The 115,045-nt window shown below is 63.7% G+C and carries 100 protein-coding genes, 2 tRNA genes, 1 other RNA gene and 1 pseudogene (2 of these 104 cut by a window edge); 64 read left to right on the top strand and 40 right to left on the bottom strand.

Annotated elements, in window-relative coordinates; translation table 11 throughout:
• The 4 genes in view from ACW7G0_RS06290 to ACW7G0_RS06275 are tightly spaced (at most 42 nt apart) and all read left to right on the top strand, a layout consistent with a single transcriptional unit that may run on beyond the window.
• A protein-coding gene (locus tag ACW7G0_RS06290; protein ID WP_456961431.1) for a polysaccharide biosynthesis protein crosses the window boundary here: on the top strand, positions 1 to 839 show its end. The gene continues 1,075 nt to the left of window position 1, outside the view; 839 of the gene's 1,914 nt are visible here — the last part of the coding sequence; the start codon falls outside the window, past its left edge; the stop codon is at positions 837 to 839.
• A complete protein-coding gene (gene galU / locus ACW7G0_RS06285; RefSeq protein ID WP_456988377.1) occupies positions 839 to 1,738 on the top strand; it encodes a UTP--glucose-1-phosphate uridylyltransferase GalU in 900 nt (299 codons plus the stop codon). The genes ACW7G0_RS06290 and galU overlap by 1 nt, the downstream gene beginning before the upstream one ends.
• 42 nt (positions 1,739 to 1,780) lie before the next feature.
• Positions 1,781 to 3,067, top strand: coding sequence for an NAD(P)/FAD-dependent oxidoreductase (locus ACW7G0_RS06280; protein WP_456988375.1), 1,287 nt, complete (start codon positions 1,781 to 1,783; stop codon positions 3,065 to 3,067).
• On the top strand, positions 3,064 to 3,405 hold the full coding sequence (locus ACW7G0_RS06275) for a tRNA-binding protein (protein WP_456988374.1): 342 nt from the start codon (positions 3,064 to 3,066) through the stop codon (positions 3,403 to 3,405). Before ACW7G0_RS06280 ends, ACW7G0_RS06275 begins: the two co-directional genes overlap by 4 nt.
• 92 nt (positions 3,406 to 3,497) lie before the next feature.
• On the opposite strand, the gene ACW7G0_RS06270 is transcribed toward ACW7G0_RS06275, so the two are convergent.
• The 3 genes from ACW7G0_RS06270 to ACW7G0_RS06260 form a co-directional block, all read right to left on the bottom strand.
• Complete coding sequence (locus ACW7G0_RS06270) at positions 3,498 to 4,700, bottom strand: acetyl-CoA C-acyltransferase (RefSeq protein WP_456988372.1); 1,203 nt, start codon at positions 4,698 to 4,700, stop codon at positions 3,498 to 3,500.
• 89 nt (positions 4,701 to 4,789) lie between these two features.
• Positions 4,790 to 7,165, bottom strand: a complete 2,376-nt coding sequence (locus tag ACW7G0_RS06265; RefSeq protein WP_456988370.1) for a 3-hydroxyacyl-CoA dehydrogenase/enoyl-CoA hydratase family protein — start codon at positions 7,163 to 7,165, stop codon at positions 4,790 to 4,792.
• Between the two features lie 37 nt (positions 7,166 to 7,202).
• A complete protein-coding gene (locus ACW7G0_RS06260) occupies positions 7,203 to 7,823 on the bottom strand; it encodes a TetR family transcriptional regulator (protein WP_456961438.1) in 621 nt (206 codons plus the stop codon).
• Between the two features lie 257 nt (positions 7,824 to 8,080).
• On the opposite strand from ACW7G0_RS06260, the gene ndk reads away from it, so the two are divergent.
• The 12 genes from ndk to tadA all read left to right on the top strand — a co-directional run bounded on the left by ndk (position 8,081) and on the right by tadA (position 20,667).
• Positions 8,081 to 8,506 carry a nucleoside-diphosphate kinase gene (ndk, locus tag ACW7G0_RS06255; RefSeq protein WP_456988368.1) on the top strand — a complete coding sequence of 142 codons (426 nt, stop codon included), beginning with the start codon at positions 8,081 to 8,083 and terminating at the stop codon, positions 8,504 to 8,506.
• 65 nt (positions 8,507 to 8,571) lie between these two features.
• Positions 8,572 to 9,825, top strand: coding sequence for a 23S rRNA (adenine(2503)-C(2))-methyltransferase RlmN (gene rlmN / locus ACW7G0_RS06250; RefSeq protein ID WP_456988366.1), 1,254 nt, complete (start codon positions 8,572 to 8,574; stop codon positions 9,823 to 9,825).
• Complete coding sequence (gene pilW / locus ACW7G0_RS06245) at positions 9,812 to 10,663, top strand: type IV pilus biogenesis/stability protein PilW (protein ID WP_456988364.1); 852 nt, start codon at positions 9,812 to 9,814, stop codon at positions 10,661 to 10,663. The genes rlmN and pilW overlap by 14 nt, the downstream gene beginning before the upstream one ends.
• Positions 10,660 to 11,478, top strand: a complete 819-nt coding sequence (locus ACW7G0_RS06240) for a helix-turn-helix domain-containing protein (RefSeq protein WP_456988362.1) — start codon at positions 10,660 to 10,662, stop codon at positions 11,476 to 11,478. The genes pilW and ACW7G0_RS06240 overlap by 4 nt, the downstream gene beginning before the upstream one ends.
• Positions 11,479 to 11,581: 103 nt before the next feature.
• Complete coding sequence (locus ACW7G0_RS06235) at positions 11,582 to 12,256, top strand: YfgM family protein (RefSeq protein WP_456988360.1); 675 nt, start codon at positions 11,582 to 11,584, stop codon at positions 12,254 to 12,256.
• An 80-nt stretch (positions 12,257 to 12,336) separates the two neighbouring features.
• On the top strand, positions 12,337 to 13,512 hold the full coding sequence (gene bamB / locus ACW7G0_RS06230; RefSeq protein ID WP_456989466.1) for an outer membrane protein assembly factor BamB: 1,176 nt from the start codon (positions 12,337 to 12,339) through the stop codon (positions 13,510 to 13,512).
• Positions 13,513 to 13,544: 32 nt separating this feature from the next.
• Positions 13,545 to 14,942, top strand: a complete 1,398-nt coding sequence (der, locus tag ACW7G0_RS06225) for a ribosome biogenesis GTPase Der (RefSeq protein ID WP_456988358.1) — start codon at positions 13,545 to 13,547, stop codon at positions 14,940 to 14,942.
• A 31-nt stretch (positions 14,943 to 14,973) separates the two neighbouring features.
• Positions 14,974 to 16,101 (top strand): molybdopterin-synthase adenylyltransferase MoeB, encoded by a 1,128-nt coding sequence (moeB, locus tag ACW7G0_RS06220; RefSeq protein WP_456988356.1) that lies wholly within the window; start codon positions 14,974 to 14,976, stop codon positions 16,099 to 16,101.
• 51 nt (positions 16,102 to 16,152) lie between these two features.
• Positions 16,153 to 17,067 (top strand): bifunctional methylenetetrahydrofolate dehydrogenase/methenyltetrahydrofolate cyclohydrolase FolD, encoded by a 915-nt coding sequence (gene folD / locus ACW7G0_RS06215; protein ID WP_456988354.1) that lies wholly within the window; start codon positions 16,153 to 16,155, stop codon positions 17,065 to 17,067.
• 27 nt (positions 17,068 to 17,094) lie between these two features.
• Positions 17,095 to 18,552, top strand: a complete 1,458-nt coding sequence (guaB, locus tag ACW7G0_RS06210; RefSeq protein WP_456988353.1) for an IMP dehydrogenase — start codon at positions 17,095 to 17,097, stop codon at positions 18,550 to 18,552.
• An 82-nt stretch (positions 18,553 to 18,634) separates the two neighbouring features.
• Entirely contained in the window at positions 18,635 to 20,203 is a 1,569-nt protein-coding gene (gene guaA, locus ACW7G0_RS06205) for a glutamine-hydrolyzing GMP synthase (RefSeq protein WP_456988351.1), read from the top strand.
• Positions 20,200 to 20,667, top strand: coding sequence for a tRNA adenosine(34) deaminase TadA (tadA, locus tag ACW7G0_RS06200; protein ID WP_456988349.1), 468 nt, complete (start codon positions 20,200 to 20,202; stop codon positions 20,665 to 20,667). The genes guaA and tadA overlap by 4 nt, the downstream gene beginning before the upstream one ends.
• Before the next feature lie 19 nt (positions 20,668 to 20,686).
• Here the strand turns inward: tadA and ACW7G0_RS06195 are convergent, their stop codons facing one another.
• Entirely contained in the window at positions 20,687 to 21,178 is a 492-nt protein-coding gene (locus ACW7G0_RS06195; RefSeq protein ID WP_456988347.1) for a DUF2721 domain-containing protein, read from the bottom strand.
• 60 nt (positions 21,179 to 21,238) lie between these two features.
• Between ACW7G0_RS06195 and orn the strand changes: the two genes are divergently transcribed.
• Complete coding sequence (gene orn / locus ACW7G0_RS06190; RefSeq protein WP_456988345.1) at positions 21,239 to 21,820, top strand: oligoribonuclease; 582 nt, start codon at positions 21,239 to 21,241, stop codon at positions 21,818 to 21,820.
• Here the strand turns inward: orn and ACW7G0_RS06185 are convergent.
• Both ACW7G0_RS06185 and ppsA read right to left on the bottom strand, forming a co-directional pair.
• Positions 21,780 to 22,706: a mechanosensitive ion channel family protein gene (locus tag ACW7G0_RS06185; RefSeq protein WP_456988344.1), complete on the bottom strand. Its 927-nt coding sequence runs from the start codon at positions 22,704 to 22,706 to the stop codon at positions 21,780 to 21,782. The two genes, orn and ACW7G0_RS06185, sit on opposite strands and share 41 nt — an antisense overlap.
• 92 nt (positions 22,707 to 22,798) lie before the next feature.
• Positions 22,799 to 25,177, bottom strand: coding sequence for a phosphoenolpyruvate synthase (ppsA, locus tag ACW7G0_RS06180; RefSeq protein WP_456988342.1), 2,379 nt, complete (start codon positions 25,175 to 25,177; stop codon positions 22,799 to 22,801).
• 133 nt (positions 25,178 to 25,310) lie between these two features.
• Between ppsA and ppsR the strand changes: the two genes are divergently transcribed.
• From ppsR to ACW7G0_RS06160, 4 genes are all read left to right on the top strand, one after another.
• Complete coding sequence (gene ppsR, locus ACW7G0_RS06175; RefSeq protein WP_456988340.1) at positions 25,311 to 26,132, top strand: posphoenolpyruvate synthetase regulatory kinase/phosphorylase PpsR; 822 nt, start codon at positions 25,311 to 25,313, stop codon at positions 26,130 to 26,132.
• 23 nt (positions 26,133 to 26,155) lie between these two features.
• Complete coding sequence (locus ACW7G0_RS06170; RefSeq protein WP_456988338.1) at positions 26,156 to 26,662, top strand: DUF1249 domain-containing protein; 507 nt, start codon at positions 26,156 to 26,158, stop codon at positions 26,660 to 26,662.
• A gap of 44 nt (positions 26,663 to 26,706) precedes the next feature.
• Positions 26,707 to 26,782 (top strand) — tRNA-Ala (locus ACW7G0_RS06165).
• 64 nt (positions 26,783 to 26,846) lie between these two features.
• Positions 26,847 to 26,922, top strand: a tRNA-Glu gene (locus ACW7G0_RS06160).
• A gap of 181 nt (positions 26,923 to 27,103) precedes the next feature.
• Here ACW7G0_RS06160 and ssrA read toward each other — a convergent pair.
• Positions 27,104 to 27,457, bottom strand: a transfer-messenger RNA (tmRNA) gene (gene ssrA, locus ACW7G0_RS06155).
• A gap of 139 nt (positions 27,458 to 27,596) precedes the next feature.
• On the opposite strand from ssrA, the gene ACW7G0_RS06150 reads away from it, so the two are divergent.
• Positions 27,597 to 29,774 carry a CHASE domain-containing protein gene (locus tag ACW7G0_RS06150; protein WP_456988336.1) on the top strand — a complete coding sequence of 726 codons (2,178 nt, stop codon included), beginning with the start codon at positions 27,597 to 27,599 and terminating at the stop codon, positions 29,772 to 29,774.
• Positions 29,775 to 29,823: 49 nt separating this feature from the next.
• Here ACW7G0_RS06150 and smpB read toward each other — a convergent pair whose 3' ends face one another.
• On the bottom strand, positions 29,824 to 30,333 hold the full coding sequence (gene smpB, locus ACW7G0_RS06145) for an SsrA-binding protein SmpB (protein ID WP_456961457.1): 510 nt from the start codon (positions 30,331 to 30,333) through the stop codon (positions 29,824 to 29,826).
• Positions 30,334 to 30,394: 61 nt separating this feature from the next.
• Here smpB and ACW7G0_RS06140 point away from each other — a divergent pair, with 61 nt between their 5' ends.
• Positions 30,395 to 30,826 carry a type II toxin-antitoxin system RatA family toxin gene (locus ACW7G0_RS06140; protein WP_456988334.1) on the top strand — a complete coding sequence of 144 codons (432 nt, stop codon included), beginning with the start codon at positions 30,395 to 30,397 and terminating at the stop codon, positions 30,824 to 30,826.
• Complete coding sequence (locus tag ACW7G0_RS06135; RefSeq protein WP_456988332.1) at positions 30,823 to 31,098, top strand: RnfH family protein; 276 nt, start codon at positions 30,823 to 30,825, stop codon at positions 31,096 to 31,098. Before ACW7G0_RS06140 ends, ACW7G0_RS06135 begins: the two co-directional genes overlap by 4 nt.
• Before the next feature lie 12 nt (positions 31,099 to 31,110).
• On the opposite strand, the gene ACW7G0_RS06130 is transcribed toward ACW7G0_RS06135, so the two are convergent.
• Positions 31,111 to 31,494 carry an outer membrane protein assembly factor BamE gene (locus tag ACW7G0_RS06130; RefSeq protein ID WP_456989465.1) on the bottom strand — a complete coding sequence of 128 codons (384 nt, stop codon included), beginning with the start codon at positions 31,492 to 31,494 and terminating at the stop codon, positions 31,111 to 31,113.
• 146 nt (positions 31,495 to 31,640) lie between these two features.
• On the opposite strand from ACW7G0_RS06130, the gene fur reads away from it, so the two are divergent.
• Positions 31,641 to 32,042: a ferric iron uptake transcriptional regulator gene (fur, locus tag ACW7G0_RS06125; protein WP_456961460.1), complete on the top strand. Its 402-nt coding sequence runs from the start codon at positions 31,641 to 31,643 to the stop codon at positions 32,040 to 32,042.
• A 22-nt stretch (positions 32,043 to 32,064) separates the two neighbouring features.
• Here the strand turns inward: fur and recN are convergent, their stop codons facing one another.
• The gene (gene recN, locus ACW7G0_RS06120; protein WP_456988330.1) at positions 32,065 to 33,747 is read right to left on the bottom strand and encodes a DNA repair protein RecN; all 1,683 of its coding nucleotides are present in this window, start codon (positions 33,745 to 33,747) and stop codon (positions 32,065 to 32,067) included.
• Positions 33,748 to 33,926: 179 nt separating this feature from the next.
• On the opposite strand from recN, the gene grpE reads away from it, so the two are divergent.
• The 9 genes from grpE (at position 33,927) to recJ (ending at position 46,396) form a co-directional block, all read left to right on the top strand.
• Positions 33,927 to 34,454 (top strand): nucleotide exchange factor GrpE, encoded by a 528-nt coding sequence (gene grpE / locus ACW7G0_RS06115; RefSeq protein ID WP_456988328.1) that lies wholly within the window; start codon positions 33,927 to 33,929, stop codon positions 34,452 to 34,454.
• Between the two features lie 153 nt (positions 34,455 to 34,607).
• Positions 34,608 to 36,533: a molecular chaperone DnaK gene (gene dnaK, locus ACW7G0_RS06110; protein ID WP_456988327.1), complete on the top strand. Its 1,926-nt coding sequence runs from the start codon at positions 34,608 to 34,610 to the stop codon at positions 36,531 to 36,533.
• Positions 36,534 to 36,661: 128 nt separating this feature from the next.
• A complete protein-coding gene (dnaJ, locus tag ACW7G0_RS06105) occupies positions 36,662 to 37,789 on the top strand; it encodes a molecular chaperone DnaJ (RefSeq protein WP_456988325.1) in 1,128 nt (375 codons plus the stop codon).
• A 46-nt stretch (positions 37,790 to 37,835) separates the two neighbouring features.
• Positions 37,836 to 38,606 (top strand): 4-hydroxy-tetrahydrodipicolinate reductase, encoded by a 771-nt coding sequence (gene dapB, locus ACW7G0_RS06100; RefSeq protein WP_456988324.1) that lies wholly within the window; start codon positions 37,836 to 37,838, stop codon positions 38,604 to 38,606.
• Positions 38,607 to 38,735: 129 nt separating this feature from the next.
• A complete protein-coding gene (gene carA / locus ACW7G0_RS06095; RefSeq protein WP_456988322.1) occupies positions 38,736 to 39,890 on the top strand; it encodes a glutamine-hydrolyzing carbamoyl-phosphate synthase small subunit in 1,155 nt (384 codons plus the stop codon).
• 1 nt (position 39,891) lies between these two features.
• Entirely contained in the window at positions 39,892 to 43,143 is a 3,252-nt protein-coding gene (carB, locus tag ACW7G0_RS06090; protein WP_456988320.1) for a carbamoyl-phosphate synthase large subunit, read from the top strand.
• A 94-nt stretch (positions 43,144 to 43,237) separates the two neighbouring features.
• Complete coding sequence (gene greA / locus ACW7G0_RS06085; RefSeq protein ID WP_456988319.1) at positions 43,238 to 43,714, top strand: transcription elongation factor GreA; 477 nt, start codon at positions 43,238 to 43,240, stop codon at positions 43,712 to 43,714.
• A gap of 1 nt (position 43,715) precedes the next feature.
• The gene (locus ACW7G0_RS06080; protein WP_456988318.1) at positions 43,716 to 44,672 is read left to right on the top strand and encodes a phosphoglycerate mutase; all 957 of its coding nucleotides are present in this window, start codon (positions 43,716 to 43,718) and stop codon (positions 44,670 to 44,672) included.
• Positions 44,669 to 46,396: a single-stranded-DNA-specific exonuclease RecJ gene (gene recJ / locus ACW7G0_RS06075; RefSeq protein ID WP_456988317.1), complete on the top strand. Its 1,728-nt coding sequence runs from the start codon at positions 44,669 to 44,671 to the stop codon at positions 46,394 to 46,396. Before ACW7G0_RS06080 ends, recJ begins: the two co-directional genes overlap by 4 nt.
• Here the strand turns inward: recJ and ACW7G0_RS06070 are convergent.
• On the bottom strand, positions 46,359 to 47,570 hold the full coding sequence (locus tag ACW7G0_RS06070) for an acyltransferase family protein (protein WP_456988315.1): 1,212 nt from the start codon (positions 47,568 to 47,570) through the stop codon (positions 46,359 to 46,361). The genes recJ and ACW7G0_RS06070 overlap by 38 nt on opposite strands.
• 150 nt (positions 47,571 to 47,720) lie before the next feature.
• Between ACW7G0_RS06070 and ACW7G0_RS06065 the strand changes: the two genes are divergently transcribed.
• From ACW7G0_RS06065 to lysS, 3 genes are all read left to right on the top strand, one after another.
• Positions 47,721 to 48,614: a LytTR family DNA-binding domain-containing protein gene (locus ACW7G0_RS06065; RefSeq protein ID WP_456988314.1), complete on the top strand. Its 894-nt coding sequence runs from the start codon at positions 47,721 to 47,723 to the stop codon at positions 48,612 to 48,614.
• 89 nt (positions 48,615 to 48,703) lie between these two features.
• Positions 48,704 to 49,832, top strand: a protein-coding gene (prfB, locus tag ACW7G0_RS06060) for a peptide chain release factor 2 (protein WP_456988312.1) whose coding sequence is annotated in 2 segments (ribosomal slippage) — positions 48,704 to 48,778 and positions 48,780 to 49,832 — 1,128 coding nt in all. Because the reading frame shifts where the segments join, the coding sequence is not laid out codon by codon here.
• A 60-nt stretch (positions 49,833 to 49,892) separates the two neighbouring features.
• Positions 49,893 to 51,416 carry a lysine--tRNA ligase gene (gene lysS / locus ACW7G0_RS06055; RefSeq protein WP_456989464.1) on the top strand — a complete coding sequence of 508 codons (1,524 nt, stop codon included), beginning with the start codon at positions 49,893 to 49,895 and terminating at the stop codon, positions 51,414 to 51,416.
• A gap of 61 nt (positions 51,417 to 51,477) precedes the next feature.
• On the opposite strand, the gene ACW7G0_RS06050 is transcribed toward lysS, so the two are convergent.
• From ACW7G0_RS06050 to ACW7G0_RS06035, 4 genes are all read right to left on the bottom strand, one after another.
• Positions 51,478 to 53,151 carry a long-chain fatty acid--CoA ligase gene (locus ACW7G0_RS06050; RefSeq protein WP_456989463.1) on the bottom strand — a complete coding sequence of 558 codons (1,674 nt, stop codon included), beginning with the start codon at positions 53,149 to 53,151 and terminating at the stop codon, positions 51,478 to 51,480.
• A gap of 65 nt (positions 53,152 to 53,216) precedes the next feature.
• Positions 53,217 to 54,068: a MurR/RpiR family transcriptional regulator gene (locus ACW7G0_RS06045; RefSeq protein WP_456961474.1), complete on the bottom strand. Its 852-nt coding sequence runs from the start codon at positions 54,066 to 54,068 to the stop codon at positions 53,217 to 53,219.
• A 3-nt stretch (positions 54,069 to 54,071) separates the two neighbouring features.
• A complete protein-coding gene (locus tag ACW7G0_RS06040) occupies positions 54,072 to 55,184 on the bottom strand; it encodes a dipeptide epimerase (RefSeq protein WP_456988311.1) in 1,113 nt (370 codons plus the stop codon).
• Positions 55,185 to 55,206: 22 nt separating this feature from the next.
• Positions 55,207 to 56,670 carry a C40 family peptidase gene (locus ACW7G0_RS06035; RefSeq protein WP_456988310.1) on the bottom strand — a complete coding sequence of 488 codons (1,464 nt, stop codon included), beginning with the start codon at positions 56,668 to 56,670 and terminating at the stop codon, positions 55,207 to 55,209.
• A gap of 178 nt (positions 56,671 to 56,848) precedes the next feature.
• On the opposite strand from ACW7G0_RS06035, the gene ACW7G0_RS06030 reads away from it, so the two are divergent.
• From ACW7G0_RS06030 to ACW7G0_RS06010, 5 genes are all read left to right on the top strand, one after another.
• Positions 56,849 to 58,414: a transglutaminase-like domain-containing protein gene (locus tag ACW7G0_RS06030; RefSeq protein ID WP_456988308.1), complete on the top strand. Its 1,566-nt coding sequence runs from the start codon at positions 56,849 to 56,851 to the stop codon at positions 58,412 to 58,414.
• A 35-nt stretch (positions 58,415 to 58,449) separates the two neighbouring features.
• Positions 58,450 to 61,431, top strand: coding sequence for a TonB-dependent receptor (locus ACW7G0_RS06025; protein WP_456988306.1), 2,982 nt, complete (start codon positions 58,450 to 58,452; stop codon positions 61,429 to 61,431).
• A gap of 121 nt (positions 61,432 to 61,552) precedes the next feature.
• Positions 61,553 to 62,782 (top strand): dipeptidase, encoded by a 1,230-nt coding sequence (locus tag ACW7G0_RS06020; protein ID WP_456988305.1) that lies wholly within the window; start codon positions 61,553 to 61,555, stop codon positions 62,780 to 62,782.
• Positions 62,775 to 64,397, top strand: coding sequence for a serine hydrolase domain-containing protein (locus ACW7G0_RS06015; RefSeq protein WP_456988304.1), 1,623 nt, complete (start codon positions 62,775 to 62,777; stop codon positions 64,395 to 64,397). Before ACW7G0_RS06020 ends, ACW7G0_RS06015 begins: the two co-directional genes overlap by 8 nt.
• Positions 64,336 to 66,099 (top strand): serine hydrolase, encoded by a 1,764-nt coding sequence (locus ACW7G0_RS06010; protein ID WP_456988302.1) that lies wholly within the window; start codon positions 64,336 to 64,338, stop codon positions 66,097 to 66,099. The genes ACW7G0_RS06015 and ACW7G0_RS06010 overlap by 62 nt, the downstream gene beginning before the upstream one ends.
• 46 nt (positions 66,100 to 66,145) lie before the next feature.
• Here ACW7G0_RS06010 and acnA read toward each other — a convergent pair whose 3' ends face one another.
• The 4 genes from acnA to ACW7G0_RS05990 all read right to left on the bottom strand — a co-directional run bounded on the left by acnA (position 66,146) and on the right by ACW7G0_RS05990 (position 71,290).
• Positions 66,146 to 68,914, bottom strand: coding sequence for an aconitate hydratase AcnA (gene acnA, locus ACW7G0_RS06005; RefSeq protein ID WP_456988300.1), 2,769 nt, complete (start codon positions 68,912 to 68,914; stop codon positions 66,146 to 66,148).
• 158 nt (positions 68,915 to 69,072) lie between these two features.
• Positions 69,073 to 69,699, bottom strand: a complete 627-nt coding sequence (gene hflD / locus ACW7G0_RS06000; protein ID WP_456979408.1) for a high frequency lysogenization protein HflD — start codon at positions 69,697 to 69,699, stop codon at positions 69,073 to 69,075.
• On the bottom strand, positions 69,696 to 70,814 hold the full coding sequence (gene mnmA / locus ACW7G0_RS05995) for a tRNA 2-thiouridine(34) synthase MnmA (RefSeq protein WP_456988299.1): 1,119 nt from the start codon (positions 70,812 to 70,814) through the stop codon (positions 69,696 to 69,698). The genes hflD and mnmA overlap by 4 nt, the downstream gene beginning before the upstream one ends.
• Complete coding sequence (locus tag ACW7G0_RS05990) at positions 70,811 to 71,290, bottom strand: NUDIX hydrolase (protein ID WP_456988297.1); 480 nt, start codon at positions 71,288 to 71,290, stop codon at positions 70,811 to 70,813. Before ACW7G0_RS05990 ends, mnmA begins: the two co-directional genes overlap by 4 nt.
• Before the next feature lie 105 nt (positions 71,291 to 71,395).
• Between ACW7G0_RS05990 and clpS the strand changes: the two genes are divergently transcribed.
• On the top strand, positions 71,396 to 71,722 hold the full coding sequence (gene clpS, locus ACW7G0_RS05985) for an ATP-dependent Clp protease adapter ClpS (RefSeq protein WP_456988295.1): 327 nt from the start codon (positions 71,396 to 71,398) through the stop codon (positions 71,720 to 71,722).
• 73 nt (positions 71,723 to 71,795) lie between these two features.
• The gene (clpA, locus tag ACW7G0_RS05980) at positions 71,796 to 74,075 is read left to right on the top strand and encodes an ATP-dependent Clp protease ATP-binding subunit ClpA (protein WP_456988293.1); all 2,280 of its coding nucleotides are present in this window, start codon (positions 71,796 to 71,798) and stop codon (positions 74,073 to 74,075) included.
• Between the two features lie 73 nt (positions 74,076 to 74,148).
• Here the strand turns inward: clpA and infA are convergent, their stop codons facing one another.
• From infA to trxB, 4 genes are all read right to left on the bottom strand, one after another.
• Positions 74,149 to 74,367, bottom strand: a complete 219-nt coding sequence (gene infA / locus ACW7G0_RS05975) for a translation initiation factor IF-1 (protein WP_036193457.1) — start codon at positions 74,365 to 74,367, stop codon at positions 74,149 to 74,151.
• 114 nt (positions 74,368 to 74,481) lie between these two features.
• A complete protein-coding gene (aat, locus tag ACW7G0_RS05970) occupies positions 74,482 to 75,225 on the bottom strand; it encodes a leucyl/phenylalanyl-tRNA--protein transferase (RefSeq protein WP_456988291.1) in 744 nt (247 codons plus the stop codon).
• Entirely contained in the window at positions 75,194 to 76,423 is a 1,230-nt protein-coding gene (locus tag ACW7G0_RS05965) for a GNAT family N-acetyltransferase (protein ID WP_456988289.1), read from the bottom strand. Before ACW7G0_RS05965 ends, aat begins: the two co-directional genes overlap by 32 nt.
• Positions 76,392 to 77,348: a thioredoxin-disulfide reductase gene (gene trxB / locus ACW7G0_RS05960; RefSeq protein WP_456988288.1), complete on the bottom strand. Its 957-nt coding sequence runs from the start codon at positions 77,346 to 77,348 to the stop codon at positions 76,392 to 76,394. The genes ACW7G0_RS05965 and trxB overlap by 32 nt, the downstream gene beginning before the upstream one ends.
• A 219-nt stretch (positions 77,349 to 77,567) precedes the next feature.
• Here trxB and ACW7G0_RS05955 point away from each other — a divergent pair, with 219 nt between their 5' ends.
• The 4 genes from ACW7G0_RS05955 (at position 77,568) to ACW7G0_RS05940 (ending at position 83,012) form a co-directional block, all read left to right on the top strand.
• A complete protein-coding gene (locus tag ACW7G0_RS05955; RefSeq protein ID WP_456988286.1) occupies positions 77,568 to 79,931 on the top strand; it encodes a DNA translocase FtsK in 2,364 nt (787 codons plus the stop codon).
• A 113-nt stretch (positions 79,932 to 80,044) separates the two neighbouring features.
• On the top strand, positions 80,045 to 80,665 hold the full coding sequence (gene lolA, locus ACW7G0_RS05950) for an outer membrane lipoprotein chaperone LolA (protein ID WP_456989462.1): 621 nt from the start codon (positions 80,045 to 80,047) through the stop codon (positions 80,663 to 80,665).
• A gap of 139 nt (positions 80,666 to 80,804) precedes the next feature.
• Positions 80,805 to 81,542 (top strand): hypothetical protein, encoded by a 738-nt coding sequence (locus tag ACW7G0_RS05945; RefSeq protein WP_456988285.1) that lies wholly within the window; start codon positions 80,805 to 80,807, stop codon positions 81,540 to 81,542.
• Between the two features lie 81 nt (positions 81,543 to 81,623).
• On the top strand, positions 81,624 to 83,012 hold the full coding sequence (locus tag ACW7G0_RS05940; RefSeq protein WP_456988283.1) for a replication-associated recombination protein A: 1,389 nt from the start codon (positions 81,624 to 81,626) through the stop codon (positions 83,010 to 83,012).
• Between the two features lie 13 nt (positions 83,013 to 83,025).
• On the opposite strand, the gene ACW7G0_RS05935 is transcribed toward ACW7G0_RS05940, so the two are convergent.
• The 6 genes from ACW7G0_RS05935 to ACW7G0_RS05910 all read right to left on the bottom strand — a co-directional run bounded on the left by ACW7G0_RS05935 (position 83,026) and on the right by ACW7G0_RS05910 (position 88,900).
• The gene (locus ACW7G0_RS05935) at positions 83,026 to 83,898 is read right to left on the bottom strand and encodes an NAD(P)/FAD-dependent oxidoreductase (protein ID WP_456988281.1); all 873 of its coding nucleotides are present in this window, start codon (positions 83,896 to 83,898) and stop codon (positions 83,026 to 83,028) included.
• A 111-nt stretch (positions 83,899 to 84,009) separates the two neighbouring features.
• Entirely contained in the window at positions 84,010 to 84,603 is a 594-nt protein-coding gene (locus ACW7G0_RS05930) for a DNA-3-methyladenine glycosylase (protein ID WP_456988280.1), read from the bottom strand.
• Positions 84,600 to 84,827 (bottom strand): hypothetical protein, encoded by a 228-nt coding sequence (locus ACW7G0_RS05925; RefSeq protein ID WP_456988278.1) that lies wholly within the window; start codon positions 84,825 to 84,827, stop codon positions 84,600 to 84,602. Before ACW7G0_RS05925 ends, ACW7G0_RS05930 begins: the two co-directional genes overlap by 4 nt.
• A 100-nt stretch (positions 84,828 to 84,927) precedes the next feature.
• Positions 84,928 to 86,301, bottom strand: coding sequence for an RNB domain-containing ribonuclease (locus ACW7G0_RS05920; RefSeq protein ID WP_456988276.1), 1,374 nt, complete (start codon positions 86,299 to 86,301; stop codon positions 84,928 to 84,930).
• 87 nt (positions 86,302 to 86,388) lie between these two features.
• Complete coding sequence (locus ACW7G0_RS05915) at positions 86,389 to 87,687, bottom strand: M28 family metallopeptidase (protein ID WP_456988275.1); 1,299 nt, start codon at positions 87,685 to 87,687, stop codon at positions 86,389 to 86,391.
• 172 nt (positions 87,688 to 87,859) lie between these two features.
• Positions 87,860 to 88,900: an NADP-dependent oxidoreductase gene (locus ACW7G0_RS05910; RefSeq protein ID WP_456988274.1), complete on the bottom strand. Its 1,041-nt coding sequence runs from the start codon at positions 88,898 to 88,900 to the stop codon at positions 87,860 to 87,862.
• A 123-nt stretch (positions 88,901 to 89,023) separates the two neighbouring features.
• Between ACW7G0_RS05910 and ACW7G0_RS05905 the strand changes: the two genes are divergently transcribed.
• Both ACW7G0_RS05905 and yedA read left to right on the top strand, forming a co-directional pair.
• Entirely contained in the window at positions 89,024 to 90,109 is a 1,086-nt protein-coding gene (locus tag ACW7G0_RS05905) for a DUF5694 domain-containing protein (protein WP_456988272.1), read from the top strand.
• A gap of 83 nt (positions 90,110 to 90,192) precedes the next feature.
• A complete protein-coding gene (gene yedA, locus ACW7G0_RS05900; RefSeq protein ID WP_456988271.1) occupies positions 90,193 to 91,131 on the top strand; it encodes a drug/metabolite exporter YedA in 939 nt (312 codons plus the stop codon).
• A gap of 35 nt (positions 91,132 to 91,166) precedes the next feature.
• Here yedA and ACW7G0_RS05895 read toward each other — a convergent pair whose 3' ends face one another.
• Entirely contained in the window at positions 91,167 to 92,960 is a 1,794-nt protein-coding gene (locus ACW7G0_RS05895; RefSeq protein ID WP_456989461.1) for a monovalent cation:proton antiporter-2 (CPA2) family protein, read from the bottom strand.
• 18 nt (positions 92,961 to 92,978) lie between these two features.
• Positions 92,979 to 93,935, bottom strand: a complete 957-nt coding sequence (locus tag ACW7G0_RS05890; RefSeq protein WP_456988270.1) for a DUF5996 family protein — start codon at positions 93,933 to 93,935, stop codon at positions 92,979 to 92,981.
• A 182-nt stretch (positions 93,936 to 94,117) separates the two neighbouring features.
• On the opposite strand from ACW7G0_RS05890, the gene ACW7G0_RS05885 reads away from it, so the two are divergent.
• Both ACW7G0_RS05885 and ACW7G0_RS05880 read left to right on the top strand, forming a co-directional pair.
• Entirely contained in the window at positions 94,118 to 95,764 is a 1,647-nt protein-coding gene (locus tag ACW7G0_RS05885; RefSeq protein ID WP_456988269.1) for an acetolactate synthase large subunit, read from the top strand.
• A 57-nt stretch (positions 95,765 to 95,821) separates the two neighbouring features.
• The gene (locus ACW7G0_RS05880) at positions 95,822 to 97,255 is read left to right on the top strand and encodes an aldehyde dehydrogenase family protein (protein WP_456988267.1); all 1,434 of its coding nucleotides are present in this window, start codon (positions 95,822 to 95,824) and stop codon (positions 97,253 to 97,255) included.
• Between the two features lie 64 nt (positions 97,256 to 97,319).
• Here ACW7G0_RS05880 and ACW7G0_RS05875 read toward each other — a convergent pair whose 3' ends face one another.
• From ACW7G0_RS05875 to ACW7G0_RS05865, 3 genes are all read right to left on the bottom strand, one after another.
• Entirely contained in the window at positions 97,320 to 98,060 is a 741-nt protein-coding gene (locus ACW7G0_RS05875; RefSeq protein ID WP_456988266.1) for an SDR family NAD(P)-dependent oxidoreductase, read from the bottom strand.
• Between the two features lie 164 nt (positions 98,061 to 98,224).
• Positions 98,225 to 99,121: a pirin family protein gene (locus ACW7G0_RS05870; RefSeq protein WP_456988264.1), complete on the bottom strand. Its 897-nt coding sequence runs from the start codon at positions 99,119 to 99,121 to the stop codon at positions 98,225 to 98,227.
• Positions 99,122 to 99,474: 353 nt separating this feature from the next.
• A complete protein-coding gene (locus ACW7G0_RS05865; RefSeq protein ID WP_456988262.1) occupies positions 99,475 to 100,374 on the bottom strand; it encodes a LysR family transcriptional regulator in 900 nt (299 codons plus the stop codon).
• A 288-nt stretch (positions 100,375 to 100,662) separates the two neighbouring features.
• Here ACW7G0_RS05865 and ACW7G0_RS05860 point away from each other — a divergent pair, with 288 nt between their 5' ends.
• Positions 100,663 to 101,307, top strand: coding sequence for a hydrolase (locus ACW7G0_RS05860; protein ID WP_456988261.1), 645 nt, complete (start codon positions 100,663 to 100,665; stop codon positions 101,305 to 101,307).
• A 171-nt stretch (positions 101,308 to 101,478) separates the two neighbouring features.
• Positions 101,479 to 101,784, top strand: coding sequence for a GNAT family N-acetyltransferase (locus tag ACW7G0_RS05855; protein ID WP_456988259.1), 306 nt, complete (start codon positions 101,479 to 101,481; stop codon positions 101,782 to 101,784).
• A 378-nt stretch (positions 101,785 to 102,162) separates the two neighbouring features.
• Here the strand turns inward: ACW7G0_RS05855 and ACW7G0_RS05850 are convergent, their stop codons facing one another.
• From ACW7G0_RS05850 to ACW7G0_RS05840, 3 genes are read right to left on the bottom strand one after another with little or no spacing between them, the layout of a single operon-like run.
• On the bottom strand, positions 102,163 to 102,600 hold the full coding sequence (locus ACW7G0_RS05850; protein WP_456988258.1) for an OsmC family protein: 438 nt from the start codon (positions 102,598 to 102,600) through the stop codon (positions 102,163 to 102,165).
• Positions 102,601 to 102,611: 11 nt separating this feature from the next.
• Positions 102,612 to 103,502 carry a pirin family protein gene (locus ACW7G0_RS05845; protein ID WP_456988256.1) on the bottom strand — a complete coding sequence of 297 codons (891 nt, stop codon included), beginning with the start codon at positions 103,500 to 103,502 and terminating at the stop codon, positions 102,612 to 102,614.
• A gap of 46 nt (positions 103,503 to 103,548) precedes the next feature.
• Positions 103,549 to 104,202 (bottom strand): hydrolase, encoded by a 654-nt coding sequence (locus tag ACW7G0_RS05840; protein ID WP_456988254.1) that lies wholly within the window; start codon positions 104,200 to 104,202, stop codon positions 103,549 to 103,551.
• A 204-nt stretch (positions 104,203 to 104,406) separates the two neighbouring features.
• Here ACW7G0_RS05840 and ACW7G0_RS05835 point away from each other — a divergent pair, with 204 nt between their 5' ends.
• The gene (locus ACW7G0_RS05835; RefSeq protein WP_456988253.1) at positions 104,407 to 105,303 is read left to right on the top strand and encodes a LysR family transcriptional regulator; all 897 of its coding nucleotides are present in this window, start codon (positions 104,407 to 104,409) and stop codon (positions 105,301 to 105,303) included.
• A gap of 623 nt (positions 105,304 to 105,926) precedes the next feature.
• On the opposite strand, the gene ACW7G0_RS05830 is transcribed toward ACW7G0_RS05835, so the two are convergent.
• Positions 105,927 to 106,808, bottom strand: a complete 882-nt coding sequence (locus ACW7G0_RS05830; protein ID WP_456988251.1) for a LysR substrate-binding domain-containing protein — start codon at positions 106,806 to 106,808, stop codon at positions 105,927 to 105,929.
• A 108-nt stretch (positions 106,809 to 106,916) separates the two neighbouring features.
• Here ACW7G0_RS05830 and ACW7G0_RS05825 point away from each other — a divergent pair, with 108 nt between their 5' ends.
• The 9 genes and pseudogenes from ACW7G0_RS05825 to ACW7G0_RS05785 all read left to right on the top strand — a co-directional run bounded on the left by ACW7G0_RS05825 (position 106,917) and on the right by ACW7G0_RS05785 (position 113,391).
• Positions 106,917 to 107,945, top strand: coding sequence for a glutathione S-transferase family protein (locus ACW7G0_RS05825; protein ID WP_456988249.1), 1,029 nt, complete (start codon positions 106,917 to 106,919; stop codon positions 107,943 to 107,945).
• A 4-nt stretch (positions 107,946 to 107,949) separates the two neighbouring features.
• Positions 107,950 to 108,579: a LysE family translocator gene (locus ACW7G0_RS05820; protein WP_456988248.1), complete on the top strand. Its 630-nt coding sequence runs from the start codon at positions 107,950 to 107,952 to the stop codon at positions 108,577 to 108,579.
• An 11-nt stretch (positions 108,580 to 108,590) separates the two neighbouring features.
• Positions 108,591 to 109,253, top strand: coding sequence for an NADPH-dependent FMN reductase (locus ACW7G0_RS05815; protein WP_456988247.1), 663 nt, complete (start codon positions 108,591 to 108,593; stop codon positions 109,251 to 109,253).
• Between the two features lie 298 nt (positions 109,254 to 109,551).
• Positions 109,552 to 110,450, top strand: a pseudogene (gene sigJ / locus ACW7G0_RS05810) (RNA polymerase sigma factor SigJ).
• Between the two features lie 39 nt (positions 110,451 to 110,489).
• The gene (locus ACW7G0_RS05805) at positions 110,490 to 110,963 is read left to right on the top strand and encodes a carboxymuconolactone decarboxylase family protein (RefSeq protein WP_456988246.1); all 474 of its coding nucleotides are present in this window, start codon (positions 110,490 to 110,492) and stop codon (positions 110,961 to 110,963) included.
• 56 nt (positions 110,964 to 111,019) lie between these two features.
• On the top strand, positions 111,020 to 111,340 hold the full coding sequence (locus tag ACW7G0_RS05800; RefSeq protein WP_456988245.1) for a DUF1330 domain-containing protein: 321 nt from the start codon (positions 111,020 to 111,022) through the stop codon (positions 111,338 to 111,340).
• An 81-nt stretch (positions 111,341 to 111,421) separates the two neighbouring features.
• On the top strand, positions 111,422 to 112,222 hold the full coding sequence (locus tag ACW7G0_RS05795; RefSeq protein ID WP_456988244.1) for a hypothetical protein: 801 nt from the start codon (positions 111,422 to 111,424) through the stop codon (positions 112,220 to 112,222).
• An 85-nt stretch (positions 112,223 to 112,307) separates the two neighbouring features.
• Positions 112,308 to 112,574: a hypothetical protein gene (locus ACW7G0_RS05790; protein ID WP_456988243.1), complete on the top strand. Its 267-nt coding sequence runs from the start codon at positions 112,308 to 112,310 to the stop codon at positions 112,572 to 112,574.
• Positions 112,567 to 113,391 carry an arylamine N-acetyltransferase family protein gene (locus tag ACW7G0_RS05785; RefSeq protein ID WP_456988241.1) on the top strand — a complete coding sequence of 275 codons (825 nt, stop codon included), beginning with the start codon at positions 112,567 to 112,569 and terminating at the stop codon, positions 113,389 to 113,391. Before ACW7G0_RS05790 ends, ACW7G0_RS05785 begins: the two co-directional genes overlap by 8 nt.
• 14 nt (positions 113,392 to 113,405) lie before the next feature.
• On the opposite strand, the gene ACW7G0_RS05780 is transcribed toward ACW7G0_RS05785, so the two are convergent.
• Both ACW7G0_RS05780 and ACW7G0_RS05775 read right to left on the bottom strand, forming a co-directional pair.
• Complete coding sequence (locus ACW7G0_RS05780) at positions 113,406 to 114,527, bottom strand: alpha/beta fold hydrolase (RefSeq protein ID WP_456988240.1); 1,122 nt, start codon at positions 114,525 to 114,527, stop codon at positions 113,406 to 113,408.
• 200 nt (positions 114,528 to 114,727) lie between these two features.
• Positions 114,728 to 115,045: the end of a helix-turn-helix domain-containing protein gene (locus ACW7G0_RS05775; protein ID WP_456988238.1), read on the bottom strand. Its footprint extends 456 nt past the window's final position; 318 of the gene's 774 nt are visible here — the last part of the coding sequence; its start codon lies beyond the right edge, outside the window; it ends in the stop codon at positions 114,728 to 114,730.

Below are 115,045 nucleotides of genomic sequence, written 5' to 3'. Positions count from 1 at the left end.
CCGAACCGGAGGCCGTGTTCCATGCGGCCGCATACAAGCACGTGCCGCTGCTGGAGACCCAGTTGCGCGAAGCAGTCCGTAACAACGTGCTCGCCACCGAAACGGTGGCCCGAGCCTGCCGTCGGGAGGAAGTCGGGACTTTCGTGTTGATCTCCACCGACAAGGCGGTCGATCCCGGCAACATCCTCGGTGCGACCAAACGCCTCGGCGAGATGGTGTGCCAGTCGTTGGTTGACCATCGCAGCACCCGTTTCGTGACGGTGCGCTTCGGCAACGTGCTCGACTCCGCCGGCAGCGTGGTGCCGTTGTTCCGCGAGCAGATCCGCCGCGGTGGGCCGGTGACCGTTACCGATCCCGAGGTAACCCGTTACTTCATGACCATCCCCGAGGCCTGCCAGTTGATCCTGCAAGCCTCGGCGATCGGGACCCATGAGGCAATCTATACGCTTGACATGGGTGAGCCGATACCGATCCGCTTGTTGGCCGAGCAGATGATCCGGCTGGCCGGCAAGCAGCCTGGGCGGGACGTATCGATCGTGTATACCGGCTTGCGCCCGGGCGAGAAGCTGCACGAAGTGCTGTTCCACGCCGATGAATGCTACCGCGCCACCGCGCATCCGAAGATTCTGCAGGCGGAGCCGCGTGCTGTTGTTGCCACCGACATCCATGCCGCGCTGAGGCAGTTGCGCGACGCGTGCGGAAACTACGATCTGGACCGTCTGGATGCACTGGTGCACTCGACCGTCCCGGAATTCCAATCCATCGGCTTGCATCCACAAGCCACGGTCGCGCCCTCCACCGTAGTGGCGTTCCCCTCGCGCACGGCAAGGAAAGTCTGATGTCGCAACGTATCCGCAAGGCAGTGTTCCCGGTTGCGGGGCTCGGAACCCGGTTCCTGCCTGCGACCAAGACCGTTCCAAAAGAGATGTTGCCGATCATCGACCGGCCGTTGATCCAGTACGCAGTAGACGAGGCGATCGAGGCGGGCTGCGACACGCTGGTATTCGTCACCAACCGCTACAAGCATGCGGTCGCCGATTACTTCGACAAGGCTTACGAGCTTGAGGAAAAGCTTGAACGTGCCGGCAAGCTGGAGCAGCTGGAGCTGGTCCGCAACCCGTTGCCCAAGGGAGTGCGGGCGGTGTTCGTCACCCAGACCGAGGCGCGCGGGCTGGGCCATGCGGTGCTTTGCGCCAAGCCCGTGATTGGTGACGAGCCCTTTGCGGTGCTCCTGCCCGATGACTTGATCTGGAACCGCGGCCCGGGCGCACTCAAGCAGATGGCTGATGCCGCCGAGGCCACCGGCGCCAACATGATCGCGGTGCAGGACGTGGAGCGCGAAAAGACCGCCAGCTATGGCATCGTGGCGACGGAGGATTTTTCCGATCGTCAGGGACGCATCCGCGCGATCATCGAAAAGCCCAAGCCGGCTGATGCGCCCAGTACGCTGGCGGTGGTCGGTCGCTACGTCCTGAGCCCGCGCATCTTCGAGTTTCTGGAAACCACCACGCCGGGGTCGGGCGGTGAAATCCAGCTGACCGACGCGATCGCGCGGTTGCTGGTCGATGAGGCCGTCAACGCCTACCGCTTCCAGGGCACACGCTTTGATTGCGGCACCCATATCGGCCTGATCGGGGCGACGATCCGTTACGCGCTTGATCACGAGAAACTGAGCGTCGCCGCCCAGACACTGATGAGCGATGCGCTGAAGGAAATGGGTGTCACCGAGCTGGAGTAGTCATCGTTTGACTTTTCACGCGCCGGTCGGCTGACTGGCGCGATGGCCCTTTCCTACTACCAAGCCACGCTTCCGGCGCTGGCGCCCCGTTATCCGGCATTGCAGGGCGCACGCGACGCGCGCGTATGCGTGATCGGCGGTGGATTCGCGGGACTCAATACCGCGCTCGGTCTGGTCGAGCGTGGCGTTGGCGACGTCGTGCTGCTCGAAGCCGACCTGATCGGCTTCGGTGCTTCGGGCCGCAACGGCGGCTTTGTCTTCGGGGGGTTCTCGCTGGGTGAGGCATCCTTGTTGGCGCGGGTGGGGGCACGGCGAGCGCAGGCGATGTACGGCGGCACGATGCAGGCGGTGGAGTTGATTCGCCAGCGCATTCATCGCCACCGGATTGATTGCGATGTGGTCGAGGCCGGGGTGATCTGGGCCAACTGGTTCCGCGATCCCTCGGTGCTCCGGGCACGACAGCAACTGCTGGCCGAGCACTATGGCGTTGACTGGCAGTGGTTGCCGAAATTCGAACTGCGCAATCTGGTTCATAGCCGGCGCTATGGCGATGGCCTGTTCGAAGCCAATGCCTTCCACTTCCACCCGCTCAAATACGCCCTCGCCCTGGCCCGCGTCGCTGTCGAAGCAGGGCTGGTCGTGCATGAGCGCAGTCCGGCGGTGTCGCTGCAGCGCAAGGGGGCGGGGTGGCGGGTAACCACGCCGGAAGGGCAGGTCGACGCCGAGCAGGTCGTGCTTGCCTGCGGTGGCTACCTGGCCGGTCTGGATCGCAGGGTCGATGCCTCTGTCATGCCGATCGCCACTTACGTGATGACCACCGAGCCGCTGGGATCGCGCATGGACGAGATCATGCAGACCCGCGCGGCGGTCTACGACAGCCGTTTCGCGTTTGATTACTACCGGCCGTTGCCTGACACGCGGCTACTATGGGGCGGGCGGATATCGGTGCTGGACCGTTCGCCGGAGGCGGTGAAGCGGTTGCTGTATCGCGACATGTTGAAAGTCTTTCCGCAGCTGGGAGGCGTGGCGGTCGATCACGCCTGGTCCGGCCTGATGAGTTACGCGCGCCATCAGATGCCGCAGATCGGACTGGCCGAAGACGGTCTCTGGCTCGCCCAGGCGTTCGGAGGCCATGGGGTGGCCCCGACCACGTTTGCGGGCGAACTGGTGGCGTCGGCGATTGCGCAGCGAGATGTGCGCTGGCGTGAATTCAACGAGTTCGGTCTGGCTCCGGCATGGAAGCCGGCCGGTCAGGTAGCGGCGCAATTGAGTTACTGGTGGGCCGGCCTGAAGGATGGATGGAAAGCAACAAACGAGGGCAATCGATGAGTGACGTTGAACCCATAAGCTGGGACGACTTCGAGAAGGTAATGCTGTGTGTTGGCACTGTGATGCGTGTCGAGCCATTCCCGGAAGCGCGGAGGCCTGCCTGGAAGCTCTGGGTCGATTTCGGCGTCCACGGCATCCGTAAGACCAGCGCGCAGGTACGCGAGCTCTATGAACCCGAAGCGCTGCTGGGGAAACAGATCGTCGGAGTGCTCAACTTTCCGCCCAGGCAGATCGGACCTTTCATGTCGGAGTTCCTGCTGACGGGATTCCCCACGGAGACCGGCGTGGTAATCACCACGGTCGACCGCCCGGTTCCGGACGGCACCCGAATGGCCTGAGCAGCGCAACAAAAAACCAGGACCGCAGTAGCGACCCTGGTTTGTGTTGAGGTATCACGGGCGGGTAGCGGTCTTGCCGGTCCGCGGCAAGTTCAGAGCGACTCGAAAATACCCGCCGCGCCCATGCCGGTGCCGATGCACATGGTCACCATGCCGTACTTCTGCTGGCGGCGACGCATGCCATGCAGGATTGTCGCGGTGCGTACCGCGCCGGTCGCGCCCAGTGGATGGCCAAGAGCGATGGCGCCGCCCAATGGATTGACCTTGTCCATGTCCAGGCCGCAATCCCGGATCACCGCCAACGACTGCGCGGCAAAGGCTTCGTTGAGCTCGATCCAGTCCAGTTGATCCTGGGTCAGACCGGCTTGCTTGAGCGCCTTGGGAATGGCTGCGATCGGGCCGATGCCCATCACTTCGGGACGCACGCCAGCGACGGAGAAACTGACAAAGCGCGCCAGCGGCGTCAATCCGTAGTCTTTGATTGCCTGCGCCGAGGCAAGCAATACCGCACCGGCACCATCGGACATCTGCGAACTGTTGCCGGCGGTCACGCTGCCGCCGAACTGGCCGTTGCGGAACACCGGACGCAGCCTGGCCAGTCCTTCGATGGTGGATCCCATGCGCGGACCTTCATCGGTATCGACCAGGACCTTCTTCTCGCGGATGGTGTTGCGCTCCAGGTCGGGCAGGTGGGAAATCACCTCCAGCGGGCTGATCTCGTCGGTGAACTCGCCGGCCTCGATCGCAGCCAGTGCCTTGAGGTGTGACTGGAGGGCGAACGCGTCCTGGTCCTCACGACTGATCTTCCATTCCTCGGCAACCTTCTCCGCGGTGATGCCCATGCCGTAGGCGATGTTGACGTGGTCGTCCTTGAACACGTTCGGTGAGAGCGCCACCTTGTTGCCCATCATCGGCACCATCGTCATCGACTCGGTACCGCCGGCAAGCATCAGGTCGGAGTTGCCCAGGCGGATCTGGTCGGCTGCCAACGCGACCGCCTGCAGGCCCGATGAGCAGAAGCGGTTGATGGTCTGTGCGGCGATGGTGTCAGGCAACCCGGCCAGCAGTACGCCGATGCGGGCCACGTTCATGCCTTGCTCGCCTTCGGGCATCGCGCAGCCGATGATGGCGTCGTCGATGCGGTTCACGTCGATCCCCGGTGCCTGGGCAATCACCGCCTTGAGCACATGGGCGAGCATGTCGTCGGGACGCGTGTTGCGGAACGCGCCGCGCGCCTTGGCCACCGGGGTGCGGGTGGCGGCGACGATGTAGGCGTCTTGAACTTGTCTGGTCATTTGGTTTCCAGCCTCTGTGTCATGGCAAAACGATTCGGCGAATATTGTTTTTTATCGTCATCCCCGCGTTCGCAGGGATGATGGATTGTTCAGTTACGCAGCGGCTTGCCGGTCTTGAGCATGTGCGCCACGCGCGCCTGGGTCTTGGGCATCTGTGCCAGGGCGACGAAGTGCTCGCGCTCCAGCTTCAGCAACCAGTCCTCATCGACGAGCGAGCCGCGCTCGACCTCGCCGCCGCACATCACGGTGGCGATGCGGGTGGCGATCTCGTAGTCGTGCTCGGAGATGAAGCGGCCCTCCAGCATGTTCACCAGCAGCATCTTGAAGGTGGCGATGCCGACGTCGCCGGCGACCTGGATCCTGCGCGCCGGTAATGGCGGACGGTAGCCGGACTCGGCCAGGGCGCGCGCCTGGGACTTGGCGACATCCAGCAGCTCGAAGGCGTTGAATACGACCACGTCGCTCTTGCGGGCCAGTTGCAGCGATTTGGCCTCCATTGCCGAGGTCGCGACCTTCGCCATCGCGATGGTCTCGAACACGGTCTTCAGCTCGGCGAACACGTCGCCGTTCGGGCCGGCGGCGTCGGACGCGCGGACGGCCAGCTCCTTCAGGCCACCTCCGGCAGGCAGCAGGCCGACGCCGGCCTCAACCAGTCCGACATAGCTTTCCAGCCCGAGCACTGTGCGGGCTGCGTGCATCTGGAACTCGCAGCCGCCACCCAGGGCGAGGCCGCGAACCGCGGCCACCACCGGCACCAGTGAATACTTGATGCGTTGGCTGGTGCGCTGGAAGTTCGCCACCATCGCATCGAAGCCCTTGATGTCGTTGGCCTGCAAGAGGCCCAGTGCGCCGGACAGGTCGGCGCCGGCGGAGAAGGGCTCCTTTGCCTGCCAGATCACCAGCCCGGAGAAGTCCTTCTCCGCACGTGACACCGCTTCCTGCAGGCCATCCAGAACCTGGTCGGACACGGTGTTCATCTTTGTCTTGAAGCTGAGCACGGCGATGTCGTCGCCTTCGTCGGCCCACATCCGCAGGCCTTCGTTCTCGAACACGGTGCGGCCTTGCGAGAACTTCTCACCCAGCAGCGCGTCCGGGAACCGCTGCCGGGCGTATACGGGATTGGCCGAGCGGGCAACGACGGCGTCGCGTCCGGGGCTGTAGCTGCCATCGGTCGAATGCACGCCATCGCGGCCGTCGAACACCCAGTCGGGCAGGGTGGCATTGCTCATTGTCTTGCCGGCGACGATGTCCGCCGCGATCCACTCGGCGACCTGCTTCCAGCCGGCGGCCTGCCAACTCTCGAACGGACCCACGGACCAGCCATACCCCCAGCGCATGGCGAAGTCGACGTCTCGCGCGGTCTGGGCGATGTCCTTCAGGTGGAAGGCGCTGTAATGGAAGGTGTCGCGGAAGCAGGCCCACAGGAATTGCGCCTGTGGATGCTCGCTGGCGCGCAGGGCGGCGAATTTCTTCGCCGGGTCGCGTTCCTTCAACAACGCGGCAACTTCAGGATCGAGTTCGGCCGCTGACGGACGGTAATCCCGGGTCTTCAGGTCCAGTACCAGGATGTCCTTGCCGCGCTTGGTGTAGAAGCCGGCGCCGGTCTTGGCACCCAGCGCACCCTTGTCGACCAGTCCGGACAGCCATTGGGGCGCCTTGAAGTAGTCGTGCCATGGGTCATCGGGGAGGGTGTCGGCCATGGTCTTGATGACATGCGCCATGGTGTCCAGCCCGACCACGTCCGCGGTGCGGTAGGTCGCGGACTTCGGCCGGCCGATCGCCGGGCCGGTCAGGGCATCGACGGTATCGAAGCCGAGTTTGAACTGCCCGGTGTGATGCATCGCGGCCAGCATCGAGAACACACCGATGCGGTTGCCGATGAAATTCGGGGTGTCCTTGGCGATCACCACGCCCTTGCCCAGGGTAGTGGTCAGGAACGTCTCAAGGCCTTCCAGCACGGCGGCATCGGTGCTGCGAGCCGGGATCAGCTCGGCCAGGTGCATGTAGCGCGGCGGATTGAAGAAGTGCACGCCGCAGAAGCGGTGGCGAAGCTCCTCGGGCAGTACTTCGGCCAGCTTGTTGATGCCCAGGCCGGAGGTGTTGCTGGCCAGGACGGTGTGGGCCGGTACGTGCGGGGCGATCTTCTTGTACAAGTCCTGCTTCCAGTCCATTCGTTCGGCAATCGCCTCGATGATCAGGTCGCAATCCTCCAAGTGTTTCAGACCGGTCTCGTAGTTGGCCGCCACGATCCTGCCGGCGAGCGCCTTGTCGGCCAGTGGGGCGGGGCTGAGCTTGGCCAGGTTGGCGATGGCCTTGGTGACGATCCCGTTGGGGTCGCCTTCCTTGGCCGGCAGGTCGAACAACACCGTATCGACCCCGGCATTGGTCAGGTGCGCGGCGATCTGTGCACCCATGACGCCGGCACCAAGAACCGCTGCACGGCGGACAAGTAGTTTGTTAGACATAGCCTGTAACTCCTTGGAATATATTATGTTTGTTGGATCAATTCTTGAAGCCAGCGGCGGCGAACCGTATCAGCTCGCGGGCAGCCCGCTCGCGGTGGGCCTTTTCCAGTACGCCTGAGGGCCGTTTGATCAAGCCGAAATCGGCCATGGCATAGGTCAATGCGCCCGCCAGGAAGTCCAGGCGCCAGTACAGCTCGGCCTTGCTCAGTTCCGGCAGGCACACGGCAATCGCCTTGGCAAAGTCACGCAGGACATGGCCGTAGCGCTCGGACAGGAACTTGCGCAGGCTGTCGTTCTTCTCCGCATAGGCGCGTGCGACCACGCGCACGAACGCCGCGCCGCCATGGCGATCCTGGGCAATGGCCAACGCCGGTTCCACGAAGGCCGCCAATATTGGCTCCAGCTCCCGCGGTTGCAGCTCGACGGCGGCTTTCAAGGCCGCCAGCCGCTGCGCACTCATGTCATCCATACGCCGCCGGAACACCTCGTTGACGAGGTTTTCCTTGCTGCCAAAGTGGTAATTGACCGCGGCCACGTTGACGTCGGCACGGCTGGTGACCTGACGGAGTGACGTGCCCGAGAAACCGTGCTGGGCGAACAGCTCTTCGGCGGCTCCGAGGATTCGGTCCTTGGTTGAGAACTGGGTGGTCGGAATCATGCGAAAGCCCTGTCGGATGTAACCGGAAATGTCGTCTAATCAAACGCTTGTTTGATCCTAGGCCTTGCGACATGAATCGTCAACGCAGATAGCGCCAGGATGACGGCTCAAAGCGCGTTTCCCGGTCGGATTTCCGTTAGAATCGCCGCAGTCACACAAGCCAAACCCGCGTTCAGGCGCGGGTTTTTCTGTTACCCTCGGGCGTGGATCTTTCCAACCTTGCATAAGGTCGCCGCCCGCCCAATCGGAGATATCCCATGGCGCTGGAGCGCACTCTTTCCATCATCAAGCCCGACGCAGTTGCCAAAAACGTGATTGGCGAGATCTACGCCCGGTTCGAGAAGGCCGGCCTGAAAATCGTTGCCGCCAAGATGAAGCACCTGTCCAAGGCCGAGGCCGAGGGCTTTTACGCGGTCCACCGTGAGCGCCCGTTCTTTGCCGCGTTGGTGGAGTTCATGATCTCCGGCCCGGTGATGATCCAGGCGCTGGAAGGGGAAGGTGCGGTACTCAAGCATCGTGACCTGATGGGCGCGACCAACCCGAAGGACGCGGCGGCCGGCACCATCCGCGCCGACTTCGCCGACAGCATCGACGCCAACGCGGTGCACGGCTCGGACAGCCAGGAGAATGCCGCGACCGAAATCGCCTACTTCTTCCCGGCCACTGACATCCACACCCGTTGATCCACTGGCATCGGGTCCACCCTTACGGGCCCGATGCCTGCTCTGCCCATCAAAACCACAACGCCATGACCCCGACCCGCGCAAACACCATCGACATCATCCTCGCCGACGCCAGTATCCCGGCGGATGCGACGTCGCCGGTTTCTGCGCCGGTTCCTGCGCCGGTCTCGGCCGGCGCAGCACCGAGGAAGAATATCTTCGACCTCGATCGAGTCGAGCTGGAAGACTTCTTCGAGGGAGTCCTGGGTGAGAAGCGCTATCGCGCGCACCAGGTGATGAAGTGGATCCATCACCGCTACGTCACCGATTTCGACCAGATGACCGACCTGGGCAAGGTCCTGCGCGCCAAGTTGCAGGAGCACGCCGAGGTCCGGGCGCCCGAGGTCATCCTGGAGCAGCCGTCGGTTGACGGTACCCACAAGTGGTTGATCGGCATGGACCCGAAGAACGCCATCGAGGCGGTGTTCATACCGGACAAGGGTCGCGGCACCCTGTGCGTATCCAGCCAGGTCGGCTGCGCGCTCAACTGCTCGTTCTGCTCCACCGGTACCCAGGGCTTCAATCGCAACTTGACTACCGCGGAGATTATCGGGCAGGTGTGGGTGGTTGCCCGACACCTGGGCAACCTGCCGCACCAGCGTCGCCGCCTCACCAACGTGGTGATGATGGGGATGGGGGAGCCACTGATGAATTTCGACAACGTCGTGCGCGCCATGAGCATCATGCGCGACGACCTTGGTTATGGACTGGCCAACAAGCGGGTCACCCTGTCCACCGCCGGCATGGTGCCGATGATCGACAAGCTGGGCGAGGTGAGCGACGTGTCGCTGGCGGTCTCGCTGCACGCGGCCAACGATGAGTTACGCACCCAGTTGGTGCCGCTCAACAAGAAATATCCGATCGACCAGTTGATGGCGGCGTGCCAGCGCTACGTCATGCGCAAGCCGAAGTCGTCGATCACCTTCGAATACACCCTGATGAAAGGCATCAACGACCAGCCCGAGCACGCACGCCAGCTGGCGCGGCTGATGCGCCAGTTCGACAATGCCACCCAGATGAAGGACGCGGCGAAGGTCAACCTGATTCCGTTCAACCCGTTCCCAGGCACGCGTTACGAGCGCTCGACCGAGACCGATATCCGCGCGTTCCAGAAGCTCCTGCAACAAGCCAGGGTGCTGACCACGGTGCGACGAACCCGTGGCGAAGACATCGACGCGGCTTGTGGCCAGCTGAAGGGGCAGGTGATGGATCGGACTCGCCGCCAGGCAACGTTCCGCAAGGAGCTTGCAGCGCAGGGGATCACCGATGCCAATGCCTGAGTGCAGGGCCAGGTATCGGATGTGCGGCAAGGCGATCCTCGCAGCGGTAGTGCTGGCGTTGGTCGGGTTGTCCGGGTGCAGTCGGCTGACTTTCGTCAAGCCTGACGTCAGTCGAGGCGGCCCCAAGTACGTAAAGCCCGAAGTCTCGATGACCCCCGACAGCTATGGCAAGGGTAGCGCTGCGGCGCGTATCGAGGTGAACAAGGCTCAGCAGGCCTTGCGTGCTGGCGACTATTCCGGCGCAGCCGGGGCCACGAAGGAAGCCCTGCGCCTCGCTCCGGATTCCGCGCCCGCCCATACGCTCGCTGCGCTGATCGCAGAGCACAATGGGGATGACCGCAAGGCCGGGGTGCACTATCAGAAGGCGCTGGAACTGGCGCCGCTCCAAGGCGGCATGCATAACAATTACGGGACATGGCTGTGTAGCAATGGCCGTGCCGAAGAGTCGCTGCAATGGTTCGACCAGGCGCTGTCCGATCCCACCTACCCGACTCCTGCGGTGGCGATGGCGAACGCAGGCGCCTGCGCCCAGAAGGCTGGTCAAGCCGCGCAGGCCGAACGCTACCTGGAGCGGTCGCTGGAGCTGGAGCCTGAGAACCCGGTTGCGCTGGCGGCGATGGCGCAGCATAAATTTCGCACCGGTGATGCGTTTCATGCCCGTGCATTTTCGCAGCGCCGGTTGGCGGCCGCACCGGCGGATGCGGCATCATTGTTGCTAGCGTCACAAATTGAGCAGAAACTTGGCGACACAGAAGCCGCAGCAGCGTACGTTCAGCGGCTACGGGGGGAGTTCCCGGGCACGTCGGGATCCGGAACGGGGGTTGACGGAAAGCAATGATGCAGTCCAAGCAGATCGCTTCAAGCGATGTCGAGGGATGTGGCGCGCGCCTCAGGCAGGCGCGCGACGGCGCAGGGTTGACGATCGAGGAAGTCTCGTCGCGACTGAAAATGCCACTCAGGGTAATCCGAGCACTTGAAGCCGACGACTGGAGCCAGGCGGGGGCACCGGTCTTCGTGCGCGGCCAGCTGCGGAGCTACGCAAGATTACTGGGCATCAATCTGGACTCGGACCTGCGACGGGCCGAGATCGACAATAGTGCCCCGCCCGAACTGATCAGCCACACCCACACACCGCGTTATCGGCGGGTGCTGGAGCAGGCCGGCCGGCGTGCGGTGTATATCGCACTTACCGCCGTGATTGCATTGCCGGTCTGGTTGACCACCCGGCCGCATTTTTCCGGTATGCCACAAGTCGAGTCGCTGGAGATTCCGGCGATGGCAACACTTCCAGTGGACCCGATGGATATGGAGCCAACCACTCCGTCGCCCCGACGGACCCCATTGATCGCTTCCATGGGGTCGCTGCATGCACCCGCAACCGTCGATGAGGCGGGGTTGTCGTTGCGTTTCAACGATGACAGCTGGGTTCAGGTGTTCGATCCGGATGGACGGGTGCTCGAGCAAGGCTTGATCGGCAGTAACGAGCGTCGCAGCTATGAGCCTGGCCAGGTGAGCCGCGTCGTGCTGGGCAATGTGTCGGCAGTCGAGGTTCGCAACCACGGTGAATCCGTCGACCTGGCGCCGTTCAGCCGCGCGAACGTGGCACGCTTTACGCTATCCTCTGAGGGTTCGCTCGCGCCGGTCACCGACTGACCGGTTCACGCGTTCGATATCTCACGGCCCGTCACCCGGGCTCGTCCGCAAACCGACGGTTCCGGCGTTGTTCGTCGGGGCTGGATAGCATGGCAGTCCTTCGATGGCATTAGACGATCCACTAGACGAACACGAACAAAGCGAACGCGTGCTGGAATGGCTTCGCACCAATGGCCTGGGTCTGGTCGGCGGCCTGGTTTTGGGGCTGGCCGCCATCAGCGGGTGGAAGTGGTGGCAGCAGGACCAGCATAATCAGGCGTTGGGCATGGCGGACCAGTACCAGACCGCGGTTACCGCGATCGTGGGCGACGACGACACGTCCGCTGCCAAGGTGACGGCGCTCGGCGACACCGTTTACGCAAACCTGGCCACGCTGCAGCTGGCGGCCTCGCAGGTCGAAGCAGGTCAGGGTGATACCGCGATCGAGACCTTGAGCGGGATCCAGCCGAGTGACCCGGCGGTGGCGAGCATCGTCGACCAGCGGCTGGCGCGATTGCTCGTGGATGCGGGACGGGCTGACGAGGCACTGACCTTGCTTGCTGACGCGTCCAGCCCCTCGGCATTGGAAACGCGGGGTGATGCCCAGTACGCGCTTGGCCAGACCGACAAGGCCAGTGAGGCATACAGCCAAGCACTGGTCGAGCTGGATGTGGCATCACCGCAACGGCAAATACTCGAGCTCAAACTTACCCAGGTCGGGGGTGTGGCCGCGACGCGTGATGCAACCGGTCCCGCGGCCGCCAACCCCGCGCTCGCCAATCCCGAGGCGCAGTCTTGATGAAGCCTGTTTTGATGGAGTCCGACCCAATGAAGCAGCTTTCAACAAAGCCCGTACCGAACCAGCGCCCACGCAATGGCATGGCCCGGGCCGTGCTGGTGCGTGGCAGTGCGTTATTGCTATGCGCGTTGGCGCTTTCGGGCTGCAGCACGATCAAGGGCTGGTTCAGTAGCGACAAGGAAGACGCGCTCAAGCCAGCAGCCTTGGTGGAGTTCAGTCCGTCGGCCACGGTGACCAAACTGTGGTCCGCCAATGCCGGTAAAGGCGAGGGAGTGTTGGGCGCGCGTCAGGGCCCTGTCATCGCCGATGGCAAGGTCTATGCGGCGGCGGTCGAGGGCGGTGTGCATGCGTTTGACCTGCAGACCGGCCAGAGCATCTGGAATTACCCCAGTGAGCTGGAACTCAGTGGCGGCCCCGGCGTGGGTGACGGCGTGGTTGCCGTCGGCAGTCTGGAGGGCGACGTGATCGCGCTGGATGCGGCGAACGGCGCGGAGAAGTGGCGGGCGAAGGTCGGCAACGAGATCATCGCCGCTCCTGCGGTCGGACTGGGCATGGTGTTCGTGCGCTCCAATGATGGCCGCATCACCGCTTTCGATATCAACAACGGCGAGCGTCGCTGGTTCTGGAATCATGACGTTCCGATGCTGTCGGTGCGGGGTAACGATGCCCCGGTGATCGGGCCAGGTTATGTGTTTATCGGCAACGATGATGGCAGCGTCTCGGCGTTGTCCGCCGACGATGGCGTCGAGTTGTGGCGCGAAGTGGTCGCCCCACAGGATGGCCGTACCGAACTGGATCGCATGGCGGACATTGATGGTGCTCCAGTGCTGGATAACACCACCCTGTACGCGAGCAGTTTCAAGAACAAGACGATGGCGATCAACGCGCCCAACGGACAGCCGATGTGGCTCAGCGACCACGGAGGCGCGGGCAAGATCGCCGTTGCCCCACAAGTTCTGGTCATATCCGACAACGGTGATGCGGTGATTGGCCTGTTCAAGCAAAATGGCGCGGCCATGTGGACCCAGGCGGCGCTGGCCCGGCGCAAGTTGACCTCTCCGGCGATCCAGGGCGACTACGCCGTGGTTGGCGACTATGAGGGCTATCTCCACTGGTTGGCGCTCGATGACGGCGCGTTTGTTGCCCGCACCCGGGCCAGCCGCGATCCCTTGCTGGCCACGCCACAGGTAGCCGAGGGGATCCTGGTAGTGCAGGACACCGACGGCAATCTGAGTGCGTTCCAGCTGGGGCAGTAGCACTTTTCTTCCTTTTTGATCGGACAACTCCAATGCTCCCGCTAGTCGCCCTCGTGGGTCGTCCCAACGTCGGGAAGTCCACCCTGTTCAATGCGCTCACGCGCACCCGCGACGCGCTTGTCCACGATCAACCCGGAGTCACCCGTGACCGCCACTACGGCGTGTGCCGGCCCGAAGGTCAACGGCACTTCGCGGTGGTGGATACCGGTGGCATCGCTGGCGAGGCCGAGGGTCTGGTCGGCGCGACCACGCGCCAGGCGCGCGCAGCGGCCGTCGAGGCGGATCTGGTGTTGTTCATCGTCGACGGCCGCGAAGGCGCATCGACGCTGGACGACGATATCCTCGCCTGGCTGCGTAAGACCGCACGGCCAACTTTCCTGGTGGTCAACAAGACGGACGGGCTGGATACGCAGGCGGCGTTGAACGAGTTCGCCCGCTACGGTTTCAGCGATGTGATTGCCGTGTCCTCCGCGCATCGCCAAGGCATCGACGAGCTGATCGAACAGGTGCTGGAACGGGTGCCTGACGAGGGCGAGTCCGCCGAGCTCGACCACGATCCCGCGCGTATTCGGGTCGCCTTCATCGGCCGGCCCAACGTGGGCAAGTCGACCCTGGTCAACCGCCTGCTGGGAGAGGAGCGGATGATCGCCTCCGATATACCTGGCACCACGCGTGATTCGGTCGCGATCGACATGGAGCGGGATGGTCGCCTGTACCGGCTGATCGACACCGCCGGCCTGCGCCGCAAGTCACGCGTCGACGCGGCGGTGGAAAAATTCTCGATCATCAAGACCTTGCACGCCATTGAGCAGTGCCAGGTCGCCGTGATCATGCTTGATGCCACTGAAGGGGTCACCGACCAGGACGCCAGCGTGCTCGGATATGCGCTGGACGCCGGCCGCGCGTTGGTGATCGCGGTCAACAAGTGGGACGGGCTGAGCGATTACCGACGCCAGCAGGCCGAGTCGCTGCTGTCGCGCAAGCTGTCGTTCGTCGAATGGGCGGAAGCGGTGCGGATCAGTGCCCAGCACGGTTCTGGCCTGGGCGAGCTGTTCAAGGCGGTCCACCGGGCACACGCGTCGGCCATTCATGAGTTCAGCACCAGCGAAGTCACCCAGGCTATCGAGGCGGCTTATGTGGCCAATCCGCCGCCGGTGGTTCGTGGCCATGTTGCCAAGCTGCGTTATGCGCACCCGGCCGCCAACAATCCGCCGACCTTTGTCGTCCATGGCAACCGGCTACGCACCCTGAGTGACAGCTACAAGCGCTACCTGGAAAATTTCTTCCGCAAGCGCTTCAAACTGGTGGGCACTCCCGTGCGGTTCATCTTCAAGGAAGGTGCGAATCCTTTCGAAGGCAAGAAGAACGTGCTTAACGAGAAGCAGATTGCCAAGCGACGTCGGTTGATCCGGCACGTCAAGCGCGGATAGGACGCTACAGTAAAGGCGGATAATGGCGCCCATGGCTATCGAAACCATCACTCCCTCCGAGGCCCGGCGTCGGCAGCAGTCCGGTGCCGTGTTGATCGATGTCCGCGAGACGCACGAACGGGCGTTGGGCATCGCCGAAGGTGCACTGGGCATCGCGCGCAGCGAGTTGGAGTCGCTACCCACTGGCAGCATCCCTGATCGGGATACCTCGGTGATGCTGATCTGCGAAGTAGGTGGACGTTCACGGCAGGTGGCGGAAACGCTGCTGGACGCCGGCTATGCCCAGGTCGCCTCGGTGGAGGGCGGTACCCGACGCTGGCGCGCGGATGGCCTGCCGTTGGTCCAGCCAGCTGGCGATCACGACTTTTACGAGCGGTACTCCCGCCACCTGCTGTTGCCCGAAGTTGGCGAGGCCGGCCAGCGAAAGCTGCAGGCCGCGCGGGTGGCCATTGTCGGTGCGGGTGGGTTGGGGTCACCGTCCGCGTATTACCTGGCAGCGGCCGGGGTCGGATCGTTGGTATTGGCTGATGACGACGTCGTCGACCGCAGCAACCTGCAACGCCAGATCCTGCACACCGACGCGCGGATCGGCATGGCCAAGGTTGATTCGGCGCAGGTCGCGCTGTCGGCATTGAACCCGAACATCACGATTGACACGTTCGCCGAGCGCATCACCGGTACCAACGTGGAGCGGCTGATCGCCGACGCGGACGTGGTGCTCGATGGTGGCGATAATTTCGCCGTCCGCTATCTGCTCAACGATGCCTGCGTAAAGCTCGGCAAGCCGTTGGTGTATGGCGCAGTACATCGTTTCCACGGGCAGGTCAGTGTGTTTGATGCCGGCCGCCGGCGTGGCGACGCGCCATGCTATCGCTGCCTGTTCCCACAGCCGCCATCACCCGAATCGGCCCCCAATTGCAGCGAAGCTGGAGTGCTGGGGGTGCTGCCCGGCGTGATTGGCATGTTGCAGGCCACCGAGGTGATCAAGCTGTTGCTGGGGATTGGCCAATCGCTGTCCGGGCGGTTATTGCAATTTGATGCGTTGGGCATGCAGTTCCGCCAGACCCGGCTGTCACCAGACCCGGACTGCGCCGTCTGTGCACCCGGGCAGGCGTTTCCCGGGTATATCGATTACGAGGCATTTTGCTCCGCCGGATAGAGCGCAAGATCGGCGATAATACCGGCCCCAGCTGCACTCAGGCCGAGATACTTGAAGACTGTCGCAACGCCCCAGACCGCCCGGATCCTTGATGGCAAACGCATTGCCGAAGATCTGCTCGACAGCCTCAAGGTGCGGGTCGATGCCCGTATTGCCACCGGCAAAACACCTCCGGGCCTTGCTGTGGTATTGGTGGGCGGCGATCCGGCTTCGGCGGTGTATGTGCGCAACAAGCGCCGCGCGGCCAGCAAGGTGGGCATTCGCGCGATCGATTTCGACTTGCCGGCAGACACCAGCGATGAAGAGTTGCTGGCGCTGATTGACAGGCTCAATGCCGATCCCGATGTACACGGCATTCTGATCCAGCTACCGCTGCCGGATCGCCGCGACCCGTCGGCACTGATCCATCGAATCTCACCGGCCAAGGACGTCGATGGCTTCCACCCGGAGAACGTCGGTCACCTGGTACTGCGAGAGTTCGGGTTGCGTCCCTGTACGCCGCGCGGCATTACCACCTTGCTGGCCTATACCGATCGTCCGGTACGTGGCGCAAGCGCGACCATTGTCGGCGTGTCCAATCACGTCGGTCGGCCGATGCTGCTGGAGTTGCTGATCGCCGGATGCACCACCACCAGCTGCCACAAGTTCACCCCGCCAGAGGTGCTGGAAACTGCCGTACGCGGCGCGGACATCCTGGTGGTGGCGGTCGGACGGCCGCAATTGATCCCCGGCGACTGGATCAAGCCTGGCGCGGTAGTGATCGATGTCGGTATCAACCGGCTCGACGATGGCCGCCTGGTAGGCGATGTGGGCTTTGCGGCTGCGGCCCAGCGCGCCAGCTGGATCACCCCGGTTCCCGGCGGGGTAGGGCCGATGACGGTCGCAACCCTGATGGAGAACACCCTGGAGGCAGCCGAAGCCAGTGACCCCGGATCGCGCCAGCCGGCCTGGAACGCAGTACAATGACGGGCTTCACTCCCCCCGGTCCCGCCCATGTTGCGCATCCAGGCTGAAGCACTCACCTACGACGATGTATCCCTCGTTCCGGCGCATTCGATTGTCCTGCCCAAGGACGTATCGCTCTCCACCCGCCTGACCCGCGACCTGAATTTGCGGCTGCCGATCCTGTCGGCGGCAATGGATACCGTCAGCGAGGCACGTCTGGCGATCGCGTTGGCGCAGTTGGGTGGCATCAGCATCATCCACAAGAGCATGACCGTGGCCCAGCAGGCCGCGCACGTCGCCCAGGTCAAATCCTTCGAGGCCGGCGTGATCAAGTCGCCGTTCACGGTCGGGCCGGAAACCACGATTGCCGACGTGCTCAAGCTGACCCGCGAGCGCAACATCTCCGGCGTGCCGGTGGTGGACGACGGCCAGTTGGTCGGCATCGTCACCAGCCGCGACATGCGCTTCGAGACCAAGCACGACGACCCCGTCCGCCACATCATGACCCGCAAGGATCGGCTGATCACGGTCCACGAGGGTGCCAGCGACGAGGAGGTCGTCGGCCTGTTGCACAAGCACCGCATCGAGAAGGTACTGGTGGTCAACGATGCCTTCCAGCTCAAGGGCCTGATCACGGTCAAGGACATCCAGAAGAAATCCGACAACCCCAACGCGGCCTACGACAGCAGCGAACGCCTGATGGTGGGTGCGGCGGTCGGGGTCGGTGGCGATACCGAAGCGCGCATCGAGGCGCTGGCCGCAGCCGGCGTCGACGTGGTCGTGGTCGATACCGCGCACGGGCATTCGCAGGGTGTGCTGGATCGCGTCAAGTGGGTCAAGAAGAACTTCCCCCAACTGCAGGTCATCGGCGGCAACATCGTCACCGGTGATGCCGCGCTGGCGCTGATGGATCACGGCGCCGATGCAGTCAAGGTTGGCATCGGTCCCGGCTCGATCTGCACTACCCGCATCGTCGCCGGCGTCGGCGTGCCGCAGATCAGCGCGATCGACATGGTGGCCGAAGCACTGCAGGACCGCATTCCGTTGATCGCCGATGGCGGTATCCGCTACTCCGGTGATATCGGCAAGGCCATCGCGGCTGGCGCTTCCACCGTGATGGTCGGCAGCCTGTTTGCCGGTACCGAGGAATCTCCGGGCGAGAGCGAGCTGTTCCAGGGTCGCAGCTACAAGAGCTACCGAGGCATGGGTAGCCTGGCCGCGATGGAAAAAGGCTCCAAGGATCGTTATTTCCAGGACTCTGAGGACGCGGACAAGTTGGTGCCGGAAGGCATCGAAGGCCGGGTTCCCTACCGTGGGCCGTTGCGCAGCGTCGTCCATCAACTGGTTGGGGGACTGCGCGCCACCATGGGGTACGTGGGTTGCGCGACCATCGAGGAGATGCGCAGCACGCCGCAGTTCGTGCGGGTGACCTCCGCCGGCTCGCGTGAGAGTCACGTCCATGACGTGCAGATCACCAAGGAACCGCCGAATTACCGGGCGGTGTGACCGCCAACACGGGTAATGACCTTCACGCACGCCTGGCTGGGTGCATTGCGTGCCGTGCAAGACATGCCGATTCGAGTAGATGATGACTGACATCCATAGCGACAAGATCCTGATCCTCGATTTCGGCGCGCAGTACACGCAGCTGATTGCCCGCCGTATCCGTGAGCTGGGTGTCTATTGCGAGATATGGGCATGGGACCATGACCCGACCCGGATCGCCGGCTTCGGGGCGAGCGGCATCATCTTGTCGGGGGGACCGGAATCAACCACGACCGAACACTCACCGCGCGCACCGCAGGAGGTGTTCGACTCCGGCTTGCCGATCCTGGGTATTTGCTATGGCATGCAGACCATGGCCAAGCAGCTCGGCGGGGAAACCGAGGCCGCCGACCAACGCGAGTATGGTCACGCTGAAGTCGCGCTGGTCGCCCATGACCGCCTGTTGGACGGACTGAAGGACCACCCGGGTTCCCCGCCGCGGCTCGACGTGTGGATGAGCCACGGCGATCACGTATCCCGGGCTCCGGAAGGGTTCGTGGTTACCGCGAAGACCGACCGTATTCCGGTCGCGGCGATGGCGAATGACAGCAAGCGCTGGTACGGCGTGCAGTTCCATCCCGAAGTCACCCATACCAGGCAGGGCGGCGCGCTGCTGAAGCAGTTCGTTACTGGAATCTGCGGTTGCCAGGCGTTGTGGACTCCCGCGCTGATCATCCAGGACCAGATTTCCCGCGTGCGCGATACCGTCGGTACCGACGACGTAATCCTTGGCCTGTCCGGCGGCGTCGACTCATCGGTCGTCGCCGCGTTGCTGCACAAGGCGATCGGCGAGCAGCTGACCTGCGTTTTCGTCGACACCGGCTTGCTGCGCTACCAGGAAGGCGACCAGGTGATGGCGACGTTCGCCGAGCACCTGGGTGTCAAGGTGATCCGGGTCGATGCGGCCGACCGCTACTTCACGGCGCTCGCAGGCATCACCGATCCGGAAGCCAAACGCAAGATCATCGGCAACCTGTTCGTGGAGATATTCGACGAGCAGTCGAGCAAGTTGAAGAACGCGAAATGGCTCGCCCAGGGCACGATCTACCCCGACGTGATCGAGTCGGCCGGCAGCACGACCGGCAAGGCGCACATGATCAAGAGCCACCACAATGTCGGCGGTTTGCCCGAGTACATGAAGCTGGGGCTGGTGGAACCGCTACGCGAGTTGTTCAAGGACGAGGTGCGCCGGATGGGCGTCGAGCTCGGCTTGCCAGCGGCAATGGTCAATCGCCACCCGTTCCCGGGCCCCGGACTTGGCGTGCGGATCCTCGGTGAGGTGAAGCGCGAATACGCCGAACTGCTTGCCCGCGCCGACCACATCTTCATCGACGAGCTGCGCAAGGCCGATTTGTATGACAAGACCAGCCAGGCATTTGCGGTGTTCCTGCCGGTCAAATCGGTCGGCGTGGTGGGCGATGCCCGCGCCTACGAGTGGGTGATAGCCCTACGCGCGGTGGAGACCGTCGACTTTATGACGGCCCACTGGGCACACTTGCCGTACGAGTTCCTTGGCAAGGTTTCCAACCGTATTATCAATGAGTTGCGGAATGTTTCTCGCGTGGTTTATGACATCAGCGGGAAGCCACCCGCGACGATCGAGTGGGAATGAGCGACGACGAACGCTGGATGCGTCACGCGCTCGCTTTGGCCGACCGGGCCGAGCGTGAGGACGACGAAATCCCGGTTGGAGCCGTGTTGGTTTCGGCTGACGGTGTTGTCGTCGGAGAAGGGTGGAACCGCAACATCATCGAGCATGATCCGAGCGCGCATGCCGAAATCGTCGCGATGCGGCAGACGGGTCGCCGTCTGGGTAACCACCGCCTGACCGGCAGCACCCTGTACGTCACCCTGGAGCCGTGCGCGATGTGCGCGATGGCGATGGTGCATGCGCGGGTCGCGCGGGTGGTCTACGGTGCCAGCGATCCCAAGACCGGCGCTGCGGGCAGCGTCTTCAACCTGCTTGCCGACCCGCGCCACAACCACCGGGTGGATGTAGTCGGCGGCGTGCTGGGTGAAGAGGCTGGCATACGGCTGACCAGCTATTTCCGGCGCAAGCGGGGAAAGTCCGTCTGAGTGTGTCGAAAGGGTGGCCTCAGCCCTTGTGCAGGACCGGGGCGGGGGCGTCCCTGTCCAGTTCGGCCTTGAGTTCGCGATCGAGCATGCGCAGGCTGATCCTGGCCTCGTGTCCCAGACAGAGCGAAGCCGCAAACATCAGCAGGACGCCCAACACCGCGAGCAAGGTCGGAAGGAATCCCAGTTGATAGCCGAAGAAGGCATCCGCGGCGATGCCGATACTCGTGCAGACGAATGCGCTCAGCGCGGCATACAACATCCTCAGCGCGGCCAACACCAGATAGGAGCGCTTTCGATGGAAGCCGATGCGGTTCTCCAGCTCGGTCCTGACCGGGCCTCGCGCCGTCGCCCTCAGGTTCTCGATCTCCTTGCGCATCCGGTCGACCACCCGTGCGAGCCGATTGTTGGAGGAAATCAGCAGGGAGCCCGTCGCGGTGAGGAAGAACGCCGGGGTGATCATTGCCGAGATGACGGCGTAATGGTTCGGGTCGGCGATGAGGGAAGGGGTCATGAAGAGCGTCCGTAGCAGGCTGACGGTATGATGCCAGCCACTTCATGATGACACGAGCGCATGACCTCGAACGGCTCCCGGAACGCTGGAAACCTGATCTGGATCGACCTGGAAATGACCGGGCTGGACACCGACAACGACTCCATCCTTGAGATCGCGACCGTGGTGACGGACAAGCAGCTCAACATACTGGCCGAAGGCCCGGAGCTGGCGATCGGACACCCGCTGGCGCAGCTGGAAGCAATGGACGACTGGAACCGCAACCAGCATCGCAAGTCCGGATTGTGGGATCGGGTGCTGAACCAGGGCGTGTCGATGGCCGAGGCCGAACAACGCACGCTCGCCTTCCTGGCCGAATGGGTGCCGGCGAATGCATCACCGATATGCGGCAATTCGATCTGCCAGGACCGTCGTTTCCTGCATCGCTTGATGCCACGGGTGGAGCGGCACTTCCATTACCGCAATCTGGATGTCAGCACCCTCAAGGAGCTGGCGCATCGCTGGGCGCCCACGGTGCTGGCCGGGTTGGACAAACAGTCCCGCCATACGGCATTGAGCGACGTCCACGACTCGATTGCCGAGTTGCAGCACTACCGCGCATTCATGGGTCAGCTGGGCGGTCTGGATTCGCCTCTGGCTTAGCCTTCATCGAAGTGATTGCCCTGCGTCTGCCGGTGCCATCGCGTTGATAGAGATTGATCTCGCGCTGCGGGAATGGCGGGCTGACACCGGCCTTGTCGAAGGCCTTCTTGATCAACTCCAACAACTCGCATTTGGTCGCGAAGTTGTCGGCGTTGTTGGTATGGCAGCGCACGCCCAGCTCCACGCTGTTCTCGCCCAGGGCGTACACCAGCACGCTGGGCTCGGGATCGGCAAAGACGCGCTGGTCGGCATGCATCAATCGCAGCGCAATATCACGTGCAACATCGATGTCGGCGGTGTAGCCAATGCTGATGACCAACTCGACCCGACGCATGTTGTCGGGGGTGAAGTTGATGATCGATTCGCTGGTGATCAGGCTGTTGGGCAGGATGATTGTCTGGTTGTCCGCGCCGCGCAGGCGGGTCTGGAAAATGCTGACCGCCTCGACCGTGCCACTCTCATTGTTGATGTTGACCACATGACCTACCCGGAACGGCCTGAGCGTCACCAGCATCACGCCCGAGGCGATGTTCGACAAGGAGTCCTTCAGCGCCAGGCCGATCGCCAGGCCGGCGGCACCGAGCACCGCGATCATTGAAGTCATCGGCACGCCGATCACCTGCAACGATGCCAGCGCCAGGACGACCGTCATCAGCACTGAGGCGACCTTGCTCAGGAACATCGCCGCAGTCGGGTCCATCTGGGTGCGATTCATGCCGCGTGTTGTTGCAGTGGTGATCCAGGCGATGAGATAGCGCCCCGCCAGAAACAGCAACAGTGCCAGCCCCAGGCGGATGCCGATCCCGACGAGCGCCTGGGTCCATTCGCCGGCACGTGCGTGCGCGATCCAGCCGGTTGATACCTGGATTGTGGCGGTCGGATTCATTCCAGCTTCCTCATATGCGACGCCCCGCATCAAGCGGGGCGTCCAGTGTCGTCTAAAGCCTAGCGGCTACGCCGTTAGCAGGTTGTCAGTTTTCAGCCGGCCTTGGCTTTCGCCTTGGCCAGGCGCAGCCAAGTGTCCACGACTGTATCGGGATTCAGCGATACCGAATCGATCCCCTGTTCCATCAACCATTGGGCCAGGTCGGCGTGGTCGCTGGGGCCCTGGCCACAGATGCCCACGTACTTGCCCTTGGCCTTTGCGGTCTGGATCGCCATCGACAACAACTTCTTGACCGCCGGGTCGCGCTCATCGAACAGGTGGGCGATCAGCCCCGAGTCGCGATCCAGCCCGAGGGTCAACTGGGTCATGTCGTTGGAGCCGATCGAGAAGCCGTCGAATATCTCCAGGAACTCCTCGGCCAGCAGTGCATTGGACGGCAGCTCGCACATCATGATGATCTTGAGTCCGTCCTTGCCCTGTTCCAGCCCATTGGCGCGCAGGACCTCAACCACTTTGCGGCCCTCGTCCAGCGTGCGGACGAACGGGATCATCACCCAGCAATTGGTCAGCCCCATCTGCTCGCGCACCTTGAGCACCGCGCGGCATTCCAGCGCAAACGCATCGCTGAAGCTTGGGTCGAGATAACGGGCAGCGCCGCGGAAGCCGATCATCGGGTTTTCTTCATGCGGCTCGTATCGCGAACCACCAATCAGGTTGGCGTACTCGTTGGACTTGAAGTCCGACAACCGCACGATCACCGGCTTGGGGGCGACGGATGCGGTAATCGTCGCGATGCCCTCGGCCAGCCGGTCGACGTAGAACTCGACCGGATCACCGTAGCCGGCGATCTTGTCGTCGATCTTGCGCTTGGTCTCCGCATCCTGCTGGTCGTATTCGAGCAAGGCCTGCGGATGGATGCCGATGTGGCTGGCGATGATCATCTCCAGCCGGGCCAGGCCGATGCCCGCGTTGGGTAGCATGGCGAAGTCGAATGCGCGGTCGGGGTTGCCGACATTCATCATTATCTTCAGCGGCGCTGGCGGCATCTTGTCCAGATCGGCGACATGGCGCTCGAAGGGCAGGGCGCCGTCGTAGATGAAGCCGGTATCGCCCTCCGCGCAGCTCACGGTGACCGTCTGGCCGTCCTTGATCGTGTCCAGCGCGTTGCCGGTGCCGACCACGGCGGGGACACCCAACTCGCGTGCGATGATCGCCGCGTGGCAGGTACGGCCGCCACGATTGGTCACGATCGCGGCCGAACGCTTCATCACCGGCTCCCAGTCCGGATCGGTCATGTCGGCGATCAGGACGTCGCCGGGCTGTACACGGGCCATGTCTTCCATCGAGCGCACCACGCGAGCCACGCCGCTGCCGATGCGCTGACCGATCGATCGACCCTCGCAGATCACCGGTCCGCGCTCGCCAAGCTGGTAACGCTCGATCTGGGTGGCTTTCGCGCGTGATTTCACGGTTTCCGGGCGGGCCTGGACGATGAACAGCTTGCCGCTGACGCCATCCTTCGCCCATTCGATATCCATCGGCCGGCCGTAGTGCTTCTCGATCACCAGCGCCTGTTTGGCCAGCTCGTGCACTTCCTCGTCGCTGATGGAGAAGGTACCGCGCAACTCCGCGGGAGTGTCTTCGGTGCGTACACGCTCGCCGGGCTGGTCGGAATACACCATGCGCAGCTGCTTGGCACCAATCGAGCGACGCAGGATCGCCTGCTTGCCCTGGGCCAAGGTGGGTTTGTAGACGTAGAACTCGTCGGGATTGACCGCGCCTTGCACGACCATTTCCCCGAGGCCGAAACTTGAGGTAATGAACACCACTTCGCGGAAGCCCGACTCGGTGTCCAGGGTGAACAGAACGCCGGACGAACCGACATCGGAGCGCACCATCAATTGCACGCCGGCGGACAGGAACACGTCCTCGTGCTTGAAGCCGTGATGCACGCGGTAGGCGATCGCGCGATCGTTATAGAGGCTGGCAAAGACTTCCTTCACCTTGACCACCACGTCGTCCTCGCCGGTGACGTTGAGGAATGTCTCCTGCTGCCCGGCAAAACTTGCATCCGGCAGATCTTCGGCGGTGGCCGAAGAGCGAACCGCGACGGCGACATCGCCGCCACCGTTCTCGGAACACAATTGCCGGTAGCCGTGGCGGATGTCGGCATCGAGCGATGGCTGCAGCGGCGCACCGATCACCCAATCGCGGATCTGCTTGCCGGCCTCGCCAAGCGCGCCCACATCCTCGACGTCCAGCGGCGCCAATCGGTCGAAGATGCGTTGCTCCAGATCGTTATGGGCGATGAAGTCCTTGAACGCCTCCGACGTGGTCGCAAAGCCACCTGGCACCGATACCCCGAGGTTGGCCAGGTTGCCGATCATCTCGCCCAGCGACGAATTCTTGCCGCCCACCCGGGCGAGGTCGTCAAGGCGCAGCGCATGCAACCACAGGATGTTGTCGTTCAAAACGGGGTATCTCCGTAGACTTTGAAGCGCGTAGGGCGCGGCGAAGCCGCTATGATCGCCCTTGCGCCGGATGCACACAAGGTTGATCTGGCCGGCATTTTCGTATGGATGACCAACAACGACAGGGTGAGTGATGGCAGAGGTACGACCGGTTTTCTATGTTTCCGATGGCACCGGCATCACCGCCGAGACAATCGGCCACAGTTTGCTGACCCAGTTCAACGGGACGCGCTTTGAAGGCGAACGCATTTCCTTCGTGGACTCGGTGGCTCGCGCGGAAGACGCCGTTGAACGTATCCGCGGGGCAGCGGAGCGTTCCGGCACCCGACCGATCGTCATCAACACCTGCGTGGATGAGACCGTCAGCGCCACGCTGGCCAACAGTGGCGCGCTGATGCTGGATGCATTCGCTCCGTTCATCAAGCCACTGGAGCGTGAGTTGGGGCACGCACGCCAGCACCACGTCGGACGTGCCCACGCGATCGTGGATTTCGACAGCTACCACCGCCGCATCAACGCCATGAATTATGCGTTGACCCACGATGACGGCATTGCCATCGACTACAGCGATGCCGACGTGATCCTGGTCGCCGTGTCGCGTGCCGGTAAAACACCAACCTGCGTCTACCTGGCGATGCAGTACGGCATCCGGGCCGCCAACTATCCGCTGACCGCCGAAGACCTGGATCACGACCGCCTGCCGGCCCAGTTGAAGGCGTCCCGCGAGAAGCTGTTCGGGTTGACCATCGATCCCGTACGGCTGCAGCAGATCCGCCAGGAGCGCCGGCCGGACTCGAGTTACGCCAAGCTGGAGACCTGCAAACGCGAGGTGGCCGCCGCCGAGGCCCTGTTCCGCGGGGAGCGCATCCCGACCCAGAGCACGACCAATACCTCCATCGAGGAAATCTCCAGCAAAGTCATGTCGACATTGGGCATTCGGCGGGAGATGTACTGACCTGCCACGTGTAGCATCGGGGCATGGACGCACAGGCAACCCGCACCACCCACATCCCCACGCTCAGCCGCTTTGGCTGGTTGATGGGGCTGTACACCGAAAACCATGTGCGGCTGGGACGCGTCATCGCGCCCGCCGAGCTGGAAGTAGGGCGATACATATCCAGCGTCGGTGACGGCCTGGACCTGCAGGTAGACGTGTTGGAGCAGCACCGTTACACCACCGAACTGCGCCTGACCTACGGCATGCCGGACCCGGTGACCGGACAGCCCGACCCGTCGGCCTATCTGCGCCAGTACCATGACGCCCGGCAGCTGGAGGCGACGCATTGCTACATCGGTCGCCGTTGGCAGGATGTCATCGGCATGCATCCGCTGCCCGCCGAATTGATCAGCCACCGGATGCGGATGAATACGTTTTTGGGGAAGTGGCTGCAATACCTCGCCGAGCGCGGTCATTGCGTCGCTACATTGACGGCAATTACGGCCGGTCGTGAGGGAAATTCACACGAAGTAGCAAACATGGCTTGACGGTTTCAGCAGGCGCCTCTAAGCTTGTCGACTTTCCAGCCCGTGGGGCCATAGCTCAGCTGGGAGAGCGCCTGCATGGCATGCAGGAGGTCGGCGGTTCGATCCCGCCTGGCTCCACCATTTTCAAGGTTCTTCGTTACTCGACCGAGTGAAAGCGGTCGGCAAAAGTCCGAAGTTCCCGCGTGTCCCCATCGTCTAGAGGCCTAGGACACTGCCCTTTCACGGCGGCGACAGGGGTTCGAATCCCCTTGGGGACACCATTTTTTACCCAACGCACAAGGCCACCTTCGGGTGGCCTTGTGCGTTGGCGTGTCGGCATCGCAGGCGTCCAACGCCAGCAGATGGACTTTACAGCCAGAATCGACCAATTGATGCCGGCCCGTAACGAGAAAACCCCGCAAGGCGTGAGCCTTGCGGGGTTTTCGTTTCGCACTTCTGAATTGGTGGAGGTGGGGGGAATTGAACCCCCGTCCGAAGGCACTCCATCCCCGGCACTACATGCTTAGTGCTCCGTTAAGTCTCATCCCCGGACAGCACGGCGCACAAAGCGCATCCGGGGACCAGCCTGCTTTAGGTTAACCGGGTGCTGGCAGGCAGCCACTCCCGGCGATTCCGTGATGATGACCCTACGTCGCGAGCACGGACACAAGCGATTTCGGGGCTTAGGCCTTAAGCGGCCAGTGCGTAGTTGTCGTCGTTCGCAACTAGAGTTTTGCAGCTGGATTTACGAGGAAAGCTACCCCCTCGGCATGCGCCAAGCGATTTCGCGACCCCCGTCGAAGCCAGTGCACCCCCGGGGACTACAAGATTGCTGACACCGGCAGTATAAGGCGCAAAGGTCGTTGCACAAGGTTTCCCCGTGAATTTGCTCCGCCGCGTTCAGCTGCTTCATCTGCAGCGACGAGCCGACGGCGTCCTTGTATGCTTGACCACAATGGACAATGCGCCCGGTGATAGCCCCAAACGCTCCTTTGCCAGCCGGTTGAGACCGTTACGCGGGCACCTGCTGGCGTTGGTCGTGTTGTTGGCGTCGCTGGTGTCGGTACTGCTGTTGTGGCGGGTCGCCTACGAGCGGGAGCTACGCAGCAGCGAGATCACCTTCAGGAGCGAAAGCAACGATATCACCGAGCTTCTGCAGCAACGGATGATCAACTACGAACTGGTTGCCGGCGGCGGCATTTCGCTGTTTGCGGTCACCCGGCCGACACCTGAGCAGTGGGCCAGCTATGTGGGGGGGTTGGAGTTGTCACGCCGTTTCCCCAGTTTCGTCGGGCTGGGCTTTTCAGGATACCTGCGCAAGACGCGCATGGTTGACCTGCAGCGGGAATGGCAAGAGGCAGGTTGGGGCCAGTTGGACGTGCGTCCGCAGGGTGCTCGGCCGACGTACGGGCCGATCCTGTTCCTGGAGCCGCGCACTGCTGCCAACGTGGAAGCCATTGGCTATGACATGTTGTCCGAGCCAACTCGCGGTGCCGCGATGACGGAAGCGATGGTGACTGGCCAGTCGGCATTGTCGGGGCCGGTACACCTGATCCAGGACGGGGCGGCGCAGAACGTCGGTCTGTTGCTGTACGTACCGGTATACCGCGGTGTCCAGCGGCCCGACACGCCGGCTGCCCGACGTGACTCCATGCTCGGCTGGGTATACATCCCCTTCCGGCTGGAATCGCTGGTGTTGGAGGCGGTCGGCGACCGGCAATCGAGGTTCCAGATACTCGACGTCACCGATGAGGATGTCGAACTGCTGTATGTCACACCTGGAGAATCATCGGACCAGGCACCCGCGTTCCGATATCACACCACGTTTGAGAGCTATGGACGGCAGTGGCGGTTGGAGTTCCAGTCCAAGCCGGTCGCCTCGGCGGTGCCGCGCCTGCAGGGCTTGCGGAACATGCTGGTCTTTGGCCTGCTCGCCTGTTTGCTCATGTATGGCGTTGCCTGGATGCTGGCGCGCACCGAGTCGAGGGCTCAGTCGATTGCGCTGCGGATGAACGAGAATTTCCGGCGCAGCGAGGAGCGCTTTCGTACCGCCATGGCGTATTCGGCAATCGGCAAGGTCCTGCTGGATAGCCACCACTGCATCGTCGAGGCGAACGCGGCATTTGCCGCGATCGTGGGTCGCAGGTCCGAGGAACTGGTCGGCACGAAGCTGGAGTCACTGCTGGAAGACGAGGTGGAATCGGGCGATGGCGCCACGCCTCGACATCGTGGGGATGCAAGTGGCGTGCGCCGTGAGACGCGTCTGGTACGTCGCGCAGACGGAGAACCACGCCATGTCCATCTGACGCGTGCGCCGATACCGGGCAGCGTCGGCACCGATATCGCCGGTCTGGTCCAGGCCGAGGATGTGACCGAGCGTCTGCGCGCGGAAGCCGCAGTGCGGGCCCTGAACCGGACCCTGGAGGCGCGCGTCAGCTCGCGCACGCGCGAGCTGAGCCAGGTCAACCAGGAGTTGGAGTCGTTCGCCTACAGCGTCTCCCATGACCTGCGCGCACCACTGCGCGCGATTGCCGGTTTCAGCAAGATACTGACCGAGAAATATGGCGACCAGCTGGACGAGGCGGGGCAGGGTTACCTGATGCGGACACGCAATGCCGCCGGTCGCATGGGTGAGCTGATCGACGCACTGCTGCGCATGTCGCGACTGAGCCGCAGCGAGCTGACAATTGAACCGGTAGCACTGAGCCAGGTGGCGGCGGAAGTCATCGATGACCTGCGGGGCGCGGATCCGGAACGCAAGGTCGAGGTTGAAATCACGCCTGGACTTCGCGTCAACGGCGACCCGAGCTTGCTGCGCAACCTGCTGACCAACCTGCTGGCGAACGCATGGAAGTTTAGCGGCGACCGGGACCTGGCCCGGATCCAGTTCGGCCGTGAAGGCGATGAGTTCTTCGTCCGCGACAACGGCGTCGGCTTCGGCCAGGCCTATGTGCAGAAGTTGTTCCGCCCGTTCCAGCGCCTGCATGCGCAGTCGGCATTCGAAGGCCATGGCATCGGCCTGGCGTCGGCGCGACGGATCGTCGAACGCCACGGCGGCACGATACGTGCGGAGGGTCGCGAAGGGGAGGGCGCGAGCTTCTACTTCACCTTGCCCGGCGCCACCGCGGAATAGCCCCGTGACTGCCTGCTGATGCCGTGCAGGCGCCCTGGCCGGGGGATCGTCAAGCGTTCTTGTTGTGTGAGCGCATGGTGCGTTGCTTCTCGCGCTGCCAATCACGATCCTTGTTGGTCTGGCGCTTGTCGTGATCCTGCTTGCCCTTGGCCAGCGCGAGCTCGATCTTGACCTTGTTGCCCTTCCAGTACATCGAGGTGGGCACCACCGTGTACCCGTCGCGTTCGACCCGACCGATCAGGTTGTCGATCTCGCGCCGGTGCAACAGCAGCTTGCGGGTGCGCAGGGCCTCGGCGACGACGTGGCTTGAGGTGGAGATCACCGGAGTCATCTGGGCGCCGAACAGGAACATCTCCCCACTTCGGATCACCGCGTAGCTCTCGCCGATGTTGGCGCGCCCGGCACGGATCGATTTCAGCTCCCAGCCCTGCAACGCCAAACCGGCTTCGAAACGCTCTTCAAGGTGGTAGTCATAGCGGGCACGCTTGTTCAGCGCGATGGTGCCCCCGCCTGCCTTTCCTTTATCCTTGCCAGCCTTGTTGTCTTTATTTTTCGTCATTGCGCCTATTGTGTCCGATCCGGGGCGCTGCGGGCGACATCGGTGACGTCAGTTGCATGCCATGACCACTATCCAACGTTCCGCCCTCGTCGATCACTCCAGCAACCGCATGTTCGCGCTGGTCAGTGACGTGGCCGCCTATCCGCGCCGGTTCGACTGGTGCAAGGACGCCCGGGTGCTGGAATCCTCCGACACCCACATGGTCGCGCGCCTGGACCTTGGCCTGGGCAGGCTGAGCACCTGGTTCACCACGCGCAACACCTATTCGGCACCACACCATATCGACATGGCCCTGGTGGACGGGCCGTTCCGAAAGCTGTCGGGCCGCTGGGAGTTCCACGCGCTTGACGAATCGGCTTGCAGGATCGGGCTGACCTTGAGCTTCGAGCCGACGGTGCGTTTGCTGGGTCCGGCAATGGCGCTGGGCTTCCAGAAACTCGCCGACCGCATGGTCGATGATTTCGTCCGTGCGGCGGACCGCGGAGCCCAATGAAAGTCGAGGTCGTGTGCGCATGGCCGCAACGGTGCCAGCGGGTGAAGCTCGAGCTGCCGCCCGGCGCCTGCCTTTCGGAAGCCGTGCGGGCAGCAGACATGGATCGCATCGAGGGCGTCAGCGCTTACGCGGTATTTGGCACCAACGCATCACCGGACACGCGGCTACGTGATGGGGATCGCGTCGAGTTGCTGCGGCCGTTGCTGATCGATCCAAAGCAGGCACGCCGGCGTCGCGCCCAAGACGGTCTAAAGCAGGGCAGTGGAAAGTAGCCCCGGTACTCGTTAGTTGCTCTTGTCCTTGGCCAGGTTTGGCCCGAACTGCTTGCGGGAGTTCTGGGATATCTCAAGATCCTGTTCCGGGAAGTACTCGCCCTCCCAGGTCACCAACGCGTCGTTCTCGAACCACAAGGTCAGGTTCTTGACGTGGGTGTGGGCCAGGCGGTCCAGACGTTGGGTAGCGGTGTAATCCCAGCGGTCATGGTGGAACGGGTCCTGGACGGACGGCGTGCCCAGCAATCCGAGTACCTGCTGCTTGCCCATGCCCTCTTGCAGTTGCTCCACCGCGGTCGATTCCAGCAGGTTGCCCTGGTAGATCGGCTGGCGGTAGACGATGCCGCAACCACTGGCGATCATGGCGACGGAAACAGCAAGGAGGAAAGTACGGATCGGGTGCTTTGGCATCGGTTTCTGCGGCAGGCGGATGACGACGGCGATGATACACTGACACCCTGCCGTGCGTCCGCCCCCCTTGCTGCGTTCAGCCGGTGTTGCGGGACGCGTAACACCGCAACGGACCCCGCCAGGAGCCCACGATGGAAACAAAAAATCTCAGGGACGTCGGACTCAAGGTGACCCATCCACGGATGCGGATACTGCAGTTGCTCGACAGCGCCAGGCCCCGGCACATGACCGCTGAGGACATCTATCGGTTATTGCTTGACCAGGGCGAGGACATCGGCCTGGCAACGGTCTACCGGGTGTTGACCCAGTTCGAGGCGGTCGGCCTGGTGCTCAAGCATAATTTCGAGTCCGGCCAGTCGGTCTATGAGCTCGATCGTGGTGGGCATCATGACCACATGGTGGATGTCGATACCGGCAAGATCATCGAGTTCGAGAGCGAAGAAATCGAACGCCTCCAGCACATCATTGCCGAGCGCTACGGCTACCTGATCGAAGACCATTCGCTGGTGTTGTACGTCCGCAAGAAACCCTGAACGGTGGATCCTGAACGGCGCGTCAGACAACGTCGCTGAGCAGTCGCTTGGCCGCCGCACGCGCTTCGCGGGTCAGTTCCACCCCGCCCAGCATGCGCGCGAGTTCTTCCTGCCGTTGTTCCATATCCAATAGCTGCACCTGGCTCTGGGTGACGCCGTCTGCCGCTGCCTTGCTGACCCGGTAGTGTGCGTGGCCCTGCGCCGCGACCTGCGGCAAGTGGGTCACGCATAGCACCTGGCGGCTGGCACCAAGCGCACGCAACTTCTGGCCGACGATATCGGCCACGGCGCCGCCAATACCCGAATCGACCTCGTCAAACACCATACTGGGCACGGCGTCCAGGCCCAGCGCGGCCACCTCGATCGCCAGCGAGATGCGCGACAGCTCGCCGCCCGACGCGACCTTGCGCAGGGCGCGTGGCGGCTGGCCAGGGTTGGCCGCGACCAGGAACTCAACCCGCTCACCGCCCTGCGGGTCGGGCTTGTCGCCCTCGACCGCCTCGATGCCAATCTCGAACACCCCGCCACCCATCCCCAACTCGGCAATCAGCTCGGTGGTGGCCTGGGCCAGCGTGAGCGCTGCCGCGCGGCGTTTGTCCCCAAGCACGTCGGCCGCCTTGCGCCAGTGGGTGCGGACGGTGTCGATTTCACCATCGAGTTTCTGCAGTCGCGCTCCGGCACCGCGCAGTTCCTCCAGCTCCAGGCCCAGCGCTTCGCGTCGGGCGGCCAGCTCCTCGGGCTGCACCCGATGCTTGCGCGCCAGTTCGTGCAGCCGTCCAAGACGCTGTTCGATGGCGCCGAAGGTCGACGGATCGATATCCAGATCGCCCCGGATCCGGTCCAGCAGCGCGGTCGCCTCGTCCAACTGGATCGCAGCGGCGTCCAGCATGGCGTCGACCTCGGTCAGCCGGGGCTCATGCTCGGCCACGCGTCGCAGTTCGCTGCGCACCTGTTGCAGGTTGTGGGAAATCGATGCGCCATGGTCGCCGCTCAGCTGCGCGAACGCGGCGTCGCTGGCATCGATCAGGTCACTGGCATGGGCCTGGCGACGGTGGTCGAGCAACAATTGCTCGATCGACTCGGGCTCCAGGGTCTCGCGGTCCAGCTCGTCGTGCTGGTGTTCCAGCCAATCGATACGTTCGGACAGGTCACCTTGCGACGACAACTGGTCGCGCTCGCGCAGCAGGTCGGTCCAGCGTCCCGCGGCGTCCGCCACCTTCCGTCGCTCGGCGCCGGTACTGGCGTACGCATCCAGCAAGGCCAACTGACTGGGCCGCGACAGCAACGCCTGGTGCTCATGCTGGCCGTGGATCTCCACCAGCAGCGTGGCCAGTTCGCCCAACTGGCCCAATGTCACCGGATGACCGTTGACCCAGGCCCGTGAGCCGCCGTCGGCACGGATCACGCGCCGGATCAGGCAGTTCGTGCTTTCGCTATCGGACGGCTCATCGAGTTCATTACGACGTAGCCAGTCCGCCGCCGCGGGTACGTCATCCAGCGAAAACTCGCCCACCAGCTCGGCGCGTTGCGCACCGTGACGGACCACGCCGCTGTCCGCACGTAGGCCGGAAAGCAGGCCCAGGGCATCGACCAGCAAGGATTTCCCGGCGCCGGTTTCACCGGAAATGACCGTCAGTCCGGGGCCGAAGGTGAGTTCGGCCTGGCTGACCACGGCAAAGTGCTTGAGTGACAGGTGAGCGAGCATGTGGCGAACAATCTGGTTGAGAAGGGATGTTGCGCAGGGATAAAGCGTGGCAGAACCGGGTCTCGCATGCTGAGCCAACGGCATTTTGGTTGCCAGCATCTTGAATTGCGAATCGCCGACCCCAATTGCTGGTGCAGTCACGGATAACGCGCCCGAAGGCGCCAGGACCAGAGCAAAGCATGTCCACTGAACCCAATCCAGATCTGGCCAACCAGGCCGCTGAAACCGACCCGTCCATCGACGACGACAATCCGATGGCCGTCGAACTGGCCGCCGCACAAGCCGAGCTGGCACAACTGCGCGAGAGCACGTTACGCGACCGCGCCGATATCGAAAACCAGCGCAAGCGCCTGACCCGCGATATCGAGATGGCGCGCAAGTTCGCCAATGAGCGGCTGCTGGGCGCACTTTTGCCGGTTATTGACAGTCTGGAGGCCGGTTTGGGCGCGGCACAAGGCGATGCCAACGCACTGCGTGAGGGTATGGAACTCACTCTCAGGCAGCTGCTGAAGGTCGCCAACGACAATGGAATGGTCGAGGTGAATCCGGTCGGACAGCCTTTCAACCCCGAGCACCACCAGGCGATGAGCACGGTCGGCAGCGATGAGCACGCGCCGGGGCACGTGGTGCAGGTTTACCAGAAAGGGTGGCTGCTTAACGAGCGTCTGTTGCGTCCGGCCCTGGTGGTGGTGAGCGAGCAAGGTTGACGAAGCCATTGCCGCCGTTCCTGACTCCCGGGCCTGAGGGTTATCGGTCCGGTTCTTGAACTGCCGCGCAGTAACCCCCAGATAACAGTCATTGGCAGCATCACCGCCACAAAACATTCGCAGTACATCCAGGATTCCAGAGGAAACAAGACCATGGGCAAGATCATCGGTATCGACTTGGGCACCACCAATTCATGTGTGGCAGTCATGGAGGGCGGCAAGGCGAAGGTCATCGAGAACGCCGAGGGTGACCGCACCACGCCATCGGTGGTCGCCTACACCAAGGACGGCGAGATCCTGGTAGGTGCCTCGGCCAAGCGCCAGGCCGTCACCAATCCGCAGAACACCTTTTATGCCGTCAAGCGACTGATCGGCCGCAAGTTCACCGACGCCGAGGTGCAGAAAGACCTTGACCTGGTGTCCTACGGCATCGTGGCGCATGACAATGGCGATGCCTGGGTGCAGACCGGCGACGACAAGAAGATGGCGCCGCAGCAGATTTCCGCCGAAGTGCTGGCCAAGATGAAGAAGACCGCCGAGGCCTATCTGGGCGAAACGGTCACCGAGGCGGTCATCACCGTGCCGGCCTACTTCAACGACAGCCAGCGCCAGGCCACCAAGGACGCGGGCAAGATCGCCGGGCTGGACGTCAAGCGCATCATCAACGAGCCCACTGCGGCGGCGTTGGCCTACGGCATGGACAAGAAGGGCGGCGATCGCAAGGTGGCGGTATATGACCTGGGCGGCGGTACCTTTGACATGTCGATCATCGAGATCGCCTCGGTCGACGATGAAATGCAGGTCGAGGTGCTGGCGACCAATGGCGACACGTTCCTGGGTGGCGAAGACTTCGACAAGCGTGTCATCGACTACCTGGTGGAGCAGTTCAACAAGGACCAGGGCATCGACCTGCGCAAGGACCCGTTGGCCCTGCAGCGCCTGAAGGACGCCGCCGAGCGTGCCAAGATCGAGTTGTCGACCGCGCAGCAGACCGAGGTCAACCTGCCGTACGTCACCGCCGACGCGTCGGGCCCGAAGCACCTCAACATCAAGCTGACCCGCGCCAAGCTGGAGTCGCTGGTGGAAGATCTGATCAAGAAGTCACTCGAGCCGTGCCGCATCGCGCTCAATGACGCCGGCCTGCGCGCCAGCGACATCAACGAAGTGATCCTGGTCGGTGGCCAGACCCGGATGCCCAAGGTCCAGGAAGCGGTGACCGAATTCTTCGGCAAGGAGCCGCGCAAGGACGTCAACCCCGATGAGGCGGTTGCCGTGGGTGCCGCGATCCAGGGCGGCGTGCTGGCCGGCGATGTCAAGGACGTGCTGCTGCTCGACGTGACCCCGCTAAGCCTGGGCATCGAGACCCTGGGCGGCGTATTCACCAAGATCATCGAGAAGAACACCACGGTGCCGACCAAGGCCTCGCAGACCTTCTCCACCGCTGACGACAACCAGTCCGCTGTCACCGTGCACGTGTTGCAGGGCGAGCGCGAACAGGCGCGTTACAACAAGTCGCTGGCCCGCTTCGACCTGTCCGGCATCGAGCCGGCGCCGCGCGGCATGCCGCAGGTCGAGGTGTCGTTCGACATCGACGCCAACGGCATCGTCCACGTGACCGCCAAGGACAAGAAGACCGGCAAGGAACAGAAGGTCGAGATCAAGGCCGGTTCCGGCCTGTCCGAGGACGAGATCCAGAAGATGGTGCAGGACGCGGAGGTCAACCGCGAGGAGGACCAGAAGTTCCACGAACTGGTGCAGGCCCGCAACCAGGCCGATGGCTTGATCCACATGGCCCGCAGCACCATCAAGGAACATGGCGAGAAGTTGCCGGGTGACGCGATTGGCGCCACCGAGACGGCCATCGCCGAGTTGGAAACGGCGATGAAGAATGACGACAAGAGCCAGATCGAAGCCAAGAGCAAGACGTTGGAAGAGTCGGCTCAGGCATTGCTCGCCGCCGTACAGGGGCAGCCCGGTCCGGATGACGCCGACGCGGGCGCCAACGCCAACGCCGCCGCCGACGATGTGGTCGATGCCGAGTTCACGGAAGTCAACGACACCGACGGCGACAAGAAGTAGGTCGACCCGGTCTCTCCGCTGGAGGGGCCTGACGCGAGGGTCCGGGATCGCCAGGCGTTTCCGGACCCTTCTCGTTTCACCAACACCGCACCCCGGGCTGCCGTCGGATGCGGGGGAAACCGTAGCAAATGAGCAAACGCGACTATTACGAAGCCCTGGGTGTAGCCCGCAACGCCGATGGCGATGAGCTGAAAAAAGCCTATCGTCGTTGTGCGATGAAATATCACCCCGACCGGAATCCGGGGGATGCGGCCGCCGAAGCTTCGTTCAAGGAGTGCAAGGAGGCCTACGAGGTCCTCTCCGATAGCTCCCGTCGGCGCTTGTATGACCAGCACGGCCATGCGGCATTCGAGCACGGAATGGGCGGCGGCGGTGGCGGCGGTGCGGGCCAAGCCGACATGGGCGATATTTTCGGTGACATCTTTGGCAACATCTTTGGCGGCGGCAGTGCGCGAGGCCCCAGGCGCGGTGCCGATATCGGCTACGTGATGGAGTTGTCGCTGGAGGAAGCGGTCGGCGGCGTCGAGAAACAGATCCAGATCCCGACCCTGGATGAGTGTGATCACTGCAACGGCAGTGGCTCGGCCGATGGCAAACTGGAAACATGCGCCACTTGCAGCGGCCGTGGCCAGGTTCGGTTCCAGCGCGGTATTTTCTCGATGCAGCAGGGTTGCCCGCATTGCGGCGGTCGTGGCCAGACCATTGCCAATCCATGCGGTGATTGTCACGGACAAGGCCGGATCGAGAGCACCAAGGACCTTCAGGTCAAGATTCCGGCCGGGGTCGACAACGGCGACCGCATCCGATTGGCCGGGGAGGGTGAAGCAGGCCCCGCCGGGTCGCCGCCGGGTGACCTGTACGTGGAAGTACGTGTGCGTGAGCACGACATATTCCAGCGCGATGGCGATGACCTGCATTGTGACCTGCCAATCCGCCTGGGCCAGGCTGCCTTGGGCGACATCGTGCGGGTCCCGACGCTGGGCGGCGAGGTCGAGTTGAAGGTGCCAGCCGAGACCCAGACCGGGAAGCTGTTCCGGGTCCGCGACAAGGGTGTGCAGTCGGTGCGCAGCCGTCGCCCCGGTGACCTGTACTGCCGGGTCGTCATCGAGACCCCGGTGAACCTGACCGGTGAGCAACGTGAGTTGCTGGAGAAGCTTGAGGCGACCTTTACCGGTGAGGACGCGCGCCGCCATTCGCCACGATCATCAACATTCATCGATGGGGTCAAGGGCTTCTGGGACCGCATGACTTCCTGAGTCATCAGTGCTTGTCGCCCCACCGCCAGCCCGATAGCCTGCGGTAATGAACAACGCACCCGTCCGCATCCTTATCCACGGCGCTTCCGGTCGCATGGGCCAGGCCTTGTTGCGCCTGGCACCCAGCCATGACCGGTTGCAAGTCGTCGCCGCGGTCGCACCCGACAAGCCTGGCCAGCGGGTGATTGATGGCGTGCCGCATTTCTCGGTCCATGAGTTGAACGGCGTGCCGGAGTTCGACGTCGCCATCGATTTCAGTCTCCCGGCCGGCTTCGACGCCGTCCTGGAGCTGTGCGCCGACCGTGGTGCGGCGCTGGTGTCGGGCACGACCGGGCTGGAGCCGGTGCAGCGCGAGGCGATGGAAGCGGCGGCGGCGCGTGTTCCGGTACTTTGGGCCGCCAACTTCAGCCTGGGCGTAGCGGTCCTGGCCGAGCTTGTGGAACGCGCCGCACAGGTCCTTGGGGACTGGAGCTGCGACATCGTCGAGTCCCATCACGCGCAAAAGCTGGATGCTCCTTCTGGCACTGCGCTGGCGTTGGGAGCGCGCGCGGAGCAGGGAGGCGCGCAGCCTCGTTATGTCTCCTTGAGGGCCGGTGACATCATCGGCGAGCACATGGTCCAGTTCACCGGATTTGGCGAGCGCCTGGAGTTGACCCACCGCGCCACCAGTCGCGACGTCTTCGCCAGCGGCGCACTGCACGCCGCCGCGTGGATGGCCAGCCAGGGTCCCGGGCGCTATTCGCTGCGCGACCTGCTGCCGCCTGCTGCACGGCAGGGAACGGACGAAAAGCTGGCGCTGGACCCACTTCATCGCTAGAATTCTCGTTCGCCTGAACTCCATTTGTCGGACCGGCCCCCAGCCGCGTCCGCGCTTTGCTGCAGCCTGAGTTTCGACCCGCGCCGCGCTTGATGGAATCAGCATCCCCTGGCAGCCAAGGCGATCACCGTGACCCAACCCGCAATTCTCGCGCTTGAAGACGGCACCATCTTCGAGGGCATTTCCATGGGCGCACCCGGCCTGTCGGTCGGGGAAGTGGTGTTCAACACCGCGATGACCGGTTATCAGGAAATCCTGACCGATCCATCGTATGCGCGCCAACTGGTAACACTGACCTATCCCCATATCGGCAATACCGGCATCAATGACCAGGACGACGAGTCGAGCCAGGTCTGGGCGGCCGGGCTGATCGTCCGCAACATGCCGCGGCGGCCGAGTAGTTGGCGTAGCCAGCTGTCCCTGCCAAGCTGGTTATCCCAGCGCGGCGTGGTCGCGATCGCCGACGTCGACACCCGCAAATTGACCCGCATGCTCAGCAGCCATGGCGCCCAGAGCGGTGCGGTGATGGCGGGCGACAACATCGATGCCGAGCAGGCCATCGAAGCGGCACGCAAGTTTCCCGGCCTGAAGGGCATGGACCTGGCGAAGGAAGTCAGTACGCGCGAGCGCTATGAATGGACCGATGGCCAGCTCGACCTCGACAACAACGTGTTCTCGAAGACCGACGGCAGATTCCATGTCGTTGCCTACGACTTCGGCATCAAGCGCAACATCCTGCGCATGCTCGCCGAGCGTGGCTGCCGGATCACCGTGGTGCCGGGCCAGACGGCGGCTGCCGACGTGCTGGCGCTCCAACCCGACGGCATCTTTTTGTCCAATGGTCCGGGCGACCCGGAGCCGTGCGACTACGCTATCAATGCAATCCGCGAATTCATCCAGCGTAGGATCCCGATGTTCGGCATTTGCCTGGGGCACCAGTTGCTGGGCCTGGCCAGTGGCGCGCGGACGATGAAGATGAAGTTTGGCCATCATGGCGCCAACCACCCGGTGCAGGACCTTTGCGGCGATGGTCATGATGGTGGCCGGGTAATGATTACCAGCCAGAACCATGGCTTTGCGATCGACGAGGCCACGTTGCCGGAACACGTCCGGGTCACCCATCGTTCCTTGTTCGACGGCTCCAACCAGGGCATCGAGATCCCGGGTGCGCCGGTGTTCGGTTTCCAGGGTCACCCGGAGGCCAGTCCCGGTCCGCAAGACGTCTCCCCCTTGTTTGATCGCTTCATTGCGCTGATGCAAGACCAACACGCCGAGAACCACTGACATGCCAAAGCGTACCGACATCAAGACCGTCCTGATCATCGGCGCCGGTCCGATCGTTATCGGACAGGCGTGCGAGTTCGATTACTCCGGCGCGCAGGCCTGCAAGGCCTTGCGTGAGGAGGGTTACCGGGTAGTGCTGGTGAACTCCAATCCGGCCACGATCATGACCGATCCGGAAATGGCCGACGCGGTCTACATCGAGCCGATCAACTGGCAGACGGTTGAGAAGATCATCGCCAAGGAGCGCCCCGACGCGCTGCTGCCGACGATGGGCGGCCAGACCGCGCTGAACTGCGCGCTCGACCTGGCCGATCACGGCGTGCTGGAGAAGTACAACGTCGAGCTGATCGGCGCCAAGCGAGAGGCCATCATGATGGCCGAGGACCGTGAGCTGTTTCGAGTCGCGATGGCCGAGATCGGTCTGGAATGTCCGAAGGCCGCGGTCGCCAGGACGTTCGAGGAGGCGGTCGAGATTCAGGCGACGGTCGGCTACCCGACCATCATCCGCCCGTCCTTCACCCTGGGTGGCAGCGGCGGCGGCATCGCCTACAACCGGGAAGAGTTCGAGGAGATCATCAAGCGTGGCCTGGAGCTGTCGCCGACCAACGAGGTGCTGGTCGAGGAGTCGGTGCTGGGCTGGAAGGAGTTCGAGATGGAGGTGGTCCGCGATACGGCGGACAACTGCATCATCGTGTGCTCGATCGAGAACTTCGACGCGATGGGCGTGCACACCGGCGACTCGATCACCGTTGCGCCTGCCCAGACCCTGACCGACAAGGAGTACCAGCGCCTGCGCGATGCTTCCATCGCGGTGCTGCGCAAGATCGGCGTCGATACCGGCGGCTCCAATGTCCAGTTCGGCATCAACGCGCAGACCGGACGCGTGGTGGTGATCGAGATGAATCCGCGCGTGTCGCGTTCCTCGGCGCTGGCGTCCAAGGCGACCGGTTTCCCGATTGCGAAGATCGCGGCCAAGCTGGCGGTCGGCTACACCCTGGATGAGCTGCGCAACGACATCACCGGTGGTGCCACCCCGGCGTCGTTCGAGCCGTCGATTGATTACGTTGTCACCAAGATTCCACGATTCGCGTTCGAGAAATTCCCCCAGGCCGACTCCCACCTGACCACCCAGATGAAGTCCGTGGGTGAGGTGATGGCGATGGGCCGGACCTTCGGTGAATCGCTGCAGAAGGCGCTGCGTGGCCTGGAAACCGGCAAGGTCGGACTGGACCCTACCGGCCTGGATCTGAGCAGTCCGGAAGGCATGGCCGAGGTTCGCCGTGAGCTCAAGGAGCCCGGCCCCGACCGCGTGTTCCATATCGGTGATGCGTTCCGCGCCGGCATGAGCGTGGAAGACGTGCACGCGTTGTCCTTCGTGGATCCTTGGTTCCTTGATCAGATGGAAGAGATCATCTCGGCGGAGACTGAAGTCGCCAAGGCCGGCCTGTCGGCGCTGGATGCCACTCGCATGCGCGCGCTCAAGCGGCTGGGCTTCTCCGACGCGCGGCTGGCACAGCTGACCGGCACCGACGAGACCGCCGTGCGTTCCCTGCGACGCGCGTTTGGCGTGCGGCCGGTCTACAAACGCGTGGATTCCTGCGCCGCCGAGTTCGCCACCACGACCGCCTACATGTACTCGACCTACGAGGACGAGTGCGAGTCCAAGCCGACCGGCCGCGACAAGATCATCGTGCTCGGCGGCGGCCCGAACCGGATCGGCCAGGGCATCGAGTTCGACTACTGCTGCGTGCACGCGGCGCTGGCACTGCGCGCGGATGGGTTCGAGACCATCATGATCAACTGCAATCCGGAAACCGTGTCCACCGATTACGACACCTCCGACCGGTTGTACTTCGAGCCGCTGACGCTGGAAGACGTGCTGGAGATCTGCGACCTGGAAAAGCCCAAGGGCGTGATCGTCCAGTACGGCGGCCAGACGCCGCTGAAGCTGGCCGAAGCCTTGGAGGCCGCCGGGGTGCCGATCATCGGCACCAGCCCGGACAGCATCGACCTGGCCGAGGATCGCGAGCGCTTCCAGCAGCTGGTCGACAAGCTCGGCCTGAAGCAGCCACCCAACCGTATCGCACGCAATCCGGAGGAGGCCTTGCTGCTGGCCGGTGAAGTGGGCTATCCGTTGGTGGTCCGCCCCAGCTACGTGCTTGGCGGCCGCGCGATGGAGGTGGTGCATTCCGACGCCGACCTGGAGCGCTACATTCGCGATGCGGTTCGGGTCTCCGAGAAATCGCCGGTGTTGTTGGACCGTTTCCTCGACAACGCGATCGAAGTCGACGTCGACATCATTGCGGACAAAGACGGCAACGTGCTGATCGGTGGGGTGATGGAGCACATCGAGGAAGCCGGCGTGCATTCGGGCGACTCGTCGTGCTCTCTGCCGCCGTACTCGTTGTCGGCCGATACCCAGGCCCGTTTACGCGAGCAGGTTGTCGCTTTGGCCAGGGCGCTCAACGTGGTCGGGCTGATGAACACCCAGTTCGCCATCCAGACCAACGAGGCGGGTGAAGACACGATCTACCTGCTTGAGGTCAACCCGCGTGCGTCGCGTACGGTGCCGTTCGTATCCAAGGCCACCGGCATGCCACTGGCGAAGATCGCCGCTCGCTGCATGGCTGGCAAGACACTGGCCGAGCAGGGCACAACGGTGGAGATCATTCCCGGCTACTACTCGGTCAAGGAAGCCATCTTCCCGTTTGCCAAGTTCCAGGGCGTCGACCCGATCCTGGGGCCGGAGATGCGTTCCACCGGCGAGGTCATGGGCGTCGGCCTCAACTTTGGTGCGGCAATGGCGCGCGCCCAGGAGGCCGGTGACATCAAGGCGCTGCCCAGCAGCGGCAAGGTGTTTGTTTCCGTTCGAGACCCCGACAAGCAGCGGGTTCTTCCGGTGGCGCACGACCTGGTCCGTCGTGGCTATTCACTGGTGGCCACCGGCGGCACCGCCCGGTTCCTGCGTGATCAGGGCCTGGAGTGCCAGTTGGTGAACAAGGTCAATGAAGGCCGCCCGCACATCGTCGACCTGATCAAGAATGGCGAGATCGTCTATATCGTGAACACCACCGAGGGCCGGCAGGCGATCGCCGATTCCTTCTCGATCCGTCGCGAGGCCCTGCAGCAGCGGGTGACCTATTCGACCACGATCTCGGGGGCCCGCGCATTGCTGTTGTCGCTTGATTACCGCAACACCGGTCCGGTGCTGTCGTTGCAAGAGCTGCATGGCAAGGTCGCCGACGCCGTCTAGCTTTGCCTCGCGCGATCCGGGCACAATCGTCGCTGCGGAACCACCGATTGTCGGACTAACTACCGGCAGCCCTGCGGCTGCCAAGGATCCATCAATGCAACCACCAATCACCAGCAAGGGCGCACAGCGCCTGCGCATCGAGCTCGAGGAGCTCAAGTCGGTCCAGCGCCCCGCCGTGATCCATGCGATCGCCGAAGCACGCGCCCACGGCGATCTCAAGGAGAACGCCGAGTACCACGCCGCGCGCGAGCAACAAGGGTTCATCGAAGGCCGCATCAAGCAACTCGAAGGCGAGCTCTCCAACTCCCAGATCATCGATATCAGCGCCCTCAACGTGGGCAGTAAGATCGTGTTCGGGGCCACGGTCGACCTGGTGGACCTGGATACCGAAGAGAAAAAGACCTACCAGATCGTTGGCGACCTGGAGGCGGATATCAAGCTGGGCCTGATTGCGATCTCCTCACCGGTCGCGCGGGCACTGATCGGGCGCAACGAGGGCGACGAGGTCGCCATCGACGCCCCGGCCGGCACTCGCGAGTATGAGATCGCCGCCGTTCGCTACATCGATTGAGATGACCACCAACGCGGTCACCTTGCTGCTGTCGGCACGAAGCCGGTTTGGTGGCCAGCGGTTGTCGGAAAGCGCCGGGCGATGGTTTGGGCGCGCTGATCAGTCGCGAGTCGAGGGCGATCAGGTGGCACGTCAGTTCGACATCCTGCCGCGGGGTTGGCCGGTAGCAGCGATAACCCGCCAGGTCGACGCTGGCGACGCAGTCGGATCCGCATGGCTTCGGGCCGACCCGGTCTACATCCAGCCCGACATCAATGGTGCCCGGCTGCTGTCGCATGGGAATGCCTTGTCGCTGAGCGCGGCCGACAGCGCCGCGTTCCTGCCGGCGCTCAAGCCACTGTTTGGTGACATCGGTTTTCCGATCGATGCGCCGCATCCCAGCCGTTGGTACCTGCAAATGCCAGCGGGTGCACCGCTGCCGGTGATGGCGTCGCTCGACCAGGCACTTGGTGCGGACTTGTTCGATCAGCTGCCGGAAGGTCCGGAAGGCCGTCGTTGGCGCGCCTTGCTGAGCGAAGCGCAGGTAGTCCTGCACAATCACCCACGCAACATCGAACGTGCGTCGGCGGGGTTGGCACCGGTCAACTCGTTGTGGTTCTGGGGGGCGAGTCGCGTTCCGCATTCCGTCCGAACGTCCCACGCAAGCCTGTTCAGTGACGACGACACCCTGATCGCCTTTGCGACCGCCGCCGGTGCCCACAACGGGCCGTTACCGTCGTGTTGGCAGGCAGGCGAGGGCGGGCAGCTGTTCGACCTGCGTCACCTGCGCGACCTGGCCGTGTTTGATCGCGATTGGTGGTTGCCCCTGCTGGTCGATCTGCAGGCCGGCAAGCTGGCGCGCGCCACGATTGATTTCGCCGACGGCCACCAGCTCCTGCTGACACCCCGGCAGCGCTGGCGGTTCTGGCGTCGTCCATGGCGTTCGTTCGTGGCCGCCCCATCTGCCACGTCGGAATGACGCCCATCAGCAAATTGTGCCGCCGGCCGGTGGTGGATTCCAGCTCGTGGCCAGCGCAGGTCCCGCCGCTATTGCAACGCATCTACGGTGCCCGCGGCGCAACCTCCATTGACCAGGCTCGTCCGAAGCTGGCCAACCTGCTGCCGCCCGATACATTGCGCGGGCTGGACGCGGCAACCACGCTGCTTGCCGACGCGATTGCGGGTGGTCGCCACATACTGGTGGTCGGGGATTTCGATTGCGACGGAGCCACCGCGTGCGCCGTCGCCGTGCGCGGCTTGCGGATGCTGGGCGCCCGCCATGTGTCGCATGCCGTGCCCAACCGGATGACTCATGGCTACGGGCTGTCGCCGGGGTTGGTAGCCGATCTGGCCGCGCTGCAGCCCGACCTGCTGGTCACCGTTGACCACGGCATCGCCTGCCACGCCGGTATCACGGCTGCCAAGGCGTTGGGTTGGCAAGTGCTGGTAACCGATCATCACTTGCCGGGCGACACGCTTCCCCCGGCTGATGCCATCGTCAATCCGAACCAGCCCGGCGATGGCTTCCCCAGCAAGATGCTGGCCGGCGTCGGGGTGATGTTCTACGTGTTGCTCGCACTGCGCCGGCGGTTGCGCGATGCCGGAAAGCTCGATGTCGGCATCGACGGCAAAGGCCCCGATCTGAGCCGGCTGCTTGATCTGGTCGCGGTGGGCACCATTGCCGACCTGGTGCCGCTGGATGCGAACAACCGTGCCTTGGTCGCTGCCGGCCTGCGTCGCCTGCGCGCCGGGCAGGGCTGCCCCGGCCTGCGTGCGCTGATCGACGTCGCCAAGCGCGATCCCGCCCGGCTGAGCGCGAGCGACATCGGCTTTGCGATCGCGCCGCGCCTGAACGCCGCGGGCCGGCTGGAAGACATGGCGCTGGGCATCGAATGCCTGCTGACCGACGACATGAACCAGGCGCGCGAGATCGCCGATACCCTCAACCGGATCAACACCGAGCGCCGCGCCGTCCAGCAGCAAATGACTGAAGAGGCGGAAGTTGCCTTCGCCAAAGTGACGCTGGACACCGCGACGTCGCCGCTCGCGGTCTGCCTGTCCGACCCGGATTGGCACCCGGGCGTGGTAGGGCTGGTCGCATCGAAAATGAAGGAGCGGCTGCACCGTCCGGTGATCGCGTTCGCCCCGGCTGAGCCCGGTGGCGCGACGCTGCGCGGCTCGGCGCGCTCGATTCCCGGCTTCCATATCCGTGACGCACTGGCGATGGTCAATGCGCGCCACCCCGGTCTGGTCGAGCGCTTCGGCGGTCACGCAATGGCGGCCGGCCTGTCATTGCCGGCCGCATCGATGAAGGCGTTCGCGCAGGCATTCCGCGACTGCGTCGCCGCGACCCTGGATGCCGAACTGCTGCAATCCGAGATCCTCAGCGACGGCGAATTGGCGAGCGACGAGTTCACCCGTCGTAGTGCCGACGCACTGCGTGATGGCGGGCCCTGGGGGCAGGGCTTTGCCGAGCCGCAGTTCGATGGCGAATTTGACGTGCTGCGTTGGCGCGTGGTCGGCGAGCGCCACCTAAAACTGGAACTCGGTCTCGGACGCACGCGCCTGAACGCCATCGAGTTTGGCGGCTGGACCGGCGAGCCGCCGTCTGCACGAGTCCGCATCGCCTACCGGCTGGAAGCCGACGACTACCGCGGCGGCGACGCTATCCAATTGGTCGTGGTGCACCGCGAAGCCGCTTGAGCGATATCGGTGGCCGTTTGAGGCCGAACAGCGGCCGCAACACGGCCGTGCGTCGGATCACGAACTCGTGCAGTACCAGGCATCCGGCGATCGTCGACAGGATGACCAGGATCGGCTCCAGCCAGGGCCCGAGCCTCAGCGGGATCAGCCAGTACGCAGCCAGCACGATCAGGCTCTGGTGCAGGATGTACCAGGGGTAGACGGCTTCGGTGGCGTACGGCAGCCAGCGCATCGGGCGATTCAGGTACGCATGGCCCCAGCCGAAGATCGCCAGTAGAGCCGTCCACATGTACAAGGCGCGTGCGGCGCGTTCGATCAAGCCCCACGGCAGAGGTTGGAGCGCAGCCGGGATTTCCCCAGCCGGCAAGTATTGGCTGGCCGCTTTCAACGCCAACTCCACCAGGATCGCGGCGATGGCCAGTCTCGTCATCGGCCACCGCAATTGTGCCAGTCGCTGCCAGAGCGCCGATTGGTCGGCAATGATGTAACCAAGCAGAAATACCGAAAAATATTCGGCATGCAGGTACCAGTCCCCAACGAGCGCGTGGTTCTCCGGAAACCGGGGCTTCAACACCAACAGGTACGCGAAAAACAGGGCAGCAGGTGCCAACAGCAACAGTCCATGGCGCGGACGACCCAGCCAGGCCAACGTCCGCTCGCCGTGGCTGGACCGCAGCACCGGCGCGAGCGTCACCAGGATCAATGTGTATACCCACAGGTAGGCCAGGTACCACAGATGGTTCCAGGTGATCCCATGCGACGCTCCGGTGAACGTCCCTTCTGGCCAGGGTCGCACTTGCAGGTAACGCCATTGGAAGTTCCAGAAGCCGGGTGCCAATGTGCCTTTGCTGACACCTTCGCAATACGCCTGGACCGATACGATGAACAGCATGCCAAACGTCAGTGGCAGCAACAGCCGCCAGGTCCGCAGCAGTGCGAACCGGAGTGGGTTCTTGCCCGGAAACGAAAGACCTATGGCAACACCGGAAATTGCGAACAGCAACGGCATGCGCCAGCGGTTGAACACGATCCGGACGTAGTCCAGCCATTGGTTCTGGTAACTGCTGACGATGTGGAAATCCGCATCGACCTGATACACGCCGCTGACGTGGTAGAGGATCAGGATGGTAAAGGCGATGACGCGCAAGGCGTCGATGTCGTGTCGGCGAGGCATGCGAGAGTCCGCTATCGAGTCCACCAACCGTATCCGCAGGACAACCGCCAAGCCGTCGGCAAGTGATTGATCGCGCGGGGTTTGTGACCAACAGTGGACTACAGGGACGAACCGCGGCGTGCCGGCGCGGTGGTTCCGTATGATGCGCGGATGCAGGATGCCTCCGCCAACACTTTGAGCTCAGCCGAACGGTATCTCGCTCACCGCCGACCATTCGAGATCGGCTACTGGGTCGTGAGCTGCTGCCTGGGCGCACTGGGCGGCAGCTACGCGAAATGGGCCGATTACCAGCGACTGGAGTTGGCGCTGGACTGGTGGGAGCCGCTGACGTGGTCATGGAGCAGCGGGTTGCTGCAGTTGGCACTGGTGCCGGCGCTGCTCTGGTTCACCCGGCGTTGGCCACTGCACCTGGACACCTGGCGCCGCCACCTTGCGTGGTATCTTCCCGCCAGTGTCGTCTGGTCGGTGTTGCATGTTGCGGGCATGGTGGCGGTTCGAAAACTGGTGTATCTCACCCAAGGCTTCAGTTACGACTTCGGCAACTGGCCGGCCGAATTGCTTTACGAGTACTCCAAGGATGTCCGTACCTTTATCGGCATGGTGTTGTTGATCCACGGCTACCGGTTGCTGGTATTGCGATTGCAAGGTGAGGCCAGCGTGCTGGATGTACCCGACGGCGGACTCGCGGTGGAGCCGGTCGAGCGACCCGAACGCTTCCTGGTGCGGAAGCTCGGTCGGGAATTCCTGATCGCCGCGGCGGACGTGGAGTGGCTGCAGGCTTCGGGCAACTACGTCAATCTGCATTTGGACGGACGCGACTACCCGCTACGCAGCACCATTGCCGGCATCGAGTCGAAACTTGACTCCACGCGGTTCGTGCGTATCCACCGCAGTTACATCGTAAATTTCAACCAGATCGCCTCGATCGAACCGCTCGATAGCGGGGACGCGCGGGTACACCTCAAAAACGGTGCGCCGCTGCCGTGCAGTCGTCGTTATCGCCAGACACTCAGAGAGCGGCTCGACCCCGGTACCGGGACTTGATGGCCACTTGAGCGTTGGATAGCCCCAAGCGCCGGCAAGCCTCGCGCCTGCTAGAATTGGCGGTCATCTTTTGCAATGAAATCACGGACATGATCGAACTGAATCCCGTCCACGAGCGCATCGTCGATCTCAAGGATCGGCTGGATGCGCTCAGGGGGTATCTTTGACTTCGACACCAAGGTCGAGCGTCTTGAAGAAGTAAACCGGGAGCTGGAAAGCCCCGATGTCTGGAACGATGCCGAGCGTGCCCAGGCACTGGGTCGCGAGCGCGCGTCGCTGGACAAGGTCGTCAACGGCATCCGCCACCTGACCGAAAGCGTGACCGGCGCGGAAGAACTGCTGGAGCTGGCGGAGCTGGAAGGCGATGACGACACCGCCCAGGCGGTGATTGAGGACATCGAAGCCTGCGCCAAGGATGTCGATGAGCTCGAGTTCCACCGCATGTTCTCCGGGGAGATGGACAACGCCGCCGCATTCGTCGACATCCAGGCCGGCGCCGGCGGTACCGAAGCCCAGGATTGGGCCGAGATCCTGCTGCGCATGTATCTGCGCTGGGCCGAGTCGCGCGGGTGGAAGGCGGAGCTGATGGAGGTCAGCGGCGGCGATGTCGCTGGGGTGAAGTCGGCAACGTTCCGGGTCGAAGGCGACTTCGCCTACGGCTGGTTGAAGACCGAGACCGGCGTGCACCGTCTGGTGCGCAAATCGCCATTCGATTCCGACAACCGCCGCCACACCAGTTTTACCTCGGTGTTCGTGTCGCCGGAAGTCGACGACAACATCGAGATCGACATCAACCCGGCCGACCTCAAGACCGACGTGTATCGCTCCTCCGGCGCCGGTGGACAGCACGTCAACAAGACCGAGTCGGCGGTGCGCATCACCCACGTGCCCACCGGAACCGTGGCCGCCTGCCAGACCGAACGCAGCCAGCACGCCAACCGCGACCGTGCAATGAAGATGCTGTCGGCCAAGTTGTACGAGTTGGAAATCCAGAAGCGCAATGCGGTACGCGATGCGGTGGAGGCCACCAAGTCCGATATCGGCTGGGGCAGCCAGATCCGCAATTACGTGCTTGACCAGAGCCGGATCAAGGACCTGCGCACCGGCGTGGAACGCAGCGACACCCAGAACGTACTTGACGGTGACCTGGACGAGTTTGTCTCGGCCAGCCTGAAGGCGGGGCTCGAAGTCGGCGCCAAACGCAGCGACGCGAGATAGTGTTTGCCTGCCTGCAAGCTCCCTTATCCGTAACTTGAAATGACCATGACCGACACCGCCATGCCCCACGATGGAAATCACCAGGCCGACGAAAGCCGGCCGGACGAGAACAAGCTCATTGCCGAGCGCCGCGCGAAATTGACCACGCTACGCGGGCAGGGGGTAGCGTTCCCGAACGACTTCCGTCGTGCGGACTATGCCGGCGACCTGCAGGCGGAGTATGCCGATGCCGGGCAGTGGACCGCCGAGGCGCTGGAAGCCAAGGGTCATCGCGTCGTCGTCGCCGGCAGGCTGATGCTCAAGCGCGTGATGGGCAAGGCCAGCTTCGTGCAGATCCAGGACGAGTCCGGACGGCTGCAACTGTTTCTGCAAGCCAATGTGTTGGGCGATACCTACACCGCATTCAAGGGCTGGGATGTCGGCGACATCATCGGCGCGCATGGCGTCCTGACCCGTACCCGCACCGGCGAGCTGTCGGTCAAGGTCGACCAGTTGCGCCTGCTGACCAAGTCGTTGCGCCCGTTGCCCGACAAGTTCCATGGCCTGGCCGACGTGGAACAACGCTATCGCCAGCGGTATGTCGATTTGATCGTCTCGCCCGAGGCGCGCGAGGTGTTCGTCAAGCGAAGCAAGATCATCCGCGCGATGCGCGAGTGGCTCGACAGCCGGCGCTTTCTCGAGGTCGAGACGCCGATGATGCATTACATCCCCGGTGGCGCCACGGCCAAGCCGTTCACGACCCATCACAACGCGCTGGATCTTGACCTGTACCTGCGCGTCGCGCCCGAGTTGTACCTCAAACGGCTGGTGGTCGGCGGGCTGGAGCGGGTGTACGAGATCAACCGCAACTTCCGCAACGAGGGCGTGTCAACCCGGCACAACCCCGAGTTCACCATGCTCGAGTTGTACGAAGCCTATGCGAGCTACAACGAGGTCATGGACCTGACCGAAGCCCTGATCCGCGACATCGCGACGTCCGTGCTCGGGACCACCCAGTTGGAATGGGATGGGCAGTCAATCGACATCGGCCCGGCGTTCCGGCGCTGGACGATGAGCGACGCGGTGCTGGAGCACAATCCCGAGATCAGGTGCGAGGAGCTGCGTGACATCGACGCGATGCGCGCCCATTGCACGCGGTTGAATGTCGCGGTCAAGCCCGGCTATGGCTGGGGCAAGCTGCTACTGGAGATCTTCGAGAAGACCGTCGAGCACACCCTGGTCCAGCCGACCTTCATCACCCGGCATCCGGTCGAGGTCAGTCCACTGGCCCGCGCCAGCGATGACGATGCGGGCATGACCGACCGTTTCGAGCTGTTCGTGGGTGGCAAGGAATTGGCGAACGGCTTTTCCGAACTCAACGACCCCGAAGATCAGGTGGCACGCTTCCTGGCGCAGGTCGAGGCGAAGGAGGGCGGTGACGACGAGGCGATGCATTTCGATGCCGACTACATCCGCGCGCTGGAGATCGGCTTGCCGCCCACTGGTGGTCTGGGCGTGGGTATCGACCGGCTGGTGATGTTGCTGACCGGCTCGTCGTCAATCCGCGACGTGTTGTTGTTTCCGTATATGCGACCGGAGGGGTGAACAGGCAAAAAAATCCCCTCATCTAGAGGGGACTGGACAGTCGCGATTTTGAATCAGTCGATCACTCGGTCGGCTCGTCGCGCAGCTCGCGGCGCAGGATCTTGCCGACGTTGGACTTGGGCAATTCGGTGCGGAACTCGATCACCTTGGGCCGTTTGTAGCCGGTCAGGTTCTCGCGTGCGTAGGCGGTGATCTGCTCGGCGGTCAGCGACGGGTCCTTTTTCACCACGACCAGCTTGACGACCTCGCCGGAGTGCTCATCGGGCACGCCGATCGCAGCCACTTCGAGTACGCCGGGCATCATCGCAACCACGTCCTCGATCTCGTTCGGGTACACGTTGAAGCCTGAGACCAGGATCATGTCTTTCTTGCGGTCGACGATGTAGAAGAACCCCTTCTCGTCCATCTTTGCGATATCGCCGGTATGCAGCCAGCCGTCGGCGTCGAGCACCTTGGCCGTTTCCTCTGGCAGCTGCCAGTAGCCCTTCATCACTTGCGGGCCCTTGATACACAACTCGCCGATCTCGCCGGTGGCCAGGGTGTTGCCGTCTTCGTCCTTGATGGAGGCGTCGGTGGACGGGATCGGCAGGCCGATCGCGCCGTTGAATTCACTCAGGTCCATCGGATTGATGCAGGCCGCCGGGGAGGTCTCGGTCAACCCGTAGGCTTCGATCAAGGTGCATCCGGTGGTCTTCTTCCAACGCTCGGCGACAGAACGCTGCGCCGCCATGCCGCCAGCAAGGGTGAGGCGAAGCTTGGAGAAATCGACCTCATCGAAACCCGGCGTATTGAGCAAGCCGTTGAACAGCGTGTTGACGCCGGTGATGGCCGTAAACGATACCTTCTTGAGCTCCTTGACGAAGCCGGGCATGTCACGCGGGTTGGTAATCATGTAGTTCAAGCCACCGAACTTCATGAACACCAGTCCGTTCGCCGTCAGCGCGAAGATATGGTAAAGCGGCAACGCGGTGATGATGACTTCCTGGCCCGGTACCACGTTGGTTCCGACCCACGCAGCGGCCTGCTGCATGTTCGCCACCAGGTTGCGATGGGTCAGCATTGCGCCCTTGGCCACGCCGGTGGTGCCACCGGTGTATTGCAGGAAGGCGATGTCGCCGGACTGTACTTCGATCTTCGGCAGGGGGTGCTTCTGGCCCAGCTTCAGGGTCGTGGCGAACCGCACCGCGCCGGGGATGTTGAACTCGGGCACCATTTTCTTGATGTACCTGAGCACGAAATTGACCATTACCCCCTTTGGGCCAAGCATGTCGCCCAGGCCGGTGGTGATGACGGTCGTGATCTTGGTGTCGCTCAGCACTTCCTCGACGGTGTCGCCAAAGTTGTCCAGCACCAGCAGCACCGTTGCACCCGAGTCCACCAGCTGATGGCGGAGCTCGCGCGCGGTGTACATGGGGTTGGTATTGACCACGGTCAATCCGGCCCGCAGCACGCCAAAGGTCGCGATCGGGTATTGCAGGCAGTTGGGCATCATGATCGCCACGCGGTCGCCCTTCCTGAGCTTCAGCTCGCCCAGCAGGTAGGCGGCAAACTGTGCGCTCAGGGTGTCGATCTCGGCGTAGGTGAGCGTCTTGCCAAAGTTGGCGAACGCGGGGCGATCGCGGAAATTGGCAATGGCGTTTTCCAGTACCGCAACGATCGATGGATATTCGTCAACATCGATCTGCTCGGGAACCCCGGCTGGATACTGGTCAAGCCACGGACGTTCGACACTCATCGCGATCCCCTTGTCTGCACTGCGTTGTTGGTACTGGTCGTCCAAAGATTGGAGCATGACGGGGGTCAAAGTTCCAGCAGCGGTTGAATCTGTTCCAGGTTGGCTTGTAGCTGTTCTTCACGGCCGCTTTCGCACAACAGCACGAACACGCGGTCCAGCAGGTGCTGCAATGCCGACTGATAGAGCAGGGGCTGGATGTGCACGCGATCATCGTGCGCAGATACCAGCAGGCTCAGGTCGGCATACGCCCGCAACGTATTGGAGGTATGCCGGGTTACCGAGATAACGGTGCCTCGGCGCTCACGAAAACAACGGGCCAGATGGCATAGCGGCGCTGCCTTTCCATGCTCGGAAAGCACCAGCAGCACATCACCGGGCGTGGCGGCGGAAACGCTGGCAGCCATGTGGGCTGGGTCAAAATTGTGTACGGCAAGGATCCCCAGCAGGGAGAGCTTGAGGGCGAACGCGCGAGCGCGGATATCGTCGGCGCCCAATCCGATCAGGAAAACCTTGCCACCCTCGGCCGCGGCCGCTATTGCGGTAGCCACCGCGGCAACCGATTGCGGCGGATTGATCGAGCGGGTTTCCTGCTCCGCTTCGGTCTTGCGCTGCCACAAGTCGCCCGCTGCCGAGCCGTCGGGATCGGCGTCGCTCCCCTGGTCATCAACCTGGTTGTCGCCATTGCTGGCCCGGACGATGGCTTCGCCGACTGAATACTTCAGGTCCGGATAACCCTTGAACCCCAGCTTCTGGCAAAACTTGACCACGCTGGACTGGCTGATCCCCAGTGCGTTGGCGATCTGCTGGGAAGAGTAATCACGCAGCAGCTGCGCGTTGTCGAGGACAAAGTCGGCAATGCGACGCTCGATCGCCGACATCTGGTCGCGCTCGGCACGAATCTTCAGCAGGGCGGACACGGCTCAGGCCGCCACGACATCGCTGCCAATCGGCTCCATTCCGCGGATTTCACGGATCCCCAGCCCGGGTGCATCGGTGATCGATATTTCCGACTCGTTGAAGATCACGCCACCCTCGACCGGGTTGAACAGGCACAGCGACGGGCCGTCCAGGTCGACCTTGGTGATCACGTCGGCCTTGGCCACGGCAACATGCACCGCCGCCGCCACGCTGATGCTGGTTTCCAACATGCAGCCGATCATGCACTGGATCTGATGCATCGCGGCGATATCGGCGATGCGGATGGCATTGGAGATGCCGCCGGTCTTCATCAGCTTGATATTGATGATGTCGGCCGCGCGCATGTTGATCAGCTTGATCACCTCCATCGGTCCGAACACGCTTTCATCGGCCATGATCGGCGTGTGCACGCGTTCGGTGACATAGCGCATCCCCTCCAAGTCGCGAGCCTTGACCGGTTGCTCGACCAACTCCAGCCGCACGCCCGCATCTTCCAGGCCGCGGATCGCGTACACAGCCTCCTTGGCGGTCCACCCCTGATTGGCATCCAGTCGCAGCAGGGCGCGGTTCTCGACCGCGGCGTAGATCGCCTTGATCCGTTCGATGTCGACGCCGATGTCCTTGCCCACCTTGATCTTCAGCGAGTCGAAACCGCGCTCGACCGCGCTGATGGAGTCGGCGACCATCTTGTCGATGGTGTCGACGCTGACGGTGATGTCGGTGGTGATCACCGGATCACCGCCGCCGAGCATCTTGTACAGCGGGGCATTGTAGAGCTGGCCGAACAGGTCGTAGATGGCGATCTCCACCGCCGCCTTCGCGCTGGAATTCTTCTCCATCGCGGTCTGGATCAGGCGGGTGATCCGGTTGAGGTCGGCGATGTCCTCACCTATCACACGCGGGGAGATGTAATGGCGGATCGCGTCCACGATCGAGCCGTGCGTGTCGCCGGTGATCACCGCCGTCGCGGGCGCCTCGCCGTAGCCGACATGGCCGGTGTCGGTGTGCACCATCACCACGATGTCCTCGACTTGCTCCACGGTACGCAAGGCGGTCTTGAACGGGGTCTTCAGCGGTACTCGGAGCATGCCGAACTTTATTTCAGTGATCTTCATGGGGTTCGTGCCCTGGTTCCGGTCAGTGGGTTTTCGTTTTCGGCGACGGCACCAGTTCGCCGCGCACGTCCTGGGGACGCACGATGCTGGTGATGCGGTCGACGTAATCCTGGTTTTTGTTGAACATCATCGGCAGCAGCGGGGTTACCGACACGCCGTTGAGGGCCATCGACTGCAATGTGCCGTCGGCGCCCAGGTAGCTGCCGCCGTGAGTGTCATGAATCATGTAAGGCGCGCCGTCGATGCGGCCGATCATCATCATCACGTGACCGGGGATGTAGACCAGGTCGCCGACCTGCAGTTCCGCCACCGCGGCCATGCGCGCGGCGCGGTTGTCATCCTGGTCGAACAGCACGTGATGCAACGCCGGGCTGACGGCTTGCGCGCTGGTGTTGCGCGGCAACTTCACCCCCATGCTGCGGTAGATCTCGGACACGAATCCGCTGCAATCGCGCGTGCCGTAGGCGTGTCCCCAGCCATAGCGCTCACCCAGGAACTTGAAGCCCTGCCGAACCAGGTTGGCCGGAGTCAAAGGCAGGTAATCCGCGGCGCTGTCGGCGCGTTTTGGCAGCAGTGCAGGGGAGAACGCCAGCGTGCCGTCGGGGTCGCGGACCGGCAGGCGAAGCACATGGGCGGTGTACGGGTGCTGGCCATTCACCGACTGGTCCAGCGGCACGTCCGCCACTGGCAAACGAATCCCCATGTCGAGTTGCAGCCGGGACACCCGCGGCTCCTCGCGGGTGAAAACGGTGTGCTCGGTGCCGCCGGTGATAACCCGGTACGGCGTGTCATCGACATAAGCAAACACGTCCGCGGCAGTGCCTTCGGCGACCTGGCGCTTCTCGATCCACGCCGCGTAGCGCGGGCTGACGACGAACAGCCAGTCGCCATCGGCGCTCTGGTGGGCGATCACCACCGGCGTGCCAGGGAACAGCGCACTCTCCTGCAGCCGATCGATATCGGTATCACCCTGGCGGCTGAACATCCGCTGCGCGGTGGGAAAGCCGCGCAATGCGGCACGATGGACGACCAGTCCATAACGGGTCGGTTGTGATTCCGCGATGGCCTCCAGTGCGAGGTTGTCGACCATCGCCTCCAGCGTCGCGGGGGCAACCGGAACGCCGTCGACATCCCAGCGGCTCGTGGTCGGGGCGGTCGATATGGCATCGATCCAGCCGCGCACCGTCGCCTGGTCCAGATTCGGGGGCAGGGCGCGCAAATCATGCATCGACGGGTCGAGCTTGAACAAACGATCGTTCTGGGCGCTGATCGCATCGAGTTCCCCCAGTACCCGGTCGGGATGATCCATTCGTGCGACCCAGAACCCGGGGGCCAGGTAGGCGTCCTCAACCCCGATTACACCGTGGGCCGGGATGCCGTCGGTCATCGGCGCAACCGCTGGCGCGTGAACCTCGCGTGCCGGCAACGGGCAAGCAGCAAGCGCGATGGCGACGCCGAGCGCGAGGGAAAGGGACTGCAATCGCATCGTCATACCTTCATGGGCTTGTCGGGGTGAATGGGTCGGAATGATCGCGTCAAACGCTTATTGTGCACTGCGGAATACATCATTCTTATATCACGATAGTCGAGAATATATTATTGCTTATCGGTGGGGGCCGTGCTAAACAGCTCTCCATGGGGGTCAAGCAGGAGGGGTTCGAGGGATGGGTCAGGTTCTGAACAAGCGCGCGTCAACCAGCACGGAGCGAGGCCGTGAGCAAGCCTGTGGGCCGTGGTTGGGAGCCGTGCTGTTCGCCTTGCTGGTGGTGTTCCCCATGCTGGGTGTCGCCGCCGAGGCGCCGGATAAACCAGCGCAGGATGAACCAGCATTGCCCGCGGTCATCGCCATGGTCGACGACGGTCACTTCCGCGAGGCCGAGGCCGCCATCGTCGCAGCGCTGCGGGACGACTCCATTGACGCCGGCGCCGAGCAGGCGTTGCGATTTGAACGCGAGCGCATGCGTCGCATCCTGATCGACTTCCATCTGCAGGAGGAGGAAGTACTGGAGCGCCTCCGCAAGCAGATACCCGACCTGCAAGCCGATGAGTTCGCACGCTGGAAGCAGGCCAACCTGATTGAACACCGCGTCATCGACGCAGAGACTTGGTACTTCGACCGCGCGGTGCCAAACCTGTTCCGGCTCAGTGACCAGGCGGCTGCGCGCCGCGCCAATCCCAAGCCTTTCAGCGAAGGCCCGATGGAGTCGGCCAACGCCCATCACGCGGCCATTCGTGCCCAGGCGCAGGCCAGCAACCAGACCAGCGTGCTGCCACGCCGGGTACGGGTAACCCAGAAACTGAGCGTGCCCGCCGATACCGTCCCAGCCGATGAGATGGTTCGTGCCTGGATCCCGTTTCCACGCGCGATTGCCGGTCAGCAGGAAGCCATCGACCTGCTGGACAGTGAGCCCGACGACGCGGTCATCGCTCCCGATTCGGTTGCCCAACGCACCGTCTACCTGGAAAGGCCCGCACGGGCCGGGGAGCCGACGAATTTCTCGATCAGCTACGAGCTCACCTTGTACGCGCAGTACCACGCGGTCGACCCTGACCAGGTCCAGCCAGCGCCTGCAACGACCGAGCTGGCAGCAAGCCTGGGTGAGCGCCCCCCGCACATCGTGTTCACCCCCGCCTTGCGCGAGTTCTCGCACAAGGTCGTTGGCGACGAGACCAACCCGTACCGGATCGCCCGGAAGCTGTTTGCTGCCGTCGACGAGATTCCCTGGGCCGGTGCACGCGAATACTCGACCATTTCCAACATCAGCGATTACGCGCTGCACGCAGGCCATGCCGATTGCGGGCAACAGACGCTGTTGCTGATCAGCCTGCTGCGGCTCAACGGGATTCCGGCGCGCTGGCAATCGGGGATGGTGTTCGAAGGTGGCGAAGGCCCCGACGACGACTACTGGAACCTGCACGACTGGGGCCAGCTGTATCTGGCCCCTTATGGCTGGGTGCCGATGGACGTGACGACGGGGCGATTGCAGGGCGCCGTCGACGACCAGGGCAACAGCCTGGAGTGGTTCTACCTCGGTGGCCTGGATGCCTACCGGATCGCCTTCAATGACGATTTCGGCGGTGATTTCTATCCCGAGAAACAGTTTTTCCGCTCCGAAACGGTCGACTCACAAAGGGGAGAGGTCGAGTGGAGCGGAGGCAATCTGTACTTCGACCAGTGGGATTACAGCTTTGAAGCACAGTTGCTGCCGCAACCTGATGCAAACCCGTAGATACGCCTGACAAACAACTTTTTGCCGGAGGGGTCATGAATAACAAGAAAGTGTTGCGAACAAAAGTACTAGTAGCCGCGTTGGGTCTTTGCCTGGCGTCATTGGCTCCGGTGGCCATGGCCCAGAGCGTCACTGGTGCCGTGGCGGGTAGTGCCGAAGCAGGCACCCAAGTCACTATCACCAACACCTCGACAGGGTCGGCGCGCTCCGCGACGGCGAGCGCGGACGGCAGCTATCGCATCGGCCAGTTGTCTCCGGGCCAGTACACCTTGACCGCCGGGTCGGGCGCCCCGGTTTCCGTCACTGTTTCCCTGGGTGGCACCACGACCGTCAACCTGGGCAGCGGTGGCACGGTGAACCTGGCCGCCGTGCAGGTGATCGGTTCCAGAGTGGTCAACCGCGTGGACGTCAATTCCACCGAGTCCTCCACCAACGTCACCCGCGAGGAGCTTGCGCGGCTGCCGGTGGACCAGAGCCTGGGTGCCGTCGCGCTATTGGCGCCGGGCGTGGTTGCATCGGGCGCCAGCTTCGGCGGTCTGTCCTTCGGTGGCTCGTCGGTGGCGGAGAACGTCGCCTACATCAACGGGCTGAACGTTACCGACCCCTATCGCCGTCAGGGATTTTCATCGGTCCCCTTCGGGTTCTATGATGAGTTCCAGGTCAAGACCGGCGGTTATTCGGCGGAATTCGGCCGTAGCACCGGCGGCGTCATCAATGCCGTGACCCGCTCCGGCGGCAACGAGTTCAAGGCCGGCGCCGAGGTGACGATGGAACCGGCGGCCTGGACATCCTCGAGGAGGGACCGGTTCCACAAAGACGGCACCCTCGTTGAGGTCGACCGCATGAGCCGCGACGACGGGTCGTTCTACAAGGCCAACGTCTGGGCATCCGGCGCCCTGGTGCAGGACAAGTTGTTCTTCTTCGCGATGTACGAACAGCGCGACAGCAATCCGAGGGACATCGACACGATCGAGGCCTGGTACACCGACAGCAACAACGACTTCTGGGGCGGCAAGCTCGATTGGCAGATCAATGACAATCACTCGCTGGAACTGCTGGCCTTCTCCGACAAAGCCGAATCGGCGACCAGCAACTATGATTACGACTGGGATAGCGCCACGCGTGGCGCAAAAGCTGGTGAAAGCCATGACGGCTCCGGCGGCGACAACTGGTCGGCCACCTATACCGGGCACTTCGGCCAGAATTTCGTCGCCAAGGCGATGTATGGCGTGAACGAGCGTAGCGCCACCGGCGGTAGTCCATGGGACGGGGGCTGCAGCATCGTTACGCGGACTGGCGGCTACACCGACGCGTTCGGTCCGGAAACCACGCGGGAAGGCTGCCACCCGAGCAACAGCAGCATCAGTAGCCGGTTCGACAAGCGCGAAGCAGCGCGCCTGGACTTCGAGTGGACGATGGGCGACCACCTGCTGCGCTTCGGCGTCGACCAGGAAGTCTCGGACTCCAACAGTTCCAGGGTGTATCCGGGCGACGGCGTGAGCTATCAGGCGCAAGCCGCTACACCAGGTGGAGTGCTTCCCAATGGCGCGGTGATTCCCGGTGGCGTCACTCGGATCATCGACGCGCGTCATTACATCACCGGCGCCCCGGTCTCGACCAAGGTGCAGGCGATCTACGTGGAAGACAACTGGAATGTCACCCCCAACCTGCTGCTGAACATCGGTGTGCGCGCCGACAAGTTCGAGAACACGCTGGCTTCGGGCGCGACCTTCGCCAAGGCCGATTTCAGCGACATGATCTCGCCACGCCTGGGCTTCAGCTGGGACGTCCAGGGCGACGGCAGGACCAAGGTGTTCGGTAACGCGGGCCGCTACTACACCCCACTTACCAACAAGCTCACCGACTATTTCGGCGGCGGATCCACCGATGAGCATACCTACTACGAGCTCAATGGATGGGTCGAACGTACCGACCCGGTCACCGGTGGCACCTATCTGTTCCCGGACATTGGCGCCCAGCTCGGTGCGGTCAACACCGATGGCAACGTTCCCGCGCCCGACGACGTCCGCACGGCAGTCAGCCGCGATCTGAAGCAGGTATTCCAGGACGAGTTCATCCTGGGCTTCCAGCAGGCGATCGACAACGCGTGGTCGTATGGCGTCAGCGCCACCTACCGTGAGATGACCCGCGCCGTGGAAGACGCACGCATCAATCATGTAGAAGGATGCCCTTGGTATTCCGGTGACTGGCCCATCATCAATCCCGGCGAAAGCAATACCCTGTGGTGCCCGGACACGGAGGAGTGGGTTGAATTCGACAGCTCCAAGGACGGCTATATGGCGCTCGGCAGCGGCGCCATCATGGGTTACAGCAAGCCCAAGCGCACATACAAGGCCCTGGAATTCCAGCTGGACCGCGCCTGGGACGACAAGTGGGCATTCAATGCCAGCTACCTGTGGTCCAAGTCCGAGGGCAATATCGAAGGACCGGTCAACTCTGACACCGGCTACAACGACACCAACCTGGTGCAGTACTTCGACCACCCGGCCGTCAACGAGCGTTACGGCGTCCTGTTCAACGACTCCCGTCACCAGATCAAACTGCGCGGCAGCTACAAGCTCAATGAGATGTGGAGCTTTGGCGGCACACTGTCCTCACGGTCCGGCGGTCCAATCACCGCTTTCGGCGTGCGCTGGCCCAACGATGATCGCAGTGCCGGCGGGCCCGGTGAATACAGCGGCGGCGGTTCTGGCTGGCTGTGCGTGGCGAACTGTGACGACTGGCAGACGCGGGAACTGGTGTTCACCGAGCAGGGTGCATTCGGCCGGATGCCCTGGGTCACCAACCTGGGTGCCAGCGTGACCTGGACGCTGCCGTCGGAAAACGTTGACCTGAAGGCACGCTTCTCCGTCTTCAACCTGTTGAACAGCCAGACCGCAACCCGGGTGCATTCCCGCTACGAAAGCACCCCCGGCAACGAAATGCCGTACTTCGGGGAAGCGCTTGGCTGGCAGTCGCCGCGTTACGCGCAGTTGGTCGTGACCTACGTATTCTGAGTCACGCCCCAATCGGCGGCCCGCTTGTCGGGCCGCCATCCGCTCAAGGCCACCAATGATTTGGCCATGCTTGCGGACAAGTAAGCATCGGCAAACGCCCGGCCGAGGCCGGAAGGAATACATGAATACTCGTATTGGCATAGTTTGCGCGGCGCTGGCCGTCTCACTTGCGGGCTGCGCTCAGCAGCCCGTCCTTACCGCGTTACCCGGTCCGCTGACCATCGACACCCACGTCGATATCCCGCTGGACTACATGCGCGACCCGCGCTTCGACGTCGGCACCGACACCGAGCTGCGGGTCGACCTGGGCAAGATGGAACGTGGCGGCCTGGATGCGGCGTTCTTCGTTATCTATACCGAGCAGGGGCCATTGACCGACGCCGGCTATGCCGACGCCATGGCGCAGGCGGAGCGCAAGTACTCGGCGATCGAGATGATGCTGGAGCGGTATCCCGACCGCATCGCCCTGGCGACCACGCCCGAACAGGTGCGCCAGCACAAAGCCGACGGACTGCTGTCGGCGATGATCGGCATCGAGAATGGCTACTCGTTGGGTGATGACCTCGACAACCTCGACGCAGCATATGCACGTGGGGCGCGTTATCTCGGTTTGACCCACGTCGGCCACAACGCCATCTGTACCAGTTCCAGTGGGCGTCCGGAGTTCGGCGATGCGCCGCCCGGGGACGTGGGCTTGAGCACCTTCGGGCGCTCGGTGGTGCAACGCGCCAACCAGTTGGGGGTCATGGTCGATGTGTCCCACACCTCGGATGCCTGCGTGCGCGACGTGCTGGCGGCATCGACCGCGCCGGTAATTGCATCCCACTCCGCAGTCAACGCGCTGGCCGACAACCCGCGCAACCTGGACGATGCCCAGTTGCGGGCCATCGCCGACCATGATGGCGTCGCCGACATCGTCGCCTACACCTACTTCCTGAAGTCCGACCCCGCACGTGCGGCGGCCGAGGACGCACTGCAGGCGGAAGTTGCCGAGCAGGCCGGCGCGGCGGAGTTCGACAGTGAGCTGCACGAATCCCTGCCCGCGTACCAGGCCGGCATCAAACGTATCAAACAGCAATTTCCGATCGCCGACCTGGACGATTACCTGGATCACATCCAGCACGCCGTCCAGGTCGCCGGCATCGACCACGTCGGACTGGCCTCCGACTTTGATGGTGGTGGCGGCATCACCGGGTGGAACGACGCCTCGGAGACCGCGAACGTAACGGAAGGATTGCGTCGCCGTGGATTCACCGAAGCACAGATCGCCCAACTCTGGGGCGGCAACCTGTTGCGGGTCTGGAGCGAGGTCGAGCAGGTTGCGCAGCGGATGAAGGCCACGGATGACTGAGTCCGTGCGTCATTCGCGATGGTGGGCGATGGCGTTGTCGGCTGTGGGATTGCTGGCTGCCGTGACGTTTCCGGCCGCAACTGCAACTGGCGACTCGTCGCCGCCAGCGATGGATGAGGCAAGACCGGTCGCTGATCCGGCCCCGAGGCTCGACCGCGTTTTTGATGCCGTGATGGATCGCTATCAGTTGCCAGGGCTCGCGGTGGGCGTCATTGAAGACGGCCAGGTCGTCTACGTGCGCACCGCCGGCGAGTTGGCCGAAGGCTCCGGTCAACCGGTCACGCCAGACACCCTGTTCAAGATCGCCTCCAACACCAAGGCGATGACCGCCGCCGTGCTGGCGCGTCTGGTCGATGCCGGCAAGCTGCGCTGGGACGACCCGGTGGTCAAACACCTGCCACAGTTCCGCATGCACGACCCGTGGGTCACCAAACACATGCAGGTCCGCGACCTGCTGGTCCACAACAGCGGCCTGCCCGAAGGCGGCGGCGACCTGATGCTGTGGCCGCAGCCGAACCTGTTTGATCGCGACGACATCATCAATGGCCTGGCCCACATCAAGCCGGCCTACGGCTTCCGCTCGGGCTATGCCTACGACAACCTGCTGTATGTCGTCGCCGGTGAAGTGGCGGCCGCGGTGGGTGGTGCGTCCTATGAGGAGATGGTCCGGCGCGAGGTGTTCCAGCCGCTCGGGCTGGACCGGTGCAAGGTCGGCGAGATCGATCGCGCGGCGGTCGGCAATATCGCCCAGCCACATCGCCGGGAGGACGGTCGCAACATTCCGGCCGCGGTCGACGACGAGATCATCCCGGCGATCACGTCGGCGGCCGCCGGCGGCATCCGTTGCAGCGTCGGCGACATGCTCGACTGGGCACGGAACTGGCTGGTGCCGACCGAACAACAGCTGCAATGGTTGTCGCCGGAGCAGCGCAAGGCGATGTGGACAGCGCGCACGCCGATGCCGATCTCACAGCGCAGCCGCGACTGGAACAACACCCATGCCTCCGCCTACGCGTTCGGTTTCCGCCTGGCCGATGTCGATGGCGCCTGGACGGTCTCGCATACCGGCACGCTGTCGGGCATGTACTCGGTGATGACCCTGTTGCCGGATTCGGATTCCGGCTTCGTGGTGCTGATGAACGGTAATGCCGGCGAGGCCCGGACGGTGATCAACCAAGTGCTGCTGAAGCACTTCACTACCCCGCAAGAGAATCCTACGGTCGCTGACTATGCGGCGCGCATCGCCAACCAACCGGCGTCGGCCGGCGATTCAGTGATGCCTGACACCTCCGCCCGTGTCCCGGCCACGGCCGCGACGCTTTCCAACCATTTGGGTCGTTACACCGATCCCTGGTTCGGCGAGGTTGCGGTATGCAAGGGCGACGGTGACGTGCGCTTCACCGCGGTCAAGTCGCCGCGCATGCGCGGCCAGGTGATGGAAGTGGGAGAGCGATTGCTGGTCGAGTGGGACGGTCCGGGTCTGGATGAAGCCTGGCTCGACTTCGCCGAAGCAGGTGCGTCGCCCGCGCTCTCGATGGCCAAGGTAGATCCGAATGCCGATTTCAGCTCCGACTATGAGGACCTCGCTTTTGAACGCACCGGTGATTGTGACTAGAACGCTACTGCGACTCGCCGCCGCGGCCTTGGTGGCGGCGCTCGTTGGCGCCTGCGCGTCGACCGCCTCGACTGCTTCGACCGCGTCGACGCCGCAGCTGTCACCGGCGCAGACCCACGCCGAAGCCGGCCTGGTCGATATCCGCAGCCTCGTCCCCGACATGGTCCAGGAAATCCGCTACGCCGGCAGTGAGAACTTCGTCGGCGTGCCGATCGACGGTTACCAGGCCCCGCGCTGCTACCTGCTCGAGCCGGTCGCCGAGGCGTTGCAAAAGGTCGAGCAGGAGCTGCGCCAACAGGACCTGCGCCTGAAGATCTTTGACTGCTACCGGCCAACCCGCGCCGTCGCGCACTTCGTCCGCTGGGCCAACGACCCGGGCGACGTGCGCAACAAGGCCGACTACTACCCCGACATGGACAAGCCCGACCTGCTGAACGGCTACATCGCCGCGGTATCCGGACACAGCCGCGGCGCGACGGTCGACCTGACCCTGCTGCAATGCGAGGGCGAGACGTGCGAACCGCTCGACATGGGTACCGGTTTCGACTTCTTCGGCCCGCTCGCCAACACCGACTCGTCTTTGGCCACGCCGGCCCAGCGCGCCAATCGCGAACGCCTGCGTGAGGCGATGGAGCGCCACGGGTTCGCCAACTACCCGATGGAGTGGTGGCATTACACGCTGCGACCGGAACCGAGCCCGACGCTGATGTTTGACGTACCCGTGTCCCAACCCACGGCGGACCAGTTGATGGGGCGCTATGACGGCGACGTGCCCGGCGCATCGCTGCTGGTGATCAAGGATGGCCAGCCGGTGGTGCGACGCGGCTACGGCCTGTCCGATCTCGAGAGCGGCACCGAGGCCGGCCCGGCGACCAACTACCGGCTGGCATCCGTTAGCAAGCAGTTCACCGCCGCCACGATCCTGCTGCTGGCCGAGGACGGCACGCTCGACCTCGACGACCCGTTGCGGCAGTGGCTGCCGTCGCTGCCGGATGCCGCCGACGGCATCACCCTGCATCACGTGCTCAGCCACACCTCCGGATTGATCGACTACGAAGACGTGATCCCGGAAAACACGACCGGGCAAGTCCATGACGCCGACGTGCTGCGCCTGCTCGAAGGCCAGGACCAGACCTACTTCGAGCCCGGCACCGACTACCGCTACAGCAACAGCGGCTACGCCTTGCTGGCGTTGATCGTGGAGCGCGCTTCCGGCCTGGACTACCCCGCGTTCCTGCGCGAGCGGATATTCCTGCCGCTGGGCATGCACGACACCCTGGCCTACGTGCAGGGCGGCCCGGAAGTCCCCAACCGGGCCTTCGGGTACAGCCAAGTCGACGGCCAGTGGATCCGTACCGACAAGAGCCAGACCAGCGCGGTGCTCGGCGATGGCGGCATCTACTCGTCGATCGACGACCTCGCCAAATGGGACGCCGCGCTGTACGACGACCGCCTGCTCAGCGACGAGTCACGCCGTCTCGCCTTCACCGCGGTGACCCCGACCGATGATCCCGCAGTTGAATACGGCTACGGCTGGCGCATCACCGACGACAGCCTGTGGCATTCCGGCGAGACCATGGGCTTCCGCAACGTGATCGTGCGTTACCCACAGCAGCGGTTGACGGTGGTGCTGCTCAGCAACCGCAATGATCCCGAACCGTATTCGACCGCGCTGGAGATTGCCGAGCTGTTCAAGCGATAAGCAAAAAAAAGCGGCCGAAGCCGCTTTTTTTCAGGTCGGAAAGGCCTTATGCAGCCTTTCTAGCCAGGTCGCGCAGCACGTAGTGCAGGATCCCGCCATTGCGGTAGTACTCGGTTTCCTTCGGGGTCAACAGCAGCACGTCGACCTCGAAGCGCTTCTCACTGCCGTCGGCCTTCTTCGCGACCACGGTAGCGGTCTTGGAGGCGCCGTCCTGCAGGCCAATCACGTCGATGACCTCCGAGCCGTCCAGGCCGTGGGTACGTGCGGTTTCGCCATTCTTGAACTGCAGCGGGAGCACGCCCATGCCAACCAGGTTGGAACGGTGGATGCGCTCGAAGCTCTCCGCCACGACCGCCTTTACGCCCAGCAGGATGGTGCCCTTGGCCGCCCAGTCACGCGAGGAGCCGGTGCCGTATTCCTTGCCAGCAAATACCACCAGCGGGACGCCGTCGGCCTTGTACTTCATCGCCGCGTCGTAGATGTCCATCTGCTCGCCAGCGCCGCCGTCGGTGCCGTAGTACCTGGTGAAGCCGCCTTCCACGCCGTCCAGCATCAGGTTCTTGATGCGGATGTTGGCGAAGGTGCCACGAACCATCACGTCATCGTTGCCGCGACGCGAGCCATAGCTGTTGAAATTGGCATGCTCGACGCCGCGTCCCAACAGGAAGCGCCCCGCAGGCGAGTCCTTCTTGATCGCGCCGGCCGGTGAGATGTGGTCGGTGGTGATCGAGTCGCCAAACAGGCCCATCACACGGGCGCCATGCAGGTCATCGATCGCGGCCACATCCATGGTCATGCCATCGAAGTACGGCGGGTTCTTGATGTAGGTCGAGGCCTCGTCCCAGGCGAAGGACTCGCCGTCGGGCGACTCGATCTCGTTCCAGCGGGCGTCGCCCTTGAACACGTCGGCGTAGTTCTGCGCGAACAGCTCGGGACCGACCGTGGCGGCGATCATGTCGCCGATCTCCTGGTTGGTCGGCCAGATATCGCGCAGGTAGACGTCGTTGCCGTCCTGGTCCTTGCCCAGCGAATCATTGACCAGGTCCAGATCGATGCTGCCGGCAATCGCGTAGGCGACGACCAGCGGTGGGGAGGCGAGATAGTTCATCTTCACCTCGGCGTGGATACGACCTTCAAAGTTGCGGTTGCCCGACAACACCGCCGCGACGGCCAGGTCGTTCTCCGCGATGCCCTTGGACACGGCGTCAAGCAGCGGACCGGAGTTGCCAATGCAGGTGGTGCAGCCATAGCCCACCACATAGAAGCCAACTTTTTCCAGGTCCTCAAGCAGGCCCGCTTTCTGCAGGTAGTCGGTCACCACGCGCGAGCCGGGACCGATCGAGGTCTTGACCCAGGGCGCGGCCTTCAGACCCCTGGCCGCCGCCTTGCGTGCGACCAGGCCCGCGCCCAGCATCACCGCCGGGTTGGACGTGTTGGTGCACGAGGTGATGGCGGCAATCACCAGCGAGCCATCGCTCAGGGCATGGTCCTGGTCGTCCAGGCGGATATTCGAGATCGGCTTTGCCGCCAGGTGTTCGGCCTGCGGCTGGGCACCACCTTCGTCCTTCAACTCCTCCACCGCACAACCCACGCGGTTGGCGGTGAAACCCTTCACGTTGGTGGTGAAGTTTTCCTGCATGTCGCTCAACAACACGCGGTCCTGCGGACGCTTGGGGCCCGCCAGCGACGGCTTGACCTCGGACATGTCCAGTCCGATCACCGAGGAATACTCGGCTTCGGGCTGGCCCACCTCGTGCCACAAGCCCTGGGCCTTGGCGTAGGCCTCCACCAGTGCAATCTGCTCCTCACTGCGGCCTGACAGGCGCAGGTACTTCGACACCTCGGCATCGATCGGGAAGATACCGCAGGTGGCACCGTACTCCGGCGACATGTTGCCGATGGTGGCGCGGTCGGCCAGCGGCAGGTTCTGCAGGCCTTCGCCGAAGAACTCGACGAACTTGCCGACCACGCCATGCTTGCGCAGCATCTGGGTAACGGTCAGCACCAGGTCGGTCGCCGTTGCGCCCTCGGGCAGCTTGCCGGTCAGCTTGAAGCCGACCACCTGCGGGATCAGCATCGAGGACGGTTGGCCCAGCATCGCGGCCTCGGCCTCGATACCGCCAACACCCCAACCCAGCACACCGATGCCATTGATCATCGTGGTGTGGCTGTCGGTACCAAATACCGTGTCCGGGAACGCCATCAACTCGGTCACGCCCTGGTCGTTGGTGACCTCAGTGCCCATCACCACGCGGGCGAGGTTCTCCAGGTTGACCTGGTGGACGATGCCGGTGCTGGGCGGCACGACCTTGAAGTTTTCCAGCGCCTTCTGGCCCCAGCGCAAAAATCCGTAGCGCTCCTTGTTGCGCTCGAACTCGATCCGGCCATTGATGTCCAGCGCGTCGGGACGGCCATACACATCGACCTGCACGGAGTGGTCGATCACCAGCTCGGACGGGATCTGCGGGTTGATCTGGCTCGGGTTTCCCCCCAGCTTGGCGACGGCATCGCGCATCGCGGCCAGGTCGACCACGCAGGGCACGCCGGTGAAGTCCTGCAGCACCACGCGGGCGGGCATGAAGGCGATCTCGCTGGAAGTCTCCGCCGCCGGATCCCATTGCGCGACTGCCTCGATATGCTCTTTGCCGACAGTGATCCCGCCATCTTCGTTGCGCAGCAGGTTCTCAAGCAGGATCTTCATCGAATAAGGCATCTTTGCCAGATCGAAGCGCTTGCCCAATGCGGGCAGGCTGAAATAGGTATAGGACTTGCCGTTGACGTCGAGTTGCGCGCGTGTGGCGAAGGAGTCGGCCATGAGGAGCTCCGTAGCTGGAAAAACATGGGGGAGGGCAGCGCGACAGGCCCTTGGCAAATGATCACGCCCAGGACAGCCGCCGCAGTACGATCTTCCTATTATGCCGGAAATCGCTATTTATCGCCTGCGGCGGCCCGTTGGGAGCGGGCCATGATCGCCTAGCGCAGCAACGTTTCCACCTGTGCCGCCATGTCACGACGGCGCAGCAGGAAGTCCCACATGCTGCCGCCCAGCTGCCGCCACAACACGGCCGAGCGCACCGCGGCAAGCAGCACCGCGCGCACTTCGGCGACGACGGCGGGCTGGCCCAGGTAGTGGGGGTTGCCCTGCACCAGTACCCGTGGACGCAGGTGGCTGAAGGTGTCGGCGTACAGGCTTCCCAGTCCCGACAACACATCGGGATGACTACGGCCAAGCCGTTGCGCCGCTTCGGCCTGGACAAGGATTCCCTGCTGCACGCGCTGGGCCATGGCACCGTCGGCGACAAAGCGGCGTTCAAGCTGGATTACGGCCAACGCCAGCCGGGGCAGGTGCTCATCGTGGCTTTTCTTCTTGGCAAAATAGTCGCGCAGCAACGTCAGCCCCGGACGCAGCGACGCGCGACCGCCATAGACTTCCTCGGTGGTTGAGGCATCTATCCGGAACACCGAGTCGAGCATGGTGTCGACCACGTTGGCGTTGGATTGGCCGGTATCGGCAATGCGGCGCACCTGGGCCAGCGCCTGGAGCATGCCGGCCAACGCGAGTACGCGTTCGCCAAGGGGGTTGTCACGGTGATCAGTCATGCAGCATTGGCCCTCAGGCGTTGTTCAAGTGGAGCGTCAGTGGTCGCGATGATGGCACCGCCCAGGCAGACCTGTCCGTCGTAGAGCACCAGCGACTGACCTGGAGTCACCGCACGCTGGGGCCGGTCAAAGCAAACCGCCAGGGTGCCGTCCTCGTTTACCGTGACCTCGCAATCCTCTTCGGTCTGGCGATAACGGGTCTGGGCGGTGCAGGTGAACCGCGACGCTGGTGCGCTCCCGGCAATCCAGTGTGCGGCTTCGGACCATAGCAACCGCGACGCCAGCCATGGTGTGTCGCTGCCCTGTTCGACATACAGCACGTTGTTGGCGATGTCCTTGCCCACCACGTACCACGGCGCCTGGGCAAACCCGCGTACGCCACCGATGTTGAGGCCTTCGCGCTGGCCCAGGGTGAAGTAGAACACGCCGGGATGATGGCCGATGATTTGCCCGGCAGGGGTGCGCAGCTCGCCGGTGCGGGCGGGGATATAGCGTCCGAGGAACTCACGGAAGTCGCGCTCGCCGATGAAACAGATCCCGGTGGAGTCCTTCTTGGCGGCGGTAGCGAAGCCGGCATCGCGCGCCATCTGCCGCACGTCGGCCTTGTCCAGCTCACCCAGCGGAAAACGGGTGGCCGCCAGTTGGGCCTGCCCGAGCTGGTGCAGGAAGTAGCTCTGGTCCTTGTTGCTGTCTACCGCACGCAATAGCTGGCAGCGTCCGTTATCGCGCGTGATACGGGCGTAGTGTCCAGTGGCGATGAAGTCCGCACCCAGGTCGCGGGCCGCGTCCAGGAAATGCTTGAACTTGATCTCCCGGTTGCACAGCACATCGGGATTGGGCGTGCGCCCGGCGGCATACTCGGCAAGGAAATGTTCGAACACGCCGTCCCAGTACGCGCCGGAAAAGTCGCGGAAGTGGATCGGGATGCCGAGCCGGCCACATACCGCGACCGCATCGCGGCGGTCGTCCTCGGCCCGGCAGTCGCCACTGCCATCCTCCGCCCAGTTCTGCATGAACAGCCCGGCGATTGGTTCACCGGCATCGCGCAACAGCAATGCGGCCACCGACGAGTCGACACCGCCGGACATGCCCACGATGGTGCCGGGAGTGCTCACGCCAGCTGCTGCACCAGGGACAGCGGATGACGGCGGCCAGCCAGGTAGTCGACAACGGCGCGCCAGACCAACGGGCTGCGGTGGCGGTCGAGCTGGTTCTGCAGGTCGGTCGGGGCCAGCCACAGTGCCCGCGCGATACCGACATCCAGTTTGCGGTCGGGATCATGGGCGACCGGCTCCGCGGCAAACGCAAAGCGCAGGTAATGGCGGCCCTCGCCACCATCTGGGCCGGGTGGCGCTTTCCACTGATACGCACCGATGAAACAGGTCAGACGCACCTCCCAGCCGGTCTCCTCGCGTGTCTCGCGCAGCGCGGCGTCCTCCAGGCTCTCGTCGGGCTCCAGATGCCCGGCAGGCTGGTTCAATACCAAGCGTCCGCGGGAAGCTTCCTCGACCATCAACAACTGCCCGTCACGGACCACGACGGTGGCCACGGTCACGTCGGGTTGCCAGAAGCGGCCTTCGCGATAACTCAAGATTCATTCAACCAATGGTGTTTCGCCCATTTTGCCGGTGCTCCGGCCGGGCGTCCATCGTCCGGCCATCCGCCCACCGCGGGCGCGAGCATTTACAATGCGGCCATGTCCAGACCTGCCGAACACGAACACGACCATGGCCATGGCACGATGGTCGAGGCCGCCAAGCCCGAAACCGCCCGCCCACCGCTGTATTCGGTGTTGCTGCTGAACGACGATTACACCCCGATGGATTTCGTGGTCGAGGTGCTGATGCGGTTCTTCCCGATGACCGCCGAGAACGCCACCCAGATCATGCTCCACGTGCACACCCGTGGCCGTGGCGTATGCGGTGTGTTCACCCGGGAAGTGGCCGAATCGAAGGTAGCGCAAGTCAACGAATTCTCCAGGCTGAATCAACACCCGTTGCTATGTACGATGGAGAGGGCGTAACCGATAGCCGGCATGGAAAAGCGGGCTGGCATCCCCATCTTGGGTAGCAGTAGCTTTTCGGAGGCATCGCTTCATGTTCAGCAAGGATCTCGAGTTCAGCATCGGCCAGTGCTACAAGCGCGCCCGTGAGGCGCGCCACGAGTACATGACGGTCGAGCACCTGCTTCTGGCACTGCTTGACAACCCCTCTGCGGAGGCCGTGCTCAAGGCGTGCGACGCGGACGCTCCGCGCCTGCGCGGCGATCTGGAACAGGCCATCGCGACCTCGGTCTCGGTGTTGCCCGACGAGATCGATCGCGACACCCAGCCGACGCTGGGATTCCAACGCGTACTGCAGCGCGCCGTGTACCACGTGCAATCGTCGGGCAACAAGGAGGTCACCGGCGCCAACGTGCTGGTGGCGATCTTCGGCGAGAAGGATTCGCACGCGGTCTACTACCTCAACCAGCAGGACATCGCGCGGCTGGACGTGGTCAATTACCTGTCCCACGGGATTGCCCGCCAGGGTGACGATGGCGACAGCCAGCCGGTCGACGGCGAAGCCCGGCCAGCGGACGGCGATGCGGATGCCAAGGCCGAGGCACTGGACGAGTTCGCCGTCGACCTGAATCAGCGCGCCCGCGATGGCAAAATCGACCCGCTGGTGGGCCGGATGGACGAGGTGGAACGCACCATCCAGGTGCTGTGCCGCCGCCGCAAGAACAACCCGTTGTATGTCGGTGAGGCCGGCGTCGGGAAAACCGCGATCGCCGAAGGCCTGGCCAAGCGCATCGTCGACGGCGACGTGCCCGAAGTCCTTGCCGACGCGACCATCTATGCGCTGGACCTGGGCGCATTGGTCGCCGGCACCAAGTACCGTGGCGATTTCGAAAAGCGCCTCAAGGCGGTTCTTGCGCAGATGAAGAAGCATCCCGGTGCGGTGCTGTTCATCGACGAGATCCACACCATCATCGGCGCCGGCTCCGCGAGCGGCGGCACGATGGATGCGAGCAACCTGATCAAGCCGGCACTGTCCTCGGGCGACCTGCGTTGCATCGGCTCGACCACGTTCCAGGAGTACCGCGGCATCTTCGAGAAGGACCGGGCGCTGGCACGGCGCTTCCAGAAAATCGACATCGTCGAGCCGACCATTGGCGAGACCGTCGAGATCCTGCAAGGGCTCAAGGCGCGTTACGAGGCCCACCACGGGGTCACCTACGACGATGACGCGCTGCAGGCGGCGGTAGATCTGTCGGTCAAGCACATTGGCGACCGGCTGCTGCCTGACAAGGCGATCGACGTAATGGATGAAGCCGGGGCACGCCAGCGCCTGCTGCCGGAAGGCGTGCGCAAGGTGACCATCGACGTGGAGGAGATCGAGATGATCGTCGCCAAGATGGCGCGCATCCCGGCCCGCCAGGTCTCGGCAACCGACAAGGACGTGCTGCGCAACCTGGAGCGCAACCTGAAGATGGTGATCTTCGGCCAGGACCCGGCCATCGATTCGCTGACGTCAGCGATCAAGTTGTCACGTTCCGGCCTGGGCAGTCCCGACAAGCCGATCGGCAACTTCCTGTTTGCAGGCCCGACCGGGGTCGGCAAGACCGAGGTGACCAAGCAGTTGGCGCTGCAGTTGGGCATCGAGCTGGTCCGCTTCGACATGTCCGAGTACATGGAGTCGCATTCGGTGTCGCGCCTGATCGGTGCGCCTCCCGGCTACGTCGGCTTTGACCAAGGGGGCTTGCTGACCGAGAAGATCGTCAAGACCCCGCATTGCGTGTTGCTGCTGGACGAGGTGGAAAAAGCCCACCCGGACATCTTCAACATCCTGCTGCAGGTGATGGACCGCGGTGCGCTGACCGACACCAACGGCCGGGAGGCGAACTTCCGCAACGTGATCGTGGTGATGACCACCAATGCCGGGGCCACCCAGGCCGCCAGGCGGACGATTGGCTTCACCAAGCAGGATCACAGCACCGATGCGATGGAGGCAATCCGCAAGGGTTTCAGCCCCGAGTTCCGCAACCGGCTGGACGCCGTAGTCCAGTTCGATGCACTCGGTTTCGAGCACATTCTGCGCGTGGTCGACAAGTTCCTGATCGAGCTGGAAGCCCAGTTGCACGAGAAGGGCGTCACCATGACGGCGACCCCGGAAGCGCGCGAATGGCTGGCCCAGCATGGTTTCGACCCATTGATGGGTGCGCGACCGATGACGCGGGTCATCCAGGACAAGATCAAGCGCCCGCTGGCGGACGAGTTGCTGTTCGGCAAGCTGGTGGCTGGTGGCCGGGTAACGGTCCAGGTAAAGGACGACGAGCTGGTGATCGACGCGCAGCCCGAGCCGGAAAAGCTGCTGCCCGTTACCGTGGAATAGGCGGGTACGGAGCAGGCCGCCAAACGAAAAAGGCGACCCATGGGTCGCCTTTTTTACGCATGCACCACCGCGATTACTTGTTGCGGTAGGTGATCCTTCCCTTGGTCAGGTCGTACGGGGTCATCTCCACCTTGACCTTGTCACCGGTCAGGATGCGGATGTAGTTCTTGCGCATGCGCCCGGAGATGTGGGCGATGATCTCGTGCCCGTTTTCGAGGCGCACGCGGAACAGGGTGTTCGGAAGGGTTTCCGCCACCGTGCCCTCAAATTCGATCACGTCGTCTTTTGCCATGTGTTTCCTGCGTTTGTTGCGGGCGGCGCAAAAATGCAGCCGCGAAGCCGAGCATCATGACACGGTTGCTGTGTCGAGGCAAAATTCTGATGTCGTGGATGTACCCGGCGCGTATCAAGTCAACGGCAGCGCAAGCTCCCGCGCACGGAGCGTGCCAAATCGTGGCGCCCACGACGTCGCCGCCACGGGGCGCGAGACCAGCAACCGGACCTGGGTGAGGAACCGCTCGCGTGGCCACGACATCCCGCCCAGGCTCAGCAGGTGTGGATTCTCAACCTGTGCATCGAATAGCGGCCAGCGCCATTGATGCAGGCGGGCGGCGAGGGCAGCCAAGGCGACCTTGGAGCCACCCGACGCCAGGCTGACCATGCTTTCGCCAAAGAACATCCGGCCGATCGAAACACCGTACAGGCCTCCCACCAGTTCCGAGCCGTTGCGCACCTCGACGGAGTGGGCGTGGCCGAGGCGGTGCAGATCGCTGTAGGCCTGGCGCATCTCCGCGGTGATCCACGTCCCGGGCTGGCCCGGACGTGGTGCCAGGGCGCAGGCCCGGATTACCTCGTCGAACGCGCCATCGGCGGTGACCTGCCAGTCGGACTGGCGCAGCGATCGCCGAAACCGGGAGGACAGGTGCACCGCGTCGGTACGGAACACGGTGCGCGGGTCCGGCGACCACCACAGCAACGGCTGGCCATCGGAGTACCACGGGAATATCCCGCCCGCATAGGCGTTGAGCAGCCGCTGTGGGGACAGGTCGCCACCCATCGCCAACAAACCGTCCGGTTCCCGCAGGGCCGTGCGCGGGTCGGGGAAGGGCGAGCCGGGGTCAGTGGCCAGTCGGGGCAGGTGGATCGGCATGGTCGATATTGTCGCCGGACGGCTGCTTGAACGGCGAGCGGCCGGCCAGGGTCGTCGCATGGCGATTGATCACGGCGCGCTCCTGCTCGCACCAATGGCCCAGCGCGTTGCGGAACGAGGGATGAGCAATCCAGTGGCGGCTACGCACCAGCGCGGGCAGAAACCCGCGCGCCAACTTGTGCTCCCCTTGTGCGCCCGGCTCAAACCGGGTCAGCCCTTCGCGCAGGCAGTAATCGATGCCTTGGTAGTAGCAAGTCTCGAAGTGCAACCCGGGAATCGCCTCGGTCGCGCCCCAGTATCGGCCGTACAACGTATCGCCACCGCGCAGGCACAGGGCGCCGGCCACGGGACGCCCATCGCGCTCGGCAAAAAACAGCACCAGTGAGCGCGGCATGGCCTGCGCCAGGTGGCGAACGAACGCCAAAGTTATGGTCGGGTGGTTACCGTAATCGGCGAACGTGCACAGGTAGAACCGGTGGATGTCGGCCAGGTCGGCAGCACTGGCGTCACCGCCCTCGACCACCCGGAAGGTCACGCCCGCACCGGCAACCCGGGCGCGCTCCTGGCGGATGTTCTTGCGGTGCTTGTGGTCGAATGCTGACAGGTAGTCCGAAAAATCGGACCAGCCTGCGCGGTTATGCCAGTGGTACTGGATGTCGATGCGTTGCAACCACTCACCGCTGGCACCTGGTGGCGTGGAGCTTGCCGGCTCGAACGCCGCATCTTCGTCCTTGTCGTTGAAATTGACGTGCGCGGAAGACACGCCTTCGTGTGCGGCCAGCTCGGCCATCGCCTCCAGCAACAACGACCGATGCGCCGGGTCGCGCACCAGCAGGCGTGGTCCGGTGACGGGCGAGTAGGGCACGGCGCACAGCCACTTGGGGAAGTAATCCAGCCCGTGCTCGGCGTAGGCATGCGCCCAGGCATGGTCGAACACGAACTCGCCGTGGGAATTGTCTTTCAGGTATCCCGGCGCGGCGGCGAGCAGCTCATCGCCTTGCCACAGCGTCAGGTGCCTGGGCGACCAGCCCCACTCCGGGCGCACGACACCGTGTTGCTCCATGCCCGCCAGGAACGCATGGGCAACGAACGGGTTGCGGCCGTCGTGCAGCGCGTCCCATTGCCTGGCGGGGACGTCGTTGAGGCTCGCGATGATGCGGGTTCGGCTACTCACCCTGGTCGAGGAACTTCTCCGCATCCAGCGCCGCCATGCAGCCGAAGCCCGCCGAGGTGATTGCCTGGCGGTAGACCTGATCGGCCACGTCGCCGGCGGCATACACGCCGGGGACCGAGGTCTGGGTCGCATTGCCATCCAGCCCCGACTTGATCTGCAGATAGCCGCCCTTCATCTCCAACTGGCCCTCGAACAGCGAAGTGTTCGGGGTGTGCCCGATGGCGACGAAGAAGCCGTTGACCGGGATATCACGGAAGCTCTGGTCGCCCTTGGTCGAGCGCAGGCGCATGCCGGTGACGCCACTGTCATCACCCAATACTTCTTCGACAGTGTGATCCCAGACCAGTTCGATCTTGCCGGCTTGGGCCTTGGCGAACAGTTTGTCCTGGAGGATCTTCTCGGCCCGAAGGCTGTCGCGACGATGCACCAGGTAAACCTTGCGCGCGATGTTGGACAGGTACAGCGCTTCTTCAACCGCGGTGTTGCCGCCGCCGATCACCGCCACTTCCTGTTCCTTGTAGAAGAAGCCATCGCAGGTCGCGCAGGCTGAGACGCCCTTGCCCATGTACCTGGTCTCGGACTCGATACCCAGGTACTTGGCACTGGCGCCGGTGGCGATCACCAGCGCATCACAGGTGTATTCGCCGCTGTCGCCGATGAGGCGGAATGGCCGCTGAGACAAGTCGGCCGAATGGATCTGGTCGAACACCACCTCGGTATCGAAACGCTCGGCATGGGCCTGCATCCGCGTCATCAGGTCTGGCCCCTGCAGGCCGTGGGCATCGCCGGGCCAGTTGTCGACGTCGGTGGTGGTCATCAACTGCCCCCCCATCTGCAACCCGGTGATCAACAATGGCTTGAGGTTGGCGCGGGCAGCGTAGACGGCCGTGGTCCAGCCGGCCGGGCCGGAGCCCAGGATGATGAGACGGGCATGCTTGCTTGGGGTCATGGGTATAATCGCAACGGTTGGGAGTGCGCCGCATCGGCGCAGGACAGGGCCGCATCGGCGACCGGCATGGCCCATAGCTTGGAGGCGGCGTCCCGGCAACACAAGGCGGACACGAAGACGCAGCGTTGCAGTGGGGCCGTGTGGGGCAGGGGTCGGTTGACAACGGTTTTTCGCGTATATTCAATGACTAACACAACCTAGCTAAGGCAGAACATCACGGTGGCGCAAGCGTCCACAGCAGCACGCAAGAAAAAAGCGACGACCACTCCGAGGGCGGACGCCACACCGTCGCCACGGCGGCAGCGGTTGATGCGCGACATTGCGATGATCGTGATCGCGCCGCTGTTGCTGTACCTGCTGGCGAGCCTGGTCACCTTCTCGCCCAATGATCCGGGCTGGTCGCAGTCCGGCAGCATCACCGCACCACTGCACAACCTGGGCGGCCGGGTCGGGGCGTGGCTGGCGGATGTTTTGCTGTATTTGACCGGCTACGTCGCGTTCCTGTTGCCGGTGATGCTTGCCCTGGTGGCGTGGATCGCCTTGTTCGGCATGGACGTGGATGGTGATGGCGACGCCGACCTCGGTCCGGCGTTGCGACTGGTTGGCATTGTCGGCTTCCTGGTATCGGCCACCGGGCTGCTGCAACTGCGCGTGGGCTCGGTGATCGATTTTTCCGCCGGCGCAGGTGGCATCCTCGGGCAGCTGGTCGGCCGCTCGTTGTACAGCGGCTTCGGCCCGGTCGGAGGCAATCTGTTCCTGCTTGCCTTGCTGCTGGTGTCGGTGACCTTGGCGACCGGGATCTCGTGGCTGAACGTGATGGATCGGGTGGGCCAGTGGGTATTGGCGCTGGGGCCCGTGCTTTCGCGCCTGTTCCGCCGGGGCAGCCAACAAGCCAGCGAGTGGCAACAGACCCGAACCCTGCGCGAGGAGCGCGGCGAAGTACGCAAGGTCGACAGCGAGCTGCGGGCCAAGCGAGCGCCGGTGAAGATCGAGCCGCCGGCACCGGCCGCCGTGGAACGTAGCGACCGCGCCCAGCGCGAACAACAGATCCCCCTGCTCAACGTCAGCGACGGCACCGGCATTCCGCCGCTGTCGTTGCTGGACGATCCAAAGCCGCAGCCCAAGGGCTACAACGCAGATACGTTGGAGACCCTGTCGCGGCAGATCGAGTTCAAGCTCAAGGATTTCCGCATCGACGCCACCGTGGTGGGTGCGTATCCGGGCCCGGTGATTACCCGGTTCGAGATCGAGCCGGCGCCGGGGATCAAGGTCAGCCAGATCAGCTCGCTGGACAAGGACATCGCTCGCGGGCTGTCGGTCAAGTCGGTGCGCGTGGTCGACGTCATCCCGGGAAAGGCGGTGATTGGCCTGGAAACGCCGAATACCCGGCGCGAGATGATCTACCTGTCCGAGCTGCTGCGTTCCAAGGAGTACGACAAGGCAAGCAGTCCGCTGACGATCGCGCTGGGCAAGGATATCGGGGGCCGTCCGACGGTCGCCGACCTGGCCCGGATGCCGCACCTGCTGGTTGCCGGCACCACCGGCTCGGGCAAGTCGGTCGGTGTCAACGCGATGGTGTTGAGCTTGCTGTACAAGGCGTCCGCCAAGGACGTGCGGATGTTGATGATCGACCCGAAGATGCTGGAACTGTCGGTATACGAAGGTATTCCGCACCTGCTGGCGCCGGTGGTCACCGACATGAAGGAGGCCGCCAACGGCCTGCGCTGGTGCGTGGCCGAGATGGAACGGCGCTACAAGCTTATGAGCGCGGTGGGGGTGCGCAACCTGGCGGGTTTCAACAAGAAGGTGCGCGACGCCAGCGACGCCGGGCAGCCGATGAGCGACCCGCTGTTCAAGCCCAACCCGGAGATCAACGAGGTTGCGCCGCTGCTGGAGCCGTTGCCATTCATCGTGATCTTCATCGACGAATTCGCCGACATGATGATGATCGTCGGCAAGAAGGTCGAGGAGTTGATCGCCCGCCTGGCGCAGAAGTCCCGCGCCGCCGGCATCCATCTGATCCTCGCCACCCAGCGCCCGTCGGTGGACGTCATCACCGGTCTGATCAAGGCCAATATCCCGACCCGGATCGCGTTCCAGGTATCGAGCAAGATCGATTCGCGCACCATCCTCGACCAGTCCGGCGCCGAAACCCTGCTGGGCAACGGCGACATGCTGTACCTGCCGCCAGGCACGGCAATGCCCGAGCGCGTGCACGGCGCGTTCGTGTCCGATGAAGAAGTCCACCGCGTGGTCGAGTTCCTGAAGCAGACCGGTCGCACCGACTACATCAACGGTGTTCTGGAGGATGTGCAGACGATGGGCGATGGTGTCGTGGTGGGCGCCACCGGCCTGCCCGAGACGGCCAGCAGCGGGGACGAATCCGACCCGCTGTACGACCAGGCCGTGCGGGTGGTCACGGAGACCCGGCGTGCGTCGATTTCCGGCGTGCAACGGCGGCTGAAAATTGGATACAACCGTGCGGCGCGCTTGGTCGAGGCCATGGAAGCGGCCGGCATCGTCACCCCGCCGGAGCACAATGGCGACCGCAGCGTCCTGGCACCGCCACCGCCCCGCGATTGACTCCCGTCCGGCCGCGCCACGCTGAATGTTGACGATCACGTCGGGCACGCATTCAGCTTGACCACTACACACTCGTAACCAGACTACGACTGGAGATCGACTGCATGAACCAGATGATTCGCTGGAGTACCGGTTTGCTGCTGGGCACCGTTGTCGCGGGCAGCGCACTGGCTGGCGCGCGCGACGATCTCGATACGTTCACCAAGGGCTTGGAAGGGCTTGATGGCCAGTTCACCCAGCAGGTTTACGACACCCAGGGCAAGCTCAAGGAAACCTCCACCGGTCATGTGCAGCTGTCCGTGCCGCATCTGTTTCGCTGGGAATACGTGAAACCCTATCCCCAATTGATTGTTGCCGATGGTGAAAAGGTCTGGATCTACGACCCCGACTTGGAGCAGGTGACGGTGCGTCCGCAAGGCGTGGAAGAGCGCAGCAGTCCCTTGGCGGCATTGTTCGAGCCGGCCAAGCTGGACAAGCAGTTCGTGGTCAAGGAGCTCGGCGCCACCGATGGCCTGGAGTGGTTGAGTCTGGCACCCAACGACGACAACCAGGCCAGTTTCCGTTCGGCCCGACTGGGTTTTGACGACGGCAAACTGGTGCAGATGGAAGTGAACGACGCCGTCGGCCAGCGCACCGAGATCACCTTCAAGCAGTGGCAACGCAACCCTGGCTTCCCGGCGGACACGTTCCGCTACACGCCCCCGGAAGGCGTGGATGTAATTGGGGAGCGCTGACGAAGCCCTTGTTTGTTCCGTGAGCCCGGCGTGAACAGACAAACCGTTCATATTCAATAACTTGGCGTCACGATCTGTCGACGGCTACGGCGCCATGCTGGTCTCCAAGGTATCTCCCGGATACCGCAGGAACCGCCAGATGCGCCATCACTTCGCCCACTTGTCTATCCGCCCGCTTGCGGTTGTCGCGATGACTGCCGCCGGGTTGTTCTGCACCACGGCCCTTGCCCAGCGCCCGGTGCCGGTGCCGGTCGTACCGCAGCTTCAGGCGCAGGCGCTGCATGCCCCCGAGTCGCGTGGTGAAGGCGGGCAGGCGATGGATAGCGCGGTGGCAGCGGCACTGATCGGCGCGATCAGCGATCAGTTCGGTGCGCGCAGGGTTGAGGTCACCCTGGACAAGGTTCATGTCGCACCACTCAGCGTGCGCGACCGCAGCGTGTCCGGCAGCGGTCGCTTGCGCATTGGCGATGCAACCGACTGGATCGCGATGAGCTTCGACGCGTTGTACGACACCGCCACCGCAAGCGTGAGCCGTCCGGTGCTGGTGCTCAACGATGGCCAGGCCGGCGAGGTGCTGCAACTGGATTCCGATCTCGCGCGCGCACTGGACCGCAAAGTGAACTCCGCCCTGGCCAGTGAATTTTCCCAGCAATCGGTGCAATTGCTGATTGAACGCGTTACCACGACCGCTTCCGACCAACGTTTCGTGCAGCTGAAGGCACTGGGCATCGCTGAATTTTCCGGTGAAGGCACTACGCCGGCCCAGGTTTCCGCGTTGTACGACCGCGACACCGGGGAATGGCTGCGCGTGGACTACGAGTTGGGTACGTCTTCAAACTGGGCCGAACAAGCCGAGCCCGCCGTCGCCAGCAACTAGCTCGACGGTGGGTGCCAGCGCGCACTCGAGATGCGCGTCCTTTGTTACGCTGGTCGACGCCCACCCGACTACTTGAGCGGCATGAAGTTGCCCAGAATCCGTTCACCCAAGATCGATCTCGCCGGTCCCCCTGCAGACCTGCTCAGCGTGGAAAACCGGGCAATGCGACCGCTGGCCGAGCGCATGCGACCCGACACATTGGACGAGATGGTCGGCCAGCGCCGCCTGTTTTCCCCTGGTTCCGCATTACGCCGGGCGGTCGAGTCCGGCCACGCCCATTCGATGATCCTGTGGGGGCCGCCGGGCTGTGGCAAGACCACGTTCGCGCTGTTGCTCGCGCAGTACACCGACGCCGAATTCCGCGCGATATCCGCCGTGCTGTCCGGCTTGCCGCAGGTCCGGGTGGTGCTGGAAGAGGCGGCACAGCGATTCGCCGAAGGTCGGCGCACGGTGCTGTTCGTCGATGAGGTGCATCGGTTCAACAAGACCCAGCAAGATGCCTTCCTGCCGCACATCGAGCGCGGCACCATCTTGTTCGTGGGCGCGACCACCGAGAACCCTTCTTTCGAACTCAACTCCGCGTTGCTGTCGCGCTGCCGCGTGCACGTGATGGAGGCGGTGTCCGCCCAGGACATCGCTGTCGCATTGCAGCGGGCCCTGGATGACGCTGAGGACGGACTGGGCGGGCAGGGCCTGAAGGTGTCCGACGAGGCGTTGATGCAGATCGCCGGCGCCGCCGATGGCGACGTCCGTCGCGGCCTGACCTTGCTCGAGATAGCCGCCGAGCTTGCGTCTGGCGAGCAGGGCGAGATTACCGAGGCCACCCTGAGCCAGGTGCTGGCCGACCGCACCCGGCGCTTCGACAAGGGCGGCGAGCAGTTCTACGACCAGATATCGGCATTGCACAAATCAGTGCGCAGCTCTAACCCGGATGCCGCCCTGTATTGGTTCACCCGGATGATCGATGGCGGCTGCGACCCGGCCTATCTCGCCCGTCGACTGACCCGCATGGCCACCGAGGACATCGGCCTAGCAGATCCGCGCGCGCAGCAAATGGCGATCGATGCCTGGGACACCTATGACCGCCTCGGCAGTCCGGAAGGCGACCTAGCGTTGGCGCAACTGGTGATCTACCTGGCCAGCACCGCCAAATCCAACGCGGTTTATGTCGCCTTCAATACGGCCAAGAAAGACGTGCGCCAGTACGGTACCCAGGACGTCCCGCTGCACCTGCGCAATGCACCCACCAAGCTGATGAAGGAGCTGGGTTACGCCAAGGGCTATCAGTACGACCACGACGCCGACGGCGGGATCGCGCTGGACCAGACCGGTTTTCCCGATGCGATGGGCGAGCGCGTGTACTACCAGCCGGTGGCGCGGGGCATGGAGGTCAAGCTAAAAGAAAAACTCGACCGACTGCGCGCCGCGCGCAAGGCGGCGCGTGCGGACCCCGGTGCCGACGAAACATGATTGATGGGAACGCTCAGCGGAGATTGGGCGGTAATCTCCGGTGCACGGCGGTTGCAGCAATGGCGGCGTGACCCACCGCGACACTGATCTGGTTGAGCGCACTGACCACGTCGCCGATGGCAAAAACGCCTCGGATTCCGGTTTCCATGTGCTGGTCGACGACCAAGGCGCCTTCATCGTCTATCTGCGCCCCAAGCGCCGACGCGAGCCCCGACTGGACGTTCGCGCCGAGCACCGGGTAGAGCGTGTCGAAACGACGACGGGCGCCGTCATGAAAACAAGCTTCGTACGCGCCCTCAATCAACTCCCAACGCGCCGGCGTGGGACAAAGAGCGATCCCGCCCGCATTCGCGCGCCGGTGCAAAGCCGTATCGCCGGCGAGGTCGTCGGTCGCGATCGCGGTGACACTGCGCGAGAACGTCCGTAGAAATTCGGCATGACGGACGGCATCCTGGCCCGGGGCCAACACCGCGATCGTATCGTCCTTGGCCTCGTAACCGTCGCACACCGCGCAAAGGCGCATTGCGCCGCTGGAAATTGCGTCCTGCACACCGTCCAGATCCGGCAGGCGGTCGACCACGCCGGTGGCCAGGATAATGCTGCGTGCTCGCCATTGCCGATTCCCGGCGCTGACGACGAAGGTCTCGCCTTGAAGCTCCAGCACTTCGATCCGTGCGTTCAACAGCGGTACCCGGTACTCCTCGGCATGGGCACGAAACTTCGCCAGCAGTTCATTGCCGGCGACACCGAAGGGAAAGCCGGGGCAGTTGTGGCTGGCCGGTATCAACCCGGCGCGGCTATCGCCCGCGTCGACGACCACGACGTTGCGGCGGAACCTCGCCAGGTAAGTCGCCGCGGTCAGTCCAGCAGGGCCGGCGCCGACCACCAGACAATCCAGGCAGCTCGTATCAGGGCTATCTACAGTCATTGCATGACCTCATGGAACAGGCTGTCGACTGGCGAATATTCGCCCCGCGCCAACGCGACGGTGTGCGCATTAACGTCGCGATACATGCGGGTTACCGCGCACATACCAACGCCAGGGTTCGGTGACCGCTCGCGTGATGCCGACGCGTGTGGTCACGAACGGGTTGTCGGGCGGGGGCGTGCCGTCGTCGAGTATCCGGTAGGGCCCAGCCAACAGGTCGTCGCCGTCCTGCGCCTGGCCGATGCCCATGGCCTGGGTGAGGCGGGCCGGGCCGCTGCACAGGTCGCGCTCGCGCCTCGCCGCTGGTCGGGCGTCGTACATCAGATCCAGCCGCTGCAGCGGTTCCAACGCTCGCAGCAGCACGGCGACCCCTTCGCCCGGGTCGCCACACACCGCGTTGGCGCACCAGTGCATGCCGTAGGTGAAATACACGTACAGGTGTCCCGGCGGCCCGAACATCGTCGCGTTGCGCGCGGTCCGGCCACGGTAGGTGTGCGCGGCGGGATCCACCTCGCCGCAATAGGCCTCGACCTCGACAATACGTCCGCTGCGCCCGTCCGGTCCCGCCAGGACCTTGTTGAGCAGTTCCGGGGCAACCTGACGCGGGTCGCGCCGGTAGAACTTTCGCGGCAGCGCGGTACGGCGGCGGACAGGGGCACTCAATCTTGCGAGCTTGATCGGGTCTTCGTCTTGGTGGGGTCGGGTCGCTTGGCAGCCACGAATGGCGAGACCGGATCACTTGCGGGAAAGGTTTCCTCCAAGGCCTCATCCTGGTTCTCGTTCTGGTGTTGCTCGCGTTGCCGGCGCTCCGCCGCTGATTCCGGTCCCTGCGGCGGGCGCGGTTTGGAATCGCTCCCAGGCGGGTCTTTCTGGTCTCGATTGCTCATGGGGAAACTCCCGAATGAAATCGATTAAAACCTACGACAGCTCCCGGGACCCGGGTGTGAAGGTGCGACAGCCAGGCGGCGTTCGCTGGCCGGGAGCGGCTCAGGTCACGAGTTCAAAACGGATCCTGCGCGTCACCGGGTCCGCCTGTGCAAGCCGCACGCGTACCTTGGCTCCCAGTGGCAGATCGGAATCCGCGCTCACGCGTCCCAGCACGGCCGGATCGCGCAACATGATCTCACCCTGGGCCGGATTCTTCGGATTGACCTCGACAATCGCGCCGGCGAACGTTTCACCCACGCGCGGCGCCAGCGCCGTCGCTTCGGCCAGGTCAAGCACGGCGTTCTCGTAGCGGCTTGCACGCCGTGAGGACTCCTGCATCGTCGCCGGCAGGCCGGATAGGGCATCCAGCACCCATTCCGGTACCGCTGTTCCTGCACATAGCGCGACACAGGTCTCGCCGGTGTAACGGTCCACCAGTCGTCGCAATGGCGCGGTGACGTGGGCGTACTGGGCCGCCAGCGCCGAATGCCGCGAATCCTCGGGCACGCTGCCGGTGAACGCGAGATAGCCCGCTCCGCGCAATACCGAGGTGCACGCGGTGGCCATCGCCACGTCGCGTGGTTCGCGTGGATCGAGCGAGCGGATGAAGTCGGGATAGGAGAGTGTTTCGGGCCAGTCAATCTCCAGCGCGTCGGCGGTGCGGTGGAGCCGGGCGATGGCGCGCGGATCGGCATCGGGCAGGGTGCGCAGCAAACCGACCCCGGCCTGCACCATCAGGTGGGCGGCCGCCATGCCGGTCAACAGCGAGATCTGCTCGTTCCAGTTCTCGACCGAATGACGGGCACGGAATTCAATCGTCCACGCACCACCGTCAATACGAACCTCCTGCTCCGGCAGTGGCAGGCTGACGCCACCACGACGTCGCTCGCGCATCTCCCGCAACTCGCCAATCTCACGCAGGACTGCCCACATCGGGTCAGCCTTGCCGCTGTCGATCTCGTGCTGCACGCCGGCGTAATCAAGCTTTTCCCGACTGCGGACCCGGGCACGATGCACTTCCACGGCGACGCCTTCGCCGCCGGCGTCCAGGTCGATCGTCCACAGCAAGGCCGGCCGCACCTGCCCGGGCAGCAGTGAGGCGGCGTCTTCGGACAACGCCTTGGGGTGCAGCGGAATCTTGCTGTCGGCGCCATACAACGTCTCCCCGCGACGGTTGGCCTCCAGATCGATCGCATCGCCGGCGCTGACAAATGCGGCGACATCGGCAATCGCATAGTGGACCCGGTAGCCATCGCCATTGCGCTCGACAAACAGCGCCTGGTCCAGGTCCATCGCGTCGGGCGGATCAATGGTGACCAGCGCGATATCGGTGCGGTCCTCGTCGGGCAGTCGCGCGTTGGCTGCCGCGGTTACGGCGGCGCGCTCGACCTCAGGCGAAAACGAGCTCGGCAGCTCGAGTTCTTGCTGGAGCATCCGCATGCCCCGAACCAATACCGGATCCTGCGGAGTACCAAGGCGTAAGCGGCGTGTCGTCGGCACTGGCTATCCTTCTGCTTGAGGTCAGGGTCGGTTCGCAACGTAGCCGCCAAAACTTCCGGCTGCGCCCGGAAACACTACCGGACTCTCCGCACCGTTTTTGCCGACGGCCGAGACGCCGAAGAAGTAGTTGTCGATGACGACATTCTCCAGCGTGTGCTCGGTAACATCGCCTACGTAGATGCCGTGGGTCCACTGCGGCTCGGTCGTGAGTCGCCAGTGGATGCGGTAGCCCACGAGGTCCGGGGCCTGGTTCGCAGGCGGTCGGGTCCAGCGCAAGGTGGTGTCGGGGCTGACCGCGCCCTCGATCTCGACCTCGGCCGGCGGTGGCGGCGCCCAGGCCATACCGGCCAGGCTGACCGCATTCAGGGCGGTCAACTTGGCGGCATAGGCGAAGTCCACGCCGTCGATGGTGTCGCCATAGGCGATGCCGTCTTCGGTGCGCAGGTCCTGGTGCTGACGGTGGTAGTTCTCGTTGGTCTCCATCACCCGGACCGCCGGCGCGCCAATATCGTTGAACGGGCGGTGGTGGCCGCCGCGGCCGAAGCGGTCGAGCCGGTAGACCATCATCACGTCCAGGTTCGGCACGTACTGGTCGGCCATGCGATCGATGTAGCGGGCGAGGTTGCGTGAGGGCGAGTCGACCTCGCCGCCAGTGAAGCGGCGCGCGCGTGCTTCCTCTGGCGTCTCGTTGACCCGCGTGCCCTCGGAGAACACGCGTGCGGTGGTGTTGTCGATGACGCCGTTGATGCCCGCGATATTGCCGATCATGTCGTTGTTGAGCATTGCCTCAATCCGCCAGCCGTTCTCCAGCGCGTACTCGCCCAGGATCTTGCCGCCGAACAGACCCTGCTCCTCGCCAGCAAGCGCGGCATAGACAATCGTGCCGTTGAACTCGTACTGCGACAGCACCCGGGCAGCTTCCAGTGTTCCGGCAATGCCCGAGGCGTTGTCGTTGGCCCCGGGCGAATCGGAGGTGTAATCCATCACGTCCGATACCCTTGAATCGATATCGCCAGACATCACCACCACGCGCTTGGGATCGCTGCTGCCACGCTGGATTGCAATCACGCTGACGACCTCGACCGGGTCGGGGATGCGTTCCTCGCCCGATACGGTGTCGCCAACCACCATCACCTCCAGACAACCGCCGCAGTCGCGCGAGATCCGCTCGAATTCGGCCTTGATCCAGCGCCGCGCAGCCCCTATGCCACGGGTGTCGGACTTAGTGTCGGACAATGTGTGACGCGTGCCGAAGTCGACCAGGGCGCGGATGTCGGCCTCGATCCGGGTGGGCGAGGGCGCCCGTCCGATGTCGTGCAATTCCGGGACCGTGGCCGGAGGAGTCGTCCCCGTGGCAGCCGTCGCTGGGGCACAGGCGAGACCGGCAGCGGCGGCAAGCAAGTATCGATACATGGATGGCGTCCGTGGTTGGCTGTATGAGCTGACTTTTGAACTCTACCGGAGACAGTCCACTCGCCGCACCCGCCGGCCTTTAGCCATGTGCCCGGTCAATACGAACCACGAGCTTGCCGAAATTGCGGCCTTCAAGCAGGCCGATGAACGCCTGGGGAGCGTTCTCCAGCCCATCGACGATGTCCTCGCGAAACTTGATCTTCCCTTGCTTGACCCACCCGCTCATTTCCTTGAGGAACTCGCCGTAGCGGTCGCCGTAGTCGTCGAAGATGATGAAGCCCTGCATCCTGATGCGCTTGGTCAGCAGCGTGCGGGTCAGCAGGCCCAGACGATCCGGACCGGGCGGAAGCTCGGTGTCGTTGTAATGCGCGATCAGACCGCACACCGGGATCCGGGCCTTGGTATTCAACAGCGGCAACACCGCGTCGAACACCGCGCCGCCGACGTTCTCGTAATAGACATCGATGCCATCCGCGCAGGCCGATGCCAGCTGCTGCGGAAAGTCCGTTGCGCGATGGTCGATGCAGGCATCGAAGCCCAACTCGTCGACCACGTAGCGGCACTTCTCCGCGCCACCGGCGATGCCCACCACGCGGCAGCCCTTGAGCTTGGCGATCTGGCCAACCACCGAGCCGACCGCGCCGCTGGCAGCGGCCACCACCACCGTCTCGCCGCCCTTGGGCTGGCCAATGTCGAGCAGGCCCATGTAGGCAGTGAAGCCGGGCATGCCCAGCACTCCCAGGGCGAGCGAGGGATGCGCCATGTCCGCATCAAGCCGGTTGAGGCCGCTGCCGTCGGACAACGCGTAGTCCTGCCAACCGCCTTGGGCGAGCACCAGGTCTCCGACCCGGTAATCGGGGTGAAGCGAGGTTTCCACCCTCGCCACGGTGCCGGCACCCATCACCTCGCCGATGCCCACCGGCGCGCTGTACGACGGGGCGTCGCTCATACGGCCGCGCATGTAGGGATCCAGCGACAGATACACGTTGCGCAACACCAGTTGGCCCTCGGCAGGCGTCGGCACGGGAGTTTCCAGCGTCTTGAAGTTGTCGGCGGTCGGGGCGCCGACCGGACGCGAGGCCAGCGTGATCTGGCGATTGACGGTTTCGGAGTTGGACATGGTGCTTACCTCGGAGGGCGAGACTGGGATGGAAAAGGAGGCTGGAGTAAATTCTCCTGCATCGGTTCGCGGGCGCGGGTTTTCCCTGAGCCCTTCAACGAATACCTCCAATGAGAGCAAACCATGAAGAAACGATGGGTGATAGTCGGGTTGTCGGTGGCCCTGGGGTGGTTCGGCATGGCCCAGGCGCAAGTGGACCTGTCCGTGCTGGACAAAGACATGGCCGGCCCGCGGGCGCAGGTGCTGGTACTGGGTAGCGTGCATCTGTCCGAGATGGCGGCGGACTTCCAGCCCGACTCGCTGGAGCCGTTGCTGGACCGGCTGGCGGCCTTCAAACCAGACATCATCACCATCGAGGCAATCTCCGGCGAAAGCTGCGATCTGATGGCGCGCCACCCGACGGTTTACGACCCGGAAAGCGTCTCGCCGTACTGCATCGAGACTGATGATGCCAAGGCCGCGACCGGCCTGGATGTCCCGGCGGCCATCGCCGAAGTGAGCGAGACATTGGCGGGATGGCCGGATCAACCGACGCCGCCCGAGCGCCGGCATCTGGCGGCGCTGTTCCTGGCAGCAGACGACCAGACCTCGGCATTGACCCAATGGCTGCAACTGGCGGAAGTCGAGCGGCGCGTCGGCGACGGTCTGAACGATGCGCTGGTGGCGCGGCTGGACAAGCTCGCAACCACCAACAGCGAGAACTCACAAATCGCGGCCCGGCTGGCCGCCCGGCTGGGATTGCAACGGGTGTTCCCGATTGACGACCACACGGGCGACAACGTGGCGATACCGGATGCGGAGGTGGGCGCTTACGCCAATGCGATCCGGCAGGCGTGGAAGTCCGCCGAGACGCAGACGCAGCCCCTGCGCAAGCACGAGGACGAACTCACGAAGCGCGGCGACATGCTGGCGCTGTACCGCTACATCAACCGTCCCGATGTCCGCCGCGTGCAGGCTGACAGCGATTTCGGTGCCGCGATGAGGGAGACGTCGCCGGGACATTACGCGCAGATCTATGTTGCCGGCTGGGAGACCCGCAACCTGCGTATGGTGGCCAATATCCGCGCGGCGTTCCGCGAGCAGCCGGGTGCCCGTGTGCTGTCGATCGTCGGCGCGTCCCACAAGCCGTGGTTCGATAGCCTGCTGAGCCAGATGCAGGGCGTGGACGTGGTCGATGCGGAAACGGTGCTGCAGGCGCCGGCCAACTGATATCTGTCGGTATTTCCGCCGATGGCACTCGTGCCCGTTCGATGACTCACGGATAATGCGGCATCCAGGAACGGCACGCCCCCATGTCTGATCGCTCCACTCCCGCCACAACGGCGTCGCCGGCCTCGTCGGCCTCGTCGGCCCTCGAGCCGCGCGTGCTGATCCCGGTAGCCCTGTTCACGCTATACGTGGTCTGGGGTTCCACCTACCTCGGCATCCACTTTGCGCTGGAAAGCTATCCGCCGTTCCTGTTGGCGGGTTTGCGATTCCTCGGTGCCGGCGTAGCGTTCTACGCGTTCCTGCGCTGGCGCGGGCACGCGACGCCGACCCGCCTGCAATGGCGCAATGCGGCGATCACCGGTCTGCTGTTGCTCGGGTTTGGCAACGGCCTGGTGTGCTTCGCACAGGAGCGGGTGAGCTCGGGCATCGCGGCGGTTGCTGTATCCAGCATGCCGCTGTTCGCGGCGGCGTTCTCCGGCATGTACGGGCAATGGCCGACGCGCCGGGAAACCATTGGCCTGCTGGTGGGGTTCGCCGGCGTGATCGTACTCAACATGGGCAGCGGCCTGTCCGGCGAGCGTCTGGGTGCGATCGCCCTGCTGACCGCGGCGGCGTGCTGGGCATTCGGTTCGGTCTGGAGCCGTCGCCAGGACATGCCGGTCGGACCGATGAACACCGCGGCGCAGATGCTGTGTGCCAGCGTCGCCCTGCTTGGCGTGGGCTTTGCCAGCGGCGAAACCCTGCCGGCCGCGCCGACCCTGCGCGCGACGTTGGCGCTGGTCTACCTGGGGGTGTTCGGCTCGATCATTGCCTTCAGCGCCTACCTGTATGTGCTCAAGCACGCACGGCCGGCGGTCGCCACCAGCTATGCCTATGTCAACCCGCCGGTGGCGGTGCTGTTTGGCGTGTTGCTTGCCGGCGAACATGTCGGCCGTTATGACCTCGTCGGTATGGCGATCATCCTGGCCGGAGTGGTCATCATTACCCTGTCGAAGACAGCGAGAACCCGCAACGCTCGATGAGGCCGTGGCCAAGGGGAGGCGCTCCGCACTTGGAGTCACGGTGCTTGACGCTCGGGTTCGACGAAGGGGACCGGCTCCACCCGGGTCCCCTCACGGTTCTGGAAAAGCTTGTCCATCCCGGCCCGATCGTCGTTGCTCGACACTTCCAGGGCGAAGCGTTCGGCATCGCGTGTACGGATGTCATCGGATACGGTCTGGGCCGCGAGCACGTTCACTCCAAGCAACTCGAGCGCACGGCGCCCAAACAGCATCGCCGACTCGAAACCCTCCCGGACTTGCACGTCGACTCCGGCGTGGACCAGCTCGCGGGCGTGCGCCCGGTCGTAGGCGCGGACCATCAGGACTGTGTTCGGAAATGCCGAGCGCACCAGTTCGGTGATGCGCGTGGCGGCCTTCGGGTCGTCGATGCAGACCAGAACGGCACGTGCCTTTTCGGCGCCGGAAGCCTGTAGCACGTCCAAGCGCGATCCGTCGCCGTAGTAGACCTTGAAGCCGAAGCGCTCGGCATTGCGGATCCTGTCCGCGTCGTTGTCGATGATGCTCACGTCCATGCCGCCGGCCAGCAACGACTGGCTGGCTACCTGGCCGAAGCGCCCGAATCCGATGACCAGCACGCTGGCGCGCAGACTCTTCGCCGGGTCGATGCCCTCGAGCGAGGGCCCCCCGCGACGAAGCAGAGGTCGAACGACAATCAGCATCAACGGGGTGAGCACCATCGACAGGACGACGATCGCGGTCAGGTTGGCGTTGACGCTCGCATCGATCAGTCCGACCCCGGCGGCCGCCGCATAAAGCACGAAAGCAAACTCACCGCCCTGGGCCATCAGCACCGAGCGGTCGAGCGCTTCATGGTGCGAACTGCGCAGCAACCGTGCCACCAGGTAGATGCACACACCCTTGGCCAGCATCATCGCCGGTACCGCAACTGCGATCAGAACCCAGTTGGCTGTCACCACCGTCAGGTCCAGCGACATGCCCACCGCCAGGAAGAACAGCCCCAGCAGCAGGCCACGAAACGGCTCGATGTCGGCTTCGAGCTGGTGCCGAAATGTCGACTCCGACAACAGCACACCCGCCAGGAACGCACCCATTGCCATCGACAGCCCGCCCAGTTCCATCAGTAGGGCAGAGCCCAGCACGACCAGCAGCGCCGCGGCGGTCATCACCTCGCGCGCCTTTGAGGCCGCGAGGATGCGAAACAAAGGATTGAGCAGCCATAGCCCGGCCACAATCAGCGCCAGGATGGCACCGAGTCCCCAAAGCACCTCCATCCACCGGGCTCCCGCTGAAGCTTCGGGCGCGGCGGGCGCCATGAACGCCACCAGTGCCAGAAGCGGCACGATCAGCATGTCCTCGAACAGCAGCACCGAAACCATCTTCTGGCCAGCAGGGGTGGCCAGGTCGCCGCGCTCGCCCAGCACTTGGAAGACGATGGCGGTCGAGGTCAGCACGAAGCCGGCCCCACTGACGAAGGCGACTGCCGGGGGGAACCCCAACGCCATGCCTACGCCAGACAGCGCGGCAACGGCCGCGCCGATCTGCAGGGTGCCCAATCCGAAAATTTGGCCCCTCAGCTGCCACAGGTGGCTCGGACGCATCTCCAGTCCGATGACGAACAGGAACATCACCACCCCAAGTTCGGCGATGTGGAGGATGGCGCCCGGATCTGAGAACAGCGCCAGCCCGAAGGGGCCAATGGCGAGGCCGGCTGCCAGATATCCCAGCACCGACCCCAGGCCGATTCGACGAAACAGCGGTACGGCGATCACCGCGGCAGCGAGCAGCGAGACCAGGCGGATCAGGTCACCTGCGCTGTGCCCGGTTTCGATGGTCGCGATATCCATTGTTCAGACGTGCACCTTGCGCGGTACCCGCGGGACGCCGACGTCGCATTCGAGCGCCTGCCGGTCCCATCCGGCCAGGTCCGCGGCGGCCTTGTAGGTTGATTGCAGGAAGCGCATCAGGTCGCCCTCGGGATCAGCGCTGGTTCGCACGGCCTCGTAGGGCAGCACGAACTCACCAAGCTTCTTGTCGAAGCGGGCCGCCGCCGGCTCGACGGAATGGTCGGCAAAGCCGTCGGGCGCTGGATAGGCGTAGGAATAGAACATCGCCTCGTCCACACCGCCGCCGCCTGGCCAGAACCCGGCGGAAGATACCTCATGGCTATAGGCCTCCCGCGTAACGTCATCGGGAAGCGCCGGAACCTTGCCCGGATGAAGGGGCGCCTTGCGGCCTGAGAACCGGGTGACGGCCAGATCGAAAGATCCCCAGAACAAATGCACAGGCGAAACCTTGCCGAGAAAGCCGGTGCGAAACCGCGTGAAGACCCGGTCAATCTGCAACAAGGCCTTGTGGAACCGCCGGACGGCCTCCCGGTCGTACGGCCGGAGCGCGGTGTCCTGGGCAAACGGCTTCGCATCCGGGATCTCGTTGGGAGCGCCATGTATGTCCATCCGCCCGCCAAGCCGCTCCACCATGCGGGTCGTGCGTTCCAGGAACTCGCTCACGCTCATCGCCTCCAGCGGGAAGCTCTCGCGCCCATCGCGCGTTTCACCTACAAGCGCGTGCTCGTGGAAATCGAACGTCAGCGTGACGTCTCCTTCGTCGTCGGGAACGGCACCCGTCGTGAGACCACGCGGCGTGACGTAGAGCGTGGCGTGCCAGGAGTGATTCACCCACGGCGTGTGCGCGAACCGGTACTTGCCGACGATCTGGGTCCACAGATGCAGCGCGGTACAGGTTTCCGCCCAGGCGTCGTAGGGTAGGGAAGGCCAGTTGTTCTGTTGCCGGTTTCGATCAGTCATCCGATCAGCTCCATCGATTGGCGCGCGGGGAAGTCCCCTCAAGTGTGTAACTTCTCATCCGGCTGCTGTGCGCGGTAGCACTGTTTCGCGTCAAGCTGTGTTGCACACGCAGGAACACTGGAACAGACAATGGTGTGCCAGACTTTATCCTGATAAACAGCCTGCTCCGGAGGAATCCCATCATGACCAAAGCATCCGATCTCTTCATCCAGTGTCTGGAGGAAGAGGGGGTGGAGTACATTTTTGGGGTTCCTGGCGAGGAGAATCTGGACATGCTCGACAGCCTCAGCCGCTCGACCAGGATCCAGTTCATCCTTACCCGGCACGAACAGGGCGCAGGCTTCATGGCCGCCACCTATGGCCGGCATACCGGCAAGGCCGGGGTATGCATGGCGACACTGGGACCGGGCGCGACCAATCTGGTCACCCCCGCCGCCTATGCGCAGCTTGGCGGCATGCCGATCCTGATGGTCACCGGGCAAAAGCCGATCAAGAAGTCGAAGCAAGGCCGCTTCCAGATCCTCGATGTGGTCGGCATGATGAAGCCGCTGACCAAGTTCACCCATCAGCTCGCCAGCGCCGACAACATCCCCAGCAGGGTGCGCGAGGCTTTCCGGCTCGCCGAAGAAGAGAAGCCCGGCGCGACTCATATCGAGTTTCCCGAGGATGTCGCCAACGAGAAGACCGAATCTTTGCCGCTCAAACGCAGCCACACGCGGCGCCCCACTGCCGATGTGAAGTCGATCCGCGCTGCGGTGCTTGCGCTTGAAAACGCCAAGTCGCCGATCCTGGTGATCGGCGCAGGCGCCAACCGCACCATGACCAGCCGGATGCTGCTCCAGTTCGTCGAGAAGACCGGCATCCCGTTCCTTACCACTCAGCTCGGCAAGGGCGTGATCGACGAACGTCACCCCAGGTTTGTCGGCTGCGCGGCTCTGTCAGCGGGCGATTTTGTCCACCGCGCGGTCGAGTCCGCCGACCTGATCGTCAATATTGGTCATGACGTGATCGAGAAGCCGCCGTTCTTCATGCATGCGGGCGGCGCGCAGGTGATCCATGTCTCGTCGAAGACCGCCGAGGTCGACCCGGTCTATTTCCCGCAGATCGAAGTTATCGGCGACATCGCCAACGCGATCTGGCAGATCAAGCAGGACATCGTTCCCAATGGGGGCTGGAAGTTCGACGCGATGCTGGCGGCGCGCAAGCGCCAAGTCGCGCACACCGCGTCGATCTCGGGCGATGCACGCTTCCCCATCACCCCGTCCTTTCTGGTCGAACAGGTCCGCGCGGCGATGCCCGAAGACGGCATCATTTGCCTCGACAACGGGATATACAAGATCTGGCTCGCACGCGACTATATGGCGTACCGCCCCAATACCGTGCTGCTCGACAATGCGCTCGCCACGATGGGCGCGGGCCTGCCCTCGGCCATGGCGTCGGCGATGGTCTATCCCGATCGCAAGGTGATGGCGATCTGCGGCGATGGCGGCTTCATGATGAACAGCCAGGAAATGGAGACAGCCGTTCGCCTGAAGCTCAACCTCACCGTGCTGATCCTCAACGACAACAGCTACGGCATGATCCGCTGGAAGCAGGCGGACATGGGCTTCAAGGACTGGGGGCTGACCTATGGCAACCCCGATTTCGTCAAGTACGCGGAAAGCTATGGCGCATTCGGCCATCGCGCTGAAAGCGCGGAGCATCTCAAGCAGTTGCTCGCGCAAACCCGCGACACGCTTGGCGTCCATCTGATCGAGTGCCCGGTCGACTATTCGGAGAACGACCAGATCCTCAACATCGACATCAAGAAGCTGTCGAAAGAACTGTAATCGCTGTCCCGCTCCCCGGCTTTCGCCGGAAAGCGGGATGCGACCAAGGAGTTTCGAATGACCAAGCTCAAGTCCATCTATCCGCTCTATCTCAACAACGTGGCGCAGCAGCCGAACACCGATCTCGCAGTGACCGACAAGTTCACCGGCGAGGTCGCGTTCCGCGTCGCGCGGGCCGATGTCGCGACGATCGATACGGCAATCGCGGGCGCGGTCGAGGCGGCAGAACCGATGGCGCGGATGGCGAGCTACGAGCGCCAGGCGGTGCTCACCCATTGCGTCACCCGCTTCACCGAGCGGTTTGACGAGCTCGCCTACGCGCTGTGCGTCGAGGCGGGCAAGCCGATCAAGGACAGCGAGGGCGAGGTCGCCCGACTGATCGACACCTTCCGCATCGCCGCCGAGGAGTCGGTGCGGATGAACGGCGAGGTCCAGACGCTCGACATCTCGGCGCGCGCCAAGGGCTATCAGGGCATGTGGAAGCGTGTGCCCATCGGACCGTGTTCCTTCATCTCGCCGTTCAACTTCCCGCTCAACCTAGCCGCGCACAAGATCGCCCCGGCGCTCGCGGTGGGCTGTCCGTTCGTGATGAAGCCGGCGAGCCGGACCCCCTTGGGCGCGATCATCATCGGCGAAGTGCTTGCCGAGACCGACCTGCCCAAAGGCGCATTCTCGATCCTGCCCGCCAGCCGCGACGGCGCCGACCTGTTCACCACCGACGACCGGCTCAAGCTGCTCTCGTTCACCGGATCGCCCGATGTCGGCTGGGAGCTCAAGACGCGCAGCGGCAAGAAAAAGGTAGTGCTCGAACTCGGCGGGAATGCCGCGGTGATCGTCGATGCCGATGCCGATCTCGACGACGCGCTCGAACGCGTCGTCTTCGGCGCCTTCTACCAGTCGGGGCAGAGCTGTATCGGGGTGCAGCGCATCATCATCCATGCCGATGTCTACGACCGCTTCCGCGACATGCTGGTCGCCAGGACGAAGACGCTGGTGGCGGGCGACCCCAAGCTGCGCGACACGTTCATCGGCCCGATGATCGATGCCAAGGAAGCGACACGGCTCGAGACCTGGATCAACGAGGCGGTCGCCGCCGGCGGCACTCTGCTCTGCGGCGGCAGCCGCGACGGCGCGATGCTCGACGCCACCCTGCTCGAAGCCGTGCCTGCCGACACCAGGATCGTCACCGAAGAGGCCTTCGGCCCTGTTGCAGTGCTGTCGAGCTTCACCGATTTCAGTGCCGCACTCGCCGAAGCCAACGCCTCGAAATTCGGATTGCAGGCAGGCATTTTCACCCGCGACCTGTTCAAGATGTTCGACGCCTGGGATCATCTCGATGTCGGCGGCATAGTGATCAACGACGTGCCCAGCTACCGCGTCGACAACATGCCCTATGGCGGGGTCAAGGATTCGGGCCTGGGCCGCGAAGGCGTGCGTTTCGCGATGGAAGACATGACCGAAATCCGCAACTTGGTGATTCGCCGACCGTAAGGCGCGCCTGCGGGAGCGAAATTCAAGGCAGCAGGGCTAATGTCTTGGTGAATATCAGGACCGATCAGGCGATTGCGCCACCGTCGGCGGTCAGGATGGCGCCCGTGATCACGCTCGCCGCGGGACTTGCAAGAAAAACTACGGCGTTCGCGATTTCGCGCGGCTCGCCATAGCGCCCCAACGACGTCAGGCTTCGCTGGAGATCGGCAGCCGCGCCGTCCGCCGGGTTTGATTCCGTATTGGTCGCCCCGGGCTGCACGAGATTCACGGTGATACCACTGGGACCAAGTTCGCGCGAAAGGCCGCGGGTGAAGGAGGTAAGTGCCGCCTTGGACATCGCATAAAGTGTTATGCCCGGGAAGGGGACCCGCTCACCCAGGGCCGAACCGATGGTGACGATGCGTCCCCCTTCGGAGAGGTGCGGGATTACCGCCTTCGCAAACAGCACTGGCGCTCGTACGTTGACATCCATCACGGCCTGATATTCGCTCACATCAAGGTCGGCGATCATTCCGTTGTGGCCGATGGCCGCGCTGTTGACGAGAATATCGAGCCCGCCGAGCGCTGAGACGGCTTCGCTCACGGCGCGCGTGATGGCGTCCGGATCGGCGCTATCGGCCTGGATGGGGGTTGCACGCCGCCCTGTGCCCTCGATGGACTTGGCCAGCGCTTCAGCTCTTTCGGCCGAACTCTGGTAGGTGAAGGCGACGTCGGCGCCGTTCTCTGCGAGCCCCAGCGCGATCGCGGCACCGATGCCCCGTGATCCACCGGTTACCAATGCACGCTTCCCATTCAAATCGATCATAGGTTCGTCCTTTTCAACATGGTTGGTTCAAGGACCCACGTGAATTGTTCTCGCTGTGGGAAGGTTGATGGGTGAACCTTCTCATCCAGCTGCTGTGCGCGGTAGCCCTGTCTCTCGTCAGGCTGTGTTGCACAAATGGGAACGCTGGAACGAACAACGACTTGTCAGACTGGGTCCCAAGTAGTCGAACTACTGCCGTCCCTGGAGTAGGTGACAGGACGCATCGTGCCGGCGTGGGGGAACTTCCCCTGACGATAGGCGGAATAGTAGCCGGCTAGTTCCTCCTGGGACCCCGCGATGAACGGTCCCTTCGCAACCACCGAAATGTTTTGTGGCTGGCCGGCGTAGAGCAATACTCGAGCGCCACCTTCACCCGCCCGCAACGCAAGCAGGCTGTCGCCGTCGCCCATAGGTCCCGTCCAGCCCACCGTACCTTTGGCAAGTATCTCGGCTGTGACGCCGGCCTCCACCTCACCGTCGATCACCACCACAAACGTGTTGTAGGAGGCAGGGAGATGCGATGCGAAGGTGGCCCCTGGCTCCAACCGGATATCGATCAACGTCACCGGAACAGCGTTCATCGCAGGTGCCGCCGCGTCCCCTGACTTGCCGCTGTAGACCGTTGCCAGGACGCCTGGCTCAGCGTGCACAGGCATCTCGGCGCGGCGCAGGATCTGCACCCGTGGCGGCATGTTGCGCTGCGCCTCGGGCAGGATCAGCCAAAGCTGGAACAGACGCATTCCGGTGGAGACCATCGCGTTCTCGGAATGGACGATGCCGCTGCCAGCCGTCATCCATTCGACATCGCCTTCCTCCAGCCGCCCGCCGGTGTCCGCCATCGTGCCGTTGAGCATGAAGGTCACCGTCTCGAGCCCGGCATGAGGGTGCGACTCTCCAAAACTTCCACCGCGCGTGATGTTGTCATCGGCCATGAGGAAGAAAGGATCGGTCGCGGGCAGATCGCCCGGTGCAATTACCAAGGCAGCCTTATGCCTGTCGCCGCCGAAGCCTGGGCCCAGCGCGGGTATCCGGATGACACGATCAATCGATCTCTCAAACATTGGCCAAGCTCCTCTCGTGGTTCGGGGCGGATCTCGTCATGAACTGACACCGCCTCGGTATCGCTGCCCATCATCCCGGACCTACCTGACTTTGATCTAGATACGCGTTCGAGAACCCAGCATTGCTCAATGCGCAACCCAAAGATTGGCGGCCGGCCGTCTATCGTTGCGTGATGCCAGATCACCTCGACAGCCAGCGTGAGCGTCGCCCATTGCCCAGTCGATCGACAGCCGCTGGCGACCACCTAGCCCCAGTAGCGCTTCTGCCGTCGCGTTTACCGCCCTTGCATTGCTTGGTGTTGCGCTGGTTGTGGCAGCTTGGCACCTGCCGGTCTCAAGCGCAGTCGATCTGCTCAGACCTCCGGGGTGATCCTGTCGTACAGGAAGTTCACCAGCGCTCGCACCCTGGCGATACGGGATCGGGCAGCCGGCATGAAGATATGCAGATCGGCGCCTTCGTGTGGATAGGCAGGCAGCACCACTTCCAGTTCGCCTCGCGCCAGCGAATCCGCAACCGTGAACCTCGGGACGAGGGTCACGCCCAGACCCGCACGTGCGGCGGCCAGGAGCATATGCCCGTTGGTGGTGCGGAAGCTGGAACTCATGCGTACGTGCTCCCAGCCTCCCGGACCCTGGAAGCGCCAATGACCGATGTCCATGGCATGGAGCAGGGCGTCGTGCGCGGTCATTTCAGCGGGTGTGTTTGGTCGTCCTTGTGTATCCAGATAGTCCGGGCTGGCGACGATGACCCAATGAACGCTGGCGAGTTTGCGCGTGATGAGTGCCTGGTCCGAGACAGCACCCACCCAGAGCAAGAGGTCATAGGCTTCAGTATTCATGTCCACCTGACGATCCTCGAAGCGGATGTCGAACTGGACGCGCGGATGGAGCCGCGCAAACTCGGCTAGCAGTGGCGCAAGCACAAACTCGCCGAACGCGGTCTGGACCAGGATGCGGAGCTGGCCGGAAACCTCGCTCGTCAGCTTGTTGACAACTTCCTGCGCCGACTCCAATTCAGCCAGGCCGGCGCCAGCGCGTACATGGTACTCGCGGCCGATATCGGTCAGCGTCGTACCTCTCGGCGTTCGGATCAGCAATTGAGCGCCGAGGACGGCCTCCAGGCGACTGACGCGGCGGCTGACGATGGACTTGGCGATGCCAAGGCGTGCGGCAGCATTCGTAATGCTTCCCGTCTCGACCACCTCAACGAACGCAACTACATCCAGCAAGTCAACGGGCGCGTGTTCCGACATCAGCAACTCCAGCTTCCATATTATGTGGCTAGCGCAACACTACAGAATCGCTAACCTGACCGAAAGGTTGCGCAGGCACAGCCTCCAGACCCAGGTCACTTCCCGACGGAGACCGCCGATGACCCACTCAAGAGAATCGAACATTCACCTGTCTGCCAAGCGCGTGCATGCATGACCACTCAAGCACGCGCAGCCGTGATGGAAACAAGACAATTCTGTTGCCCGTCTACGTCGCCGCAGGCGTTTGTTGCCGCAGAACCAATCTCCCGTACAACACCAGAGAATGCTATGACGAGTGAAACGATTCGCAATCCCCAGACCGACCAACTACTGACACCCGAGAACTCGGCGTTCATCATCATCGACTACCAACCTGTCCAGGTCTCGTCGATTCGCTCGATGCCGCGCGACGAACTGGTGTTCAACATCGTGAGCACCGCCAAGGCGGCGGTGAATTACAATCTTCCGATCATTCATTCGACCGTCAATATCGCGACGGGTCGCAACAAGCCGCCGATTCCAGAACTGCAGGAGGTGCTCGGACACCTGCCGACCTACGACCGCACGTCGATCAACAGCTGGGAGGACACGGGGTTCATGGAGGCGGTCAAGGCGATTGGCCGCCGGAAGCTCATCATGACCGCGCTTTGGACCGAAGCGTGCCTGATCTTTCCTGCGCTCGATGCGATCCAGGAAGGTTATGAGGTCTATGTGCCTGTCGATGCGGTCGGCGGCACTTCTCTGGCTGCGCATGAGGCGGCGCTACGTCGCATGGAGCAGGCGGGCGTGAAGCTTATCAGCCGGGTACAGATGTACTGTGAGCTGCAACGCGACTGGTCGCGTGAGGCGACGGTCCCGGGCTTCATGGGTGTTTTCGAGAACTTCGGTGGTTTCAACGCCGAAAAGGCGGCCGAGGAATCCTCCAAGAAGTAGGCGAACGTCTGACATCTGCCGGTGGTAGTTGTCGCTACTTCGACTACCACCAAGCAGCCTGCAAGGAGAAATGCGAAAGAGCGAACTATTCATCGCTCTGAGCCGGTCCCGCGGTGGCGCGTGCCGATCGGGTGTGTAGCCATCCTATCCATCATGTTCACAGAGGCTGAAATGACCGAGAAACCTGCAGTTCGGATTTCATACGAGGATAAAGGCCACAAGGGTCGCTTTGTCGCCCGCATCACTGGTATCGACGGAGAGGGCGAACTGACCATCTCGAAAGTTTCGGATGTGCTGGTCATTGCAGATCACACCTTGGTGCCCGATACGCTCCGCGGCACGGGCGCCGGTTTGGCGCTGGTCGAGGCCCTGATCGCGGATGCCCGCGCCAAGGCCTATCGCGTCATGCCGCTTTGCCCCTTCGTGCGAGCGCAGTCGCTGAAGCATCCGGAGTGGGCCGATGTCATCCAGCATTAGGTGGGTGACGCACTTTTCGATCGTGATGCTGTTCCTCGCGCGTGCGCGCCTCGGAACACTCTGCGGCGAGTGATGGTTCCTGGCGGCGAGCCCGTCGGAGAGCGGTTCCGAATCCAGTTGGTCGCGCAGTGCAGGGCAACTGTGGTCCAAACGTTCAGGGACAAAAACTCATTGCTGGGGCGTTTCGACCCCTTGTGCGGTCAAACGTGCGTATCTTTGGCGACGGTCGCCAGGGCTTTGGTGAGCGTATTCATGATGAACTCCGTCAGGTCTGTACGGGGGAGGGGTAACCGGCAGCCCGCATCGATGTCAGTTGGTTGTGACCGTGTGCCTGCCACCCCGAAGCTGCCGATCGGCAACAACCAGCGGAGGTGCGTGTTATGCCGCCTCTGCTGCAAGACGCGTGTCGATCGCGACACCACTCTTGATCGCCAGCGTCACCGGCGTGCGTTCGGCGATATCGGCGAGCTTCGCCCGTTGTGGGTCGTCCAGTCCGACGATCTCCAGCACCCGCTCGATACGATCCGCACCGTCCTCGCGAGGCCGCAGGTAGCGCAGTTGCACGTCCAGAGCGACCAGCGGCCACTGCTTGCGCTCGGCATACATCCGCAGCGTCATCAACGTGCATGCGCCAAGCGCGCCGAGCAGCAGGCCGAACGGTCGGGGGCCAGCGTTGTGCCCGCCCAACGCCTCGGGTTCGTCGGCGACGATCGCGTGCCCATCGATACGCATCGTCACCGCATAAGGCACATCGCCGATACGGGCCTGTGCCCGGCCGAGGGTGAGGCTGGCATGCCGTTTTGTGTCGTCTTTCATCGCAGGCCTCACTAAATGGCGGGCGCGGGAGGCGCGGGATCGTCGGGCAGAGGGGTGAACTCGGCGTCGTCGGCATCGGGCAGCTTCATGCGGCCGGCCTTCCAGTCCGCTGCAGCCTGCGCCAGCCGCTCCTTCGATGACGACACGAAGTTCCAGTAGAGGAAGCGCTCGCCGACGGGCTCCCCGCCGAGCACCATCACCGTCGAATGCTCCACGGCCCGCAGCCGTGATGCGTCCTTGCCCAGGACCAGCATCCTGCCGGCGGTATAGGTGACGCCGTCGAGCTCCACCGCACCGGTGGCGATGTACACGGCGCGCTCGGAATACCCGGCGGGGATTTCCGCCGTCGAGCCTGCGTCCATATCGAGGTGCGCGTAAAACTGCGGCGAATGCGTCGCTGCGGCCGCGGTGAGGCCGTAGGCGGTGCCTGCGATGAGCTGCCCGTGCACACCACCGTCGCTCCACTGCGGCAGGTCGTCGCCGGCGTGGTGCGAAAAGCCAGGATCCACCTCTTCGTACTCGGCCGGCAGCGCGACCCAGGCCTGGATGCCGTGCAGGTGGTCGCCCTGTGCCCGCGCGCGCTCGAACCGTTCGCTGTGCGTGATGCCGCGGCCGGCGGTCATCCAGTTGACTTCCCTGGGGCGAATCGCCTGCTCATACCCCAGACTGTCGCGATGCATCATCTCCCCGGAGAACAGGTAGGTGACGGTGGACAGGCCGATGTGTGGATGCGGGCGCACGTCCGCGCTGCGGTCCACACCGGCCGGGATGTCCATGGGACCGATATGGTCAAAAAAGATGTACGGTCCGACCATACGGCGTTCGGCGAAGGGCAGCACGCGGCCGACCTCCATGCCGCCACCAAGCTGCCGGCGCCGTTGTTCGATGATCAGTTCAACCATGTCGTGTCTCCGTTCGCACGTCGCCGGCTACGTACCGGCTCAGGTGTCATCCCGCGCTGCCAGCGACGGGCGTATCGAGCAGCTGCTGTTCCCACAGGAACGCAATGCCGCTACCCGCGGCGTGATGCTTGAGCACCTCTACGAACTCGGCGGCGTGCTCGGTTCGTGCGTGGTCTCGATACCATTCGGACGCAAGCGCCAGCCAGGTCATCACATTGGCGCCGGCGGCGATCATGCGCTGGATGGCCACCTCATGGGATTCGACGGAAACCCCGCCGCATGCATCGGTGACCACCGTCACGTCCCAACCTTCGCCGAGGGCCTGAATCACCGGCATCGCGACGCAGATCTCGGTGTAGAGGCCTGCGATGATCAACTGCTTGCGGCCGGTTGCCTTCACGACATCGACGACCTTCTTGTCTTCCCAGGTGTTGAGGGTGGTGCGATCAATCACCTCCTGGCCGGGGAACACATCGGTGATCTGGGGGAAGATGTGGCCGCCACGGTCCTCGACCACGCTGGTCAGGATGGTCGGCACGCCGAATGCCTTGGCGGACTTGGCGAGCGCCGCGGAGTTGTTGACCACCATGTGCGGGTCGTGACTGTTGAGGTTCGCCAGTTGGAAGGGCTGATGGTCGATCAGAACGAGCACCGAGTCTTCGGGACGAAGTAGAGAGTCAAGACCGTTACGGAAGGGCATGGTTACATCCTCTGCAGGTAGAGTGGGGGAGACTGATTTTTCTCCAAGGCGTGCGCGGACTGGTGCGCTGCCTCAGGGGAGATACGTTGTCACTCCCCTTCGTGGATCGGTAGCCCGTTCTCGCGTCATGCTGTGTCGCATAAGCCGGAACGCTGGGCTGGTACTATCCATGTCAGGCTGTGTCGCGAGATTGAGAGAACCGAGGTGGACATCGAAGATCTCAGGACATTCGTGGAAGTCGCCGATGCGGGAGGGGTTTCCCCAGCAGCGCGCCGGCTTGGAGTTTCGAAGTCCATCGTCAGCCGGCGATTGGTCCGGCTAGAGGCGGAACTTGGTATCCAGCTGCTGGCACGCACCACGCGTGGCGCGGCGCTTACCGAAGCCGGGAGTACGTTTCGGGATGCTGCGGCCAAAGCCTGCAGCGAGATCGACCTGGCCAGGGAAACCATCCTGCCTGACGGGGATCTGTTCGGGCGTTTGCGCGTCGCCGCGCCGCTTTCGTTTGGCCCGACGCACTTCGCGCCCGTGCTCGCGCAGATGGCGCAACACCACCCGCACCTCCACATCCATACCAGCTACACCGATGTGATCATTGATCTTGTCGCCGAGGGTTTCGATTGTGCCATTCGGGTTGGCTATCTCCCGGACTCCAACCTGATCGCAAGACGCGTCGGGCCGGTCTATGCGAGCCTTGTGGCTAGCCCTGAGTACGTCAAAGCTCACGGTTCCCCTGAGGCGCCGGACGAGATCCTGGCCCACGAGGCCCTCATGCAGGGAACCGAAGCCTGGAAGTTCATGCATGGCGACGAGCTCGTCACGGTGCACCCAACAGGGCGTTTCAAGGCTGACAACGCGACTGCGCTCGTTGCCGCCGCCGTAGCAGGACTCGGTATCGCGTGGCTACCCGATTCAATCATCAGTGAGTATGTGGCGTCCGGCAGGCTTGTCCGGATCATGACGTGCTATCCGCCGCCGCCGGCAGGCATTTTTGTTATCCGCCCGCCAGGCAAGCATCCAGCACGGAAAGTACGGGCTCTGACCGAATTGCTCATCGAATGCTTTGAACAGTCGTCGCTGGTGCCGGAAACTGCCCCTGTCTGATTACGTCACGATCTGCGCCGGTCGAGCTGCCGGCTTACCAGGGGGCCGCCGATGTTGTTGCTTGGCGCTGCGCCCGCGATGACTGCAACCTTGTTCTTGAGGCCTTTCATCTTGGTCTCCTTTCTCCGGTTCGCCGGAGCAGACGGTCTTATTGCGATCAGCTGCCGCGTCATTGGAGACTGACAGCGTTCCAGCACACACGACATCCCCATACGGGTCTGTCGTCGCTCCCTCGATCCGGGGTGTTCGAGCGCATTTCTCCGGGCGTGCTGGCCGGCATCGATAAACTCGCCAGCATCCCGTAGCTACCTGATTGCAAGGTCATGCCGGACCGCTATTGGCCGGAAGCGGTCATCGCTTTGAGTGGCGGCTTGCGACCCGAAGCGGACCCTGCTCACATCGCCGTGTGCCTCATCAAGACAGCCGCTCAGAATGTCCGGGCTACGAAGAGGGCAATGACGCAACTGACAGACCCACAGCTCCAGCATTGCGAAAACATTGGCGTTGGAGTTGCGTAGGATGTTGATTCGAACCGATGATCCTGTGACAAAGTTGTAGCAGCGCGTGGCCTTCCACTGGAAGAGTTGGTAGGAAGTTTTCCGTCTATGGCGGATCCGCGTCCCTCAGAACGCGACGTCGTTTCGCTCGGCCTGTTGCTTGAGCCAAGCGATGACGGCCAGCGTTCCGGTGCGGATCGGTCGATGCCGAGGAAGCACGATCCAGTAGGCGGGCCCGAGCGCCACGCCCGCACCCTCGATTGGCCTGACGAGTGCACCGGACGCGACGTCGTCGAACGCAAGCCGATGGCGGGCGAGGGCGACACCTTGACTCTGCATCGCCGCCCGCAGCACAAGGTCGGACGACGCGAAGCGGGGTCCCGCCAACACATCGAGTGATTTGGGGCCATGCGCTTGTCGCCACGCCTCCCACGACGCGTGCGGGTCGCGGTCGTGCAACAGCCGCATGCCAAGCAGGTCCGCCGGTTGGCGAGGACCGCCCGAGGCCTCGAACAACGCAGGGCTCATGACCGGATACAGCGCGTCATCCATCAGTGCCTCGCAACGCACATCAGGCCAGGGACCACGCCCCATCCGGATCGCAAGATCGATGTCGCCGGTCGCCAGGTTGTCGATCTTCTGGTTCACGACCACGGACACCTCAAGGTGCGGATGCGACTGCTCCAGCCGCGGCAGACGGGGCAGCAGCCAGCGTGCCGCGACGGAAGGCGCGGCCGATATCGTCACCGAACGAGCCGACCGGGATTCGCGCAGAGAGGCCACTGCGTGCTCGATGTCGCGAAAGCCGGCCAACACCGCCTTGCCTAGCGCCTCGCCCTGCGGCGTGAAGGAGATGCCGCGCCGGCCAGCGGGTTCGCTGATCAATGCGACGCCCATCCAAGCATCCAGTTCCGCCAAGTGCCGGCTGATCGACGAATGCGCGATGCCGAGTTCGCGCGCGGCCGCGCGTACTCCGCCTTGGGCATAGACGGTGGCGAACGCACGCAAGGCATTGAGAGGCAGTTTCATAACGGACTCGATAATAGACCATTGATCGCGCTCTTGAGACCACGATTCACTTGCAACATATCCCCACTGAAACCACCGGGTATACTCATGGGAATGCTGATTGAAGGGCGCTGGACGAACGCCGATTCAACCATCACTGATGGTCGCTTTGTAAGACCTGCCAGCGTGCACTCCGCGACGCTCGATGACGTCGCCGGGCGGATGCGCGCGCAACCCGGCCGCTACCACTTGATCGCCTCATTGAGTTGCCCCTGGTCCCACCGCACCTTGATCGTGCGCGCGCTCAAGGGACTGGAGAGTTGTGTGCCGGTGCAGATCGCCGGCGGCGACCGGACCGAGGGGTACTCGATCGCCGGCGGCGCGACCTGGATCGTCCCGGGGACCGACCGGCGAGTCCGACACGTGCATGAGCTCTACACCTTGACGGACCCTGTCTATTCCGGCCGGGCGACGGTTCCCTTGCTCTGGGACAGCCACGCAGGGAGGATCGTCAGCAACGAATCAGCGCAGATCATCCGTGCGTTCGACGCGGCCGACGCGGCAGAGGAGGGTGCGTTCACGCTCACCCCGCTGGCGCTGCGCGATCGGATCGACGCCCTCAACGCCGACGTGCAGGCCGAGCTCTCCAACGCCGTCTACCGGGCCGGGTTCGCGCAGCGCCAGGACGCCTACGACGAGGCGGTGGAGAGCGTGTTCTCCACCCTCGACAGGCTCGAGCAACGCCTCGGGAAGGCTCGCTACCTGTTTGGTCAGACCATCACCGAGACCGACTGGCGGCTGTTCCCGACGCTGGTGCGGTTTGATGCCGTCTATCACGGCCACTTCAAGTGCGCACGCCGACGCCTGGTCGACCTGCCTCATCTCTGGGCTTACGCGCGTGACCTGCACGCGTGGCGGGGCGTGGCCGCCACGGTCGATCTGGCTGCGATCCGCGAGGGCTACTACGCCCACGATCGCAGCATCAATCTGTTCGGCATCGTCGCGGCGGCAGTCGATGCCGACTGGTCTGTGGCACATGGCCGCGAACGGCTCGGGCAGGCCCGGGTAGCACTGGTTTCGGGGCGTGAGGTCGAGATCGAGCCCACCACGCTGCAGCTTTGCTCGCAGCGGGACTGAACTGATGGACGCACTGATGATCGGTGCCGCCGGCCTCATCGCTGTGGCTGCCATCACACCTGGACCGAACAATCTCATTGTCATGCGTGCGGCTTCCCATTCAGGATTCATGGGGGCGTTGCCGGCAATCGGCGGCATCGTGGCCGGCGGACTGGCGATGCTGCTGCTGGCGACGGCCGGCGCGGGCGTGGCGTTCGCAGCCGCGCCGCGCCTGCAGCACGTGATCACCGTCGGTGGCGCGGTGTACCTGTGCTGGTTGGGGGTCAGCCTTGTCATGGGCAGCTTCGCCAGGCCAGACGCGCACGGCATGACCTCCGCTCGCTCGCTGCCCGCCGGCACCGCGGCGCTGTTCGGCTTCCAGTTCCTCAATCCAAAGAGCTGGGTCATGGTGCTGACGGTGACCTCTGCAGTCCGCGACGGCGCGGAGGCATCGCAGGTCTTCTTGCCGTTGGCAGCGTTGTTCACGGTCATCCCGGCTTTATGCCTGACGCTCTGGTGCGCCCTTGGCGCCTTGATGGCGACCTGTCTGCATCGACCGCTTGTCCGCAACTGGCTGGACAGGGTGATGGGCGCGCTCCTGTTCGTGTCGGCACTCCTGCTCGTTCTCGTCCCTTCCGATGCACCGCTTTCGTAGGAGCGGCACCAGTGCTTGCAACCTCGACGCCACCACAAGGACCTTCAACGATGACAAACCTGTCCGTCCCCCACGACTCTTCCAGCGCCGGGCAACCCGGCAAGCGCGTACTCGCCATTGCCGGCAGCCTCCGTCGTAACTCGTGGAACCTGCGCCTGCTCGAAGCAGCCGCCGAATGCGCACCCGCCGGAATGACCATCAGCGTCTATCGCGACCAGATGTCCATTCCGATGTTCAACGAGGATCTCGAGCAGCCCGACGGCGGCCCGGACGTCATCCGACGACTTCGCCGTGACGTCGCCGCCTTCGACGGCTTGTTGATCGCAACGCCCGAATACAACCAATCGATACCAGGCGTACTGAAGAACACGATCGATTGGCTGTCCCGAACCGCACCCGACGAGGTGCTGGCCGGCAAGCCGGTCGCCATCATTGGCGCATCGGGTGGGCGCTGGGGCACGCGTCTCGCCCAGCACGCCCTGCGCCAGACCCTGTATGCAACAGAATCACTGGTCATGCCTGCGCCGGCGTTATTCGTCCGGGAGGTGGATGGAGTGTTCGATGCCGCTGGCCGGCTAAGTGACATCCCGACGCGCAGGTCGCTTGAGGACGTCCTTGGCTCATTTTCGAACTGGATCGATCTCGTCGCACACCGCTTTCGCCGAAGACCTTGATCCGAGCACGGCGACCCTGCTTGTGCCGTGATTTCGCAGACGAGACTGAGTGACTGGCGCGAGCAGCGTATCGGGATGCGTCATGGTCAGCGCGACACGAGCGCGGTCTATCCCGGTTGGAGCACAACCGGCCCGCCAGCCCACTATGCGATCACCTTGCCTGATGCCGCGATCGACGGAGAAATGGAAGCACTGCAACTGGCTATTCCTGCGGCATCGCTGGCGACAGGAACCACGGATGGGCAGTCACGAATCCACCCGCCCCGCGTCCTCGCCCTATGTGACCGAGAATCTCACCATGGCCCCCACCACCGCGCTGTTCGAACATCATCGGTCCCGGCTGTTCGGCCTGGCCTATCGCATGCTCGGCACGCCGGCCGATGCGGAGGATGTGTTGCACGATGCATGGCTAAGGCTCCACGCGCAGGACGTGGCTACGCTCGACGACCCGGAGGCCTGGCTGGTCACCGTGACGACGCGCCTGGCGCTGGACCGCCTGCGCCGGGCACGGCACGAACGCGAGCACTACACCGGCCCGTGGCTGCCCGAGCCGCTGGTGCCGGATGCCGAGCACCCGGATACCGCGCTCGAGCGCAGCGAGTCGCTGACGCTGTCGTTCCTGCTGCTGCTCGAGCGCCTGGGCCCGGAGGAGCGTGCGGCATTCCTGCTCCATGAGGTGTTCGATTACAGCCACGCCGAGGCGGCGGCGATCCTGGACATCGCGGAAGACGCCTGCCGCCAGCGCGTGCACCGCGCCAAGGCTCGCCTGCGCGAGGGGCGGCCGCGCTTCAGCGTGGACGAGGCCGCACAGCGCCGTCTGCTGCAGCGCTTTGTCGACGCGATGGCGGAACCCACGCTCGATTCGCTGCGCGCGCTGTTCGCCGAGGACGCCATCCACATCAGCGATGGCGGTGGCGTGGTGCGCGCCACGCTGCGACCGCTGCACGGCGCCGATCGCGTCGCCCGGCTTTACCTGCAGGTGGCGCGCAACCTCGGCGGCCCGGGCACGCGCTACGTGCCGGCCACCCTCAATGGCGCGCCGGCGCTGCTGCTGCGGGACGGTGAGGCGCTGCTGGCGGCGATCTGGATCGAGTGCGACGGCGGCCGCATCACCGCGATCCACGCACTGCGGCATCCGCGCAAGCTGGCCCGCTGCTGGCTGTCACGAAACCGGCGGCGGCTGCGTCCTTGCATTGACGTGGCCGAATCGCGACCACCCAACCGAGGAGCATTGCCGTGACGCGTTTTTCCGTGCAGAAGCACTACGCCGCCCTGCAGCCGCTGATCGCGCTCAATGATGCTATCCACACCGCTGGCCGGCTGGAGCCTGCCCTGATCGAGCTGGTGCTGATGCGCGTCTCGCAGGTCAACGGCTGCGCCTACTGCCTCGACATGCATAGTAAGGATGCCCGCGCCGCCGGCGAGACCGAGCAACGCTTGTACCTGCTGCCGGCATGGCGTGAGACAAAGCTGTACAGCGAGCGCGAGTGCATCGCCCTGGCCTGGGCCGAGGAGCTGACCGAACTCGCCTCACCCGAAGCGGTGTCCGACGCGCTGTACGAACGGGCGCGCCAGCACTTCAAGGAGCCCGAGCTGGTCGACCTGACGCTGCTGGTGGTCGCGATCAACGGCTTCAACCGCATCAACGTCGCCGCACGCAGCATCGGGGGCCACTACAAGCCGGCGGCGCGGCACGCACGAACGTCTTGACCGTTCATTCGCAAGTTAGAGCGCACTGATGCATCTACGACATTTTGGAGCAATCGATGACTGCTTATGCTGTTGCTGTGATACGCGAAACGCGGTTTGGTGACGAGATCAAGGAGTACTTGCAACGCATCGACGACACACTGGCTCCTTTCTGTGGCGAGTACCGCATACATGGCGGTCCCTATCAACCGCTTGAGGGCGCATGGTCCGGCGACTTAGTTGTCATTGAGTTCCCCTCCATGGAGCAAGCCCAAAGTTGGTACGAGTCCGATGCTTACAAGGCAATTCGCCCCCTGCGTACCGAGCACACAGAAGGTGACGTGCTTTTGGTTCCAGGCGTACCAGAGGGTCACAGAGGCGCAGACATTCTTGGCTAGCAGCCCGGGGTGCGCTCTAACAATTCATTCAAGCCGACGCCGCTTCGCGGCGCGGCTTAATTCAGGCGTTAGGTGTCTGCAATGTTGCTACTGAAGCTTCTAATGGTCCCTCTCTTTCTCGCCGGCATCTCCGTCGCGGCTCGCCGCTGGGGGCCCCAAGTGGCTGGACTGCTTGCCGGCTTCCCTGTGGTTACGGGCCCAATCCTCTATTTTCTATCCCAAGAGCAAGGGGCACTTTTTGCGGCCAAGGCGGCACAAGGCTCATTGCTTGCCGTGATTGCCTGCGTCGTTTTCGGCATCGCCTATTCTCATGGCAGCCGCAAGCTCGGGTGGCCCCTCACAGTCGTTCTGGGCCTTTCAAGCTGGGTTGTTGTCGCGTTTGTCCTCTCGCACCTGCCAGCGAGTCTTCCCTTGGCAGCCGGCTTCGCATTGCTAGCCTTGGTGACAGGCCCGTTCTTACTGCCGGCCATACTTGATACGGCGCAACCCGCGCAGCCCCTTCCCACGACGGAACTCGTCGCCCGCATGGTCGCTGGTGCGGTCCTGGTCGTCGCCGTCACGGCGGTCGCAGGGGCTGTCGGCACTCGCTGGTCAGGCCTCATGGCCATGTTTCCGGTACTGGGAACGGTGCTTGGGCTGTTCTCGCATAGACGTAGCGGGCCGCTGTTCGTCGCCCGGCTTTTCCGCGGTATGTTTCGTGGTTTCTATTCGTTCGCCACATTCTGTATCTCGCTTTCGCTGCTCCTACAACTCCTGCCTGTCGCGGGCGCATTTTTGGCATCGGTAGTGATGGCGATGCTCGTGCAGCCCGGTGTTCACTGGGTCACGACGCCCAACAATTCGTTCAAGCCGAAACCGAAGCCGCTTGGCGGCGCGACTTGATTCAGGCGTTGGGCAAGCACCGGGCAACTCCCGCACAGCGGTACTTTGAAGGCGTCTGCGGTGCCCCGAAAAAGGATCCTGCCCCATGACATTTATTCGTCATCATCGAGAAACCCACTCGCCGGAAATCCGGCCCCTATCGCACGTCACCGTCGCGGCGGGCGAGGCCACGGCTGCAAAACTGTTCGAGGCCAGCGGCTGGCAACCGTCATGCAACGAGGCGACGCTCCACGACGCCGACACCATCCATCAGATCAGCTCGAACAGATGGATGTACCTGGGGGTCAGGGTAGCGGGCAACCTGCCTGAATCACCCATTTCCATGTTCCACGGATGGCGCTCGCATGGATAACGACCCCATCGACGTCACTGCGTACTTGCGACGCATCAACTACACAGACGCGACCATACCGACCGTGGACACGCTGCGTGCGCTGCAGCTACACCATGTCGCGGCCATCGCGTTCGAGACCTTGTCCCCGATGCTGCATGACCCGGTGCCACTCGACCTGCCGGCGTTGCAGCGCAAGGTGTTGCACGGGGGCAGGGGTGGCTACTGCTACGAACTCAACCTGCTGTTCATGCAGTTGCTGCAAGCGCTCGGATTCGACGCGAAAGGACTCACAGGACGCGTTGTCATGGGCGGGCCGGAGGATGTTGAAACACCGCGCACGCACATGCTGCTGCTTGTGACGATTGCCGGCACGCGCTACATCGCCGATGTCGGATTCGGCGGCATGACGCCTTCGGGCCCGCTGCTGCTGGACAGCGAAGACGTCCAGGCCACGCCGCACGAGCCCTACAGGGTGACGCGGGTCGACGGACGTTACACGCTGCGCGCGCAGGTGCGTGGCGAGTGGCGTGCGCTCTACGTCTTCGACCTGCTCCCGCCGATGGACGTCGATTACGAGGTCGGCAACTGGTATGTGGCCACGCACCCCGATTCGCCTTTCAGAGGGCAACTTGTCGCGGCTCGTGTTGAATCGCAGGCGCGGCACACCTTGCACAACGGCGATTACGCGATCCACCACCTCGGTGCCGCCAGCGAGCGACGGCATCTCGACAGTCCGGATGAGGTGATCGAGCTGCTGCGCACGGTGTTCAATCTTCCCGTCCCGGAAGATCCGCGCCTACGCGCCACTCTGGAGCACTTGATCGCACAGACGTGAAACCCGCATGCGATTCAAGGTGGTGCGTCGCCTGCACGCTCGGCGATCGGCCTGACCTGTTGCACCAGGGTAACCAGCGTCTTGCCCGGCTCTTCATTCATAACTTCATGAGCGGACTGTTCGAACCAGACCAGTTGCTTCTGCGGTGCCTGCAGCGTCTCGAACCACTCGGCAGCCAGCGCGGATGACACGTTGTGGTCATGGCGACCCAGGAACAGGAACAGAGGCGTCTCGATCTTGCGCACCGTCGTCATGTTCAGCGTCAGGACGTCGGCCAACAGGTGCTCCATCGAGAACGCGTTGCCTTTCCAGATGCCGGCCACGTCGAGGTCCGAGTACTCGGGCGACAGTTTCACCGCAGCCGCTTCGGCATCGCCACCTCTCCGGTTGTGGACCATGCCACCGTAATGATTCAGCCATTTGCGCTGTTTGAACAAGCTGTCGAGTGCAACAGGCGCGCTGCCCTGCGCATAAGGCGCGAGCGCTTCGAGTTCGGCCACTGCCTGCGCGTTACCGTCCCGCTGCGCCTGCTGCAGGGCCCACGACCAGCCGCGACGCTCACTCTCGGGCGCATTCGTGATCTGCCCGATGCCGATGTACGCGTGCAGCCACTCGGGCCTGCGCTGCACCAGTTCAAGCCCAAGATAGCTGCCCCAGGATTGACCGAGCACGAAGATCTTGTCTTTCTGGAGCTCCTTGCGCAGCCAGGCGACCATCTCTTCGGCGTCAGCGACCATGCGCTCGCGCGTCATGGTCGGTGCGACCGTGGTCGGATCGTTGGCGACATAGGTCTTTCCAGCGCCGCGCTGGTCCCATTGCACGACAGTGAAGTACTCCTCCCAGCCTCGCTGGAAGTACCAACTGGTCGGCATCGCGACCCATCCCGGACCACCGTGCAGCATCAGCAGCACCGGATTGCGACGATCGCTGCCGCGAATCGATATCCACTGGTCGATGCCGCCGATACGGATCTTCTCGAGTCGCTCGACGCCGTTGTCGGTCACGACCCGGCGCATGTCCGCAACGATGCGCACAGCGTCCGCGCGATTGTTTGGCGCAGCCGTTTCGGCGGCGGGTGCCGGCATGCACAGGCCTGCGATGGCGATGGATAGCAGTCCAGAAATCAGCATTCTCATCGTCAGCATCATCGAGTGGGAACCATGCGGTGATTTCGGATTTTGTCACGTCCTGCCACTGGCGGTTTCATCCTCCTGTTCACGGCGCCGGCTAAAGTTGCGGTCCGCAATCGCGAGACTGGCGATCGCGTTTTCGTCACCTTTGTCGACGTGGCGCTTAACGTCCAACCCCAGCCAGCGCAGGCCGGGTGTTGTATAAATCAGGCCCGGCCGCGTCGCAGCAACATCGACGCTTCCGCGCCGAGCACGCGTCGCAAGCAGCGCACCATATGGCTCTGGTGGGAAAATCCCGCTTCCAGTGCGACCTGACTGGCGGGAATACCCCGCGCCAGCAGCAAGCTCCGGGCGCGCTCCACTCGGCGTTGGACAACATATGCATGGACCGGCAGGCCCATCGAGCGCTTGAACAGCGTCTTAAGGTGCGAAGTGCTGATGCCGGCTACCCCTGCAATGCGTGCCAGGGACAGATCCTGGTCGAGGCCAGACTCGATGTAATCGGTGACTCGTCGCAACTGCGG

This window comes from Lysobacter sp. A286 (assembly GCF_054052105.1).
The sequence above is the reverse complement of the archived record's forward strand: the minus strand, read 5'-3'. Positions and strand labels throughout refer to the sequence as shown.

Coding starts and splice junctions, on each gene's coding strand:
- galU (WP_456988377.1), top strand. CDS start 839: ATGTCGCAACGTATCCGCAAGGCAGTGTTCCCGGTTGCGGGGCTCGGA.
- ACW7G0_RS06280 (WP_456988375.1), top strand. CDS start 1,781: ATGGCCCTTTCCTACTACCAAGCCACGCTTCCGGCGCTGGCGCCCCGT.
- ACW7G0_RS06275 (WP_456988374.1), top strand. CDS start 3,064: ATGAGTGACGTTGAACCCATAAGCTGGGACGACTTCGAGAAGGTAATG.
- ACW7G0_RS06270 (WP_456988372.1), bottom strand. CDS start 4,700: ATGACCAGACAAGTTCAAGACGCCTACATCGTCGCCGCCACCCGCACC.
- ACW7G0_RS06265 (WP_456988370.1), bottom strand. CDS start 7,165: ATGTCTAACAAACTACTTGTCCGCCGTGCAGCGGTTCTTGGTGCCGGC.
- ACW7G0_RS06260 (WP_456961438.1), bottom strand. CDS start 7,823: ATGATTCCGACCACCCAGTTCTCAACCAAGGACCGAATCCTCGGAGCC.
- ndk (WP_456988368.1), top strand. CDS start 8,081: ATGGCGCTGGAGCGCACTCTTTCCATCATCAAGCCCGACGCAGTTGCC.
- rlmN (WP_456988366.1), top strand. CDS start 8,572: ATGACCCCGACCCGCGCAAACACCATCGACATCATCCTCGCCGACGCC.
- pilW (WP_456988364.1), top strand. CDS start 9,812: ATGCCAATGCCTGAGTGCAGGGCCAGGTATCGGATGTGCGGCAAGGCG.
- ACW7G0_RS06240 (WP_456988362.1), top strand. CDS start 10,660: ATGATGCAGTCCAAGCAGATCGCTTCAAGCGATGTCGAGGGATGTGGC.
- ACW7G0_RS06235 (WP_456988360.1), top strand. CDS start 11,582: ATGGCATTAGACGATCCACTAGACGAACACGAACAAAGCGAACGCGTG.
- bamB (WP_456989466.1), top strand. CDS start 12,337: ATGGCCCGGGCCGTGCTGGTGCGTGGCAGTGCGTTATTGCTATGCGCG.
- der (WP_456988358.1), top strand. CDS start 13,545: ATGCTCCCGCTAGTCGCCCTCGTGGGTCGTCCCAACGTCGGGAAGTCC.
- moeB (WP_456988356.1), top strand. CDS start 14,974: ATGGCTATCGAAACCATCACTCCCTCCGAGGCCCGGCGTCGGCAGCAG.
- guaB (WP_456988353.1), top strand. CDS start 17,095: ATGTTGCGCATCCAGGCTGAAGCACTCACCTACGACGATGTATCCCTC.
- guaA (WP_456988351.1), top strand. CDS start 18,635: ATGACTGACATCCATAGCGACAAGATCCTGATCCTCGATTTCGGCGCG.
- tadA (WP_456988349.1), top strand. CDS start 20,200: ATGAGCGACGACGAACGCTGGATGCGTCACGCGCTCGCTTTGGCCGAC.
- ACW7G0_RS06195 (WP_456988347.1), bottom strand. CDS start 21,178: ATGACCCCTTCCCTCATCGCCGACCCGAACCATTACGCCGTCATCTCG.
- orn (WP_456988345.1), top strand. CDS start 21,239: ATGACCTCGAACGGCTCCCGGAACGCTGGAAACCTGATCTGGATCGAC.
- ACW7G0_RS06185 (WP_456988344.1), bottom strand. CDS start 22,706: ATGAATCCGACCGCCACAATCCAGGTATCAACCGGCTGGATCGCGCAC.
- ppsR (WP_456988340.1), top strand. CDS start 25,311: ATGGCAGAGGTACGACCGGTTTTCTATGTTTCCGATGGCACCGGCATC.
- ACW7G0_RS06170 (WP_456988338.1), top strand. CDS start 26,156: ATGGACGCACAGGCAACCCGCACCACCCACATCCCCACGCTCAGCCGC.
- ACW7G0_RS06150 (WP_456988336.1), top strand. CDS start 27,597: ATGGACAATGCGCCCGGTGATAGCCCCAAACGCTCCTTTGCCAGCCGG.
- smpB (WP_456961457.1), bottom strand. CDS start 30,333: ATGACGAAAAATAAAGACAACAAGGCTGGCAAGGATAAAGGAAAGGCA.
- ACW7G0_RS06140 (WP_456988334.1), top strand. CDS start 30,395: ATGACCACTATCCAACGTTCCGCCCTCGTCGATCACTCCAGCAACCGC.
- ACW7G0_RS06135 (WP_456988332.1), top strand. CDS start 30,823: ATGAAAGTCGAGGTCGTGTGCGCATGGCCGCAACGGTGCCAGCGGGTG.
- fur (WP_456961460.1), top strand. CDS start 31,641: ATGGAAACAAAAAATCTCAGGGACGTCGGACTCAAGGTGACCCATCCA.
- recN (WP_456988330.1), bottom strand. CDS start 33,747: ATGCTCGCTCACCTGTCACTCAAGCACTTTGCCGTGGTCAGCCAGGCC.
- grpE (WP_456988328.1), top strand. CDS start 33,927: ATGTCCACTGAACCCAATCCAGATCTGGCCAACCAGGCCGCTGAAACC.
- dnaK (WP_456988327.1), top strand. CDS start 34,608: ATGGGCAAGATCATCGGTATCGACTTGGGCACCACCAATTCATGTGTG.
- dnaJ (WP_456988325.1), top strand. CDS start 36,662: ATGAGCAAACGCGACTATTACGAAGCCCTGGGTGTAGCCCGCAACGCC.
- dapB (WP_456988324.1), top strand. CDS start 37,836: ATGAACAACGCACCCGTCCGCATCCTTATCCACGGCGCTTCCGGTCGC.
- carB (WP_456988320.1), top strand. CDS start 39,892: ATGCCAAAGCGTACCGACATCAAGACCGTCCTGATCATCGGCGCCGGT.
- greA (WP_456988319.1), top strand. CDS start 43,238: ATGCAACCACCAATCACCAGCAAGGGCGCACAGCGCCTGCGCATCGAG.
- ACW7G0_RS06080 (WP_456988318.1), top strand. CDS start 43,716: ATGACCACCAACGCGGTCACCTTGCTGCTGTCGGCACGAAGCCGGTTT.
- recJ (WP_456988317.1), top strand. CDS start 44,669: ATGACGCCCATCAGCAAATTGTGCCGCCGGCCGGTGGTGGATTCCAGC.
- ACW7G0_RS06070 (WP_456988315.1), bottom strand. CDS start 47,570: ATGCCTCGCCGACACGACATCGACGCCTTGCGCGTCATCGCCTTTACC.
- ACW7G0_RS06065 (WP_456988314.1), top strand. CDS start 47,721: ATGCAGGATGCCTCCGCCAACACTTTGAGCTCAGCCGAACGGTATCTC.
- lysS (WP_456989464.1), top strand. CDS start 49,893: ATGCCCCACGATGGAAATCACCAGGCCGACGAAAGCCGGCCGGACGAG.
- ACW7G0_RS06050 (WP_456989463.1), bottom strand. CDS start 53,151: ATGAGTGTCGAACGTCCGTGGCTTGACCAGTATCCAGCCGGGGTTCCC.
- ACW7G0_RS06040 (WP_456988311.1), bottom strand. CDS start 55,184: ATGAAGATCACTGAAATAAAGTTCGGCATGCTCCGAGTACCGCTGAAG.
- ACW7G0_RS06035 (WP_456988310.1), bottom strand. CDS start 56,670: ATGCGATTGCAGTCCCTTTCCCTCGCGCTCGGCGTCGCCATCGCGCTT.
- ACW7G0_RS06030 (WP_456988308.1), top strand. CDS start 56,849: ATGGGTCAGGTTCTGAACAAGCGCGCGTCAACCAGCACGGAGCGAGGC.
- ACW7G0_RS06025 (WP_456988306.1), top strand. CDS start 58,450: ATGAATAACAAGAAAGTGTTGCGAACAAAAGTACTAGTAGCCGCGTTG.
- ACW7G0_RS06020 (WP_456988305.1), top strand. CDS start 61,553: ATGAATACTCGTATTGGCATAGTTTGCGCGGCGCTGGCCGTCTCACTT.
- ACW7G0_RS06015 (WP_456988304.1), top strand. CDS start 62,775: ATGACTGAGTCCGTGCGTCATTCGCGATGGTGGGCGATGGCGTTGTCG.
- ACW7G0_RS06010 (WP_456988302.1), top strand. CDS start 64,336: ATGCCGATTTCAGCTCCGACTATGAGGACCTCGCTTTTGAACGCACCG.
- acnA (WP_456988300.1), bottom strand. CDS start 68,914: ATGGCCGACTCCTTCGCCACACGCGCGCAACTCGACGTCAACGGCAAG.
- hflD (WP_456979408.1), bottom strand. CDS start 69,699: ATGACTGATCACCGTGACAACCCCCTTGGCGAACGCGTACTCGCGTTG.
- clpS (WP_456988295.1), top strand. CDS start 71,396: ATGTCCAGACCTGCCGAACACGAACACGACCATGGCCATGGCACGATG.
- clpA (WP_456988293.1), top strand. CDS start 71,796: ATGTTCAGCAAGGATCTCGAGTTCAGCATCGGCCAGTGCTACAAGCGC.
- infA (WP_036193457.1), bottom strand. CDS start 74,367: ATGGCAAAAGACGACGTGATCGAATTTGAGGGCACGGTGGCGGAAACC.
- aat (WP_456988291.1), bottom strand. CDS start 75,225: ATGCCGATCCACCTGCCCCGACTGGCCACTGACCCCGGCTCGCCCTTC.
- ACW7G0_RS05965 (WP_456988289.1), bottom strand. CDS start 76,423: ATGCGGAGAAGTTCCTCGACCAGGGTGAGTAGCCGAACCCGCATCATC.
- trxB (WP_456988288.1), bottom strand. CDS start 77,348: ATGACCCCAAGCAAGCATGCCCGTCTCATCATCCTGGGCTCCGGCCCG.
- lolA (WP_456989462.1), top strand. CDS start 80,045: ATGATTCGCTGGAGTACCGGTTTGCTGCTGGGCACCGTTGTCGCGGGC.
- ACW7G0_RS05945 (WP_456988285.1), top strand. CDS start 80,805: ATGCGCCATCACTTCGCCCACTTGTCTATCCGCCCGCTTGCGGTTGTC.
- ACW7G0_RS05940 (WP_456988283.1), top strand. CDS start 81,624: ATGAAGTTGCCCAGAATCCGTTCACCCAAGATCGATCTCGCCGGTCCC.
- ACW7G0_RS05925 (WP_456988278.1), bottom strand. CDS start 84,827: ATGAGCAATCGAGACCAGAAAGACCCGCCTGGGAGCGATTCCAAACCG.
- ACW7G0_RS05920 (WP_456988276.1), bottom strand. CDS start 86,301: ATGCTCCAGCAAGAACTCGAGCTGCCGAGCTCGTTTTCGCCTGAGGTC.
- ACW7G0_RS05910 (WP_456988274.1), bottom strand. CDS start 88,900: ATGTCCAACTCCGAAACCGTCAATCGCCAGATCACGCTGGCCTCGCGT.
- ACW7G0_RS05905 (WP_456988272.1), top strand. CDS start 89,024: ATGAAGAAACGATGGGTGATAGTCGGGTTGTCGGTGGCCCTGGGGTGG.
- yedA (WP_456988271.1), top strand. CDS start 90,193: ATGTCTGATCGCTCCACTCCCGCCACAACGGCGTCGCCGGCCTCGTCG.
- ACW7G0_RS05890 (WP_456988270.1), bottom strand. CDS start 93,935: ATGACTGATCGAAACCGGCAACAGAACAACTGGCCTTCCCTACCCTAC.
- ACW7G0_RS05885 (WP_456988269.1), top strand. CDS start 94,118: ATGACCAAAGCATCCGATCTCTTCATCCAGTGTCTGGAGGAAGAGGGG.
- ACW7G0_RS05880 (WP_456988267.1), top strand. CDS start 95,822: ATGACCAAGCTCAAGTCCATCTATCCGCTCTATCTCAACAACGTGGCG.
- ACW7G0_RS05875 (WP_456988266.1), bottom strand. CDS start 98,060: ATGATCGATTTGAATGGGAAGCGTGCATTGGTAACCGGTGGATCACGG.
- ACW7G0_RS05870 (WP_456988264.1), bottom strand. CDS start 99,121: ATGTTTGAGAGATCGATTGATCGTGTCATCCGGATACCCGCGCTGGGC.
- ACW7G0_RS05865 (WP_456988262.1), bottom strand. CDS start 100,374: ATGTCGGAACACGCGCCCGTTGACTTGCTGGATGTAGTTGCGTTCGTT.
- ACW7G0_RS05860 (WP_456988261.1), top strand. CDS start 100,663: ATGACGAGTGAAACGATTCGCAATCCCCAGACCGACCAACTACTGACA.
- ACW7G0_RS05855 (WP_456988259.1), top strand. CDS start 101,479: ATGACCGAGAAACCTGCAGTTCGGATTTCATACGAGGATAAAGGCCAC.
- ACW7G0_RS05850 (WP_456988258.1), bottom strand. CDS start 102,600: ATGAAAGACGACACAAAACGGCATGCCAGCCTCACCCTCGGCCGGGCA.
- ACW7G0_RS05845 (WP_456988256.1), bottom strand. CDS start 103,502: ATGGTTGAACTGATCATCGAACAACGGCGCCGGCAGCTTGGTGGCGGC.
- ACW7G0_RS05840 (WP_456988254.1), bottom strand. CDS start 104,202: ATGCCCTTCCGTAACGGTCTTGACTCTCTACTTCGTCCCGAAGACTCG.
- ACW7G0_RS05825 (WP_456988249.1), top strand. CDS start 106,917: ATGGGAATGCTGATTGAAGGGCGCTGGACGAACGCCGATTCAACCATC.
- ACW7G0_RS05820 (WP_456988248.1), top strand. CDS start 107,950: ATGGACGCACTGATGATCGGTGCCGCCGGCCTCATCGCTGTGGCTGCC.
- ACW7G0_RS05800 (WP_456988245.1), top strand. CDS start 111,020: ATGACTGCTTATGCTGTTGCTGTGATACGCGAAACGCGGTTTGGTGAC.
- ACW7G0_RS05795 (WP_456988244.1), top strand. CDS start 111,422: ATGTTGCTACTGAAGCTTCTAATGGTCCCTCTCTTTCTCGCCGGCATC.
- ACW7G0_RS05790 (WP_456988243.1), top strand. CDS start 112,308: ATGACATTTATTCGTCATCATCGAGAAACCCACTCGCCGGAAATCCGG.
- ACW7G0_RS05785 (WP_456988241.1), top strand. CDS start 112,567: ATGGATAACGACCCCATCGACGTCACTGCGTACTTGCGACGCATCAAC.
- ACW7G0_RS05780 (WP_456988240.1), bottom strand. CDS start 114,527: ATGAGAATGCTGATTTCTGGACTGCTATCCATCGCCATCGCAGGCCTG.